The organism is Spongiimicrobium salis (genome assembly GCF_043678055.1).
Lineage (GTDB): Bacteria > Bacteroidota > Bacteroidia > Flavobacteriales > Flavobacteriaceae > Spongiimicrobium > Spongiimicrobium salis.
On record NZ_JBHEQA010000002.1, the window covers coordinates 804,203 to 919,545 of the forward strand.

Consider the following 115,343-nt stretch of genomic DNA (forward strand, 5'->3'; position numbering starts at 1 on the left):
CCTTCCATTCTGAAGACTATCCACAAAACCAAAGTTGTGCCATAAGCCCAAAGAAATTGCTGGCAATAATACCCCGCTCTTTCCAGAACGGTTATATTTCATGCTATCGTAACGTGTGGAATCTGCGGCATAGGCCGTAGTTCCTGTTTTATCCCCTATTTGCATATTGTAATTTTTTAAGCTGCTAAAATTAAAAAATATAGTGTGAAACGGGCCACCCGAAATGAAAAAGCTTTCCTAAAATATAGGAAAGCTTTTTGTCTTATAATCATTATACGATTTTAGATATGTAATGCTCTATCTTCCGTTGCCGCCAGCGCTGCCTCTTTGACCGCCTCGGCATAGGTAGGATGAGCATGGCTCATACGGGCAATATCCTCTGCAGATGCCCTAAATTCCATAGCAGTTACCGCTTCCGCAATTAAATCGGCTACACGTGCCCCTACCATATGTACGCCCAATACTTCATCGGTATTGGCATCGGCCAAAATCTTTACAAAACCATCAATATCCATACTGGCTCTTGATCGTCCAAGGGCGCGCATCGGGAACTGACCCGCTTTATACGCTATTCCAGCTTCTTTCAACTCTTCCTCCGTCTTACCTACTGCTGCTACTTCAGGCCAGGTATAGACTACACCGGGAATTAAATTATAGTCAATATGCGGCTTTTGCCCGGCTAGCGTTTCCGCAACCAAGGTTCCCTCTTCCTCAGCCTTGTGGGCCAACATAGCCCCTTTAATAACATCGCCTATGGCGTAAATATTTGGGGTACTAGTTTGCAAGTGCTCGTTGACGTCTATCCTACCACGATCATCCAACTGTACTCCTGCGGCTTCCACATTCAATCCTTCGGTATACGGTCTCCTTCCTACAGCAACCAAACAATAGTCTCCTGTAAAACTAACTTCCTCCCCTTTTTTATTGTCTGCGGTAACGATAACTTCATCTCCTTTTCGTTCTACAGATTTCACTTTATGGGACAAACTAAATTTGACCTTCTGTTTTTTCATGGCTTTCATCAACTCTTTGGAGAGTCCAGCATCCATTCCCGCAATAATGCGATCCATAAATTCCACAACGGTCACTTCGGCCCCAAGGCGTTTGTATACCTGCCCCAGTTCCAAACCAATTACACCACCTCCTATAATGATGAGGTGCTTCGGAATTTCCTTTAACTTAAGGGCTTCGGTAGACGTAATGATACGTTCTTTGTCCAAATTGATAAAAGGCAAAGTAGAGGGTTTGGAGCCTGTAGCAATAATCGTATTTTTAGCCTCGATGGTTTCTTTACTACCATCATTTTTTGCTATGGCTATGTGGGTAGCATCTTCAAAACTTCCAAGACCTTCAAAAACATCAATTTTGTTTTTGTCCATCAAAAACTGAATCCCCTTGGTGGTCATATCTACAACTCCTTGCTTTCTAGCAATCATTTTTTCCAGATTCACCTTGATCTCTCCTGGTATTTCAATACCGTGCTCCTCAAAGTGTTTTACGGCGTCTTCGTAATGATGCGACGAATCCAACAAGGCCTTGGAAGGAATACAGCCCACATTAAGGCATGTACCTCCCAAAGTGGCATATTTTTCAATTATTGCAGTTTTCATTCCCAATTGGGCGCAGCGAATTGCTGCTACATATCCACCGGGGCCAGAACCTATTACGGCCACATCGTATTGCGTCATAGTATATTTTATTAGATGAGTTGTTCTATTTTTTAGCAGTACAAAAGTACTGAATGTTTTGTCGTTGAACAATACGTAAAACTTACCTGAAAATCCATAGAAATGCTAGGGGTTCCCTAGCTCGAATTCAAAACTATGACAACGGACATTTTTGTGTTGATTTCAACTTTGTCTCCCAAGATTTAACGTATGGCTATGGCCGTAGTATGCTTTACCTGCCCGATCATAAACGTACTATGCGTACTTCCAATATGGTGTATTGCCGTAAGCTTGGTAATCATAAAATCGCGATAGGTCTGCATATCATCTACATGTATTTTTAGGATATAATCATAATCACCGCTTACATGGTAGCATTCCGTAACTTCTTTTAACTTTCCTATTTCCCGTTCAAACTGCCCAATAAATTCTTTAGTGTGCTGTATGAGGCGTACATGGCAGAACACCATATAGGACTTGTTTACCTTTTTTTTATCTACTAGCGCTACATATTTGGTAATTACCCCAGTGCGTTCCAGACGTTTTATACGTTCATAGACTGCGGTTGTAGATAAGTTGAGTTGATCCGCATAGGCCTTATTTGTTTTTTTACTGTCGTCTTGCAATAATTCAAGCAATTTCTTATCCGTTTCGTCCAATACAGGCATGATATATTTTCTTTAAAAATGAACACTTAACGCAAAATATAGAATTAAAATCAAAATAAATAAAAAATACTAGATTTTAATTCTATAATGAAAACATCACATTGTTTTTAAAACTAAATAGAAATATTTTTATGGTATAAAAAACTAACAAAATGGATTACAAAGCATCAGATAACATTCAAGATTTACAGTATTTCGGGGAGTTTGGAGGTATTAATCCTTCCATATCCGATTCTTCAACCTATACTTTTATTTCCGCGAAGACAATGTTTGATACTTTTGAAGGCAATACGGAAGGTTGCTATCTCTACAGCAGGCATTCTTCTCCTTCCAATCTGTATCTAGGGGAGGCTTTAGCGGCTTTGGAAGGCACGGAAACGGCCAACGTATATGGGAGTGGTATGGGAGCGATTACTTCTGTTTTGTTGCAACTATGTGATAGTGGAGATCATATTGTAAGCAGTAGAACCATCTATGGAGGCACTTATGCCTTTCTTAAAAACTTTATCAAGAAATTCGCTATTGGAACCTCATTTGTGGATATCACAAATATTGCTGCGGTTGAACAAGCCATTACGCCTACCACAAAAATGATCTATTGTGAAGCCGTGAGTAACCCGCTACTGGAAGTGGCGGACTTAAGGGCGCTATCCCAATTGGCCAAGAAGCACAACCTTCCTTTGGTCGTGGACAATACTTTTTCTCCTTTGACCATATCTCCCATTCAATTAGGAGCCGATATTGTAATCCATAGTCTCACCAAATTTATCAATGGAAGCAGCGATTGTGTGGCGGGTGTAGTTTGTGGTACTACCGAATTTTGTTTGCAACTAAAAGATGTCAATTCTGGAGCAGGAATGCTTTTGGGCAGTACCTTGGACAGCCTAAGAGCCGCTTCCATTCTCAAAAACATGAGAACGCTACATATCCGTATTCAAAAGCATAGTACCAATGCTCTGTATTTAGCGGAGAAATTTGAGCGCGATGGCCTAAAAGTGGTTTATCCTGGTCTTGCCTCCCACCCAGGTCATGAGGCTATGAGCAAACAGATGAATGCAAGCTATGGATATGGGGGCATTATGACGCTTGATGTAGGGTCTTTGGATAAGGCCAATGCGCTGATGGAACTCATGCAAAAAGAAAACTTGGGATACTTGGCCGTTAGTTTAGGATTTTACAAAACTCTTTTTAGTGCTCCGGGCACCTCTACCTCTTCTGAAATTCCTTTGGAAGAACAAGAAGAAATGGGCCTATCCGATGGACTAATCCGATTTTCCATTGGCTTGGACAATGACATACACAGAACCTATGAACGCATGCGGAATTGTATGGAGGCCTTGGGAATCTTGCAAAAAGAAGTGGCCACGAGCTAATATTTTAAGCGACTTGGGGCTTGCAAGGCAAATATCAAAATCGTAATATTACGAGCAAATACATTAAAAATACCTATGCAGAGTCAAGATATTACCCCTCCGGAACCCCAAGATGAACCTATTGTAGAAAACAAAGAATTGAACATCTGGGAGGCCTTGATTCCTGTGTTTGCCCTGGTCGGGATGTTGGCATACAACGTCTACGTATTTGGCGATGATGCATTAAGCGGAAGCAATCAATTTATTTTATTGCTGGGAGGAGCTGTAGCGGCCATAGTTGGTTTTTTCAATAAGGTGAGCTACAAACAAATGATGTCTGAGGTGGCCGAAAATGTAAAATCCACCACAGGTGCTTTACTAATACTTCTAATGGTGGGAGCTTTAGCCGGTACTTGGTTGATCAGTGGTATTATTCCCTCTATGATTTATTACGGCCTGCAGATTTTAAATCCTACGATATTTCTGGCGGCATGTGTTATTATATGCTCCATTATATCTATAGCCACAGGAAGTAGTTGGACTACCTCGGCCACCGTGGGTATTGCCTTGATCGGTATTGGGGATGCCTTGGGAATTTCCTTGGGGATGACCGCCGGAGCCGTATTGTCCGGAGCCTATTTCGGCGATAAGATGTCTCCCTTAAGTGATACCACCAATTTGGCTCCTGCCATGGCGGGAGGAGAATTATTTAGCCATATTAGATATATGGCCATGACGACCATACCCACTGTTGTGGTCACGCTTATTGTTTTTATCATTATCGGATTTACCATAGATACTACGGGAACTGCGGATACGGATGCTATTATTGGTTCTATAGACAAAACTTTTAATATTAATGGATGGTTATTCATTGTTCCCATTGTAGTGGTGCTATTGATTCTGAAAAAGGCCCCTCCTCTACTGGCTTTGTTGATTGGAAGTTTATTGGGTGGGATTTTTGCCATTATTTTCCAACCTGAAATTGTTGCTGGTTTGACGGGTGCAGATCATCTAAGCTTTCAATCGGCCTATCAAGGTGTTTTAAAAGCAATAACAGTAGATACGGCTATCGCCACTGAAAATGAAGCCCTGAATGATTTATTTTCTGCTGGAGGTATGAGTGGCATGCTGGGAACCATTTGGTTAATTATCTGTGCTATGGTCTTCGGAGGCATCATGGATGGTATCGGAGCATTGTCAAAAATCAGCAAAGCATTGTTAAATTTAGCCACAACAACATTCGGTCTTTTCGCCAGCACCGTAGCAAGTTGTCTTGCCTTGAATGTCACTGCATCAGATCAGTATTTAGCCTTGGTTGTTCCTGGAAAAATGTTTTCTAAAGCCTATAAAGACAGAGGTTTGGCCCCTGAAAATTTAAGTAGAACTTTAGAAGACTCCGGAACCGTAACTTCGGCATTGGTCCCCTGGAATACCTGTGGTGCCTACCACAGCGGCGTATTGGGCGTGAGTGTAGCGGAATACTTTGTATATGCCATATTTAATTGGTTGAGTCCTTTTATGACACTACTCTTTGCGGCCTTTAGAATTAAGATCAAGCAATTGGCAACCGCCACAAAATAAACCTCTTTTATTCTTATTTTAGGTTTTGAAAAAAAACTGATAAATCCGCTTAAAAATGCTTAGGTATCCCTAATATATTGACTAATTTTACGGGATCATAAAAAAATAGAACTATGGCTAAATTAACTTTGCATGGAAATGCAATCAATTCCTTGGGAGATTTGCCTGCGGCAAATAGTAGTGCGCCTGACTTTACATTGACCAAAGGAGATCTTTCTTTAACTACCTTATCCAATTATCAGGGCAAAAAAGTGGTCATGAATATTTTTCCCAGTGTAGATACCGGCACCTGTGCCACCTCTGTACGTGAATTTAACCGTGAAGCCTCTGCCTTGGACAATACTGTAGTCCTTTGTATTTCTAAAGATTTACCCTTTGCCCAAGCCCGATTTTGTGGAGCGGAAGGCATCGAAAACGTTGAGATGTTATCCGATTTTAGAGATGGAAATTTTGGAAAAGCCTATGGACTTGAATTTACAGATGGTCCCTTGCAAAGTTTGCACTCCAGAGCGGTTGTAGTACTTAATGAATCCGGGAATATCCTTTACACGGAACAAGTTCCGGAAATCGTAGACGAACCCAATTATAAGGCAGCGCTTGAAGCACTGAAGAATGCCTAAGGAATCTTTCATAAAAAATAGGATCTTAAGCGTGGGCTATGCCTTAAAAGGGGCATGGTTATTAGTACGCACTGAAGCCAGTATTAAGATACAGGTGGTCATTGCCATGCTGGTCACCGCTTTAGGATTCTACCTCGATATTTCCAATATTGAATGGATATTGCAAATTTTTGCAATATCCATGGTATTGGGTGTTGAAGGTGTCAATACGGCCATTGAAAAAATTGCAGATTTTGTACAGCCAGAATTTGACCAAAAAATTGGTTTTATCAAAGATATCTCTGCCGGAGCTGTTATGCTGGTATCTATAGGAGCAACCATTATTGGGCTGATTATTTATATCCCAAAACTTTTTTGAAGCTATAATCCCTTCTCCTTCTTTGGTAAATTTGTACTTTTGTTTGAAGAATCGATGATTTAATGGCAAAGAAGGCACGCAAATCAAAACCTACAACTACTAAAAAAAAGGGATTTTCCCTATCCAAACAAAATAAGATTATACTGGGAAGCTTATTGATGCTCTTTAGTATTGCTTTGTTCTTTTCCTTTGTTTCCTATTATTTTACCTGGCAAGACGACCAAAGTACCTTAGGGGAATTTGCCAACAGAAATGAAGATGCCAAAAACCTTTTAAATAAATTTGGGGCTACAGTGAGCCATTTCTTTATCTATAAAGGATTCGGGATTGCTTCCCTAATTTTCACCTTCTTAATTTTTGTGACCGGTTTAAATTTGTTTCTCAGCAGACAACGAAAGAATCTCATTCGGCAGTGGATATGGGGATTGGTCTTTATTATTTGGATTTCTATTGCCCTAGGCTTCTTGGCACAAAGCAAACCCCTCCTCGGAGGATCTATTGGCTATGAAATGAACGATTTCCTGCAGGATTTTGCGGGGAAAATTGGGGTGACATTATTGCTCTTATTTGGCCTTACCATTATTTTGGTTCGCCTCTTTAAATTTACTCCGGACGGCGCTGCAGACTATCTCAAAAAGAAGAAAAACGCTATCGGCTCTGAATTTAAAGCGCCAAAAACCGAAAAAGCTGCAGTGCAGGACGAATCTTCGGAAATACCCCTTGAAGAAAAAGAGGAAGAAACTCCCGTAGTTTTAAATACTTATACCCATAAAGAAGATATTCCTCCTTTAGAAACACCTGTTGACGATTCCTTACCTATGGATATTGTGGTTGAAGATCCAGAGCCTACGGAAGAATTGGCTATGGAAGTAAAACAAGTGACCGAGGAAAAAGAAGTAAAAGCCAACTTGGCGGAAAAATTGGTGGAGGACTTTGGGGAGTTTGATCCTACTTTGGAGCTTGGAAATTATAAATTCCCCAATATAGAACTCTTAGATCAACATGGGGTCAGTGGCGGGATTACCATTAATCAGGAAGAACTTGAGGAGAATAAAAATAAAATTGTCGAAACGCTGCGTAATTACAAAATTGGTATTGCGCAGATCAAAGCAACTATAGGCCCTACCGTAACGCTTTACGAAATTGTGCCCGAAGCAGGAGTGCGTATTTCCAAGATCAAAAATCTAGAAGATGATATCGCCTTATCCCTGGCTGCGCTAGGAATACGAATCATTGCCCCTATCCCTGGAAAGGGTACTATTGGTATAGAGGTGCCCAATAAAAATGCGACCATTGTTTCCATGCGTTCGGTTATTGCTTCCAATAAGTTTCAAAACGCGGAAATGCAATTGCCCATAGCTTTTGGAAAAACCATAAGCAATGAAACTTTTGTGGTTGATCTTGCCAAAATGCCGCATTTATTAATGGCTGGTGCAACGGGTCAGGGAAAATCCGTAGGATTAAATGCCGTGTTGACCTCTTTATTGTACAAGAAACATCCAGCGGAAGTAAAATTTGTATTGGTAGATCCTAAAAAAGTGGAATTGACCCTATATAATAAGATTGAACGACACTTTTTGGCAAAACTTCCCGATTCTGAAGAAGCTATTATCACAGACAATAGTAAAGTGATCAGTACGTTGAATTCCTTATGTATTGAAATGGACAATCGTTATGAGCTCTTAAAAATGGCCATGGTCCGTAACCTTAAAGAATACAATGCGAAATTTAAAGCACGGAAGTTAAATCCAAACGACGGCCACCAATTTTTACCTTATATTGTTTTGGTCATTGATGAGTTTGCTGATTTGATCATGACCGCGGGAAAAGAGGTTGAAACCCCTATTGCCCGATTGGCGCAATTGGCACGGGCCATTGGAATACATTTGATCATTGCGACCCAACGTCCTTCCGTCAATGTAATTACGGGAATTATTAAAGCCAACTTCCCGGCAAGAATTGCTTTTAGGGTAACCTCTAAGATCGATTCCAGAACTATTCTGGATACCCAAGGAGCCGATCAATTGATCGGTCGCGGGGATATGTTATATACGCAGGGGAACGACGTTACACGAATACAATGTGCTTTTGTAGATACGCCCGAAGTAGAAAAAATCACGGAATATATCGGGGCGCAGCGCGCTTATCCAGATGCACATTTATTGCCGGAATATGTTGGAGAAGATTCTGGCACAAGTATTGATTATAATATTTCGGATCGGGATGCCATGTTCAGGGATGCCGCTGAAGTCATTGTAACGGCGCAGCAAGGTTCTGCTTCGTTAATTCAGCGAAAATTGAAGTTAGGGTACAACCGAGCCGGAAGAATCATTGATCAATTGGAAGCTGCGGGTATCGTGGGTCCATTTGAAGGAAGTAAAGCAAGACAGGTCTTAGTAACAGACCTCTATGCCTTGGAACAATTATTGAACAACGAAACAAAGTAATATCAAAAAATGAAAAAAGTAGTAGTACTAACCGTTTTATTCATCAGCAGCTTTTCTTTTGCGCAAAATTCCCAAAAGGCCAAAACCTTATTGGATCAAGTGTACAGCAAGGTTAAAAGTTATGACAATATTTATGTGGACTTTAAGTATACCTTGAACAACACAGAAGCAAATATCAATCAAGAGACACGTGGGGATGTTACCATGCAGGGAGACAAGTATCTTTTTAACTATTTGGGATCCCAGCAATTATTCGATGGCAAAAAAATATATACCATAGTACCCGAAAATGAGGAGGTAACCATAGAGGGACAATCCACCGAAGAAAATACCATCACTCCTTCTAAAATGCTGACCTTCTATAAGCAAGGGCATAATTATGAGTGGGATGTGCTCCAAAATGTACAGGGACGTAAAATACAGTTCGTAAAATTGATTCCCATAGATTCCGATTCCGAGATCAAGTCCATCTTATTGGGGATCGATGTAGAGACCAAACATATCTATAAACTCATTGAAACGGGCAAGAATGGTACTAAAACGACCATTACTGTTAATTCTTTTAAAACAGATCAGCCTTTATCGAAAACCTTATTTACTTTTGATGAAGGAAAGTACAAAAATGAAGGGTACTACATTATAAGGAGTTAAAGATTGATACTATTAGACCGCTATATATTAGGGAGGTTTCTATTTAATTTTTTCAGTTCGTTTGTGATATTGATGTTCATCTTTATCTTTCAAACGATCTGGTTATTTATAGACGATTTAGCAGGGAAAGGGCTGGATATTATCATTATTGGTAAATTCCTATTCTATTTGATGCCCAATCTTACGGAAAAGGTATTGCCCTTAACCGTGTTGCTCTCCTCTATCCTCACCTTTGGAACCTTTGCCGAAAATTATGAGTTTGCCGCTATGAAGGCCTCTGGGATTTCGTTGCAACGGGCCATGCGCAGTTTAATCGTATTTGTGGTATTTCTTGCCTTTGTCACCTTTTATTTTGCCAATAGTGTGATTCCCGCCTCTGAACAAAAAATATATAACCTTAGAAAGAATATTGCCAAGGTAAAACCCGCCGCTATCATTACGGAAGGGGTTTTCAGCGATTTGGAAGGCACCAATATGAATATGAAAGTAGATCGTAAATATGGTGAGAACGATCGCTTTCTGGAAAATGTCATTATACATCAGAAATCAAAAACCGGGGTCAATACTACCGTAATAAAAGCCAAGGAAGGGGAATTGATCAGTAGTGAAAAGTCCGATATTCTTCAATTGGTACTTAAAGACGGAAACTATTATGAAACCTCTCCCGCCAGAACTGCCGAGGAGAAGAAGACCAATCCCTTTCGGAAATCATATTTTAAAGTTTATACCATCAATAAGGATATTTCTGGTCTGAATGACGTTGATCTGGAAGAAGAGCGCAATGTGAGTACCGATAAAATGAAGAACATTTCCCGCTTGGTAAAAGATATCGATTCCATTAAGAAATACAATCTAAAGGTGGTGAATTCTTTTTCCCGAAACATTTCTTCACGGATGGGCGCTTTTATCAGTGTGGCCAATACAGGACAAAACGACACTTTGGGCAAAAAAAGAAATGTCGCCACCAATAGTGCCTTCATCCAGGTGAAGAAAACCATAGATTCTGTGGCTCAAGATACTACGGCTCTAGCCCTTGAGATGGAAGAAAAAACCTATGATTCCATTCCCAAAGGAGAAATACCAGATATTCCTGTAGAAGATGTTGTACGCCTCTATAAAGACTGGCAACGGGTACAATTGGTGACATCGGCAAAGAATTTTACCACCAATGCATTGAATACCATTGAAGCCAAAAAGAAAGAAATTCAAAATGGCTATAAACGCTACAATTTGCATATTCTATCCTATCACAAAAAATTTGCCCTTGCCCTATCTTGTATCATTTTATTCTTTGTTGGGGCTCCCTTAGGGGCCATTATCCGAAAAGGAGGGCTTGGTTTGCCCATGGTTATTGCCATTATTTTATTCTTGACCTATTACTTTCTGGGCGTGTTCTCAGGGAATTATGCCAAGGAAGGAAATATCCATCCCATATTTGGCGCATGGTTGCCAACATTAATAATGTTACCTTTGGGTATCTTTCTTACGAGAAGGGCCACTGCCGATCGAGGTTTGGTAGATTTAGGAGTGATTGGAGATTTCTTCAAAAAATTGTTTAAAAAGAAAAATAAGGTTTCTGAGATATGATTACAAGTACGAGTAAAAAAATTGAACTGGATACCATAGAAGATGCCATTGCCGATATTAAGGCAGGCAAGGTAATCATTGTCGTAGACGATGAAAATCGAGAAAATGAAGGGGACTTTATTGCCGCTGCCGAAAAGGTGACCCCGGAAATGATCAATTTCATGGCCAAAGAAGGACGTGGGCTTATTTGTGCCCCTTTGACCGAGGATCGTTGCAAGGAGCTTCAATTGGATATGATGGTACAGAACAATACCGTACTGCACCAAACACAATTTACGGTCTCTGTGGATCTCATCGGACATGGTTGTACTACAGGAATTTCCGTACATGATCGTTCCAAAACCATTAAATCTTTAGTTGAGGAAGATACCAAACCCCATGACTTGGGAAGACCAGGACATATTTTCCCTTTGCGGGCCAAAGAGGGCGGAGTATTACGTAGAACAGGACATACCGAGGCTTCTATTGATCTGGCACGTTTGGCCGGATTTAAACCTGCCGGAATCTTGGTGGAAATTCTGAACGAAGACGGTACCATGGCTCGTTTGCCCCAATTGATGGAGGTGGCCAAAAAATTTGACCTTAAGATCATCTCTATCGAAAGTTTGGTGGCCTATCGCATGGAGCACGACAGTCTGATTGAAAAGAAAGAAGATTTTACCATTACCACCCGTTTTGGGGATTTCAGATTGCGTGCGTATAAACAAACCACCAACAATCAGGTGCATATTGCCCTGACCAAAGGTACTTGGGCTGCCGATGAACCTGTCTTAACGAGAATCAATGCCACTTTGGTCAATAATGATATTTTGGGGACCCTGACCAACAATCCGGACAAGAAATTGGAGGAAATGTTCAAGGCCATCAATGCCGAAGGAAAAGGAGCCTTTGTTTTTATCAATCAGGAATCACAAGTATTGAATCTCTTGGGACGCTTATCAGAATTGAAGGCATTGCAGGATACCGGAGTGTACAAAGCACCAAAAATAGATATGGATGCCAAAGATTTCGGGGTTGGGGCGCAGATCCTTCACGATATTAGAGTATCCAAGATTCGCCTATTAACGAATACCGAACAAGCAAAACGCGTGGGAATGGTTGGTTATGGCCTGGAGATTACCGAATATGTCCCCTACTAGCCCATCTCGTGAGCTTTAAAGTTTAGTCGCCCAAAGTTTTCGGATTTTAGGAAAGTTCCAGAATACTTTCCTCCATGGTTTTTCGCACCTTTTTAAAATCAGCAAACATATCGTCCGCTGCCCGGTACCCTATGGGCAAGGCCAAAACCGCATTGAGGTCGTAAGCTTCCAATCCAAGAGCCTGATCGTAAGCTGCAGGAACGAAACCTTCCATGGGGCAAGCATCTATTTTTTCCACTGCACAGACCGTCAACAGGTTTCCAAGGGCCAAATAAGCCTGATTAATGGCCCATTGTTTGATTTCTTCTTCAGTTTTAGCAGAAAAGCTTTTGACCAAAGAGGCTTTAAAAGGATCCAGAATCTCGTCACTTGTATTTCGTAATTGCTTTACCCGTTCAAAATAGGTGTTGATATAGGGTTCATCAATGGTTTTATTGATACAAATGACCAAAAGATGGGAAGCCTGGGCTACTTGTTGTTGGTGATAGGAATGGGGCACCAATTGTTCCTGCAAGGCCTTATTCTGAATGACCACGAGTTTTATGGGCTGTAATCCATAGGAAGTGGCCGTAAGATTAAAAGCTTTTTTTAAACGATCTAGCGCTGAAGCGGGCAATATTTTAGCTGCATCAAACTTTTTAACCGCATAGCGCCACTCCAAATATTCAATTGTATCCATCCCAATTATTTTAAATCACGTATTAAAAAACCATAGTTTAATGGCCATGGCAATCACCACGACCACTAAAAACTTTTTTATAAATCCATCTCCTTTGGAAACGGAAAATCTACTGGAAAACCAAGCTCCAGAACCATTTCCTATAGCCAGAATCAATCCCACTTTCCAATCGACCTTATCGTTCAAAGCAAATACGGCAATCGCCGATAAGGTATAAATAAACACTACAGACACTTTGGTAGCATTTACGCGTACCAAGGACATATGATTCACATAATGTAAGAATAAAATCATGATAAATCCCAGTCCGGCATTAATGAATCCGCCATAAATCCCAAAAAAGAAAAAAGCTAGGATGCCCAACCAGAGGTATTTACCCGTAACACGTTCCTGGAGGTTCTTCAAATCTACCTTGGGCATAAAAATAATAATGAGCACTACGGCGACCATCACAATGGCCAGAATCTTATTGAAGGTTTCTCCTTTAATATCTACGGCAATCGTGGCTCCAATAATGGCTCCGATCAAGGCCGAAATCCCTAAATAGACATTGAAGGGAAAAGTGGATACGCCCTTGCTCTTGAATCCTGCGGTGGCCAAGGCCGTTTGGATCACGATCGCCACTCTATTGGTACCGTTGGCCACACTTGGAGGAAGTCCCAAAAATATTAGTACCGGAAGTGATAATAAAGACCCTCCCCCAGCCATGGTATTGATAAATCCCACAGCGAAACCCACTGCAATTAGTAAGGGGTAATGGTACCATTCTTCCATACCACAAAAATAAGGGCAAAAAAGCAATTAATATTAGATATCGGACAAATAAAAAAGGAAGAAAATTTTTAGGAAACAGAAAAAGGTTATTATATTTGCACCCGCCTATGGGGAAGTAAACTTTCCTCTTCTGGCGGGCAAGTCCGCCAAAAGGCAAACGCAACAGACACTTGGAGAAATGGCAGAGTGGTCGAATGCGGCAGTCTTGAAAACTGTTGAGGGTCACACCTCCGGGGGTTCGAATCCCTCTTTCTCCGCTTAGAGCAAAGCTCAATATCCCTTGGATATTGGGCTTTTTTATTTTAAGGAATGTCGCAAACGCAGTTTGACTACATGGAATAAGATGAAAAAGTCGAAAATTGCCATCGCAATTTTGAGCTTTATTGTCACGAGCTAAGATTGAGGGAACACAGAAAGTAATCCCTCTTTCTCCGCTTAGTACTAAACTCGATTTTCTACCGATTGGCAATTGTATCTTGTACTCTGAATTATAATTTCATATTTGAATTGGTTGTTTGCCTCAAAGCCTTGGGTGGTACAGGTGCTTTTATATTTTCTATTATCGTTGTACTAAAAAGTTGATACATTATAATTAATTTCCTACACAACAATATATGTATTATCAGAACATTTCAAACCGATTTGTTCCTCACATAAAAGATATATAGATCATATGATCCATATTCCTAAGTTGTGCTTAATTTGGCTCGATATTTGCCGAATAAATAGAATGAAAAATACAATTTCATCTATTCTATTTCTTTTATTTATTCATACTGCAATTGGACAAAATAGTTCCTTAAAACAGTCGGATTTAATTGGATGCTGGAAACACTATCCTGAAGAAAGTGAGCTTTTTGACGATATGACTGTTTACAGACCTTGTAACAATGAATCTTTTCCAAATAAATGGGCAATGAGAGCAAGGAACCAAATGAATTTCAATGCAGATGGAAAATGTAATTATCTAAGGATTGGACCAACTGATATAAATTCAATGAAGCCAGGGAAATGGATATTGGATTCCTCAACTAAGGAAGTAGCAATTTTTGATTTAGAGATGAATTTAATTAGAAAATTTGAAATTGTAAGATTAGAAAAAGAACTACTTGGCGTTAGGTCAAAATAAAAAAACTAAGCACAACAATGTATAACTGCAATTACGGCGGATTCGACTACCTCCGAATCCACTTATAATTACTAAAGTCTGTGTTTAATCCGAAAATTAACACATATTAAATCGTAACTGAGAGTTATACGAAACCGTTGTACTTCATTATGACCAACCATGAACCAATGATAAAATTCTTTAGAAAAATTTACCAAAACATAATTTCATTGACAATAATATGATTACTAAATATATTTTTGTTTTCATTTTGTCGAATTTTGTTTAAAAAAGGGTAGTTGCGACTGCTTCTACCCCTTTAATTGCTAGCAATATTAGTCACAATCCGCTGCAACATCTCTTATCTCACTTTGAGTATGTACCATATTGTCTAGTACAGATGTTCCTCGAAGCGTAACCTCTATATAATCCGACGCAATTTCGGTTATAGTTCCTCTAAAATTGGTAACTCTTAATTGAGTTGCTATTTCAGTCCCAGAAAGATTGCCGGCTAATGCATTATTGTTAAACGGGTCAATCTGATTTGCAAATATTCTGAACCGTTTAACAAAAGGTATTTTAACATTTGAATACGTCTGGTAGGCATCATAAACCAAAGATGCGCTTCCCGAGGGAACATCGACGGTACGAAGAGAAAAGTATGAATTTGTTTCTTCTGAGCCCATCTCTTCAAATTGTGATTGTGAAGAAGTTACTTCTTGTGAAAAGTTATACGTCGAGGTAGCTTCAGCATTTGCCGTTACAGAACCTCCAAAGAAATTAGCTTCTGCTTCTACGCCAACTGTTATTGAACCACCGAACTCTTCTCTAGAACTAATTGAAATAGACTCTTCCCATCCAACTGTTCTAGAAGTAGTGACCTCTCGTTGTATGCCTACTTCTTGAGATAAACTGCCATTTCCGCAGTTTAATAACGTACTGTTAAAACCAAATGAAGTATCTACTGATGGCAAAATTGGGTTTAAATATTTAGTTTCAAGTTCTTGAAAATCCCATTGTACATCTAAAGCCAATATTCTAAAGTATTGAATTTCATATTGGTCGAGTGGGTAGGCTATCCAATATAATAGGCCAGTGCCATTAGGTCTGCGTCTCAAAGGCTCATTAGTACTATAGCGTCTTATAGTGTATAAACCATTTTCCTCTCTTTTTATCCTGAATTTATAATCATCACCAAGCGTATTGTTTTGTATACCATCAGGATGAACCGCATTACCATTTTGTCTAAAAGTTAATTGCTCATTGCTAATCTGTAAATACCTATTTGTATGCTTACTCCAGATAGAAAATACATTTTCCTCATTGGGATATTTATAAAAATAGTATTGGTGGTTTGACCAAGTAGCTTTAAATTCTGAATAATCTTCAAACAAAGTAGTACTCGTCGTTACAGCACTCGCAGGTTTCTCTACTACATTGATGCCATAATTGCCATTAGCATCTACGGTTTGTAAAAAATGTGGCATATCTAATTTAAATTCTAATTCAACATTATTATATGCTAACTCGTTCCCATCTATATGGACATCGTTACCATTTTCTTCTAAAGACAAAATACTATAGGATTCAGAGACAATTTCTGAGTCATTCTCATCGAGTATAGCAACACTTAATGGCACCCCATTTCTTAACTCATCCTCTGCATCCTTAGATAAATCTTCCACTCTCACGGAATATTGTATAATGTTGGTATATGGGTCTATTGTAAGTTCTTGGTCATAATCTCCTGTAGATGCATCAAAATCCAAGACAGCCTTTATAGGATTATACCCTTTCTTTATCAAACTCCTAACATCTATACTTAATCCGATATCTCCTTGGTAATTTTCGAGTTCATCTGCCGTAATACCACTTAGTTCAACTATTTCGCCGTCACCAGGTCCAGGATTAGTGACATCATCTTCACTACATCCTACAGAAATGATAAATAAAGTACTCATAATAATACATTTCAAAATTGTTACAGTTGTTTTCATAATAAATAAATTTTGCGAATTGTTTCTGATTCAAAACTAGACGCACAAGTCACTAAAATCTAATTTTAGGCATGGACAAAGTATGGACATCACCATTAAAAAACCATATATCCTATATCTAAAACAGTACATCAAAAAAATTACAAACATTTGTAAATCAACATTTTATGTTTGTATTATTTTATTTTTAATATGGACAAACTGTGGACAAGACATATTCAAAACTATCTCAAGGGACGATTCTACTGTCAAATGCACTTTAAAATAAGTTATCTTCGTTGTGCTAGATTACTAAACCAACCCATTATGACTATACGCGCTCTTGTAATCATTGCCTTATGCTTTTCGGTTAATCTATTGGCTCAACGTCAGCAGAAAATTGACAGCTTAATAAAACTCGTTGAAAGCACTAAAATTGATTCGATTAAAGCCAATTCCTATTTACAGCTTTCTAATCTCACCATGTATAATGATCAAAAGAAGACAAATGATTACCTAAAAAAAGCAGAGAATTTATATTCAACCTCAAATAATGAAAGAGGATTAGCCAAATTATTTGCACAAAAAGCCAATTATTTTTATGGCTTAGGGCAGATCGATTCTGCTATGTATAATTTGAATAATTCAGTGAATAAATACCTTAAAATTAGAGACACACTACGCGCTGCAGTAATTAGACATAATATTGGAATTACAGAGCATTATCAAGGGAATTCACAAAAAGCCAAAGAGATAATGGAAATCAATATTCCTGTTTTCCAAAAGTATAACGATACGCTTCACCTATGCAATGCGTACCTCATTAGTGGTAAAATTGCCATGACAGAAGGTTTTTTTGAAATTGGTCTTAGAGAAAGCTTCAAGGCTTTGGATGGGCATAGGAAAATAAAGGATGATTTCAGAATCGCAGACGATTTATTACAAATAGCTAGATTGTACAATCTCACAGAGAATCACCAAAAAGCAATTGAAACCTACGAAGAAAGTATTTCCTACTATGATAAAGTAAACAATGTTAAGAATAAGGCTCAAGCGCTTAATTTCATTGCACACTCTCAGATAAACCTTAAGAACTATAAGGATGCAGAAGAAAACCTTAAAGAATCTTTAATTCTATCTGAACAGCTGAAGTACAAACCAAATATTGCTAGGATTTATAAAAACTATGGTGTTATTGAATTTGAAAAGCAGAATTATGATAAATCCATTAACTACTTAAATGACAGTTACGATTTATGGAAATCGATTGGATCTGTATCTAATGAAGCAACGACATTAGGACATTTAGGAAAATCTTATTATGAGAAAAAGGAGTATGCAAAGGCCATTAAATACTTAGATGAAAGCATTATCATCTCCAAGAACAATAGCTATCCAAATGTATTAAGAGCATCTTATTTAGATAAATCCATAGTGCTTGAAAAAATGAATCAACACAAAGAGGCATTAATTAGTTATAAGGAAAGTAAAAAAATAAATGATTCTATTTATAATATAGAAAAAATCAATGCTGTTGAAGAACTAAAAACCATTTATGAAACAGAGAAAAAGGAAGCTGAGATTGCATTACAAGATGAAGAAATAAAGACTCTAAATGCGCAAGCAAGAAACGACAAGCTCACCAAAACACTATATGGTATTGGTATGTTTTCTTTTATTGCCATTGCTGGGCTACTTTATTTTGGGTTTAAGCAACGTATTAAAAAGAACCGGATAGAGCGTGAAAAGCAAGAAACCATATACAAACAAGAGATTGCCTTTAAAAAGAAGGAACTAGCCTCTCAGACCTTGCATCTGGTACAAAAGAGCACGTTTATCCAGGAGCTCAAAGAAAACTTGGAAAAGATTAAGAAATCACCAGAATTGTTTCAAGTTGAATTTAGACGCTTGGTAATGCTTCTTAAAAAAGAAAGTGCCGAAGATAAAGATTGGGAAGTGTTTAAAAGTTATTTCTCTGAAGTGCATAATAATTTTGATGAAAAAATAAAATCGATAGCAAAAGATATTTCAGAAAAGGAAATACGCTTAGCTTCATTTTTACGCATGAATTTAACAACAAAGGAAATCGCCTCAATGTTAAATGTATTACCTGATAGCATATTAAAATCTAAGTACCGATTGAAGAAAAAACTGAACTTAAATAAAGATCAGGACCTCAATACTTACTTGAATACTCTTTAAATTCTTAAAATATGATTAACTATCCGCAACAGCATTAAAAGGTTGAATTAAGGTTCCTCTCCTATTTTCTATCCTATTATTTATCGCAAAGAAATCATGCCCAAACCGCTGTGCAACATACCCAAAAACCGAATTGAAATTTGACAAGAATATACTCTTACGTACTTAGATTTGATGATGGTGCTGCACCAAATCCATTTTGGAAAATCTGCACTTTGACAATTTGTAAACCTGCCATAAGACGAACAGCTCGAATTGGTGATTGGGTTATCGGAACAGGTTCAAAAAATTCAAAACTTAAAGACGGAAAAACATATGATTTATCAGATAGCTTAGTGTATGCAATGCGCATTACTGATAAATTGACGCTTTCCGAATATGATGAATTATGCTCTGAAAAACTGACTGAAAAAATTCCATCATGGTTTAGTAAAGATTGGCGGAAAAGAATGGGAGATTGTATTTACGATTATTCCAAATCGAACGAGCCAACTTTAAGAAAAGGAGTTCATAATGAATTAAATGTAAAGAGAGATTTAAGCGGTAATAATGCTTTATTATCAACTGAATTTTATTATTTCGGAGAAGAACCAAGAGTAATTCCCCAAAACCTTAATCGGATTATAAAGAAAAATCAAGGCCATCTGAGAATTGAAGACTTCAACATACTAGAGGATTTTGAAAATTGGATAAGCCAGTTTAAAAAAAATAAAATTTACGCTGAACCACAACTCGGATTTGAATTTAAGCTTGAACCGAGCGAAGAGCAAATAAGCAAGTGTTCGACAAGACATAAGGAAACTGACAAAGACGAAATTGAAGAAACAATATGCTAAAAAGTACGTTGCATGACAATGTACAACTACAATTATAGTATATCGGTCTACGTTCGAATCTGAAGACTTCTCCCATTCTTCATACCTTTTAAAAGTCATTTTTTTTAAAACAAAGACTTCCCTATACAGAAGCACCAAGCATCCTTTACACTATTTAGCAAATATTACTAAAATTCTTTTTTAAGTAGCTCTTAGGCATCATCCCTGCTTGTGGTAATAAACCGCGGCAGTTCCTTTGAAATTTTGTTTTTAGCTGTCCCAAAACGCAATTTTGACACATCTGAAATAAAACGATATCACAGAATTAAACCTATTTTTATACTCCTATTTTTCTTTCAATTTATAAAGAAATATAATACAAGTACTAAAAAACAAAAGGGAACAATAGTAGTTAACAATAACCCATAGAATTCCAAAATAGAACTACAGGCTTCAAGTAACGGGAAGACCAAGATCATCAAAATTATAGCCCTATAGACATAGCATGTGAGTGTCTTTAAGTGTTCGCATATCGTATTTATTTAAATTATTCATGATGTTAAAACAAATTTTAAATCTGCAAGGCGTAAAACGATTGGAAAAAAAAGAGAAAGTGCGTATCAAAGGAGGCTTTTTCATTGATTGTTTGGACGATTCCCCACTCTGCTTTTTACCGGGCTGGGGATGTAATGGACAAGGGGAATGTGTACCGCAGGAGTAAGCTTTAGGTATTCCGTTCACTTTTAATCCCCAAAATGATGGATTCCTATGGCCGTAGACAGTAGCTTATAAGGTTAAACCTGTAATAGGTTTTTACTACATGCCATAGCCATTCATGATGTGGTTTAAAGGAAAAATCCCGCCCAGGATACGCTGGGCGGGATTCTAATTTTTAGGATCTTGGCTTTAAGGAAAACTAAAATCGTACTGGTATTCCTAGGATGTTCGGAGGTACACCAAGTGCCTCTTTCTCCTATCCATACTACTCGACGAGTTCAAATTCCTGTGCCAATTGGGGCAATCGGATAAAAATTTCATCGGAGAGCTCCGAATTGTCCACTTCTACCCGATTCTTGCCTTCCACAAGGGTCACGGGAACAATTTTTGCCCCTAAATTATTAAAGGTTAGACTAAAGGTCTGTCCATTTACATTAAGGGTTACCGTGGTGGGGGGTTTGGCCCCAGCACCAACCTCGGTAACCAACAAGCGTACCCCATAGTCCAAATCTACCCGTGCACAATCATTCACATCTATTGGAGAACCATTGGCGTTGACAAATTCAATAAATCCGAGAATGTCGGTTGTTGGCGCTTCTGCGTCTTTTGAACAGCCCATAAGTAATAATAAGCTACCTATTAAGGCATATATCTTGATCTTCATAATTCGCACTATTTTTTATTCAATTGTAATTTCTTTAATGATATCTCCAACTTCTACCGTATAGGTGCCCGCCGGCACATCCCTGAAAATTGTACTGCCTTCAAATATGGGCTGTATTTGGGTATCAAAATTATCGGCCCTTAAGCTTACGGATTCGTTTTCAATGGAATATTCTACTTTGATTTCCCCATTTAAAAAGCAAACCGAGTTTTTACGGTAAAAACGGGCTACAGGCTCTGGGCGTACACTTACGGTAACCATCCAATCCTGGGTTGAGGAACGGTCTTCTGACCGCACCTGAAAACGTATGGGGTTGGAGAAATCAAGCTGTTCTTGCCCCGAAAGCAAGGCTTCTTGCTCCAAGTTGAACAATTGAGCTCCGTCACTTAGCACAAAGTTGGGCACCAGTTGGGTAATTTGACTCTCGTCTTCTATCTCTATGGCAATGCTCCCATTTTGTATGCTCAGCGTATTCACCTCTGCATTATCAAAACCAAAATCAAGGATCGCTGTTTCATCATTTAAAACTTGATCGGATATGATAAGGGGCATAAATCGGGAACCGATATTGGCATCGATTTCGAAGGTGATACTCGTAGCGGCTTCTACCACCGTATTGGTTGCAGCATCATAAATTCTAAAGTTGATCTCTTCGTCCGTGGTATTGGAAAAAATCGTCATGATGGCAACGTAGTCACCTTGGCCCGATTGGATTATAGGGGACGAAACCCCTCTGATCTCGTTTCCGTGAAAGGCCGCTACCCTATGGTTGGCACCCGCAAGATCATTTCCATTAACATGAAGAAATGCGGTTAAGGTCATGGTAAATTCATAGGAGTTTTCATTCACCTGCCAGTCGGGCACCTGCGCTTCAACAGGCGCCGCTAGCGTAAAAAGTATAAGGACGATGATGCTTCTAAATAATGGTGTCATATCGTTTAATTCTTAATTAATTTAATTGTAATTGGAGTATTGTCCACAGTTGTTTTCAGGAAGTATACCCCTGATGGCAGTTGTGGATAAATAGGAATGCTATTCGTTCCTTTATGGGCTTCAACCCCTTTTGTAAATACGGTTTTACCGGTAACATCATGGATATACACCATGAGCCGTTGCGCCTCTTGGGCGACAAAATTCAGGGATACTTCGGACTCAAAAGGGTTCGGGTAAATCTTGAACTCTTCTGTGGTCCCTTGTATGGTTTCTGGAGCCAGTTGGATAGGATTTTCCAATGACCCTAGTAACTGATCTGCGGTATAGCTTACGGAGGTTTTAACCTCTACTTTTTGGTCTGCATTGCCCAGTTTAAAATAGATGTCATCCCCTTGATTACCGTACAAGGTCATAAAATACAGTTCACTATCCGGAACATCCTTCCTATGTGCCTCTCCCCTTAGGTTACCCTTATCGTCATAGGCATAAATGGCGCTAAACGCATCGGGAATTTGTAGGATAGCATTCATATTTGTTGAATATTGGGCAAAATCAACATTGGATTTGGCACTTAATTTTCCATCCAAGCCTGATGCCTTATCGGCCTTGGCTATTGTAGCCGTATAGCGCGCACTTCTGGAAAGTACCAGGGCCCCAGGATATTTAAAATTCTGTGCTTGGGTGGCCCGGATCAAATACCCTTCTCCGGATCGCAAAGAGGTTAAGGTTCCCCTCCATCCCAAATCTGGATCATATATCGCAAAACTATTCTGTGACTTGATCAAATCGCCCTCACTGGCACTAAATAATGCCATGGCTTCATTAACAGATACATTTCGGGCTATTGGATAAGGCAACCAATTCCAATTTTCCTGTATATCAAAACTGAATTCATCGATATCCACGGGCTGACCTTTTAAGTTCAGGGTCTGCCCCTCTGTCAGGCGAACACGGTACATTTTTGAAGAACTTAAACCTCCGTTGGCACTAATAGTACCCGCCCATTCCCCATTTGAGGGATCGTTGGGGTTTTCTTCATAGATATCCGTTTGTGCCGGAGCATGGGACAAGATGCGATCTCCTGTGGCCAGGTTCAATCCTTCCGTCAATAGATTCAGGTCGGAAAATCTAGGGTCATTGGTGTTCAAGGACACCCAGGTCCAACCACTATTCAAATGAATCTCCTGCTCTACATTTTGGGTATTGCTGAACAGGGCCGAATTGGAAAGCGTACCGACTACTTGATTGTTGATAAACGGAATAGAAGCGTCCCCATCCAAAGAGGCCTCCAGCACTTGCCCCCTAGAGGCATCCCAAATCCTGAAGGTCAGGGTTTCCCCGGCGCTAATATTACTGTATACGGTTAAGAATACAAAGTATTGCTTGAAATCTGGATCGAAGACCAAATCGGCCACACCCCGTACTTCATCCCCCACAAAGGCAGCCACATTATCATAGACATCTTCGGAGCGTATCCCATCTACCTGTATCCCTCCTATGATATTCATCCCAAAATCAAACTGATTTGGATCTACTGCCCATTCAGGTTCTTCAGCCAATACACGAACATCCAATATCAGGTTTTGGTCGAAACCAAAATCGGTAATCAAACGAATATTATCCAAATACTCGCCCACACTCAACTCAGCATCTATCCGTGCCTCTATTTCTATGGTGCTGTTGGGTTCTATGAAACCAGCAGTTTCTTCCAATACCAACCAACTGGGGATATCAGCTATTTCATAAGCTTGCAGTTGCCCTCCAGAATTCATGAGGGTAAGCGTAAAGGAGGTTGAAGTTCCCAAGGTCTGTGTGGCATCCACAGTTTCTCCTACAAAGCCATTCGCAAACCAATCTATTGGATTTCTTTCGTAAAAGGCCGTCCAGGTAATGGGTGATAACTGTTGGTTCCCTGCGGCATCGAACATACGATGCACAGTGATGTCCAAAATCTGTCCTTCTACCAAGGCCTCACTGGCCAATAAGGGCTCTATGATCATTTCATCCCCATTGATGATATGCGATACACTGAAGTTTTCAATATTCCTCGCCCTCCTAATAGGAGGCGTATTCTCCGAATAGTTTTCATTGCCTATGATATCAAAAGTACCTAAGGATATCACACCTGTACTTAAACGCTGGGCAAATGTAGGCGTACTATCCCCACTTTGGGTCGGGTCCGGTGCATTGAAACGGCTATTGAAAATAAGTCCGATCGTATTGAAATCCACTTCGTTAAAACGGTCTCTATCAATTTGACTTGCGGATCGCAGGGAATTCCAAATACGAACTTCGTCCAGTTCCCCGCTAAAATGTTGATCTATGGTTTCCTGATTGGCCAAGTTTACAAAACCTCTTGCGCCCAGCCATAAGGCGTTACCGGAAAAACCTCCAATATTTTCTATACTATTGGAGCTTACCAAGGAGGCATCGATATAGGTTTGTAAGGCGCCCAGTCTATTGAAAAGGAGTGCCACATGATGCCATTGCCCGTCATTAACGGATTGATTTATGGCTAAATCGTACTGCCGTCCTTCACTGTCAAACACCAAATCTCCATTGGTATTCAAGCTAATGGCCCATTTGTTATCATTGCCATCGGATTGGTCTGGATCTTCCCCATTCCCTCTACCATTGGATAGTAAAGTACCGCCTTGTCCACTGCTGGCCCTGACCCAAAAACTTACCGTGGCATCCATTTGATCCGTTAATACTACGGATCCAATGCCCGAGGCCTTCAGGTAATTCGTGGCGCTAAACTCGTACGAATTTCCATTCGGGAAAATATCCCAATTTGCATTGACAACCGCATGGTTAAAGCGTGCCAAATCTCGGCTAATGGGACCATGTCCCTCATGCATGGACCAATAGCCCAATAGTCCCGCCTCATTACCAATCAATTGTGCATTTTGATTGGCCACGGCTCTATTTAGGGTGATAAACTCACCCCATAGGCGGAAATCGTGTAGGTTTCCAATAAAATTACTACCTCCAATTTCAATGCTTTCATTATTGGCGATTAAAATTACACCATCATCAAAGCTTTCCGAAGCCACAACCCGATCATCTCTATAGATAGCGAGTTGCTGATTTTCTTCACTAAAGGTAAACGTATAGTGATGGAAAAGGTCATCAGCGCGGTTATATCCTCCGCTGACCGTTCTGTTTCCAATGGTAAAATAGATCTCATCCGCATTCAGGCCGATTTCAACTCCCCCTTCCTGACGTACTAGGGTGGCCGGGAAGGAAGCCGTGTCATCCTTCATCCAAAATTCAATACTAAGATCTCCATTTTGAATGTTCGGTCGTTCAATTCGGACTTCACTAGCCGAATCTGCAAAACGTACGGATACATCATTATTTACGGCCAATTGATTGGTCTCTCCCATAATCTCGATTTGGCTAATGGCCGAATTAAAGAAGATAGGTTCATTGAAACGTACCCTTAAGTCCTCCCCTGCCGATAGGATGCCATCAATAGGGGTTGGGGTTTCAAAGCGGCGTGGTTCATTGAGATCCACCGTACCTCTGGCAATCTCAGAAATAAACTCGGAACCATCGGTACAATGGCTTACCACTCGGACTTCATAACTCCCGTCTTGTAGGTTTAAACCAACGATATCCCAGTTGAAATTTACCTCTTGATTGGTATTGTTCAAATGACTCACACTTGTAGGATCAGCGCCATTATCATTGATTTCCATCGTTAAACGGGCCTCATCCCTGTAATAGGTTTGTAAACGGGTCCAGTTGGGTGATGTGGCCGAACGGAATTCCAGATCAATATGATCAAAAGTGGAACTGTTCACATTAAAGCCATTAAAACGAATCGCCTGACTATTGGTAAGCTCATCCCCATCATCAAAACCAGCGGTAGGCCTGTTAAACACCCAATTGTCCAAGGGCGCTTGTAGATTTACCGGGGTACAGACCGGGATAAAGGTGGCCGATATTACAATTTCACTGCTCACATCATCCCCATCGCATAAGGATTCTAAACGGACCACAATATTCTCATAATCAAAGACCTCAGCAGAACCAGGTTCCAAGGTGAGCAAAAATTCCGTTTGTTCACCTTCTGGAACATGTAGAATAGTCCCATTAGGTTCCAGGTTAAAAATGGCATTATCTGGATTGGTGGTATTGTCCACAATCAGTAAAAAGTCGGAATCCGCTCCAGTATCGCTAACGGTATTATTCTCTAGTATTAATCGATATTCGGCCTTCGTATCTACAGGAATTCCCGTTACACTAGCCTGTCCTACAGTCACCAAAGGTACTTCGTTACGTTGAGTGGCAAAATTTAACCGCTCTCTTGTCTCACCGATCAATTCTGAAATAGGAGACGCATCCGTTAATTGGGGATAGAGTCCATTATTATAAAACACGGATAACTCTGGCCCTTCATAGGGACAAGAAGTTCTCCCGCCCAAGGTGGTAAATATAGGTCCATTCCCATCAAATAGATTGATCACATCAACACTTAAAAAGTTCCCTAAATCATTGTCTTGCAAGGTGTAGCTAATGGTGGTCGTGTTTTCCTGTTCTTCCGTATTGGTTTCTGTATCGTTATTTGAGTTCGAAACCGAAGGACTCACCAAGAAACCAGTGTCATTAAGGGCAAAGCCTAGGGTACCCGCTAAAGAAGCATCAATTGCTACACTAAAAGAGGATTGGTTAGATACTACAGAAGTAGTTTCAACACTACGGGTAAACTCGCCCACCCCAGCATCAAAAGAGATGTTATCCTGAAAATTATTTTCAATAAAAGTAGTAAAATCTGGGTCCGTATTTGCTGCAAGTACCTCAGCGCGTACCACTTCACGATCGTTCAACGCTCTAAATTTACTGCGCTCATTTTCCAAGATCACCTTACGCCATAAGCGAATCTGTTCTGCATAAAATGGTCGGGGTTGTACGGTATCATCCGTTTCTGGGTCTATTTGCCCATTGTCTATAGCCATAATAATAGCTTCCAGTTCGGGAATGACCGTTTCCAACAATTGCTTTTGGGAGAATACAAAGAAGGTATTTGTGGGTTCTTCTACAAATTGAAATCCTCTTTGTAAACTAATAAAGATTTCTTCATTGGAAGCATTGGTCAAACGTACATCATCATTTCCATTCAAATTAGTGATACTGGGCACCACATTGTTAAAGGTGCCATAAAAGAAGTTCTTCGATTGTCCGATGTACAAATCCCCATCGGCCCCAACAAAATTAGGATCACTGCTAGTAGCAATGGTTTGAGAAAAACTATAGGTTTTGGTGGCACTGTTCCCGTCTTCTGAAGATAGGGTAGTACTGATGCCCGTAGTAATGTTATTGGTAGACTCACTTTCAATAACAGGACCAGCCAAACCACCGCCAGCAGCTACCGTTACACCTGCCTTAATTTCTACATCTAGACCTATAGTATTTTCACTTGCTGAATTATACTCCGTGGTAAAGGAAAAGGTGGTGCCTTCTTCAATAGCCGCAAAACTATTTGATCCCGGAGGGTCACGTAGAATGATGTCCGGAACGTCCGGCCCAGCGGTAACAAAGGTCTGACTGCCATCAGAAGCCCCTCCTAGGATAATGCCTTGAGGTACAAACAAATTTCCACCAACCGGGAAATCCATGGTACCTATACGTAAATTGGCACTGATCGCTCTAGTAAAGTCACCACTTACTGCCGGGATTCCTGCTTTAAAGCTATAGATGCGCAGACTATTGTCCTCTTCATCGGTTACTACACGTTCGGAGCCTGCCAAAGCCAGGTTATTGGTCACATTAAGCTCGCCATCAACAATGGGAACTAAATCCTCCACAGCATTGCCCGGACCATCATTATTGACGTAACGCTCAAAACTTCGCAATTCAATTTGATATTCCGCAAATTGGGTATATACATTGACCGGATTCCCCCCGATCTGAATGCCCGCGGTATTGAATTCGGTGATGGTTTCATCTTCCTGCCCCCTATTCTCTACCAGACGCACTACCTCATCGGAAGTCTGTTGCACCACCTCTATTTCAGGGTTGGAACGATAGATAAAGTTTTGCTCATAACTATAAGCGACACCCTCTAGGGTTCTTTCCTCTAAAAGACCATTATCATAGGTTTCATAGGTGAAACTTGGTACCGTCAATAGCTCTTCGGCCGTCACTTCTTCATAATTGACCAGTTCGGTAGTTCCATTGTCAATTAATAGGATAGCATCATTGGTGTTAATCGCCACATCGGTATGCCTAAGCTGGTATTGCAAGGGCAATAAATTTATACGATACTCCCCAGATTCAGAATTGGTCTGTACTGTTGCCGTAGTAGCGGGCTGTATGGTCCCGGCATTCGGTTGATAGCCAAAACGTATCGTAGCTTGCCCAATATTATTCACAGAGCTTACTTCCAGAGGATCTCCCGGAATACCATTTTCATCAAAAATTTCTACGGTTTCCAAGCCATCAGCCCCAAAACCTATGGGTTTGGCTCCTTCTACAGCACCTCCGACCACTTTACCTACCACGGCTACTCTTGTGGTATCTATAAATTGTACCGGGCTTACTGCATCTTGAAAGAAATTGAACAAATCTGTACCTGCCGGAAAACGACCGTTGTGTACCAGCGTATGGTTTGCTTTCCGTACTTCAATAGCATGCTCACCTATGGGCACTTCGATTACAAAATTTCCATCGGCATCCGTTACTATAGGCTGGTTTTGGGCATCCAGTACAATTTGTCCATCAATAAAGACATTGGCCCCTTCTACACCGATTCGTGCATAACGTTCAAAAGTCACGTTACCCATACTTGGCGCATCTATAGTCTCATCCGGTAACCAAAACTCGCCCTGATTCAGCGTTCTGGTCTGGCCGTTGTCATTTACCGAATAGTTGTTATATCCTCTACCGAGCAACTGAAAGTTAACTTCGCTATCGGGTACGTTGCTAATATTTGGAAATACCCCTCGACTGTCATAAAGTACCCTCCCTCTAAATTCAAAAGAAGAAATATCTACAAAATCAATATTGTTGGCCACAGAAGCATCCGCTCCCAAAAACACCAATTGTTGATTGGGATCAAATTCATGCAGGCCAAAACGGGGCGTAATCGTAAAGGATTCCCCATTACCAGAATACGGGATGGCACTAATTTCATAGTTTCCATTTTCGTCGGTAACCCCCAATACGCCAAACTGCGAACTGGTGGGCCTGCTGGCTTCATTGCTCGTATATGTAACGTTTGAGGCAAAGGCTACATGATTTTGATTAAAATTAAACCCGGTACGGGATAGGTCATAGGCTTGTGTCCCCAATCCTTCATCAAAACGATAATAGGCCGCCAGATCAGCATCGTTCCCTCCAATATAGCGTAGATAATTGGTAGCAATAGTCGCAGGTTGTAGGGCTCGTTGCCATACCCGAACTTCATCCATAAATAAGGCATTGCTACCCGCTAAACGTAGCTGATTGGTATTAAACGTTGGGAAATTTTGTGTATTAAGAGCAACTTCAATTTCGGTCACATTGGTATTTCCATTGGCCGCTTCATTTAAAAATTCATTTACCGTAGTTTCCAACGCTTCATTGATCTCCACTCCATTTAAATACAATCTAGGCGCACTTCCCGCTTCTACAGTAACCGTGTAGTGCACAAAACGGTTGGGGAAATCACTGATGGGTGCCAGAGCAAGATTCCCTTGGTCATCTACACCTCCTATTGGATAAAAATTCGTCAATGTAAATTGACTTTGCCCAATGGCGATGGTTAGTTGGTTGGCCGTTATGCTCGCAATGCTTACGGCAGCATTGGATAGCTCGGGAAGATTGAATAGTGAAATAGGTCCCGGCAGATTCGTTGGTTGTTTTGCCCAAGCCTGTAGACTAAATGCATTTTCAAGTTGATCATCGGCCAAGGAAATTCCTTGTGCCGTATTTGCAGGAATAAGAATACTACTGCCTGCACTCACCGACGCTCCTTGGGGTTCCGCCCCTACAATAACGTGCTGTACCGGAGTACCACCGTCAAAGCTAATATTACCGGTAACTACGGCAGTGGGGTTACGAAAACCAATACCGCTGATGAAATTTTGCAGAAAGACTTCTTCTCCTTCAGGCAATATTCCTAAAGCCAATAGTTTGTATTCATATAAAACCCCGCCTTCAATAAATTCATCATCAAAACGAGAACTAGAGGCAGATACATTGGCTACAAATTCAAAGGGAGTAGTGTCATTGGGCACTCCCGTAAATTCTCTACGTAAAATTTGAAAACCCGTAATTAGATTTTGATTGTTCAATACCTGCCAATTGAGTTCTACACGATCTCCATAAAAGCCCGTAGAAACGCTAAATTGCTCTGGCAATTCCCCAAAGGTAGAAGTGAGGTATAATACATCCCAGGGGAATCGTATATCCCTTTGAGAGTTTCGTGCCGCCGTTGGGGTACTTACCCCAAGGTAAGGAACACCTACTTGTAAGGTGTATCCTTGATTTTGTATGGCCTGTGCAGCCGTAACGGGCCGCGGACCTTCCTGCGCATAGGTAATAGCGCTTATTGCCAAGGCGAAAAGCCCCAGCCAATATTGTACTGATTTCATAAAATTTGGGGTTTATAATTTTATGATATAGGTTAAGGCATAATAGGGAGGTCTGTTCTCATGGGCTTCCCCTCCCCCTTGAGCCGTAATGGTATGGGAATGTGCTCCTGCATTCAGAATTAGCTGTGAACGTGTTAGCCCCGGTTCTTCTCCATTGTTATTACCATCAATAGTGGCTGCAGTATCATTACTTCCTAATGTTAAAAGCCTATCATATCTTACATCTACACCATTCTCATTTCTTGTTGGTGCATGATTATGATCACCATCGGTACTGGTACTTCCACCATGATTGTGTGAAGGCATCTGATTCGTGGTTAAGGCAACCGTATCGGCACCTCCAACATTGGTGACCTGGTATTGATTACCCGCACCAACTATAAATCGGTTAACAAGATTGGGCGTACTATTGCCCCCGATCACTGCCCGTAAACCATCTCCTGCTGCACCTGTAGGGATGGCACTTCCATCACATAGTACCCAACCTGCAGGGGCGGTATTGCCCGCATAAGGCATAATGGCACCCGTAGGTACGCCATTGGCCGCTGCAATAGCATAAGGCACAAATTGTAACGGTTCATTGGAGATTAAGGTGTTACCTTCCCTTATTTCCAGTTCGGCCCTTTGGTTGGCAATGCCCGGGTAGTTGTTTTGGTTCACATCCAACACAAAAGAAAATACCCCGAAGTCATCGGTCTGTACTTGTATGCTCTGCTGTGGTACAATATCCGTACCTGCTGCATGTATACGTACACTTAAAGTAATGGATGTATTTACTCGAGCTGTATTACCGCCGTCCCGAGCAATACCTTGTACGGCAATACCTGCTTGGTTGGCTGTGATTTGTGCAAAAGTCATTGAGGTGAGCATTAAAAATAATGCGATAAAATAATTGGTGGTTGGTCGATTCATTTTTATAGACTTATTTAGTTGATTATTCAATGAAATTGGGGTTAATATTTAGTTCACCGAAATTAAATGGAGTACCTCTTGAAAAAGTAACCCGATAAGTCGTCAATAGCCCGAAAAGACGCTTTAGCATTCTAGGCTGTTATTTACAACACAGATTGTTATTTTTTAATATTTAAATTAAATATTTGTTTAATTTATAACATTTTGATGCGAATTTTTGAGCTATAACGGGAGTTTTTAGCCCACAAAGTTGTCAATGCCCAAATTCTTAGGGTGATTGTTGGAAAATATGTTGCGAAGGCGAAATCGGCGATTTTTAAAATTAGATACAATAAAATAAAACTAATTCATAATCAATGATTTAAGCATTTTTAGCAAAATCATCGAAAACTTCATTTTTTAATTTTTCACTAAAGAAATACCTCCAAAAAGGACATTTTAAAGCTTTAAGACTAAGTTTTAGACCTTGATGTAGCGCTTGATCGGTCATTTTGGGATACCAAAATGGAAAGTTTCATCTTTCCGCCAAAAAAATAAAAATCAAATTAGTTTATTTCCGAGGGAAGTTTGCCATGGATTTTTTTAAAGGCTTGGGAAAATTTACTTTTATTCTCATACCCTAACATTTGGGCCACTTCTTTTATTTTTACATCCGTTTCCATAAGGTACTTTAAGGCCAAATCCATTTTTCCTTTGGTAAAATAGGAAAGCACGGAACTCCCGAATACATTCTTAAAGATTTTTTTAAGTGTGGTGGGAGATATTTTATGTTTTCTGGCCAAAGTTTCAATTCCAGGGAATTTTCCATGTAAATTCTGCATCAGCTCATGCTCGATCAGTTTTATCTTTTTCAAATTTTCAGAGGAGGATTCTCCCCTACTGGTGCTATTGACCTTGGTATAGGAGGTATAAAAACTTTCCAGATACCTTGGCACCAGTTTTTTTAGTTCAAAAAAATTGGGTTTACCATCTTTGGTGAGCGCATCAAAAATAGCATCAGTTATTTCCATATGTTTCGCATCGTCAACTGCATAATTTAAAAAAGCAATATCGTCATTTTTAAAAAGGCTCTTAATATGTTCCGGTGTGGAGGGGGAATCCAAAATATTTTTTTCGGCCCATTCTTCATTAAAGTAGAGCATATATAGAATCTCATTGGAGTTTTTAAAATGAAAATTCTGGAAATCCTTTCCTGGTTTACAAAATGAAATTGATTTGTTGGCCACGGTCATATTGTTGATACGATAGGTAGGCACACGATGTACATTAGAGATCTTGCTCGTTGCCACAAAATAATAATCGACACTCAAAAATTTATCGTAAATGGGGTTGAAGGAAAGATTGTTTTTATAATAGGAATCCGTAAGCAGTACCCAAAGTCCCTTCTCCAATTCCGCATATAAAAAGTCGCCCTTCATAAAAGGGGTATTGGAATGGATCAATTGCTTTTCCGGATAGTGTTTCATAAAAGGCATTTTTATACAACTTTTTACGATGGCTTCCGGGCAATTGGACACATACGACAGGTGGAAAAAATTATCCTTATAGGTAAAAAAGAATTGCTTGGATAAATTAAACCAATTGTTGATTCTGTCTATGACCATAGATTGCAAGTTTTAAAACACAAAATACTATTTAACTGCAATACTTTCCAAAAATGACTTCTTTTTTTTCCATTCATTTTTTTCTAGCACGAGAATTCTAAAAAAGAAACCCGAAAAACCTCTACACAGTATAAAGTGGAACATTTTGTTGGACTGCAATGGAACAACTATTGAAAATGGCTGTTATACCTTATTCTATGGAAAACTTCAAATCATAAACTGACCTTGAATCCGCCGTTCACCACGAATCCATCCACCGGCGCATAGATGTCCAAAAACTGTGGATTATTTAAATTCCCTGTAAAAACAGCTCCAAAACGGGTCTGACGGGTATCCAGAAAGTTTTCAAAATTGAGAAAAACCGAAAATTTAGGTCCAAGTTTTTTTTCACTCATCAATCCCATTATCCAATACGATTGGCCCGTTTCACCATTTCCAAGTAACTGGGGACTGTAGTAGTACGCTTCCAGTCCTACCCATAAATCATCTTCCTCTTCGTACACCAGCACATTGTTTAAACGGTGTTCGGCTACTAGTGGGAAATCAGAAATCATTCCATTTTCATTTTGTCTCACCTTGGCATGGGTATAGCCCGTAAACAACTTAAAATCTCCATACTTCACCTTGAGATTCACTTCCACACCACGGGTGTCTACATAACCCTCAGGTTGTTCAAAACTAAAACGACCAAAACCCTCGGCATTAAGTATAAAAGGGTCATTAATTCTGGTGTAAAAAAAGAGGGTATTAATCGACACCGCCAATCCTTCTAGGGGAAACCAGTGATAATTAAGATCAAAGTTGCCTCCCAAGGAGCGTTCCAGACCAGCTCCATCCGTTTCAATAGGCAGTACATTTCTGAATTGAAGTTGCTCTGCTTCCTCAGTAAACACTGTTGGGGTCTTATACCCCAAACCACCGCCCAATCTAAAAGTCAAGGCATTGGTGGGCTCATATAGTAAAGAAAGTCGCGGCATAGCAATGGCTCCATAGTCCGAATGAAAGTCCATACGGAAACCACTTTCCAAGGTAAAAGTCTCATGAATGGGCCATATGTTTTGGGCAAACAGGCCAAAAATATTGTAGTTCTCATTGAGCCTCTCCGCCTCATTTTCACGTGCATCATTGAAATTTTCGGTCCAAAGGTTCGCCCCTAAAACCCATTCCACTTCTTTTTTAGAAATAGAGGAAAAATTGAGCTCGCTAAACGAAGAACGCTGCACTCCAGAAAAGTTAAAATCCGGTATCTGGATACTACGGTCGTAAAAACTAAAGCTATTCTTGACCTCCAGACGGTTCTTGTCATTAAAGACATGCTTAAGCCCCAATTGGGTAGAGGTGCGTTTGGTCTCATTAATTTCAAGGTAAGGGTCTTCCACTGTAGCTCCCTCAAGAAAATCAATGTTCCCTCCCTTACGGTTCTCCCAGATTGCATTGATTCCGATCAGTAGTTCTGTACGTTTAGCAGGATACAAGAAGAGCTTTGGGTTTAGGGTAAATCGACCAAACTCAGGAATAGCCGTTAATCCAATATCAGCAGGGTCATAGGGTGTTCCCAAATTGTAGGAAGCAAAGACCGTAGTCCCTACTTTATCGAACTTTTGGGAATAAAAACCATTAAGGTCCAAACCAAGAACCGAGGTGCCGTTGGCCATAAACTTAAGCTCGGTCTCCTCCTTTGGAGTCTTGGATATCAGATTGACCAATCCGGCAATAGCCCCTCCTCCATATAGTGTAGAACTGGAACCCTTGATGACCTCCACTTGTTTTAAGTCGAGAGGCGTTATTTGCAGGAGACTTAATCCACTAGCAAATCCTGAATATAAAGGAAAACCATCCCGAAGCAATTGCGTATACCTGCCATCGAGCCCTTGGATACGTATACTGGAATTATAACTGGTAGCAGAGGTTTGCTGGGTGCGAATACCAGTGCTCTCGTTGAGCAGCATGCGAATATCCCCTGGTTTCATATTCCCCTTTTCCGAAAGCTCCTCCCCTGCAATGACCTCTACTCGTGTTGGGATATCGGCAATGGTACGGGTACTTCTTGTAGACACCAAAGTAACCTCTTCCATTTCCTCAGTTTGGGGAGAAAGGAAGAAAACACTGTTTTGTAGGCTATCCTTAAGCGGAAATGTTAAGCTGAGATCCAATGTTGCATAACCGATATAGCTCAACCGAAGTGTAAAAGTACCATCTGGAATATCCTGTAAATGGATTTTTCCTGCCTTATCGGACACTGCCCCTTTTTTCAGGGGTTCCAAAAGAGCAGTGACGCCCACTAAGGGTTTCCCATTCTGGAAGTCTTTCACAAATATATGCAGTGCGTTCTGCGCAAGAATGGATACCATTCCGAAAAAGAACAGTATCCCAAATAGTCTGTATTTCATGTATTGTTTTTTGAAGTATGACGAATCATGGCCAATGGAATTTGGCCAAAATCATTTTGGTTCTACGACTGTTTATACTTCAAAGGCGCGAGGAGGCTTGAGGGATAAAAAATAAACCTCTTTGGGCAGGTATTCCATATAAGGAACAGGTTTTGTTTCTTGTTTTATTATAGGAATAACAAAATTCAAGCTGCTGTAGTTAATGGTAAATCCAGTACAACTGCCGCAGCTAAGGAAAGGGGAGCATGGCATATCCTCATCATGGGATTCTTCTTCCGAGCTGTCATTCCCGCAATGCTCCACCACAAATGGAACTTCCGAACAAGAATCGGACTCCTGGCAACATGGGAATGATGACAAGAAAATTGTTAGCATAGACAAGATTACGGCAAGCATCTTCATAGTATAAAGATAAGGAATATTCAGCTGTTTTGTTCTTTATGGAAAAATAAAGAAGGTTTGACTTTAGTGCTAAAAATACCAAATGAATTTGGTATCACCTATAGCTCAATTTGCGCTCTACAACCAGAAAGAAGAAGTGCATTAGGAAGGACATTGGAACAAAATCTCTCTTTCACCGCTTAGGGCAAAACTCGATTTTCAATAAAAAATCTAACTTCTTCTTTTAGTAAAACTTTCAAAAACAGCCAGGCAAAGCACATTTCTGGACAAATGACAGCAAGGTGACACCCAAATGTCGTCTATGCGGTAACGCCTTATCCATAGCTTTGTTTGCATAAAAACCTAGTTCATGAAAAATCGATCAAACAAACAAAATTATTTTTACGTTCTAAAGAAAGGCTCTTATTACCTGTTCAACATATCCCTTTTAAAATCTAAATTTTGGAAAGGGCTATCTCCTCTCCTACTCGTTCCAGTTCTTTTATTCGCTTTGGCGAATTGTGCACCACAAAAAAAGGATACGATTAGCCGTTTGGATGGTACTGAAATTTCAAAAGATAGTCTGACCTACAGCATTAATCAGTTGATGAACAAAGCAGAAGTCCATGGGATGGCCATTACAGTTTTCAATGATAATGAGCCTATTTACCAACATACTTTTGGGTATAAAAATGCGCCTAAAAAATTAGTCCTTACGGATTCCACAAATATGTATGGCGCCTCCTTGAGCAAGGCGGTATTCAGTATGCTTGTGATGAAACTTGTCGAAAACAAGGTCATTGATTTAGATACGCCGCTTGAGTCCTATCTCCCCAAAAAAATTCATGAGTATAAACAGCTAACACGTTGGCACGATAACTATTCCGATTTAAAAACCGATAGTTTGTACCACAAGATTACCGCCAGAATGTGCTTAGCCCATACCACAGGATTTGCCAACTGGAGGTTTTTTGAAGCCGATAAAAAATTGAAGGTGAACTTTGAACCCGGTTCAAAATATCATTATAGTGGTGAAGGCCTGGTATACCTTCAAGTTGTACTGGAGAAACTTACCGCTAAAGGTCTTGATGAATTGGCCCAAGAATTGGTTTTCAAACCTTTGCACATGGATAACTCTTCTTATCAATGGCAAACACGATTTAAGGAGGATTTCGCTCACGGTCATAACTCCAAAGGTGAAATCTATGGTAAGGACATCGATAACGAACCGCGATCGGCCAGTACATTGGAAACTACTGCTGCGGACTATACAAAATTCTTAACTGCTGTTTTAAAGGAGCAGAACTTAAATAAAGCCTCTTATGCTGAGATGTTTAGTGCGCAAATCCGTATAAAATCGCTACATCATTTTGGTCCTGGTGCCAATACAGTTACGAATAGGTACGATGCTATTAACTTGAGCTGTGGTCTTGCCTGGTTGTATTTTGATACCCCTTATGGGAAAGCAGTCACTAAAGGCGGTCATGGTGACGGATTCCAGCACTATTCCATACTATTCCCAGAGACTGGGAAAGGGATTTTAATCATGACCAATAGTGACAATGCAGAAGGTATCTATAAAGAACTATTGGAAATTGCCTTAGCGGATGTCTACACCCCTTGGGAATGGTCCAACTTCATTCCATATCATTCAAAAACAAAGAAATAGCCGACATTAAAAATAAGGAAGGTTGATCGTGTAAAATAAATAATGGGAATGTGCTGCATGAATAACAAAACGCTTCTTCCCGTACAAAGGAACCGGCAAGGTTATTCTAACTTCAAGGAATTCCAATAATTTGCAGAAGCATGGTGTATACTTGTTCACATATGTGTAATTTAGGTATCACTATTGGTAATAAAAAGCACCATGTTTACATGCAAAGCATAGAACAAGTCATTCTACTATTAGTATCTGGTCAAGGTATCCTTATTAGCCTAGCACTATTGACCTCTATTTTTAGGCGGAATTATGCCAGTTTTTGCTTAGGACTCATCAGTTTTGTCATTACGCTTGAAATTTTAAATGCTTGGGCCACCGGAACATCGTATCACAATTCGGAGCATCCTTTTCCTTTCTGGATTTTTGGATCGTACTTGATTCTACCTCCCGCCCTATGGTTGTTTCTCCGTGCCAATACGATTTTCAACTTTGTACTCCGCCCTAGACATGCTTTACTATTTCTTCCAGCATTGATAGAAATTCTTGTTGAATTTTTCCTATTCTACTGGAACAGCTATTTCGGTGGCAGTTATCGGCTTATCGATAATGGGTTTTGGTTCTTTTTCACAGAGGTGTGCCCTATTATTCTTATGGTTATTACCCTTATTTCATTTTTGAGGGCACTTTTAAAAATGTCGAGAAAATCTGCGGACACTTTAACGATGGGATTTTCCAAAGAAGCGATCAAGCTTTGGGGTTTCTTTGGTGTTTTTGCCCTTTTAACCATCTTTTGGGTTCTACAGGGGCTTTTTCAATTTCAGGTTTTTTGGATTATAGAAATCATTTTATTGCTCTTCTTGTTTATAATAGCCTACTTAGGTTATTTTAAACCCTCATTTTTTGCAATTCCCAAAGCTACTCAAACCAGAAGCGTCAAAGAGAAGTATCCACAATATCAGGATACCGAGGAATTGGCACGTTTAGAGCAATTATTTCGAGTAGATAAGCTTTATAGGCAACAAAAGCTGAATGTAAAGGATGTGGCCACACAATTACAACTTCCGCAACGCTATATTTCAGAACTGATCAATACCTACCACCATACCAATTTTAATGCCTATATCAATTCCTTTAGGGTAGCCGAAGTGTTGGAACGCATCAACGACCCCAAGGAGAAGAACAAAACCTTATTGGGCATTGCTTTAGAATGCGGATTCAATTCCAAATCTTCCTTTAACCAGATTTTCAAGGATGTTACCGGGAAGAAACCTTCGGATTTTCTCAAGGAAACTTAGGCCAAAATCGTGATTTTGGACGTCCAACATTTGTTTTTGGGCGATTTGCATGTTTTTTTCGAATTGTTTTGGAAAAAACAAAATCATGAGAACTATTCTTTTTTTTACTATCAGCTATTTTATCAACTCTCTGATGCTATTTGGGCAAGAGCACTTTTCAAATGATCCCTTGGATGCAAAATTTGTCGTTAGCGACTATAATAACTTTTGGAAGGCTTTTGACCAATTGGAAGATACCACAACCAATCCTTTCGAGGCCTATATTGAAAACGCCTCTTTAGGCTTACGTCCTTATGTACCGTATTTGACTGCCGAGGAAGTGTACCATACCGTAAAGGCAAGAAAAGGGGATTATTTAAAATCACGACATGTTCTTGACAATCTGGATATAGAAAAGAAGAGGGTGCAAGGCATTTATGCTGCCATGAAGTATTGGTATCCACAAGCCGTATTCCCTCCCATATATTTTGTAGTAGGCGTATTTAGTTCTGGGGGCACAGTTTCGGAAAACGGCCTTCTCATTGGTGTTGAATTATTGGAAAATTTGGAAAACCTTGATGGATTGATCGCTCATGAACTCATTCATTATCAACAGCAAGTACAAGGCACAAATACGCTTTTAAAACAAGTTTTAAAGGAAGGCAGTGCAGATTTCATTGGAGAGCTCACTTCCGGGGTACTCTTGAATAAAAAGCTGCCAGAATATGGAGAGGCGCACGAAGAGGAACTGTGTAAGGAATTCGTACAAGTAATGCATGGGAAAGATTTTGGGGATTGGCTGTATCAAAAACCGAAAAATGAAAACCAACCAAAGGACATGGGCTATTGGATGGGTTATAAAATTGTAGAAGCTTACTTTCATAAACAAGAAAACAAACGAAAGGCCATAGATGCCATTTTACATATTAAAGATCCGGAAGTTTTTCTGCACCAAAGCGGGTACTTAGAGAAATACAATAAAAAAGGTTCTAAAAACTAACATGATCAAGATAAGCGGTATACTATGGTAAAAAAGTAGGGAAACACTTCTCAATGCGCTTTCAACAGTGTTGTTTTCTACAATAAATACGGTGTTTTTTGTAGCGCCAAAACCCCTTTTTAATAGGACCTTTGAATCTAAGAGCAATACTATTAAAAGGTTGATTATGAAAAAGAACGCTTTATACTTTATGCCAGACATCAGTGGGTTTACAAATTTTGTACACGCCAATGAGATTGAACATAGTAAACATATTATCTCCGAATTACTGGAAGCATTGATAGATACCGATACCATGAATCTGCAGCTGGCCGAAATTGAAGGAGATGCCTTATTCATGTATACTTTGGATATCCCCTCCTTTGCTACGGTAATGGAACAAAGTCAAAAAATGCTTGAAGAATTCAGCTATCAAATCGCAAAGTATGAAACGCAGCGAATTTGTCAATGTGGGGCCTGTATCAACGCTTCAAATTTAAAGATCAAATTTATTATCCACTATGGGGAAATTTCTTTTATGCGGGTTAAACATATGGTAAAACCTTATGGTATAGATGTCATTAAAACCCATCGTTTATTAAAAAATAGTGTTTCGGTACATCAGTATATCTTGATATCTTCAGAAACGCTTGATTACTGGAATGTAGATACGGCAGAATTTCCCTCATTTAAAGCAATGCAAGATGATTATGATTTGGGAAAGGCGGTCTACATGTATAAAGATTTGTCACAATTTAAAATAAGTTCGGAAAAAACAATACAAAAAATTGGTATTCAAAAACCGGATTCCCCTCCTGCCTTTCATTTTTCCACGGTTTTGGAAGCTAATGTGTCAGACGCGTATACGCTTATTACCGATTTTAGTATTCGAACAAGCTGGTACAAACTCGTAGACGATTTGTTATTTGACGCGTATCGGATAAATAGAGTTGGAACACGTCACAATTGTATTTCAGGTTCAAGCATCTATAAAGTAGCTACTTTAGGGGGTAAAACCAAAGAGGAACAGCTTGTTTATGGCGAAAAAACAGAAGACATTGAGCACTTGGAAACCTTCTCCTATTATATGACGTTAAATGCAATTGCTCCCGAGAAAACGTGTTTGACCACCGAGGTATTCTTTACCTATTCTACTAAAGATCCAGGGATACAACATCAGATTCGGCGGACATTGGATCATGTGTGGAGCGATAGCCTTGATCGACTTGCAGCACTTTTTGTTCCGGTTGAAGTTTAAGTAGACCATACGATTATCTCTTTACATTGAAAAAAATGCTGTTAAAGTTTACATAATTACCAATCTCCAGGAGCAACCTTTAGAAAGGTTGTCGAAATACAAGCTAAGAACCGCTATTATTATCGTTCAATCTTAAATGGAACGATCATGACAATTAAATGTACAATTACGCTTTTCTTTTTGAGTATTATGACCCTCCACGCCCAAAATGCTGAAAAGATTTTAAAGACCTATACCAAAAAATCCGGAGGTCAAAAAAACTGGGATAAAATCAACAGTATGCAGGTTGAAGGCACTGCTAAATTAATTTCACAAGGAGGCATGGAACTACCTTTTAAAAGAATCATGAAAAAAGATGGAAAGCAAATCACTTCCCTTGAAATTAATGGTATGGACTATATTTCTATTGCCTACGATGGCACTATAGCCTGGGGTTCCAATGCACAAATGGAAGCAGAAGAAAAAGATGCCGATATGACCAAGAATACGATCCTAAGTCGGTTCGATTTTCCATATCCCGGTCATAATTGGAAATCTAATGGCTTCAAGGCGGAGTATATTTCCAAGGTGACCATTAATGACATATCCACCTACAAATTAAAATTAACCAAGCGCCCACAATGGGTAGCGGGCAAGGAAATTGAAAACATTCTCTTCCTATATATCGATACGCTACGTTACCTTCCCGTACTTTCGGAGTCCAAAGTAGTTGCAAAAGGTCCTAATCAAGGGCGAATGATGAAGTCCTATTTTTCAGATTACAAGGCTGTTGATGGGTATTGGTATCCCTTTACAGTTACCATGAAATACGGAGAAGAAACGTTTCAGGTCCTAAAGACAAGCCGATTGGAATGGAATCCAAAAATAGTGGATACGGTGTTTCAATATAACCCCTGACATTGCTTTGGCAGGACTATTCAAGAACTTGCTTTTGGTAATCCTTACAGTCCTCAATATCAAAAATCTTATGAACATTCGTAGATTCCCAATGCCCCAATTTACATCCTAAAACTAGCATAGGCCGCCCCCATTACCCCATTTCACAATAAAAATTTGCACAATCGGTGCATTTTATATTTGCCATATCATTGCTTTTTAAAGCAAATAATGGGATATTTTCCTACCTTTTCCAGAATACTAAGGTGAATGGCAGGTATCTATAGATGGATGTTACATCTCAGTCGATTGACAATTCGTTTAAAGTGCTTCGGCAATCCGAGCTTGCAAAGCCGGTAGCACCTCTGTTTTAAACCATTCGTTTTTTGCCTGCCAGATATTATTCCGAGGAGAAGGATGTGGCAATACAAAATATTTGGGCAAATAGTTCTTATACTGTCTTACGGTTTCTGTTAAAGTGCGCTGGGCCGTTTTGCCTAGGTAATACTCCTGAGCGTATTTCCCAATAAGTAAGATCAATTGCGGTGCATCCATCTGCTCAAATAAGGCATTGTGCCATTTTGGGGCACATTCCTTCGTGGGCGGGTTATCTCCAGATTTCCCCCTTCCCGGATAGCAAAATCCCATAGGGATAAGGCCTATTTTCTTTTCATCATAAAAAACAGTTTCATCGATCCCCATCCATTTTCTCAAATTCTCACCACTTTTATCATCCCAAGGAATTCCGGTTTTATGTACTATAGAACCCGGAGCTTGTCCTATAACAAGAATTTTACTGCTCGTATGGGCCGAGACAATGGGACGTGGTCCAAGGGGCAGCTTTTCACTACAAAGCGTACATTTTCTTATTTCAAAAAGTAAGTTATCCATCTATTTATTTTTTTATGACCGTCCTATACGCTGATAACCAAGAGAACAAGGCCATTTGCTGTATGTAAAATTCTGTGAATCGCATATATTTTTTCATTCATTTGCACCCATTCCCCATGATGTGGTTGGGTTTTTAAAATGAGTTCCCCCAGGTCTTTTCGAGTATTATTAGCAATAATACGTACTTTCATAATATCGTTTTCCATGATTGCTTTATACGAAGTGTTTTACTTTAGTTGATAAATGGCACTCCAATTCCTTTTAAAAATTGATCGGGGGGTGTTCTTTAATATATAGTTCCTTGGCCATACCCCATATTTCCAGTGCCCCATTTTGCCCATCATCCGTGATTGTTTTACAATCTGATCTACTTTTTGTTTTCTCTGGGCCTGAAAGTTTTTAAATGCATTATTTGGAGCGTTCACAATGGCATTTGCCAAATAATACGCATCTTCAATCGCTTGCGCTCCTCCTTGGCCCATATTAGGTGTAGTAGCATGGGCCGCATCCCCTATAAGACATACGCTCCCTCGATACCATTCTTTTAAAGGTTTTACATCATAGAGATCGCTTCTTATGATGTTTTCTTCCAAAGATCCGTAAATGAGTTCGTTGACCATAGGATGAAAATCTGCAAAATAAGCCGCTAATTTTTCTTGAAGCTTTCCTGGAGTATCTTTTAGGCCCGGAGGGCTTAATTGAACGGCAAACCAATAAAATTTATGCGCTTCAATTTTGGTGATCCCAAATCGCAATTGCTGACCCCACATTTCTATTCCTCTATGCTGATATGCCTCATGCAGGGCTTTACTCGTACATATACCCCTCCAACAACTTTGTCCGGAATATCTGATTTTGCTTTTGGGAAAGAGTTGTTTTCTGATTTTTGAATGAATCCCATCTGCTCCGATCAAAAAATTGGTTTCAATGCTTGTACCATCCTCAAACGAAACTTGTACTTTATGATTTCTATGTTCAAAATGCTTAAAAGATTTTCCCAAATGGATTTTATGCGCTGGAATTCGCTGCAATAGGCAATTTTGCAATTCCCAACGATGAATGGACAAAGCATAGTATCCGTATTTTTCTTTAACATCGTCTTGAACATAATCAAACAAAGGGGACATATCTGGTTTTGTCAAGGTGATTCGTTTCATGGCATTTCCTTTAGCCATTAAATCGTCCAACAGGCCAAGCCACTCATAAACTTGTAATGCATTTGGTGGCAAGAGTATGCCTGACCCGATAGGAACTAATACTTCGGATTTTTCAAAAAGTTGATATGCTATTCCCAGTTTTTCAAAAGCCAAAGCAGTTGTCAAGCCACCAATACCTCCACCAATAATACTATACATCTTAATTTTTTAACGATAAGCGATTAAAGCATACCAATATATCATTGATATGCTTTAGCAATTTAAAAGGAAATCAAGAATTTTTTAGAATCATTCTTTTTTTTCTCGTTTCTAAACGGCAACTTCGGGTTTATGTAAACTAACGACCACTAGTACTGCAATACCATTGATCCAATAGTAGTAGGCATCCATACCTTCAAAAGAAAAGATAAAAGGAGCCAGAATAAAAACGATAGCCACCGCAAAATCCACGATCAAGTGAAATTTATAAGGAATTACGCGCAATGCGCCCAAGTGATGATCGGTCAGTAAGGTTAAAACAAATGCTGCGATACCTGTGGCTACAGATAAGTAAAGTGCCATAGTGTTTACAGCCCCCAAGCCTAAAACAAAAGGTAAGACCATTAATGCAAGGGCTACGGGATAATCTAAGAATGCATGTATTCTTTTAGTAACAAATTTCATGATGATTATTTTTAGTAATTAATATGGCACAAAGATGAAAAATGAACTAAAATGGGTTGCTACAAAAAAGTTCCTATTAATTGTACTTTTTTATTTTGAAGTCGGTTGGCGTGATTCCCGCATAGTGTTTGAAGAATCTAGAAAAGTGATTGGCCTCTTCAAAGCCCAATGATTGTGAGATTTGAACCACAGTCTCCCCTTCAATAAGCATTAGTTTGGCCGTGTTGATCAATTCTAAGCGAATGAGTTGCCCTAAGGAGATATTCATTTTTGATTGTACTTTTTTGGCTAGGGTCTTAACGGAGAGGTTCATTTTATCGGCATAAAATGCCAAAGAGCGTTCTTCGGTATGATACTCTTTTAATAGAGCAACAATATCTTGTGTAAAAAGATCCCTATTTTTAAAATCGAAGTTCTCCCGGAACTGCCTAGGCGTTTCTCCCGTTGCATTCTTAAAGACCCGATTGAAATAAGCATCATCTTTAAACCCAAGTTCATAGGAAATCTCTTGAATACTTTTATCCGTAAATGCAACTTCTTTTTGACTTTCCTTCAGTTTTTTAGCACTGAGGAGCTTCTTTACGGATAAGCCCACTTTGTCTTTGATCAGCGCCTGGGCATTATACCCCCTTTGATTGATGAGATCAACCAAATCCCGATTGGACATATGGTTCCTATATTCCTCATCAATGATTTCCTTGGCATCAAATATGATCTGATATTCCTCTTTGTTTGCCTTAAAAGGATTTTGCCAATACCATTGTTTGGAAGAAATATCAATGATATTGGTAGGGTTTTCGTTAAATACAGATTCCGATAAGAAGGCTTTACATGCAGTACATTCCTCTAAATCAATATAACCCAAGGAAATAAGGTGTTTGAACAATACCCGTACCTCATTGTTATAAAATTTATCTTCATCCGAGAATTCAATTTTGCGTACGGTAAAAGTGTCGGATAAAAATTTGATATACTGCCCTTTTTCCAGAAAAATCCCTTTGTGTTGCCAATCAAAATAATTGTTGAAATCCACCTGAATTCCCCCAGTACCCGATAAAACATGAATAAGGGAATGTCTTTCTATCTGATAGACTTTATTAATTTCTGGTGAAAATTTTTCGACATTCAATTGCTGGAAGTTCTTTAAAGCAAATTATAGCAAAACAAAGATACAAATTCAATAGTTTTACAGATAATACCTAAATTCTATTTCCTCAGCTCAGACAATTTTCAAAAATTATATGGACTTACTTTGCCGTACGGGCAACTTTACTTTTTCTTATAAATGGAAAAGCCAAAGGGTAACTACATTTCAGGGAATTGGTCACTTTTATAATATTGAACAACATGATGGAAATACTACATGGGATCACTAGTATAAAAAATAAAAAACCCCATTTCTCAATGGTCACCAATGCGATGAGCGATAGTACGTACATTATGGTCATGCTAATTTGAAAATTGATGATGATCCGTCCGTGTCTAGCGTAAATAGGATTATCTTCCCGTTTATGAATCCAGAGGAACAGCGGAATTAGAATATTGGCCAGCGGAATGGCAAATCCTATAAACGGAGATCCGTGCAATAGTAACAACCATTTTTTTTGAATCGTTTCTTCTTTAGGATTGTGCAGGGGCATTAAGGTTTCTATTTCGATATCTAATGCACTTGCCAATAATTTTACCGTCTGCAAATGTGGATTTACATCTCCTTTTTCAATACGCTGAATGGTCCTAATGGTGACTTGGGTCTTTTCTGAAAGTTCTGCCTGGGTGTACCCCTTTAATTTTCTTTGGTAAATTAAATTCTCTCCTATTGCTTGTTGTTCCATGTCTTAATTAGTTGGGTACAAACCTAGACGTAAATCGTCCTTATTTAGACGACACCTATATGTCATATCACTGTCATTTGCCCTATTTAGGGTTTTTAAGCTAGTTTGATATTATATATGATCATTTGATTTGGGTATCAGGAGAATTCCTGAAATTCTTCCAATGTACGTTTTATTGCTTTAATTTGACGTATCCAATTTCTTCTGGAGAAAAGCAGTACTGCTCCTAAAGTAATGATCATACCTAGTAGCATACCATATTTTTCCCTTGTAAATACGATAATGGATGAAAAGAAAAGAATCAATGCCACAGCAAATGAAATAGAAGCTATCGTATTGGATATCGCAATATGTTTTAATCGAATATGGAGTGTTTCCAATGACTTTTTTAAATTGTTCGCTCTAATTGGATTTCGCAAAGCGTGCCACCCCAAAATCCTGGTCAAAACATAAGCTATAGCGGAACCTATCAAAAGGATATTGGCCCATAATGGTTTTGCATGACCATCAAAGCCATCATAATAAACTGCGGTAAAAAGAATCAGGGCAACGCCTTCTACCATAAACTTGATCCGCATTCTTTTTATATCTGCATGATTCTTGATTTTGGTCATTAATCGTAAAGTTTCTTTATTTTTTTTTGTTATCGAAATTTTTTTCCAATCCGATTGAAATTCAGTAATATCCATCTTCTTTAATTTACTATTTTCTTTAATTTATTTTTAATCCTATTGATTCGTACACCTACATAATTTTCCGATATACCTGTTATTGTCGCAATCTCTTTATGTGCATAATCTTCCAGATACAAGGCGGTAATGGCCCGTTCCACTGGATTCAGTTTTCGTATGGCCTCAAATAATCTTTCTTCGTTCTCCGATGGTTCTTGGGAACTATCCACAGTTTTGGAATTTTCAGAAACCCTTTCCTGATAATCCAAGGCAATACGTTTCTTCCGAAATAAGGCCAAGGCAGTATTCAAGCCTATTCTATACATCCATGTACTCATTTTGGCAGTTCCCTTAAAATTGGGATACGCCTTCCATAATTGAAGTACAATTTCTTGGAACAAATCTTCTTGGTCTTCTTTAGAATCCCTATACATTTTACAGATCTTGTATATAATGCCTTGGTGTTCTTCCACACTATTTAAAAACTCTTTTTCCATTATTTCAATTCTTTTTTGAAATAAAAGCTCTTTCCCAAGCGCTTTGCAGTACAGCCTGTGATGCTATCGTTTTCATTTTCAAAAGAGATCGTAACTGCTATTTTTTTACCAAAAAACTCGTAGTCGCCTTTAGCATAAATTTCAAAGCTTGGTTTTTTCCCTAATTGTGCAAAAAGACGATCATCCTTTCTTGAAATAGAGAGCGTTGCCCCCTTGGTAATTGACCGATAAACCCCGGTATAATGTTCCAGTAAGGTAGTGTTAATGGATTGTTCCTTCTGCTTTCGTGGAAGGTCAAAAGCAGCTCCAAATACGATTTTTTCAATATCCCTAGCAATATTGCCCATGGGAAGCCTTGAAATATTGCTTAGAATCACAATGCTGATTTTTTCTTTGGGGTATATGGCATTATGTGCAGAAAAGCCCCAGGTACCCCCGCCATGTGCATAGCTTTTATGGGGTTTTTGAGCAACATACCATCCCATTCCGTAGCCCAAGGTATTGATTTGTTCCATGTCCGGGTTAAAAATACGTTCTTTCGTTTTTTCCTGAAGTAAATCATTCGAAAAGAAACTTGTATTAAATATATGCAGGTCGACAGTAGTGGAATACAAATCTCCGGCCCCTTTAAGCATGGAATAATTGCGATAAGGCGCCATAATTACACTGTCATCTTTTACCAAATGATATCCTGATACCATTTGAGGTCGTATGGCTAGGGAATTCAGACTACCACTACGGGTCAGTTGCAATTTCTTGAAAATTTTATTTTGCAAAATATGGTCGTATTGCTCTCCATAAATCTTTTCGAGTACAGTAGCCAATAAGTAATACCCTAAACTTGAATAATGCTGCCCGGTACCAGGATCAAAAAGCAAATCAAGTGTATTTATTTCATGTAATGCTTCCACAGTATTCACATGAAGTTTTGACTTTACGGGCCAATACTTCGCAATTCCTTCGTTATGAGGCAGGCCGGAAGTATGATGTAACAATTGTGCAATGGTGATATCCTTAAATTTTGGGGATAATGTAGGTATAAGCTGAATTACTTTGTCCTTGAAATTCAGTTTCCCCTCCTCTATTGCAATACCAATGAGTACCCCGGTAAAGGATTTTGTAATAGAGGCAATCTTATATTTTTGCCCCGGTCTTAAGCTAAGTTGATGTTCACGGGCACTGTACCCCTTTACTTCTTGAAAAAGAATCCGATTCCCTTTTGCTACCAAAACTTCGCCATTAAAATGAAGATTGTCATGGATCAGGCCCAAGTAGGTCTCTAACTTTTGTGCAAAATGTGCTTCAGATTGAATTTGAGCCTTGGCACTCAGCGAGGCAAGCAAGAAAAAAATAAGAACCGCTATACATTTTAGAATATAATACATGGATCAAGTTTTTGATTTCCCTATAGGTTGCTTTAAAAGCTGAAAATCTTACACCCGTGCATTTTTAATATGACCTTAGTCCATTTTCAATTCCATGTTTCGAAGGTTCCTCTAAAGATTATTTTATGTATGATCAAACAATTAAGCAAGGCATCCTTAGGCTTGGCTGATGAAAAAAAGAAGACCGGCAAATGCCGGTCCTCCTTGAATCATACCATAACCTTGCTTTATTTAATCACTATCCTTATCCGTCCAAGGGTTTGCTCCTCCCGCTATGGTCTGAGCTTCCTCTTGGGTAAGTTCGGTTATGTTAATTCGTTGAATGGTTTTTGCTAATTCAGCCATAACGTACATGATTTGGTCTAAACTATGTCTATTTCTATGATCCTAGGTGGTATTAAGTTGAATGACACCTCTTTTTGGAAAAAAAATTACCTTTTATTGGTCAAAGCTTCATTTCAATTGTTGCAATACCAGTGAATTTCCATCGGGATCATAGATACCAACACGATAGGCCTTATCATCTTCTGAAATCTCGGCCATACAGCTCCCTTGATTTTCTGTTACTTTCTGAATACAGCTATGAATATCCTCCACCAGAACATCCAATTGATGTTTATTCTGGGTGGCCGAATTCCCTGCGAGCTCGGCAGGACAGAATTGGAGCGATAAAGCACCCCATTTTCCATGATAAAGGGTATGCCCCATCATTTGACTTGGGGTAAAGTGCAAATCGAAAACAGCAGTATAAAACTTCAGCATTGCCTCCATCTGTACTATCGCAATTGTCATTCCGGTTATCGCAGCCATTTGTTCGCTTAATTTTTAAGTTTTTTCGCTATATCCTATGCCTTCCCAAAAAGGTGGTAGGTGTCGTTGGTCAAAAAATAATCTTCCACTTCAACGGTTCCATCAGTGGTGAAATGGTATACGGTCTTCCCTTTTTCTGTTTCTTGACTTCCCCAAGGAATAATGAGCATAAACCACTGTTCCAAACATAAAAATTGTAGTGCTTAAAATGGTTTTTTGATAGGTTTTCATAATCATGTACTGTTTGCCCTATTCTCCTTTTTGAAACTGCTTTTCAAGACTTTATAATACATTAATTTTTAAAGATTTCCAACTCAATCCGTATCTCCTCTCCTACCAAGGCATCCAAAGCTCCAAAATGGATATTAAAATCCGTTCTGTTCAGAACGGTTGAAATGTGTATCGGACCACCTTTTTCATAGGTCGCAGCATAAGAATATAACATATGAATTTCCTTTTTGATGTCTCTTATTTGTAGTGTTCCTATGATCAGCTTCGTATCCTGTTCCGAGATAAGCTTAGAGCTTTTAAAATACATATAAGGAAAGCTTTTCGCATTCAGGTATTCTTTGTCCATTAAGGATCGATCTCTAGTTTTATCGGCCGTATCCATACTTTTTACTGCAATTTTACTCTCTATAGCAACCAATTCCCCTGTAGCGTCCATGGCTAGTATTCCTGAGAAATCAGAAAAACTTCCTACTACTTTTAGGAATCCCATATGGGTGACGGAGAAAGACAGTTTAGATTTTTCGGAATCTATCCTGTAGCTTTTGAATTGCGCATTTCCGTATAGGAATATCCCTAAGGTACTGTACAAGATCCATCCTTTTCTTAGCATCCCCGGCATATTATTCCGCTAGCGCCAGTATAATCAGGGTAATCTTTACCTCATCTCCCACAATAGAAGTTCCCGAAGGAAGCTTGGCATTAAACCTAATCCCGAAATCCTGTCTGTTTATGGTAATGGAAGAAGTAAAGGCAATGGATTGTTTTTTCGTAGGAAGGTCCAGTAAAGGCCCTTTGATCGAAAAAGGCAATTGTACTTCCTTCGTTATGCCATGAATAGTGAGATCTCCCCTAAAATACTGCTTTCCATCCTTCACCATGGTTTCCTTGGCAGAAAAACGAATTTCCGGATAGGTTGCGGCATCCAAGAAAGCTTTGCTCTTCACTGCCGCTTCGCCCCCAGCATTATTGGCGTCATAGCTATCTACCTGTATGATGGCATTTGCCATAGTTTTGTCCGGGGCATCCGCATCATAGGCAATGGTGCCCGATATGGCCTTAAATCTTCCAACCACATCGACCACCCCAAATCGATCTACCTGTATTTGCACTGTACTGTGACCACTGTCTATCGCATAGTTTTGTGCGCTTAGTATGGAAGAGAAAAATAAAAGAACTGGAATAAAAATACCTTTGAGTTTCATTATTGCTATGTTTATGATGATGTCCCAATGTTAGGGAATCCCATAGCACTTATCGACAATCTTTATAAAAGTTGTCCCTTTATTATTGGAATTGATAGAAAATTAACACCTAAAGTCCTTTTCTATAGGCCGAAGGTGTTTTTGATGTAAATTTTTTAAAGGCGTTGACAAAAGAAGTTTTATTGTTGAATCCGGCATCAAAAGAAATCTGCAACAAATTCTTTTCTGGAAAAGAACGCATCAGGTATTGGGCCTCTTTTACCCGATGCTTATTGATAAAATCAAAGAAGGAACAATGATAATGCTCGTTGATCACTTGTGATACATGATGGGCACTTACCCCGAGTTTTGTAGCAAGATCTTTTATCCTTAGGTCATTAAGCAAATACATTTTTTCCTTATCCATAAGAAGCGTCAGGTCTTTCAATATTTTGGCTTTCTCTTCTTCTTTTAGATTTGAAGCTTGATATTTTTGGTTGGACGAAGGTACTTTACGCCAATGGAGACCGGAGAGGTAATACCCAATGGAATAGATGAAAAAACCCATGGGAACGGCATAAATATAGTCCAAAGACCTGCTGTAAAAATCGCTTTTAAATAATATATAGAGATATAAAGAGGCGAAGACCAAAGTAATGATCAAGAGCGCATTAAAAAGGTGTAACCATACTACTTCATTGATATTGGAATATTGGTTTTTCAATTTCCGATTGTAGGAAGTTATCATCTTAAAATTATACAATAGATATGCTCCCAGATGAAGAAATTGTAGGTAAAACACCGTGGAATATAAATATTCAAAGAAGGTGGTGGTCTTTGGTCTATGATCAAAAACGGCCAACATACCATAATGTACTTGTCTTGTACTCAATAGGGAATCATTTAACAAAGGAATGGCTAAAACAAAAACAATGAAGGGCAATAGATGCAGGGCCGCTCTTATCCCAAACTTCCAATCGGTCTTGGTGAGGGCACTATAAAAATAATAGACCAATGGCCCTGCCAAAAGCCAACTCCCGTAGCGTGTTCCGTAAAAGGAGTTTAGTGGAATACTAAAACGTGTTCTAATGGACAGGAATTCCAATAATATCCAAACCATGAATGCCATGAGCACCCCTAAATAGACATTTGCCCTAACCCCTTTTCGTTGCTTAGAAAATAGAAGCACGCTAAGGGTAAACAATCCTTGCGCTACAAAAATTAAGATTACTATTGACCAAACATCCAAAATACACTATGATTTTATACCGATTGAAATGTATAAAATAATTGTGAAAACAGCTTCAAATTCGTATGAATTAAAAGCATTTGGTGCTTAAGTATGATATAATTTGCTTACAACGCTCTTATACGTTCTTCCAATAGGCACTATATGGGTATTGATCCGTATTCGATTTCCCTCAATTTGCCGGATTTTGTCCAGAGCGATGATAAAGGATTTATGTACCCGTAAAAATTGGGCGACCGGCAATACGCTTTCATAATACGATATCCCTTCGTGACTGACGATGTACTCTTCCTGAATATAAATTTTCGTGTAGTTCCCATAGGCTTCAACAAACAAGATTTCATCTAGTTTGATCTGGTGGTATTTTTTATCCCCTTTGACAAAAAAACTACGTTGTTGAGGCGAGGATTCCGTATGCGGCAATGGGGTAACCATTGTTGTTCCCTTATTGACCGCCTTAACAAAGCGTTCAAAGCTAAAGGGCTTCAATAAATAGTCTGCGATATTTAGCTCATAGCCTTCAAGAGCGAATTCCTTATAAGCTGTAGTCACAATGACCTTTGGCGGAAAAGAAAGGGTTTTCAAGAATTCAAAGCCTGTAAGTTTGGGCATATTTAAATCCAAAAACATTAAATCTACGTTAGTCCCATTAAGAAACTGCATGGCTTCCAAGGCATTGTAACAGTTCTTTTTGAGTTCCAAATGAGGTAACATACCGCAAAATTCTTCAATCAATTCATGGGCCAAGGGTTCATCGTCTACAATTATATAGCTGATCATTGTTTTTTAAGTATTAGGTCTACCTTAAATTTTGTAATATCCCTATCAATATGCAGTTGATGGGAGTCTGGATATATCAATAGCAATCTACGTTTTAAATTCTCTAATCCAATTCCTTTCTCTTCTTCACTTTCCGAATCATCAAAGTTGTTTTCAATAAAAAAATGGATTTGCTTTTGGTCACTGTACAACTTAATCTGTACATATGCACCATTCGTCAACTTCTCTACCCCATGTTTAAAGGCATTTTCCAAAAGGATGATAAATAATAAAGGAGCTATTTCATCGTCAGGCAAAACATGATGTTCAAACTGAATACTGACATTTTTTTGATGTCGAATCTCATGAAGTGCAATATAATTTTTTAAGTAGGTGATTTCTTCCGAAAGTTTCACACGTTCATTTTTGCCCTCATAAATCGTATAGCGCATCATATCGGACAATTTCAAAATCACTTCAGGTGCCTTTTCGGAATGTTTTACCGTCAAGGCGTACAAATTGTTCAAAGTATTAAAAAAGAAATGGGGATTCACCTGACTCTTCAAAAGTTCCAGTTCTGCTTTGGATTTTTCTGACTTAATCGTATTAAACCACTTCCATTGTTCGTATAACCATATCCCAATTAGGATTGGAATAGGTAGTATTAAAAGGTTGAAAGCTCTTTGATGATACAGTATTTCATAATTTTCCTGAAGTCTCAGGTAAAAAAAATAAGCCAAAATTAAGCCATAGCCTACTAAGATCAATACTTTGTATTTTATAAAAAAAGAAGGAAAGAAAAGATAGGAAACTCCTAACCAAAAGAGCACCATAAGGAAAATAACTATGGGATGATCAGGAATCTTAAAATAATCATCCGCTCCAAATATCATAAAGGAAATGACAAACAATACCAGAATTTTAATCAGTAGACTCTTCTTCCCTTTGATATATTTAAAATGATGTAATCCAAAAGAGACGAGTAGCCACCAAAACCCAAAAATAAGTGCGGTTTCCAAAGGTTCATCTTTGGGAATTCGGATAAATCCCACATAGGATAGGCATAAGACTACTAGCCCTACTATAATTGCTCCTAACCCATAGGCTATATAATTTTTCAGAAAACGTATCATATCCCAAAATTACAGTTGTAAAATTGGCAGCGCAAACAAATTGACAAATAGCATCAATTTTTGCATCAACGACCTGCTTTCTTCCACAAGATTCCTTTCATATGTCCTAGAGCACCTTCCATGTACAAAAGAGTGACAGAAATCAATTTTATTAGTAAACGTTGATGTTCAAAAATAGATTTGTCATAAAATATCAAACCAATGAATACACTTAAAATTACGAACTTGTCAAAAACATATCCCAATGGAGTAAAAGCTTTGGATGCCATTGACTTGGACATTACCAATGGGATGTTTGGTCTTCTAGGCGCCAATGGCGCAGGAAAATCCAGTTTAATGCGTACTATTGCTGCGCTTCAAGAGCCTTCCTCCGGTGTAGTCCTATTCAATAACACTGATATTATTCAGACACCTCAAGAAGTTAGAAAGCATTTGGGATATTTACCTCAAGAATTTGGTGTCTATCCTAAAATATCTGCACAAAAACTTTTAGAACATTTGGCCATTTTAAAGGGTGTTTTGAACAAAAAGGAACGTAAGACCCAAGTAAAGGCCCTACTACAGCAAACCAATTTATACCAACACCGTAAAAAATCGGTATACACCTTTTCCGGGGGAATGAAACAACGTTTTGGAATTGCCCAAGCGCTACTTGCCAATCCGCAACTTATTATAGTGGATGAACCCACAGCAGGTTTAGATCCAGAAGAACGGAACCGGTTTTTAAATCTTCTTAGTGAGATTGGTCAAAACATCATTGTCATCCTTTCTACGCATATTGTTGAAGACATCAAAGAACTATGTACTCAAATGGCAATTTTGGCGGAAGGTAAAATTATAGCAAAAGGACATCCCAATGCTTTGGTCCAAACGATTTCCAATAAGGTATGGAGTAAGATTATCCCTAAGGAAGCATTGAACGTTTATCAAGAAAACTATCAAGTGATTTCCACAAGACTTATTGCCAGCGAAACCCAAATCAAAGTATTGTCAGAAACAGCCCCTGGTCCTGATTTTAATTCGGTCAATGCTGGATTGGAGGACTATTATTTTACTCAAATGTATTTTCACCATACTATAAAAAACGACTAATATGCTACGATTATTACTAGGTTTTGAAGCATTATACCAATCAAAACAACGTGCCCTGCCTTTACTTGCAATCATTTTTGGTTTTTTTGGTTTTTTTGTCGGAGGCGTAGGTCAAGCTCCCGCTTTAGTAGACTTTAATTCCGCCTATCAAATCAGTTATTACACGAGTACTTTTTCTTTGTCAAGTGTTTTTATTATCATGTTCTTTTCAGTCAGCGGAGTACTTCGGGACAGCAATTATCAAATGGATGTACTCATTTACAGTACTTCCCTCAAAAAAGGATATTTTTTCTGGAGCCGCTTTATAGGTATATTTTTATTCAGTGTTCTCGCATTTAGCCTTTTTTTACCTGGGTTTTTAATGGGGTTATCCATTTCTGATCTAGATTCTTCCCGGATTGCTCCTTTTGAAATAAAAAAATATTTGTGGGTATTCTTTGTCATTATTGTGCCTAACATTTTCATTTGTACATCGCTTATTTTTTCAGTCAGCATTCTTTCAAAAAATGCACTTGCCACATACTCCAGTGCCGTATTGATTTATATTTTATACTTCTTAAGTGCATTTTATTCCAATTCCCCTTTACTCGCTGCTTCAGTACCGGCATCGCCAAGTCAAATGACTGTTGCGGCACTGGCAGACCCTTTTTCCATAACTACTTTTTATGAACATACTCAATTCTGGACTCCTGCAGATAAAAACAAAAACATGTTATCTTTTAGTGGTTTATATTTCTGGAACAGAGTACTTTGGACCGTATTCTCTTTTTTACTTTTAGCAGGGACCTACCGTTTGTTTTCCTATAGAAAATCGCTTCAGAAAATCAAGAAAAAGAAACTTGAGGCTATTGTGCAACCCCATGTTCTGGCTTATTTTTCTGTGTCCGCACATATAGATTTGAAAACCCAATGGCTATCTTTTTGGTCCTCCCTTTGGATAGACATCAAAGCCATTTTTAAAAGCCTTCCCTTTCTTGTCATCGTGTTGATTCTTTTTAGCAGTTCCGTTATGGAGTTATATTCAAGGATATTTGAAGGTGGTTCTTACGGTGATAGTTGGTATCCTTATACCAATTTGCTTATCGAAATTGTTATGGAGCTTGTACCTATGCTCGGACTTATTCTTATTGTCTTTTACAGTGGAGAGTTAATTTGGCGAGCGCGAAACTACAAATTTGAGGGTATTCTGAACACCACCCCGGCCTTAAATTGGGTCTTTTTCTTATCCAAACTTGTAACTTTGCTCTTGCTTCCCGTATTTCTGATATTTACCGTAATTCTAGTTTGTATTGCTTTTCAGCTAACCAACGGACATTTTGATTTGGAAATAGGGCAATACCTCGCCCTCTTCTATTATTACGGTGTTCCAATGTACATTGCTGTAATGGTTGCTGTTTTCATTCAAGGAATACTCAACAATAAGTATTTGGGTATGGGGATTGCCGCCTTTGTATTGTTGTTTTTAAGCACTCCCCTTGCCAGTAATCTGGGGATTGAACACCCTATGCTTCGGATTGGAAGTTTTCCAAGACCCATATACTCCAATATGGCCGGTTATTCCATTCATACCCAAGCTTTTCATTCCTATACGGTATATTGGTTCGCATTTGCAGCACTATTGTCTATCGTTGCTTTTAAAGTATGGAAACGTGGAATCATTGGTAGTGGTTATACCATAAAAAGTATACATTTTAAAAATTGGAAACAATGGGAAGTGGTTAGTTTAAGTGTTGTTGTTCTTTTATTTTTAATAAGTGGATTTTTGCTCTATTCGGAATTAAATGTCAAACAAACCTATAGGAATTCTAATGATAGGCTAAATTATTCGGAAAATTACGAGCGTAATTTTAAAAAATATGACACTATTCCCAGACTGCATTATATTGACCTTAAGACAGAAGTTGCCTTATACCCCAATACTGAAAAATATGCGGTTTTCGCCGATTATCAGTTAATCAACAAGAACAATGTTCCCGTAACCCATTTGTTTTTAACAGAACGAAATACCTTAGCAAAGGTCAGCGTAGCTAATGCAACTTTGATTCTTAAAGACACTGTCTTTGGTACCTACCTTTTTAAATTCAACACTCCCATTCTTCCCAAAGAAAGGGCAAGATTACGTTATAATTTTGTAAAACAATCCTCTCCTTTTCAGATTGACAGACGCATCGTCAAAAATGGGACTTATATACGGCATGAAGAATTTGAACCTGTCTTGGGGTATTATCGTTCCTATGAATTATTTGATTCTCATGAACGTAAAAAACGAGGCCTTCCTCCAAAAGAAGTGGAAACACTAAGGGATCAACACCTTTTTGACCCTAAAGTAGGTTATGGCAATATTTGGTTTGAAACTATTGTATCTACTTCCGGAAATCAAACGGCTCTAGCGCCTGGCAATCTTCAACGTCAATGGACAGAAAATGGGAGGAATTTCTTTCATTATAAATTCCCTGAAAAAAACGTGCCATCACTAGCTTACTTCTCTGCAGATTACACTTTAAAAAAAGATAAGTATCATGATATTTCATTGGAGTATTATTACGAAAATGGACACGAAATGAACCATAGTACCATAAATAACAGTACTAAGAATACCTTGGCCTATTGCATAGATCAGTTTGGAAATTATACCTTAAACCACTTAAGAATTGCAGAGATTCCCTCTTATCACAGTTTTGGAGGTGCTGCACATCCCGGATTGATCAATATGGTGGAAGACAATTTATATCTCATCGACATTCGGGCGACTCCTACCTTTGATTTGGTCTCCAAACGCACCATACATGAAGTTGCACATCAGTGGTGGGGTATGATCCTGACGCCAAAAAATGTGGAAGGAGCTGCTTTTTTTGTCGAAGGTTTTGCGAAATATACCGAAAGTATAGTCTTGGAAAAAATGTATGGAAAAGGCGCTTTGTGGCAGCTCAATAAACAATCCAATAATAGCTATTTCAGTGGTCGTACCTTTGCTACCGCTAAGGAACCTCCCATGTATTTGGAAGATGGAGAATACTATCTGGCCTATGGAAAGAGTAGTCTTATTCTACAATCGCTTCGAGATCTCATTGGAGAAACCAAGTTAAATACCGTATTGAAAACACTTACACAACGGCATGGCATGGAAGATGAGTATGAGGTACATACACTAGAGTTTATGGAGGAACTCTATAAAGAAACACCTTTGGAATATCATAAACTTGTAGACGACTGGATGAAGGAAGTGATACGCTATGATCTTGCTATTGGAGATACTTCTTATAAGCAATTGGCCAATGGAAATTATGAGCTTAGTATAGCGCTCCAAGCAAAACGTTTTAAACAATTGAACAATGGTGAAGAAAAAGAGATTCCCATTAATGAACCCATACAAATTGGGCTCTTTAAAGAACACCCCAAGTCTTTACAGACAGAGGATACGCCTATTTATTTAAAAGCGCATATCATAAACAAAGCAGAGACCCTGTTAAAAATAGAAGTTGAAACACTTCCTAAAATGATTGCCATAGATCCTTTTTTAACACGTATAGATCGAGTATTCATCGATAATATAAAGGAACTCTAAAGAAAACCCAAATACCCATCTTGCCAGTATAGGTATATCCTGTACTGGCAATCCTATGGAGTATTGATATTGCCCTAAATATATCCTTAATAGCAAGTTTCTGTACTGAGATCTCTATAGAATCCTCTATCATTTGTGTATATCTCTCGCCATTCTTTTCGCAATGACATAATCCAATCCAAAACGACCAGAGCCCAAAACCAAACTATAGAGCATTACCCATAAAAACCCCAATGCAGGAAGCATCCCCCATACTCCCTGATCCCATTTTTGAAAAAATACGGCCACCATCATCGTACAGCCGATAAAAAAGGCTGCTACCCTAGTCTTAAGACCCAAGGCTAGAAACAGACCACCGATGGCTTCACTAGCCGCACCGAGCCATGCAAAAAGGACGGGGCTTAGGGCAAAGACTCCGCCATATGACGCAATATCCTCCACAAACCAATCCGAAACTTCAAATAGGGATAAGTTTTTATCTGAAGGAGTCCATGGCATTCCAAATTTGGAAGCCCCAAAATCAAGAGCCAATAGAAGTCCGCAGCACAGCCGTGGTATTGCCAATATACCATCGTTTAGAAGCGTGTTTTGCAAGACTGGTGTTAGTACTTTTTTAAATAGCGTTTTCATTTTTAACTGTTTTTATTTCGCTTTTCAAAATTGCGAAACAAAGCCGCTACCAGGGATTCAATTCGTGAAAATGAAGGCTCACCCACGAATTGAGACTCCTTAAACGAAGTAACTATTTTAACGTATTGATAAATTCAGATGGAGAAGTTCCTACCATTTTTCTAAAGACCCTATTGAAGGTGGCCTTACTATTAAACCCGCATTCATACGCTATTCCACTCAGCGATAATTCAAGGTGTTTCTTTTCGCGAAGCATTTGTTTTACGGCTGTAATGCGATATCCATTTACAAAATCATTAAACTTCAGGTGGAAACCCTTATTAATGACTACCGAAAGTTCTTCGCGGGACATTCCCAATTCCTTTGCCAAACTTACCAAAGTCAAATCAGGATTTAAATAGGGGCTTGCGTTTTGAAAATACCTGTTGATTACTTCTTTCTTGGCTTTCAATTTTTCCGATATGCCTCTTCCTTCCCCGTCCTCTTTTTTGGTATGCTCTGTCCTACTCCTTTTTTGAGTGAAGTTGAAATGATCATATTCCAGACCCAAACCTCTTAAATTATCGGTAACCGTAAAATATCCTTTCACGCCAATATAAATGATAGCAATGGTTGAAAAGAAATGATACCACCATTCCTGAGTCCAGCTTAAATCCAACATCACATCATTTACAAGGGTTTGTATGTTGTGGAAGACAAATAAGAACGTATAGATGTATAGAAAGTTTCGAAGCCAATTTAATTCCACTTTATAGGTATTTGAAAAGAAATCTTGTATTCTCATTCGGTACATGAAGAAAAGCTGAAAGCTAAGGACCAAATAGGTCAACATTTGCAAGGTAGAAAATAGACCAACAATGGGATCTAAATAGGGCCACTGAAAATTAATTACAAGAAATCCATTTTGTGCATTCCCAAAATCTGGCAAAGAGGCATCATAAACAAGAATAAACCCTTTTATTAAAAAATAAATTCCCCAGGGAATAAAGTGGGCGTAGTACTTTCTTTTAAATCTAAAGGTCGCACTTGTTATGGCCCGTACATAAAAATAAATTAGTGGCGCCATCAACATTGAAAGGTCAATTAAATAGTAATTGATCTTCGTATTTCTATAGGTATCGTACCAATCCATAAAACCAATGGTATAGGTAGTTCTATGATAGCAGGTTATTCCCAGAATCAATGCCAGTATAATATCCGAAAGTAGCTTCTTTTGAAGGTACCTTCCAAAAAGCAAGAAGGCAAAAATTAAACCTTGCACAGATAAGATGAGTAATGGGGTGCTGTATATGTTAAAATTTGGAAAACTTAAGAAATACATGTACAAGGCGTGGGTTTCATTATAAGGCTAAAAATAGGGGAAATATATCAGTATATTAAAGTACCGTATCGGGAAACGATCTTGTAATTATCAAAAAACAACGGTAAAACATCCATAAAATATGCATCTTAAGTACATTTGTAAGGAATCCTATCTAAATAATACTAAATTTGCAATAATTCATTATTCAATACATCATTATGCAACCCTTGATTCTTCATCACGAATCTATGCTTTCAGGAAATTTTAAGCGGTCTTCCGTGAATTTTTTATTTGTATTTCAAGTCAATTGTCCGGGCTGTTTTTTGTACGGTATTCCACTAGTGAACGCATTGTACGAAGAATTTGGGAATGAGGTTTCCTTTTTAGGGCTATCTACGGCCTTTGAAGATTATAACTATAATACCTCGGACAATACCAAGGCGTTGATTTCAAATGGGGAACTTATTGGGGAAACCAAAAAAGCTTTAAAACAACATGGCTTAGATAGCTATCCAAATCCCCTTGTATTTCCTATTGCTATGGACAAAAAATCCGATGATTCCTTCAATTTTAAGGAAGCTGCCGAGCAAATTTGCCAAAGCAGTTCACGGTATCAAATGTCAAGCGAAGAGGAACAAATTCCATTTTTAAACCAAGTCATCCATTATCTAAAAAATCAGCCCCAGCTGTCATTGACCTTTACCCTTAATCAACTTAGAGGTACGCCAACATTTATTATTTTCAATGAAAATTATGATATGCTGTATCATCAATTTGGCCACGTAGAATACCAGACATTACAGTTGCAATTGAAAGAATGTCTTACCAAAACCAAACCATAAGTTCTCTTTAATACCTCTGGACCCAGATTTTAATTTTTATTTTTGTTTTAGGTAAAACAATGCCATAAAATGAATAATCAACTCAAAATGATGGAACAGACTATGCGCTGGTTTGGGCCCAAAGATGTAGTATCCCTATCCGATATTCAACAAGCTGGGGCAACAGCTGTAGTTACTGCGCTTCATGAATACCCAAATGGTCAGGTATGGGATGTAGCGGCCATTAGGCAAAGAAAATCTATGATCGTCCAACATGGATTGAAATGGGCTGTTGTGGAAAGTGTTCCGATCCATGAAGATATCAAAACAAGAAGTGGAGACTTTGAAACCTATATCGATGCCTATAAAGAAACATTGATCAATTTGGCTTCTGAAGGCATCCGGACCGTCTGCTATAACTTTATGCCGGTTTTGGACTGGACCAGAACACATCTCTCCTACTCACTTGCACATGGAGGGAAAGCATTGCGTTTTGAGCCTATTGCCCTAGCCGCATTTGATTGTTTTATTCTGGAACGCGAGAATGCCAAGAAGGAGTATTCTCCCCATATTTTGAAGGAGGCCGAAGCATATTTCTCCGAAATGACTCCAGAGCACAAAAAGGAGTTGATTCAAAATTGTATTGCCGGTTTGCCCGGGGCAGAAGAGGGATATACATTGAAGGACTTCCGGAATGCCTTACTTAGGTACAAGGATATTGCCCCTGAAAAACTTGCTGAACATTTGACCTTATTCTTGGAAGCAATTATTCCTACTGCAGAAAAGTATGGAATACAGATGGCCATACACCCCGATGACCCCCCTTTTCCTATTTTCGGATTAGCCCGTGTAGTGAGCAGCTATAACGACCTAAGCCGTATTGTGAACCACCCTCCTAGTCCTAGTAATGGCCTTACCTTTTGTACAGGCTCTCTGGGAGTTCGGGAGGATAATGACCTCACAAAGATCATTGAGGACTTGGGGAAACATATTCATTTTGTACACTTAAGAAGCACAAAGCGCGATGGGATCGGGAATTTCTATGAAGCCAATCATCTAGAAGGCGATGTACCCATGGTTTCTGTAATACAGATGCTTTTACAAGAACAATTGAAATCCAATAAAGTAATCCCAATGCGACCTGATCATGGACATCAACTTTTGGATGATCTAAGTAAAAATACCAATCCTGGATACTCTGCTATTGGGAGGCTCAAAGGATTGGCCGAATTGCGAGGGGTTATGCATACGCTTGTTGAGCTTCAAAGATAAAGGGGGCCTAGACAAATAAATCTAGCACCAAAACCCCGATCAATCCCATTACCCCAACCGTGGTTTCCATGACTGTCCATGTTCGGAAGGTATCTTTTACGCTAAGGTTAAAGTATTCCTTAAACATCCAAAAACCACTGTCATTGACATGGGAAAGCATTAAACTTCCAGATCCAATAGCCAATACCATTAATTCTGGGCTTGTTCCCCCTTGCGTAACCAGAGGCAGTGCTATCCCGGCTGTGGTCAGTCCCGCTACGGTGGCAGACCCCACACAAACACGTAATACCGTAGCAATTAGCCATGCCAATATTAATGGGGACAATCCGGAACTTGCGGCCAGCTCTCCAATATAGGTACTTACTTCGCTATCGATCAGTACCTGTTTTAGTGCGCCTGCCCCTGATATCACCAATAGTACCATAGTAATACTGGAGACAGAATCTGTTAAGGAAGACATGAGTTCCTTCATGTTTTTCCCCTTAGACAGGCCCAAGGTATAAATAGCGACAAGTACGGAAATGAGCATGGCAATAACAGGGTTGCCAAGAAAAACCAACACTTCTTTAAGTACAAAATCATCTGGAACGAATTGATCCGATAAGGTCGCCATGATAATTAACAATACCGGCAATAAGGCCGTAAACAAACTTGCGCCCAAGGAAGGTAAATCTTTTTCTTCCAAAACAACGGGATTGTAGAATTCTTTTAAAGGGCTCGCCTTAATATGCTTAATGGTTCGTGCAAAAAGAGGCCCAGCAAGAATAATGGCTGGGATTGCTACAATGATACCATAAATCAATGTTTTCCCAATATTGGCTTCAAACATGGAAGCCAAAGCCGTAGGTGCAGGATGTGGCGGAAGATATCCATGGGTTACGGACAAGGAGGCAAGCATAGGCAGGCCAACATATAAAAGGGGCAATCTAGTAGACATGGCAATACTAAATACCAGAGGGATCATCATTACAAAACCTACAGAATAAAACATGGGAATACCTACAATAAAGCCGGTGAGCACTACCGCCCATTGTACATTTTTAATCCCAAATTTCTCCACTAATTTAGCCGTAATTCGTTGTGCGGCACCACTGTCGGCAATCAACTTTCCCAGCATGGCACCAAGGCCAAGGATCAACACCAAGAAGCCAAGAATGTTTCCTATTCCATTTTGAATCGCCGTAACCACACTTTGCAATTCCATCCCCAATGCAATCCCTACATAAAGAGAAACAATGATAAAGGCGATAAAGGCGTTGAGTTTAAATTTTATGGTAAGTAAAAGCAAAAGCAGGATTCCCGAAGCAATAATGGCAATTTCCATATAGGCTATGAATTGGTTTTAAAAATTGGAATTAATGGTATTAGAAGGGGGTAAAAATAAGAGAATAAATGAAATATCAAACAAAAGCGGCATAGAATCTCATATAATGCATAAAATGGGATAAAAAATTAAGGTATCATCGATCCCGACTCTATTCTGCTTATAATCCTTTAGGAAAATGTTTGGCAATAAAGGTTTTTGCCGTTTGTATGGTTTTCGTATTGGCCATATGATCATGGCGAACAATCCATAAATAATGTTTATAGGCCCGTTTTTTTTGATCGGTCTCCATATAAGCATCGGCCAACATTCCATGCATCCGCGCTTCCGTACCCCAATCCATATCCGGTACATTGGCGAATCCTTTTTCCAAAGTCTCAATAACTCCACTAAAATCTTTTGAAGGGAATAAGAAGCTAGCTTTATACAAATAGCCATCTACCACATGAGGAGCCGAGATAATTAGTTTTTCCATAGCGGGAAGCCCATCTTCCGGTTTTTTAGATGCGCGATAAGCCGCAAAACCCTCATTGAGCAATGCTAGTGCTTCATAGTATTCCCGAGACCATTCTTTGACATCCTTAGAAGGTTGAAATACCAGAATTCCAGATTTTACCCCTTTACCTCCCAATTCCAGGGTATTGCTATCCAAACGCTTTACCTCCTTTTTATCCTGGAGCCAATCATCTACCGGTTTCATCCAATTGGTATGCTTCGTAATTTCAGGAAGCAAATAGTGATTGGGAATATAGGTTGCTTTTTTAAAAAGTTCGTAATAGGCATCATTGGCCGGCCCTATAATATAATCCACTCCATCCAAAAGCGCCACTTCTGCTGGAGTCAATACTTCATTATCCCCAAGGTGGGCAATTTTGGTAGTTCCCACCGTTACTACCCATATGATATTGTACAACTGATTTCCAGAATCCTTCATCCGTTCAGCTCCAGCATGATTGCTAGGAATACCTTTAAATTGAATATCCTTAAACTGGTAGGTTCCCGCTTCTCGAAACACGGGCGTATGCTCACCTAAATATTTACTGGCATCATGATCAAAATGGGGGTGTGTAATCAACACAAAATCTGTTGTGACATTATCCGGAAAGGTATACCCCATTTGATTGTAGCTATGATAGGGATCTAAAAGCACCTTTGTTCCCTGATCGGATTCTATAAGGAAAGAAGCATGTGCAATATATTCAATTTTTGCTTCTTGAGCCTTCATAGAAAAGGCATATAACAGCATTAAAAGGAGCATTAGCGGAGTATTGGTGCGAGACATTTTTTCAATTTAAGGTTAGTAATATAGCTTAGAGCAGCCTAAATATAGTCGCTTTATTGTCGTATTAGAGAAAAAATAATGTTAATATCCTCTCAACTATACGAAAATAAACGCCAGTTTATGGTATACTACGTGATATAACGATTAAATTGATCACTTTAACCGAATTGCATCAGATTTAATAGTAAAATATCGTTATTCGTAACTATAAAACCAATACACAAAACAACTTCAATTTTATGGAAAATCACCCTAACCCAGAGTTTCAAATGGTCAGTCAACTTGCGAATGAAGATCGCGTTGCCTTCTATAAAAAGACCTATACACATTTAGCCGGCGCCGTACTGCTCTTTATCCTAGTAGAAACTATATTTTTTCAGATTCCGGCCGTTGTGAACTTTGCCTTATCCCTGATTGGCGGTTACAGTTGGTTATTATTATTGGGCGGATTTATGTTGGTGACCAACTATGCAGAGAACTTAGCCTTGAAAAGTCATGATACTACCAAGCATTATATTGGATTACTCCTATATGTAATTGCGGAGGCTTTTATATTTATCCCCTTAATATTTATTGCCATGACGGTTTCCGAAAATGGAACCTTCAATATTCTCAATCAGGCCGCCATACTTACTTTGTCCCTATTTACTGGACTTTCGGCTATTGTATTCATCACTAAGAAAGATTTTTCATTCTTGAAATCGGCACTGACCATTGGGTTTTTCATTGCTATTGGTCTTATTATTGCTGGAACAATATTCGGATTTAATATGGGGCTATGGTTTAGTGCCGGCATGATTGTTCTGGCCTCTGGATCCATTTTGTATCAGACATCCAATATGATTCATAAGTATCAACAAGATCAGCATGTGGCCGCCTCTTTAGGCTTGTTTGCCTCGTTAATGTTACTTTTCTGGTATATTTTGAGTATCCTTTCGAACGACTAATAAGATACCATAACTATGTTAGACGTCCTGCCCATATGCAGGACGTTTTCTTTTGGGATAGATTTCTGCAGTATCTTCTCCCGCATTCCCTTTCTTTTCCTTATTTTTGGGAAATTTTGAATACGATAATCATAAGATAATGAAAAATTTAATCTGGGTAGTCCTTGGATTTTCCATGGCCTGTAATCCCACAAAAAAAACGGCCACTACTGCGCCCGAATCTGTAAAAACGGCAGTAGAATCAACGATGTATGCCAATACCATTACAGAGGCAGAATTGAAAGAGCATTTGTACACTTACGCTTCTGATGAATTTGAAGGAAGGGAAACCGGGGAGCCGGGACAGAAGAAAGCTGTAAATTACTTAAAAGCACATTATGAAAGCCTAGGAATTAAGGCAGCGCAGACCAATGGAAATTATTTTCAGAATGTTCCCTTAGAAATTAATAAACTCCCTGTAGGGGACATTAGTATTAATGGAACGGATTATCCCATGGGAGAAGACTTCCTAACTTTTTCCAAAGCCAATGGAAACTATGCGGATGTTGTCTATGTGGGTTATGGTATTGAAGACGGGGATTATTCTGATTATAAAGGATTGGATGTTAAAGGAAAATTAGTACTATTCAAGGCAGGGGAACCTATGAACGCAGATGGCACTTATGCCGTATCCGGAACTTCTGAAAAATCGGTTTGGAGCAATGCCAATGAAGCTATAGGAAAACGTATGGAGTTAGCGGCTGAAAAAGGAGCTAAAGGGGCATTTTATTATGACAGTGCCAATTTTAGTCGCTTTAAAAGACGTTTTGATTTCATGAAGAAAAATGATAGCGGGCGTATGGGATTAAAAGATACTAGCAATGAAGAGTTTTTTGGTTTTTATATCAACTCAAAAATGGCGAGTACCTTGTTCAAGGATATTGAAACGGACCACGCACCCAAAGTAGTAACGGCTTCACTGCAATTAGAGATTGAAAGTTCCAACGAACAAGTAAATTCAGAAAACGTGGCTGCTATTTTAAGGGGTAGCGAAAAACCAGAAGAATACCTTATTATTTCTTCGCATTTGGATCATATTGGTATCAGTGCCGATGGACAGATCAATAATGGCGCCGATGACGATGGTTCGGGATCTGTAGCTCTTTTGGAAATCGCTGAGGCCTTTAAAAAAGCAGCTGATGCGGGTCACGGCCCCAAAAGATCGGTGGTATTCCTACATGTTACCGGGGAGGAAAAAGGACTTTTAGGCTCGCGATACTACACGGATATTTCTCCTATTTTTCCTTTAAAGAATACCGTAGCCAATTTGAATATTGATATGATTGGGCGCATCGATCCCAAGCGTGAGGGAGATCGTAACTATGTGTATTTGATCGGTTCCGACAAATTGAGCACGGAATTACATGAACTTTCCGAAGAAGTCAATAAAAAATACGGCAATATTGAATTGGACTATACCTATAATGATGAGAACGACCCTAATCGTTTTTACTATAGAAGTGATCATTACAATTTTGCAAAAAACAATATTCCGATTATATTTTATTTTAATGGTACTCATGACGATTACCATAGGGTAACCGATACTCCTGACAAAATCAATTATGATCTATTGGAAAACAGGGCCCGTTTGGTTTTCCATACGGCCTGGGAAGTTGCGAATAGAGAAAAACGCCTTGTAGTAGATAAGGCTACAGAATAAGTAATTCTTATATTTTATACAAAAAGCCATCGGTGTTCATACTGATGGCTTTTTTATTTTATATTTCCGTGGCAAGAGGGTTATATCATTAGACTGGGATCTATTTTAGATAAACTTCTAAACCACAATAGTATGGGAATAAAAAAAGTCCCCACATTAAGAAGGGACTTTTCGTCAAGTTAAGGGTGGAAGACCGGTTTCGAACCGGCGACCTCTAGAACCACAATCTAGCGCTCTAACCAGCTGAGCTACAACCACCATTTGCAAGCGGTGGCAAAGGTAATTTTTTTCCCTAATCTGTCAAAATAAAAGTTGCTATTTTTAAACATTATTATCTTTTTCCTATTTTCTGCGAAAATCCGTTAAAAATGCTAAAATCATCCATTAAATGCATAAAATATCGATGAAATGCATATATTGTAAGAGTAAACATACATAAAAACCTATTTCACAACATAAATTAGAAATAGCTTTACGTTCGCTATATTTTTATGAAATAATGATTGTCGCCCAATGTCATTGAACATAACCTGTAATAATTTTTTCTGCTGCCGTATTAAGGGGTTATTTTTCCTTTTAATACCGGTTTATTTTTTTCTGGGCAGTGTTCAAGCACAAGAAAACGAGGAAGAGGATTTGCGGTCTTTGGTTCGTAAATTGGAAGCCCGCAAAGATTTTTCTACTACGGATACGGTATACATCAACGCCTTAAACGATCTCTCCCTTCAATTTCGTTTTTATAACAATGACAGTTTAATGTTATATGCTAAGAAAGCATTAAAATACAGTAAAGCAGCTTCTTTCAAACAAGGTGAAGCGCGATCCTTATTCGGTTTTGCTTCTTATTATTCTGGAGAAGGCGGTCATGAAAAGGCAATCAATTATTACAATAAATCCCTTCAAATTGCAGAAAACAAAGGTCCTTCATCTTTCTCGTTGATCATAAGGAACGGACTTTCCATTGAATATGCTGAAATTGGGGATTATACCAGAGCCTTAAAAACACATCTGGAAAGCATAGAAATTGCCAAAAAACTCAATGATTCTGTGATGTTATCGGTGAATTATGGAAATATTGCCGAATTATATCGATCGGAAAAAGATTATACAAGGGCCCTGACCTATTACGAAAAGGGGAAGGTGATATCCGTAGGGCTTGATCGAGATCCCGGTATTGCGGAAGCCATGAGTAATATTGCCTCCGTTTATGCAGATACGGGAAACTACAAAGAAGCCATTATCAATATCAATAAGAGTATCACCATATTTGAAAATTATGAGATATTCGATTGGCTCGCCTATGCCTACGAGGTAAAAGGAAAAATTTATCTAAAACAAGGAAAATATAAGTGGGCCTTGTATTGGTATAACCAATGTAGTCTATTGCACAATAACCTGGACGATAAAAAAGCCAAGGTGGATTTATTGAATGGCATGGCAGAGGCCTATTACGGTTTGGAAAAAGATGATCTTTCGCTTCAATATGCCATGGATGCCAATGTCCTCTCCCAAAAAGTAAAATTGATAGAGGGGCAAAAAATGAGTGCCAAAATTCTATATAAAATATATAAGAAGAAAGGAAATCATACTCAAGCCCTAGCATATCACGAGGTTTTTCAGGAATTATCCGATGAACTCAATGAGGACGACAACAAGAAAAGTTTAGACCTACTACAAGCGCAAATAGACTTCGATCAAAGGCAACAGGAATACATTGCGGACAATAATAAAGTCTTGGCAAAACAACGAGCCTACATTTATTCGGCCATAGTGGTCTTAATGATTTTAACAGTAATCATTTTTATTACAAGGCGGGGAAGAAATGTACAAAAACGCCTGAATACGGAGCTCAATCTTCAAAAGCAAGCCCTTGAGAAAAGAAAAACCGAACTTAAGGAAATCAATGAGGTAAAAAATAAATTATTTTCCATCATTGGTCATGACCTACGTGGCCCTATTGGGGCCTTGAAAGGGCTGCTCAGTCTTTTTAATAAAAGTGAAATAGGGAAAAAAGAATTCATGGAATTCATTCCAAAATTAAAGCACGATGTAGAATACATTTCCTTTACATTGAACAATTTGCTTTCCTGGGGACAAACCCAAATGAAGGGAGCGGTGACCAAACCTTCCGTCGTTGCCCTGAAAAGTCTTGTGGAGAACAATACCAACTTACTTTCGGAAGTGGCCAAAAACAAGTCCATAACCATTGTAAACAACCTTTTGGAAAATACACTTACCTGGTCCGATGCAGATCAAATTGATATTGTTGTCCGTAATTTAATCAGTAATGCCATAAAATTTACCCCTGAAGGAGGTAGTGTCACCGTAGACGCTTTGGATTGTAATAAACATTGGGAAATTTCAATAAAGGATACCGGTATTGGCATGGATAGAGACACAACATCCAAATTGTTCCAAAAGAATGTCAACTTAAGTACCTATGGTACCAATAATGAAAAAGGAACCGGTTTAGGGCTATCGCTCTGTAAGGAAATGGTGGAAAAAAACAAGGGGACCATCTGGGTAGAAAGTATACAACACCAGGGCAGTACGTTCTACTTTACGCTCCCCAAGGCCAAAGTTACAAAGAGTTATAAAAAAATTGCCTAAATTAAATCGCCCAAACTCTTAACGCCTACATAACGCTCTACCGTAAAGCCTTCCGCGTGTTCCACACCGATAAGTCTTCCCATATCATTGGCTCTAAATACAATGCTATTTACAAAATTCTTATCGCTTATAGGTGTACTGGGTTCTTTGCTATTTGGATCGTAAAACTGGGATTTATAGGCTAATATGGCTTCCGTTTTTTTCTCGATAAAGCCAGTGACATCCACTACAAAATCGGGTTCCAGGTTTTTCCATTGAATGTAATGGTATACTTGTTTTGGACGCCAAGCTTCTTGATCTTCGGTTTCTACTTTTTTCAAACCACTCAGGAAACAGGCATCAGAAACCAATTGACTGCCTTTTCCGTGATCAATATGACGATCATCAATAGCATTGCACAATACGATTTCTGGTTTGTATTTGCGCACCATTTTAATCACTTCAAGCTGATGCGCCTTATCATTGGTAAAAAATCCGTCAGCAAAACCTAAATTTTCCCGAACTGCCACCCCTAGGATCCTCGCGGCCTCCGCTGCTTCCTGATCTCGTATTTCGGCAGAGCCCCTGGTTCCCAATTCTCCCCTGGTAAGATCAATAATACCTACTTTCTTGCCATTGGCAACTTCTTTGGCAATCGTTCCCCCTGCCCCTAATTCTTGATCATCTGGATGGGCCCCAAATACTAATATGTCTAGTTTCATGTATTCTTTCTTCTTAAACTTACTATAGAGTCGTAGTGCTAGCCATAGACCTTACTTTATGTAAGGCCTGTTCAATATCAGCGATCAAATCTTCGGTTTCTTCAATTCCCACAGAGAATCGTATTAAGCCATCTGCTATACCCTGTCGCTCCCTTTCTTCAGCGCTTAACAAGGCATGTGACGTTTGCGTTGGAGATAACAAAGTACTCTCTACTCCTGCAAGGCTCATCGATGCTTTTATTAATTGTAGGGATTTTTGAAACACACTACTATCCAATACTTCATTCAGTTCAAAAGAAAGCATTCCTCCAAACCCTTTCATTTGACTTTTTGCCAATTCATGATCGGGATGTGAAGTCAACCCTGGATAATACACTCTTTGAATATCTTCATGGGCATCTAAGTAAGTTGCCATTTTCATCGCATTTTCATTCTGGGCCCTCACCCGTATCCCCATAGTTTTAATACTTCTCTCCAAAAGCCATACGGTATAGTCGCTCAAGCTACCTCCAAAATTTTTGGCCAAGTTAAAGATACGTTCCATATTTTCAGAAGAAGAAGCTACGGCTCCTGCACAAATATCGGAATGTCCCCCCATATACTTTGTCGCACTGTGAATCACCACATCAATTCCAAAATCTATAGGGTTCTGATTTACGGGGCTCGCAAAGGTATTATCGATCATGGACACCATACCACGGGATTTCGCTATTCGCGCAACTGCTTTTAAATCGGTTATGGTCAATAAGGGATTCGACGGAGTTTCTATATAGATCACTTTTGTATTTTCCTTTAATTTTGCTTCAAAATCTGCCGCTTCCAGACCATCGGTAAAATCATAGGCTATTCCAAATTTCTCAAATTCCTCAGTGACCAGATTATACGTTCCTCCATATAAAGTCTTCTGTAATACCACATGATCCCCTGCCCTCAGGAAAGCCATTAAAGCCGTACTCACCGCAGCCATGCCACTCCCAAATATCATAGCGGCCTCTGCGTGCTCCAAAGCCGCTATTTTCTTAGAAAGTCCCACTTGATTTGGCGTGTTAAAATAACGTGGATATCGTTTGACATCTACATCCTCAAAGGCGTAGGAAGTGCTCATATACAAGGGAGAGACCGCTCCTTTAAATTCTTTATCTTTTAGCTCACCATAATGGGTGCAAATGGTATTTAGACCTTTATTTTTTTGATTCATTATCGCTATTTTTTAAGGTTAAAACAGTGGAGAGAACTGTTTTTTCAAACTATTCCAAAGTTACGAAATTCACTTATACCAGTGTTTTTTTCCAATGTCCTTTTTTGAACCAAATTATAGCGATGACTGCAGAGAGTACTTGTGCTATTGTAATGGCTAAATACACTCCTTGTGCTCCCAGTTTAAAGGAGATTGCGGCCAAATACGCAAAGGGTAACTGAAATATCCAAAATACCACAAAATTAATTCGTGTGGGTGTTTTTGTATCCCCTGCACCATTAAATGACTGGATGACCACCATGCCATACGCATAGAAAACATAACCCGCAGCAATAATTCGCAAACAAAGGGAGCCATTTTCAATAACCACCGGAGCCGCATTGAACAGACCAATAATTTGAGGCGCAAAAACCAAATAAATTATAGAGACCAATACCATAAAGTAGGCATTATATCTTCCGGTTTTCCAAACCGATATTTCGGCCCGGTCCGGTTGTTTGGCTCCTAAATTTTGTCCTACTAAAGTGGCAGCTGCATTGCTCATACCCCATGCAGGCATTAAAGTGAACAAGATTACGCGAATGGCAATGGTATAGCCCGCCAGGACCTCACTCCCAAATTCCGACATGATACGCATTAAAAATACCCAGCTAGAAGTACCAATAAGAAATTGGGCAATACCCCCAAGGGAGACCTTTATAAGGTTCAGCATGATCTTTATATCAATGATAATATCCTTTACCTTGATTTTGATTACACTCCATCCAAAAAATAATATCCCAAGTTGAAACAGCACTGCCGTTCCTCTACCAATATTGGTGGCTATGGCAGCTCCTACCACACCAAATTCTGGTACAGGCCCCCATCCAAAGATGAATATGGGGTCTAAAATAATATTTAAGCCATTGGAAAGTACTAAGGTCCACATGGCCACGGAAGCATTCCCGGCTCCCCTAAATATGGCATTGATCAAGAATAACATGAGAATAGTGATATTTCCGCCGATCAATAATTGCGTATATCCATGGCCTTCCTCGATCAAATCTTGCTTCGCTCCCATTAGGGCCAGAATCTCTTTTGAAAAGAAGAAGCCAATAGCTCCCACCAATAGTGCAATGACAACCCCTAAAAGGATTGCCTGAACGGCTGCTTTTTGCGCTCCTTGCACATCTTTCTCCCCTATTCTTCGGGCCACTATAGCCGTGGCAGCCATACTTAAGCCTATGGCCACTGCATATACCAACGTGATTACGGATTCTGTTAATCCAATAGTGGCTACGGCATTTACGCTCACCTGGGATACATAGGCAATATCTACCAATGCGAAAATAGATTCCATGAGCATTTCCAAAATCATGGGAATGGAGAGCATAAAAATGGCTTTCCGTATGCTTCCTTCCGTAAAATTTGTTTGTTTACCGGTAACCGCGTCAATAAAAGAATTGCCGATTTTTTTAAATGTAAGTTTATTGTGATGTGTCATTATGGTCAAATTATGTTAAAAAAAGAATATAAAGCTATGTCATCGAATCAACCAAGTGTGTTGATTCTTATCCGGCAATCTCCGTGATGACAGCTATAAAAAACATAATTCGTTTACTTCATAATGCTGCAAAGATGCATTTTTTTTCAAAAATTCCAAAACATGGGCTCAAAATATCTTAAAATTTTAAATCGTCCCTATCTCAAATAAAAAATGCACCCCATCCCTTTTTATATAGGATTCAGGTGCATTTATAGCGGAAGTCTTTTGAGGTTTAGAGACTACTCCCACCCCAAAAAATACCGTATTCTTCACAGTGAATAATAATACTTTTATATTCGCTTAGTTTTACGGAACCCGACAGTTTATAGGATTGTCCTCCTTTTGCGTTTTTCAATTTTGAAACCAAAACAGCATCCTTTGTGGCATTCTTTCCTGTTATCGTAGACAGGGATTTCTTGGATAAAAAGATTTTTAGATCCGGTGCACTTTTAGTTTTAAAATCGTCACTCAGAACAATATAAGTACCACTCTCTTTTTTTACGATCTCAAAAGTACCGTTAATGGATTTATTTTGTTTTTCCCACTTTGCTTTTTTCACTGTTTGCGCTACAGTAGTTTGAACAGCAAAAAAAAGGAGAAAGGAAAAAATACTTATCTTCATTGGGCTTAAATTTTTCATCTGTTGTTTGTTTACCCCTTTGGTCGTTATGAAATAGATATACTGACATGTCCTCTTTTGTGCATAGCCCCTTATCCCAACGGTACTTGAGGTTTATTTGGAATAATTGACTCTATAACGCCATAAACTTACTCCCCCAAGAATGAATACGCCCAATACCGTATACCATATAAAAGTAGGTGTAATGACCTTGGCTCCACTGGCATAACTATGTAAGCCCGCCAAATAAAAATTAACCCCAAAATAGGTCATCATGATACTGGCGAAAGCCACGATACTGGCGAAATTGAAGGTCCATCTTCCTCGAAGACCTGGAACCAAGCGCATGTGGATAACAAAGGCGTATATCATAATAGAGATTAAAGCCCAAGTTTCTTTTGGATCCCAACCCCAATAACGCCCCCAACTCTCATTGGCCCATTGTCCCCCTAAAAAATTCCCTATGGTCAACATCACCAGGCCAACGGTCAAACTCAATTCATTAATGATGGTCAACTCCTTCAGGTTGACATCCATTTTTGCTTTGTTCTTGGTATTCGTTAGAACAATCAAAATCAACGATACTACGCCCAAAATCATCCCTACCGTCAGCGGGCCATAACTTCCCACGATCACCGCTACATGAATCATTAGCCAATAACTATCTAAAACCGGTTGCAAATTACCAATAGCTGGATCTACCCAACTTTGATGTGCGATCCACAACAACATGGAAGTCACAAATGCTGCAGAAGCTATGGTCATATCATTCTTTCTTCCGACCAATAAGCCCATACCCATAGTAGCCCAAGAAACGTAAAGGATACTTTCATAGGCATCACTCCAAGGTGCATGCCCGGAAATATACCAACGGGTAATTAAACCTAAGGTATGTAAAATGAAGAAAAGCCAAATGATAATTTTAAATCCTTTAATACCTCCACGCCATACTTTACGGTCCTTAAAAATTTGAAAAATCAAAAAGAAAAACATGAGAATCCCCACTAGGGCATACCCTTTATAGAGGTTATTGAAAATATCTACCCTGTTGTAAAATACTTCAGCCTTGATCTTGTTTTCTGCAGGAAGCACCTCACTTCCATGATTTACCTGATTCTTTTTAAAAGCTTCCAATAATTTATCTGCCTCTGTATAATCTCCGGTGACCTTAGCTTTTCTCAAAGTAATAAGGTAATAAGGCATGGCATTTCTAATAAAATTGGAGTATAGGGAATCGGAAACTTGGAAATTCCCGGAACGAAATTCTATGCCCGAAATCCATTTATTATTCTCATCATTGAGCAATGGGAATATTTTGATCATTTGACCGCTCAAGGCCTGATCAAGTAATCCAAGGCGCTCACTTGCATTCTTAAAATCCTGCTCAAATTTATTGGGATTGGTCGTAGAAGTTGCCTCCCTTAGATAAGGTGCGAGTTTATAATTTCCTTTGGCATCAAAAAAATCTACCGCCTTTACGTAACGCTGATCTACAGGGATACCTATAATTTTCCGTATACTATCATTATCCCCCTTATTGTCCAAGGCCATGAATTCCATATTGTACCATATCGCAGGGTTTTGCATCATCGATAAAAACACCTGATCCGGATTCATGTCCTTGAATTTATTCCTCCTGCTCAATTTTCGCAGAAGCTCAGAAGCAAAGGTATTGATCGGTTTCATTCGTCCTCTTCCATCCTGAATAACCAATTCCCCAAATTTAGCGGCATGTGCCTTATCTACAATCGTGGTTTCCAATACGGAGTCCATTTGTGCTTCTGTCGGAGGTGTTACCGTATGATCGTGCCCGTCATTTTCAGAATGTTCCTGTCCGCTCATTTGGGTGGTCAAGCCCAAAAATAATAGCAATACCATGGCACTACGTTTGGCTTTGATTTTCTCCAGAGCCACGGTGAGGTCCTTAAAACGTGTTTTCCCAAAGAACATGATTCCCATTAAGCCAATATAGAGCAGAAAATAGCCAATATAGGTAATCCAGGTTCCCCACCAATCGTGATTCACCGAAAGAATGGTCCCTCCTTCATCCGGATCAAAACCAGATTGAAAAAAACGATAGCCTTTAGTATCCAGTACATTATTCATAAAAATGTCATAATCATAAGCGCGTTCCTCATTTACGGTAACCTTGCTCATAAAAGAGGCATAACTATTTTCCGTTCCAGGGTTTTTCTCTGCAATAAAGTCATTCAGCTTTATTCCAAAAGGAAGCTCATATACCTTTGAGCCGTATCTCATGGTGAAATCCAATCCTCCTACCGTAAATTTATCCGAGAAATTTGCGGGTCCTTTGCTGCCCAATAACTTCTTCTCCACCGTCTCCCCGTTTGAAGATATGGCTACAATCAAGGCATCTTGGGAGTTTTTATTGATTTCATCTTTTTCCAAGGGAATTACTCCATAAGACCCCTGAATCAATGGCTCCGGAATTACAAATTGCATTCCTGCCGTGGAATACAGGGATCGCAACTGTAATTGCTGCAGACTATCCTTGGCCAATTCCCCTTGAAACTGATCGGCCATTCGCAGGTAATTGCCTTCAAAAGGGGATTTGATCTGATAGGTACTGTCCGTTGTAAAAATATTGATGGCCCCAGAAGTTTCCTTGTTCAATGAAAATAGCACATTGTGAATGCTGGCCAATTGCCCATCTTCCAAATAATGGTCGTGACGATTTCCATCCCCTGCCTCTACAATCTTCAGATAGCTCTTGCCGTTGGGATCTTCAATAAGCCCTTCCTTAGCACCTTTGATAAAACCAACATAGGAAACCGTAAATTCCTGACCGTTAAAATCACTTTTCCAAGGCAAATTGGATTTCATAGCTTCCGAAGTCACAATAAGGTCGTCTTCCAAAATTTTTCGTTTGGGGCTCCCATTGATTTCTCCATCGGCATAAAGGGTAAGAAACGTTTTATCCGAATAAAAAATGTTTTCCGTAGCTCCCTCACGAATGGGCATCACTCCTTCAAAACCAATATATCGTGTAACAAAAGCACCAATAATAATCAGGATCCAGGAAAGGTGCAAGACCAAAACAGGCCATTTCTCCTTTCGCAACAGGCGGTATCTAAAAATGTTGCCTGCAAAATTGATTACAAAGAATACCATTATGGCTTCAAACCAGGTGGTATTGTAGATCCAGATTCTCGCGGTATCAGTACTATACCAACTCTCTATAAATGTTCCAAAAGCCATGGCAGTGGCAAAAAGAATATATAGAATGGCCATTAATCGGGTAGAAAAGAAAATCTTTTTGAGAAGTGCTGTCATCGACATATCCAACGTTTGTTTTCAGCGTACAAAAATACGGCCTTTTTATGATTTTCAGCATTCTGGGCATGGTAAAAGATCCAACAAAGTTGTTAAAAAGAAAATCGCCCATACCCATAGGGATATTGACGATTTTTCATCCTATACTACTATGAAATTATAAGGCATTTAAGTATTCCTCAAGATCTGATTTTTCTTCCGTGGTCAATTGTAAATCAAAATGATTATCGTAATGATCGATGACCTCTGTTAAATCGGCAAATCGTCCGTCATGAAAATATCCTTCCGTTGCCTTTGTAAAGAGTGCCCGTAATGGTGGAGTCCTGTACATGCCAGAGGGAAACCTGTTGGCCTCAACGGCATCAATTCCTATTTCTTCCGGGGTCCGCAAGATATTATCCGCAAATAAGGCTCCCGAATGGCAGCTAGCACATTGCGCTTTTCCATTAAAGAGGTTTTGACCTCTGATCGCCGCAGCTTCCTCAAAGCTATTGGCATTGGGCACAGGAGGATCTAAAGATAAAATATAAGCCTGTAATGCCGGTAGCACAGGATCTACCAAGTCTTCTGCAACTGATCTATTGAAAGCGCTGGTTTGAACAGCAATAGGAAATCTGGGATCATTTAAACGTTCATCTACAAAATTCCCTTGTCCCCCCAGTTCAATTACCGCTACAAATCTTGCCCAATCTTCAAAATTGCCAAAGCCGGTATAGCTTACCGGATTTACCCCTGAAAGACCAAAAATAGAAGGAATTACAGCTGCAGGAATCAAAGAACCATCCTCCGCCACGGGTTGTCCATCCAATAAAAGAGCTCCATCAAAACGTCCTCTTCCCCAATTGGTCAATACGGTATTAACCGTGGCGATGTCTACCCCTAACAATTCTGCAAAAGGCTGGGTGTTTGCCGAAGCAATAATGGTCCCCACATCAATATCCCTGTTAGGCCATCCGTCCAATCGGTTTCCTATTCCAGGCGCAAAAGAATCATCTACTGTAGAATGGCATAACGCACAGGAAATTCCCACTGCCGTGAGTTCACCATTATCATTAAAAGTACCTTGTACACCTATAACTGCATTTAAGCTTAAAAGTGCTACCGTTGTAGCCGGGTCGTCCAAATCTATTTCCCCGGCAACAATTGCATCTACCACAGTTTGTGGTAAGGCCGTAGCATCTACCTTTACCCCTAGAGACAATGCCAGGCTTGGAGACAGCCCGGGACCAAAACCGCCATTGGCTTCTCCTAATATTGCCTTGTCCAGTTGTAGGGCTCCGCTCCAAAATGCTTCATCCCCAAAAGTTCCTGTCCTAAAAACATCCCTCCCTTGTGCCACTAAAGCAGGGTCGGAATTCGTCCGAATTGGTGGTGGAATATTTAGTGTATTTTCTGAATTGGGGTCGTCTACATTAATCACAGGATCCTCTATCGTAATCGTAGGGTCATTAATTATAAAATCGTTTTCGCATTGGGTTAAAAATAGTCCTGCCGAAAAAGCAAGAACAACAGTTTTTATCTTGTTGAATCTCATTTGTTGAATTAGGTTGAAAGTTCGTAAAATCAATGGGAATATCGTATCTCAAGAGAAATGAGATAGAAAAACCAATTATATGTAGCCAGCTATAATTTTAGACGCGGGAATAGAAAAAGGATTACTTTTTTTTTGACATTTAACAGCTGGGAAGAATGTATAAAAAAAAGGGAAGAATTTACAATCTAGCCTATTGCAGCAATCATATTCCAAAGTCGTATAATCCTACTTCACTGTAAGACAGCAGTTAAGCCAGAAATCTTTTTTTAGGGAGTCCTTTTTTCCTAACTCCCGCGTGCTTTAAAAATGCTTAGGTAAAAAAAAGTACTCATATTTCGAGCCCTATTTTTGGCTATGGTGGCTTTTTCACCATGGTACAAGTCGTTTATGGTTTGAAACCATAGGTTTAACCACCTGCCAAAATGGAGTTGCTCCAGGGTGTAGTTTTCGGAAGCATCTACCTCTTGATGCTTTAACAGAGGATTTCCGGAATACTTTTTTACAAAGAAAAGATTGCTTTCCCAAAAATCTGTCAATAGCTCAAAATGCGCTTCCCAATCCTTAATATGGGTATTGAATATAGGCCCCAAAAGATCATCCTCCCGTATTTTACCGTAAAACATAACGACCAGCCGATATACATCTTTTCTTGTCTCTATTTCTTTTGTCATTACTTTTAAGCTTTGTTTGCCTTTCTTATAAAATTCATGGCCGGAAGAAAATCATGGGTCCTGTAAAAATAGACATTTCATCTGTTTGGATCATTAGGGTTTCAAAAAGTCCAAAACCCTAAATTTCCTATTTACCATTTAAAATAGGACAGTATTCAAAAAAACTTCGACGTCTACACCCAAAAATTTTTAGGTAATACGTACTTTCGTGCTATGATGAAAGTGGTTCTTATAGGCACAGGCAATGTGGCCAAACACCTATTCAATGCGCTCCTGAAATGCGACGATATTGCTGTTCTTGAGGTTGTAGGGCGTACCACAGAAAAACTATCCTACTTTAAGCAGGATACTACAATTAACACCAATCCGAAAAAGATTCAGGATGCAGATATATATATCATTGTAGTTAGTGACGATGCCATATCAGCCGTATCACGTCATCTTATTGCAAAACAAGGGTTGGTCATGCACACTTCGGGCAGTATCCCAATGGAAGCATTATCCGATGTAAAACGAAAGGGTGTTTTTTATCCACTACAAACGTTTCGCGAAGGACAAAAAGTCAATTTTAAAACTATTCCTATCTGTATCGAGGCGACACAAGCGTCCGATCTGGCAAAGATGTCCCTATTGGCCAATGCCATTTCCGATCATGTGCATGAAATTAACTCTGCGCAACGCAAATACCTGCACTTAGCGGCTGTATTTGTAAATAACTTTACCAATCATATGTACCATATTGGTCAAGAAATCTGTACAACGCACCAATTGCCTTTTTCCATACTACATCCCCTATTATTGGAAACTGCGGAAAAAATAAAAGAATTCAGCCCCTATAATGTGCAAACCGGACCAGCCAAACGAAAAGACAAAGGCACGCTGGAAAAGCAAAAGGCATTATTGGAAAATGATATGCATAAAAACATCTATACCCTACTAAGTCAGTCAATTCAAAAAACCTATGGAGAAAAGCTATAAACAATACCTTAACGATATCACCACCTTTATTTTTGATGTTGACGGTGTTTTTACCGACGGCAGCTTATTGATTACCGCTACAGGAGATATGTTGCGCACCATGAATGTGAAAGATGGATATGCCCTAAAAACCGCATTACAAAAAGGATATCATGTTTGTATCATTACAGGAGGCACCAATGAGGGCGTTCAAAAACGTTTGGAGGGCCTGGGAGTCAAGGATATTTATATGGGTGCCCATCATAAAGAAACACCTTTGAAAACCTATCTGGAAAAGAAGAATATCAATGCCGCAAATGTATTGTATATGGGCGATGATATACCCGATATTCCACCGATGCAGCAAGTAGGTTTGGCCTGTTGCCCCCAAGACGCCGTAGCCGAAGTGAAATCGATCGCTAACTATGTTTCCCATAAGAACGGAGGGGAAGGTTGCGTTAGGGACGTTATTGAACAAGTATTGAAGGTTCGGGGAGACTGGCATGGGAATTTTAGTGCTAAGAACGATTGATCCATGTTAGAAAACATCCTAGAGCACTATCATGTAATCCTTGCTTCCGGCTCTCCGAGAAGGCAACAATTCTTTAAAGAACTAGGGATTCCATTTGAGGTGCGATTAAAGCCTATCGATGAAATATACCCGCCAAATCTAAAAGCGCATGAAATATCAGATTACCTTGCCCTCTTAAAAGCCAATGCCTTTAAAGCGGAATTGAAAGATAAGGACATCTTGATTACTTCAGATACCGTGGTATGGCATAAGGGTCATTCTTTGGCCAAACCCATGAATTCTGAGGAAGCCCATAGGATGCTCCGTACGCTATCCAATGATTGGCATGCGGTAATTACTTCTGTTTGTTTTAGTACGAGCACAATGCAAAAAGTAGTACATCAATCTACCCGAGTGAAATTCAAGGCCTTGAGCGACGAAGAAATAAGGTTCTATATAGACACCTATAGCCCTTATGATAAGGCAGGTGGCTATGGTATTCAAGATTGGATCGGTCTAATTGGCATTGAAGAAATTCAAGGGACCTATAGCAATGTAGTAGGCTTGCCCACCAATTTGGTTTACAAAACGTTAATAGCTATGGTAAGTTAATGCTTTTTAGGTAATTTTGATAAAAACATCGTCTTATGAGGTCATTTAGCACTATCGGAATATTAGGTTCCCTTGTTTTGAGTTTTACAATACTTTCCGCTTGTGGAGAAGCTCCTGCAAAGGAAGTAAAGGAGGTAGCAATGAATACTTCTTCCCCTAAAGCAAAGCCAACACCCAAAAAACCACTTTCCGAAGCCTTTAAAAAATACTGGTATGCCGGCAATGCCGAAATTACGTCGTATCAATTGGAAATGGCCCGTTATGGCGAAATCAGGGAAGGAAAGGCCGTTATGGTATATGTTACGGAACCTTTTGCTGCCGGGAAACAAGTGAAGGCCGATCGCAGCAATCCCAGCAATATTCCAGTATTAAAACTAAATACGACCAAAAAGTTCCTTACGGGTATCTACCCCTATTCTATTATGACCAGTAGTTTTTACCCTGTGAGTAATGATCAACATGCCATTAAACTAACCAATTCCGTACAAGAATGGTGCGGACAAGTTTTTGCACAATTGAACAACAAAGAACAATTTGAAGTGGCTTCCTTTTCTTATTTCGAAAGTGAGGGCGATCATCAATTCAAACTGGAAAAAGAGGTTTTAGAGAACGAGCTGTGGAATCAATTGCGTATTGACCCCAAAAGTCTTCCTATGGGTGAATTTAAAATGATTCCTTCTTTAGAATACATCAGATTGCGTCATAAGGAGGTTAAAGCCTATACCGCAACTGCTTCTATTCAGGAAAGAGGGCCGCTAAGTACGTATACTATTGATTATCCGGAATTGGACCGAAATTTATCCATCACTTTTTCCAATGCTTTTCCCTATACGATTGAAAGTTGGACAGAATCGTACAAGAGTGGCTTTGGCCCCAAAGCCAAAATACTCACCAATAAGGCCACTAAAATAAACCGTATTAAGAGTGCTTATTGGGGTAAAAACAAAAATAAAGATTTGCATTTAAGAGATAGTTTGGGGATATAGGTCCAAAATCTTCAATAAATATGGGGATAAAGACCATCATGTTAAAGAAGTTCTAAAACCTACTTGGTAGGCAACTAATCTTTCTATCTTTGGCTCACATCAACTAATGCCTTACAACTATGCGTAAATTTTTGGTATGCTTCACCGCTTTCCTATGCTCAATTCCGTTAAGCCATGCACAATCACCAAAAAAACTTTCTTCATCTGAAATATATCATTCCTTACAAAAATTAAATTTTTTAGGTACTGCACTGTATGTAGCAGCGCACCCTGATGATGAAAACACAAGATTGATTGCCTATCTTTCTAATGAAGTAAAGGCAAGAACGGCTTATTTATCCTTAACCAGAGGAGATGGTGGACAAAATTTGATCGGTCCTGAATTACGCGAATTGTTGGGGGTCTTACGAACCCAAGAACTATTGGCTGCACGTGGTGTGGATGGCGGAGAACAATTTTTTACCCGAGCCAACGATTTTGGTTTTTCCAAACATCCAGACGAAACTTTAAAAATATGGGATAAAGAAGCTGTATTGGGTGATGTTGTCTGGGTTATTCGAAATTTAAAACCCGATGTGATCATCAATCGTTTTGATCATAGAACTCCTGGAACTACGCACGGACACCATACTTCCTCCGCAATGTTAAGTAAGGAAGCTTTTGATTTGGTCAATGATAAAAATGCATATCCGGAGCAATTGAAGTATACCGAGGTTTGGCAACCCAAAAGACAGTTCTTCAACACAGGATGGTGGTTCTATGGCAGTCAGGAAAACTTTAGAAAAGCGGACAAAACCAATTTATTACATTTTGATGTAGGAGTATATTACCCTATGAGAGGACTTTCCAATAATGAAATTGCCTCCATTGCCAGTAGCCAACATTTATGTCAGGGCTTTGGGAGAATTTCTACCAGAGGCTCACAAGACGAATACATTGAATTGATCAATGGAGATCTGCCCAAGGACAAAAACAACATTTTTGATGGAATCAATACCACTTGGTCTCGTGTGGAAGGGGGAAAAGCTATTGGAAAAATCCTGTATGCCTTGGAAAAGGAGTTTGATTTTGTCAATCCCTCCAAACATTTGCCGGAGTTGGTAAAAGCACGTCAGTTATTGGCAAATATTAAAGATGCCCACTGGAGAAAACTTAAATTAAAGGAATTGGATGATTTAATATTATCCATCACGGGATTGTATTTGGAAGCTTCTGCCCAAACCGCTTATACCAATCCAGAAAGTACGGTAAAAGTAAACATTGAAGCTCTTAATAGAAGTGAGGCCAATATTACTTTAAAGTCAATAAAAATCGAAGAAACAGGAGAGCAACTTACTCCTAATAGCAAGCTCCAAAACAATCAAAGGAGTACCTATGAGATTTCCTTAAATGTTGCTAAGAATACGGGATATACCAGTCCTTATTGGTTGAGCGATCAAGGTAGTTTGGGTATGTATACCGTAAACGATCAAAATCTTATCGGGAAAGCGGAGACGCCACGGGCCTTTCACGCAAATTTCACTTTAGATTTTAATGGATACCCCATTTCTTTTACTAGACCTATTGTCCGTCGCTATTCCAGACCAGATAAGGGAGAATTGTATCGTCCTTTTGAAATTTTGCCAGAAGCAACGGTAGCTATGCCTGATAAAGTAGTCATTTTTGCAGATGCCTCTACGAAGGAAATTCCAGTGACCATTACTGCTGGCAGAAATGACCTTAGCGGGAGTGTACGATTGAATTATCCGGAAGGATGGCAGGTCAGTCCTGAAAAGATCGACTTTAACATTGCCCAAAAAGGGGATGGACAAACGGTAACTTTTAAAGTAGTTCCTCCATCCGGCGAAAGTGAAGGGAATATTACGCCTATGGTAAATGTCGATGGAAAAGTATACTCCAAAGAGTTAATTTCCATTACCTATGACCATGTACCGCAGCAATCTATATTATTACCTGCCAAAACAAAAATAGTTCGTTTAAACATCCAAAAAGTAGGGGAACATATTGGGTATATTGTTGGTGCCGGTGACAAAATACCGGAAAGTTTAGAACAGATTGGGTACAATGTGCACCTCATTGACCCAAGTACAATTCAAAAGGGAAGTTTGGATAAGTATGATGCTGTTGTTGTAGGGATCCGTGCGTATAATGTGGTTCCTGAATTGCGGTTTAAACAACGTTTCTTATTGGACTATGTCAATGAGGGAGGTAATCTTGTTATTCAATACAATACTGCTGGTAGAAGAGGGCTGAATATAGACAATCTTGCCCCCTACCCCATTACCCTATCCAGAGATCGTGTGACGGATGAAAATTCGAAAGTGGAGATCTTGGCAAAAGATCATTCCCTTATTAATTATCCCAATGCTATAAAAGAAGGGGATTTTGATGGCTGGGTACAGGAGCGAGGACTTTATTTTCCAAATAGCTGGGACAAACAATTTACGCCCATTCTTTCCATGAACGATGCCGGGGAAAGTGCAAAAAAAGGCAGCCTTATTATTGCACCTTATGGGAAAGGAAATTATATTTATACGGGACTCAGCTTTTTTAGGGAATTGCCTGCGGGTGTTTCCGGCGCTTACAAATTATTCGCCAATATGCTTTCTATAGGAAAAGAAAAAGTAGAGAAGGAAAATGCAATTAAAGGCTAATTATGCACAATAAATTTATTTGGAAAAAAGCATACACCATTGTGCTTGTTCTCAATATACTATACTTTATTTTTTTCTATTATATAATGACCGCACACCGCTAATATGGAAAGAATAGATTGGATCATACTCTCAGGGACATTACTATTCATTGTTGGCTATGGAGTATGGAAAACACGAAAAAACAAAAGTGTAAATGATTATATTCTTGGCGGAAAAGAGGCAAAATGGTGGACTATAGGCTTATCGGTAATGGCTACACAAGCCAGTGCCATCACTTTTTTGTCTACACCTGGGCAAGCTTTTCATGATGGAATGGGTTTTGTTCAATTTTATTTTGGACTTCCGATAGCAATGGTCATTATCTGCATGGTCTTTGTTCCCTTGTACCATCGTCTAAAAGTCTATACGGCCTATGAATTTTTGGAAAAACGATTTGATCTAAAGACGAGAACCTTAGCGGCTATTCTATTTTTAATACAACGGGGTTTGGCTGCAGGGATTACCATTTTTGCGCCCGCTATTATTCTTTCCGCTGTTTTAGGTTGGAATTTAAGGCTACTTACCGTAATTATAGGCCTTTTGGTTATTGTATATACCGTATCGGGAGGAACCAAAGCCGTAAATGTCACCCAAAAGCAGCAAATGTTTATTATCATGGGAGGTATGTTCGCTGCTTTTTTCTTTATTATGAATTACCTGCCCAATGATATCACCTTCACCAAGGCTTTGAAAGTTGCGGGAGCAAATGATAAATTGAACATCCTGGATTTTAGTTTTGACACGGATAAAAGATATACCTTTTGGAGCGGAATTACCGGGGGGCTTTTTTTAGCGCTATCCTATTTTGGTACAGATCAAAGCCAGGTACAACGCTATCTCTCCGGGAAATCGATTCGCGAGAGTCAATTGGGGCTTATTTTCAATGGAATTTTAAAAATTCCCATGCAATTTTTTATCCTTTTGATCGGGGTGATGGTATTTGTGTTCTATCAATATCATCCCTCTCCCCTGAATTTTAACCCTTCTGCAACAAAAATTGTCATGGATTCGCCTTATGCTGGGGAATATGCTGCATTGGAAGCGGAACATCAAAAATTGGAAGTGCAAAAAAAAATTGCGCAAAATCACTATTCCAATGCCTTAGAACTGAAGGAGTACGCGGCTATTGAAGGGGCAAAACAAGAAATCATTGCCATAAACAAAAAGGAGAAATACAACAGATTGGCAGGAAAAGCCCTGATCAAACAGGCGAGTGCCGTGGTGGAAACCAATGACAAAGATTATGTTTTTATTCATTTTATCCTGAATTACCTTCCCAAAGGATTGGTAGGCCTTCTGCTTGCGGTAATTCTTTCAGCAGCCATGTCGTCCACTGCTTCCGAACTAAATGCCCTAGGTACCATAACAGCATTAGATCTGTATAAAAGAAATACCAGGGGCAAGTCCGATAATCATTATGTAACCGCTTCTAAAGGTTTTACATTATTATGGGGGATTATTGCTATTGGAATCGCCAGTTTTGCCAATCTCTTCGATAATTTGATCCAGTTGGTGAATATTATCGGTTCTATCTTTTACGGGAATGTCCTAGGTATTTTTTTATTGGCCTTCTTTTTTAAGTTTATTCGCGGGAATGCCGTTTTCATTGGGGCCATTATTACCCAAGTCATAGTTATCTTAGGATGGTACCTGGATTGGATGTCTTATCTATGGCTCAATGCCTTTGGATGTGCATTGGTTATCGCTATTGCCTTCGTAATAGAGCTTATTGAAAGAAATACTTCGGAAACCCCAGTTTAATACCTAGTTTGTTTCAATAAGAACGGATGTTGTATTTCCCTAACAAATGCAAATTGAGGAATGAGTACAATCAAAACCATCGTATTTGACTTATATCATACTTTGATTGAGATAAAGGAATCGAACCATTTCTTTTTGAGATTGTTTAAAGATTCCCAAAACGGCTTCGGTATGGATGTTTCTAGCTACCTCCAACTTATTATGAAAACTAAGCTTAATGATTTAAGTACTATTCTACCGCCAGAGTTTAATATCTTATTTCATAAAAACTTAAAACATCTAGAAGAAGAACTGAATTCTATTATCGTTTATACAGAGGTCTTTAATGTTCTTCAGGATTTAAACAAGGAATTTCGGATTTTTCTAGTTTCAAATTTGGCATGTCCCTATAAAGCTCCAGTTTTTCACCATAATTTAGATCAGTATTTTGAAAAAATGATTTTTTCGAGTGATGTTGGGTATTTAAAACCCGATAGAAGGATTTTTTCTGAAGTTGAAAAACTAACAGCTAATATGCCCAAAGAAATACTAATGATTGGAGATTCCTTTAAATCAGATATTGTCGGAGCAAAAAATATGGGATGGAACTATTTAAGGGTTAATCGTTTTACTTCCATCTCAAAAGATTATGAAATAAAGGATTTGAACCTTATACGGAAACACATTTTATAGTTGAATCAAATATCCATATTCCATGTATGAAAAAGGCCGCTATGATGATAGCGGCCTTTTTTACTATAAAAATACTTTTACTTATAGTGCACCCCATTCTTTTAAGGATGCCTTGTTTTGGCGTACATAGCCTCCGTTATTTGCAGCTTCAGCAGCAGCTAGGGATTTTTTGGCAGCAGCGATAGCTCCTTTTTTATCTCCCAACTTGGCATAGATCAAAGCTTGTCTTCTCATGACCCAGAACTGCCTTCCTTCCTTATCCATAGCTACAGCCTTGTCAATCCATTCTTTGGCTTTTTTCAAATCTTTTCCTTCTTCATAATAATAAGAAGCTGCAGCGTAGTAGTCTCCTCCAGAAGGGCCATTCATGACATTTTCAATGCTTGCAACCGCCTTTTCTACCGTTGGCACCTCAATTTTTACCCCTACATAGGTCTTTTCCCAAAGTAGGCCCAATACCCCAGCGTTATTCGTTAAATCATCAAAAGAAATCGTAAAGGTTTCAATAGGCATAGGCATTGGATATACCTCTACCGTTGTTTTGGCCACAACTTTGCTGTCATCCCATTTCCTAGGGGTACCCCAGTTATTGGTATCTGCATAGAAATACACTTCCCAAGTGGTTTTGCCCGGTCTTGTATAAAGGGCATAAGTACCTGCTTTAAGGGTTTGACCATCAACTTTTACATCATCGCTAAAAGCCACTGTTGTATTGGCATTGGCTCCGGTTCTCCATACTTCTCCATAAGCTTCCAAACCTCCAAAAATAGTACGTCCCCGCATGGAAGGTCTTGAATACTCTACGGTAATATCAGTAAGTCCTACGGTTTGCTTCAAGGTGGAAGAAGGACTTGGTTGTGGTGTCGTAATTTGCGCCTGTACTCCTACGGCAACAAAAAGTAAACACGCTAAAAGTGTCAATTTTTTCATTTTAAATGGATTTAATAGTTTTTTAGCGAAATTAGATAAAACCAACCGTGAATTTGTTAACAAATCCTTAAAAAGTAGGGTGAAGACCACATTTTTAATAGCGTGCAAAGCCTTTTGAAATAATTCCAGATCGTAAGTAAAAGGTCAGATAATATATGCCGGTGGACAAAGCAGAAATAGCAATGGTATTAGCGGTAATCTGATTGGGTAAGGCAAACTCTACCATTTTCCCGCTACTGTCAAAAATAGCTCTCCCTAGAATTTCGGAAGTGGTTTGCAACTCATATTCCAATGTTTGGGAATTTGGGGAGGTAAAAATTAAAAATTGTTCTTCTTCATTTTCAGGAGGCATTTCAATTTCTAAAATAGCATTGAATGCAAACAATCGCGAAGGTGATGTAATATTAAAATTGGAATTGGAAAAGAATTCCGAGGAAAAAAAATAACGTCCATCACCTATGGCAGCTAAAGCTTCAACCTGAATTGTACCCAGGTTTAAATTTGTCCTTTCCGTGGTTCCTCCAAAAATAGAGGTAGTCGTCAATCCCTTTACCTCAATTAAAAAACCTTGTAATAAGGAAGTATAACCAATTAAAAACAAGGTTTCGCCCAAAGGGTCAAAAGTTGCTCCCGTAACCAATCCCCTGCTATCATATTCCTCCATAGGCTGAGCAATATGATTTCCAGGTAGTTTTGGAATTGAATACACTACAGTTCCGTTACCTTGCCATTGTTTTGTAAGCAGTACCAATTGATCATTATAATGGAACAAGGCTTCTGCATCCCAATTACTATTTGGAGCCCTATCGAAATTGGTTTGATCTTGATATGAAAAGTCAATGCGATCGGCCATAACCGAAGTATTGGCATCATAGGCCGTTTTAAGAATCCTGTAAATCACCAAATCCTGCCGGTCTCCGTTAAAGTTTCCAAAGTCCCCTATATAAATATAGTTTTCATCTTGTGTGATATCTTCCCAGTCCACATTGGTTGCATTTGCAATGCGTATTGTTCTGGTTATGGCTAAAGAAACCGTATCGATCTCGTGCAATAGCGCTTCATTCCCCGAATCGTTATGGGTGATCAGTTTCCCATTGTAAAATAGTAATCCAGAGCTCTCGGTCAACGCATTTGGAAGCTGGCCAATTTCTATAATATCTTCTTGGGCAGATACTACAAAAACACCTAACAGAAAAAGCAGATATAAGCGTTTTATTCTCAAGCTTGTATAAAATAAACAGTAGTTTTGAATGCTAACGAAATAATAAGGAAATCCGTATACCCGAAAAAGTAGGGATTTCAAGTTTTAATTTACTTATTTTTTACGACAAGCTAACATTTAGTTCATATGAAAACAATTAATTTTGCGCTTACGTATGAAGAACAAACCCTATATCGCTGAATTTTTTGGAACCTTTGCCATGGTTTTTTGTGGAACGGGAGCAATGACCATCAATGAAATCACCGGAGGAAGTGTTACCGGAGTGGGAATTGGTATCACATGGGGTTTCATTGTAATAGCAATGATCTATGCATTTGGAGATATTTCCGGTGCCCATTTTAATCCAGCAGTTACCTTGGCCTTCGCTTTTGCCAAGAAATTTTCATGGAAAAAAGTCCCGGTTTATATTCTTATCCAATGTCTCGGTGCCCTTGTAGCCAGTGCCGTTTTATGGTTTCTTTTTCCGGAAAGTGAATGGTTGGGGGGAACCCAACCGTCCGTAGCCCCATACTTTCCTCCCTACAAGGCCTTTATTTTGGAGATTTTACTGACTTTTTTCTTGATGTTGGTCATCATTAATGTTTCTACTGGTGCCAAGGAAATAGGAATTATCGCTGGTTTGGCAATTGGTGGAGTGGTCATGCTGGAGGCTATATTTGCCGGTCCAATGACCAATGCCTCCATGAACCCTGCACGGTCTCTTGGTCCTGCCCTAATTTCCGGGCATCTTGAAAATCTATGGCTATATCTCAGCGCTCCTTTCATTGGAGCTATTTTAGCCGTAATTAGTTGTAGGTTGGTAAAAGACGAAAATTGCTGCAATGATGACTGTTAAGAGCCCAAAGTAATCCTTTTTTTAATTTTGTTTATTTTTTTTAGTTTTTTGTTAAACAAAATCGTGCTATTTTTGTAAAAACAGATAGCATGAAATTGTATCAATTGCATTCCAAACAGGCCTTGCCCATTTCCAAGGAAAAAGCTTGGGGTTTCCTTTCCAGTCCCAAAAACCTTCAAGTTATTACTCCGGACCATATGGGGTTTCATATTTTATCCGGGGCCGACCGCCCGATGTATCCTGGGCAAATTATTCAGTATAAAGTATCTCCTTTCCCAGGCTTCACCACAAAATGGGTCACCGAAATCACGCATGTAAAAGAAGGAAGTTATTTTGTGGATGAGCAGCGATTTGGCCCCTATGCGCTCTGGCATCACAAACATTTTATTAAAGAAATTGATGGAGGTATAGAAATGGAAGATCTTATTGATTATAAAATTCCAATGGGGATTCTAGGACAATTGGCACATCCTTTCCTTGTAAAAAAACAACTTCTTAAAATATTTCAATATCGGGAAAAGCAACTTAGCAGTTTGTTTGGAGAAATAGAAGGCATTCCCAATCATTTCAGTTTAAAATCTATTTAAGTATTCCCCTATGACGACAAAAGAGCAGTTGGTAATTTTTTGGTTTCGCAGAGATCTACGCTTGGAAGATAATGCTGGTCTATCCGCCGCTTTAGCACATGGTTTACCGGTTTTGCCCCTCTTTATCTTTGATACAGAAATTCTGGATAAATTGCCCAAAGACGATGCTAGGGTCCATTTCATTTACCAGACCTTAAAGAGGATGCGCAAAGAACTGCAGGAAAATTATGGAAGTAGTATTGCACTCTATCATGGCAGCCCCATGACAATATTTGAAAAAATCATACAGAACTATACGGTCGAGGCCGTATATACCAACCACGATTATGAGCCCTATGCGCAGAAAAGGGACACTTCAATAGCTACATTCCTTCAGACAAGGAATATTGCCTTCAACACCTTTAAAGATCAAGTCATTTTCGAAAAGGATGAAGTTTGTAAAGACAATGGTACTCCTTATGTGGTATATACCCCATTCATGCGAAAATGGAAGACCATTTTTAATGCCAATCATTGCAAATCCTACACGGTTCCTTTCTCTAGGGAAAACTTGATCCAAGATCTACAATTGCCCGATATTCAATTATCTGAACTCGGTTTTGTGCCTTCCTCTATACAAATCCCCCCCTACCATGTTACTGCAGGCTTCATTGAAAATTATGAAAAAACCCGAGACTATCCGGCACTTAAACAGGGGACTTCGAGATTGGGAATACACCTCCGTTTTGGTACGGTATCTATTAGGGCTATGGTACAAAGGGCCATTAAGACTAAAAATGAAATTTTTTGGAACGAATTGATTTGGAGGGAATTCTTTATGCAAATCCTTTGGCATTTTCCTCATACCATAAACAAGGCTTTTAGATCAAAGTACGATCGCATTGCATGGCGAAATCATCCTCAGGAATTTGAAGCCTGGAAAAATGGACAAACGGGATACCCTTTGGTAGATGCCGGAATGCGCGAATTAAATACTACCGGACATATGCACAATAGAGTGCGTATGCTTGTGGCGAGTTTTCTGTGTAAGCATTTATTAATCGATTGGCGTTGGGGAGAAGCCTATTTTGCCGAGAAGTTGTTGGATTATGAATTGAGCAGTAATGTAGGGAATTGGCAATGGGCCGCTGGAAGTGGCGTTGATGCCGCCCCCTATTTTAGAATCTTCAATCCTTTGACTCAAATCGATAAGTTTGACAAAGAAAAGACCTATGTAAATACATGGGTTCCCGAATTACAGGAACTCCACTATCCCTCCCCCATAGTAAACCATAAAATGGCTCGTGAACGTTGTTTAAAAGTCTATAAGACTGCTGTGGGTTAGTGGCTTTTTAGTATATTTAGGTCTTATCTGCCTAAAGAACATGTCCAAAAATAAAACAAGACCGAATACCAATTCAGTAGGTGCATTTCTGGATACTATTGAAAATCCCATTAAAAGGAAGGATTGTAATACGCTATTGGATCTCTTCAAAGAAATAACTAATCATCCACCTATGATGTGGGGTGGCAGTATCATTGGTTTTGGTTCTTATCATTATGTATATGACTCAGGAAGGGAAGGCGATATGTTCCTCACAGGCTTTTCCCCAAGAAAACAAAATATCTCCATTTATATCATGGCCGGCTTTAAACGCTATGGTGAGCTCATGGAAACTTTAGGTCCCCATAAAACCGGGAAATCATGTCTTTATGTCAAACGACTAGCCGATGTTAATGCAGACGTGCTTCAATCCCTGATTCAACTATCCTACAATCATATGAACGAAAAATACAATTTAAAAACCAACTAAAAATGAAAAATACAATACTTCTGGTCCTGGTGTTACTTGTATCGGTATCACTCCCTGCCCAAAAAATGAACAAGAATAAAAAAGCTGCCATAGCTTCTGTGGAAAAACATAAAGCAGCACTCGTACGTCTAAGCGATTCTATTTGGTCTTTGGCGGAAACGGCTTTTGAAGAAGATCTTTCTTCCAAAGTATTGGCAGATTATGCAGAAAAGAATGGCTTTATGGTAGAAAGGGGTGTTGCCGGAATGCCTACAGCCTTTGTAGCTTCCTATGGATCTGGACAACCCGTTATAAGCGTTTTGGGGGAATTTGATGCACTTCCCGGGCTTTCACAAAAAACAGTACCCACTAAAAATCCATTACAGGAAGATGCCGCTGGCCATGGTTGCGGGCATAACCTTTTTGGCGTTGGAAGCTTGGGTGCTGCCATCGCTGCGAAAGAACTTATAGAGGCAGGAAAATTAAAAGGAACCGTCAAATTCTTTGGGACTCCTTCAGAGGAAAAGTTTTTCGGCAAAATATGGATGGTACGGGATGGTTTATGGAATGGTGTGGATGTCAACCTAAGTTGGCACCCAAGTGCCAGTACTAAGGCCGATGTACAAAGTTCGTTGGCTTTAGTAGATTTTAAAGTAGAGTTTTTTGGACAGGCGGCCCATGCCTCCGCGGATCCTTGGAATGGGCGCAGTGCATCGGATGCCCTTGAATTATATACCACTGGAATCAATTATTATAGGGAACATATAAAACCAACGGTTCGTATACATTACCACATACAGGACGGAGGGCAGGTCGTAAACGTGGTCCCGGATTATTCAAAACTATGGGTAAGGGTTCGTGATACCAAAAGAAGTGGTATGCTACCGGTTTATGAACAAGTCAAGAAAATGGCAGAAGGGGCAGCCATCATGGCCAATGTAGATTATAAAATTTCATTAATATCGGGAATCTACGAAGTACTCGTCAATCGTTCCGGGGGAGAAATCATGCAAAAGAACTTAGAACTCTTGGGGCCAATCACCTACACGGAAGAAGAAACCGCCTTTGGAAAGAAAATACAAGAAGTTACAGGAAAGCCCCAAGTAGGCATGGATAGTACGATAAATCCATTGGAAGATACCAAAGAACATCCCGGTGGAGGCTCTACAGATGTTGGGGATGTCAGTTGGAATGTTGCCAACATTAATTTGGGTGTTACTACGGCCCCCAAAGACACGCCATGGCACTCTTGGGCTGTGGTTGCCTGCGGCGGAATGAGTATTGGCCACAAGGGGATGACCTATGCCGCAAAGGCCATGGGGATGACCATGGTAGACCTTTTTGAGAATCCCAAATTGGTTCAGAAAGTAAAAGATGAATATGTGCAGCGTAAAGGGAATGAAAAATATGAAGCTATTGTCCCTGAAGGCCCCCCACCGATCAATCAAAAATAATTGTTAGGAAGTCACGCACAGAAATCCGTTCGCATAGCCCGTATTCAGGCAGAATTGACCTGGTCCATACGTCAGCAGGTGATGTGGCCCAATAAACCTTTGGAGTATGTACAATTGCCCAAAGACCCAGAAGGGATGCATTATGGTTTCTTTCTGGATATGGATTTAGTGGCAGTGGTTTCCTTATTTATTGTGAATGGTGAGGCGCAATTTAGAAAATTTGCCACCTTAAAAGAGCAACAACATCAAGGATATGGTACGCAATTACTTTCGCATATCATGATGGTGGCCCGTAAAAATCATATCGATCGCATTTGGTGCAATGCCAGGGTGGAAAAAGTTCATTTTTATCAAAAATTCGGTTTAAAAAAAACCAAAACTACATTTTCAAAAGGAGGTCATAATTATATCATAATGGAGCGCTTATTTCCTTAGAAAAACTAGTTTTTAGGTATCTTGCAGAAGACAAAAAATCATACATTAAAATGAAAAAATTAATAGCAGCATCCCTTTTTATTTATACCCTAACACTACCTGCCCAATCCTTTAACTTTAAATATGATCATTTTTCCATGGTCGTTGATGATGTTGATAGAAGTGCTGCATTCTATGGTGAGGTGCTCAATTTAAAAGAAACACCGCATCCGGATAATTCGCCGGGATTTCGATGGTTTATTGTCAATGGAAATTCGCAGATACACTTGATCCAGAAGGAATTTACGCCCTTTGAAAAGAACAAATCCATGCATCTCTGTCTGGCCACTGAAAACCTGGATGCCTTTATTGCGCATTTAAAAAAGAAGGGAGTTGTATTCTATGACTGGCCGGGCAAAAAGAATAGTATTACAAATAGGTCCGATGGGGTAAAGCAAATTTATATCCAGGATCCAGATGGTTATTGGGTAGAGGTCAATGATGCCCAGCATTAAATAGGCTTCCATTTTAATTTTAAAGCTTTGAATAATGGCAGTAAAAGAAATTTTTCAATTGGGTTTTCCATGGCAGACGCAGGACCCCTTTTTATTTTGCGTATATCATTTAGATCATTATCCTAAAGGCAACGCACAAATGGGGCCGGTTGCTTCCTTAGAAGGGCGGAATTTAGGAAACGATTTCACTATCAAAGATGGTTGGAGAATGTATCACGGACAGACCGTTCCTGGTTTCCCTTCACATCCACATAGAGGTTTTGAAACCGTAACCATTGTGAATAAGGGATTTTGCGACCATTCTGATTCTTTAGGGGCTGCCGGCAGATTTGGCGAAGGTGACGTTCAATGGATGACTGCAGGCCGCGGCGTGCAACATTCTGAGATGTTCCCCTTATTGAAAAAAGAGGAGAACAATCCTTTAGAGCTTTTTCAAATTTGGCTCAACTTACCTAAAGCAAATAAATTTGTAGATCCACATTTTGCCATGCTCTGGCACGAGGACATTCCTGTGATTTCTAAGGATGGCGTAACCATAAAAGTCATCGCTGGCAAATATGAAAATACTGCGGCCCCAGATCCCGCACCAAACTCCTGGGCCGCTAATTTAGATCATGAAGTAGCCATATGGAATATTCATGTAGATGCCAATACCAGTTTCTCCTTGCCCAAAGCCAATTCTGACGTCAACAGAACTTTGTATTACTATGAGGGCAATGAAATTGGTATCAATGGACAAAGCTTAGCTCCCAATCATGGAATAGCCCTAGATGCTGAGGCGTCTTTCTCATTTACGAACGGGGCTGCTCCTTCTCACTTTCTGCTATTACAGGGAAAACCTATAAAAGAGCCTGTTGCAAAATATGGGCCTTTTGTCATGAATACGGATAAGGAAATCCAACAAGCCATGCAAGAGTATCGACTCACGCAATTTGGTGGATGGCCCTGGCCACATGCGGATAATGTACATGATCGGGAAAAAGGACGGTTTGCCAAGTATCCCGATGGGACATTAGTGGAAAAATAGTTCTTTATAATCGGCCCAAATCATGATAGTAGTTCCCTTGGGCAGCAACTAGCAAGCATAAAAAAATCGTTCAAATATGAACGATTTTTTATCACAAAAGGTTTTATCTGGGTCCCTATACCCTAATAATATTAGCTCCGATTGCTCTTAAACGAGTATCAATGTCCTCATAACCCCGATCAATTTGTTCGATATTATGTATGGTAGAAGTCCCTTTTGCGGACAAGGCCGCAATCAATAGGGAAACTCCTGCTCTAATATCGGGAGATACCATGGTAGTCGCTTTTAAGGTAGACTTAAAATTATGTCCCATAACGGTAGCCCTATGTGGGTCGCACAAAATGATTTTGGCTCCCATATCGATCAATTTATCTACAAAAAACAAGCGGCTCTCAAACATTTTCTGGTGAATGAGCACTTCTCCTTTGGCTTGGGTAGCCACTACAAGAATAATACTGAGCAGATCCGGAGTTAAACCGGGCCAGGGCGCATCAGAAATCGTCAATATAGAACCGTCAATATAATTTTGTATCTCGTAGCCATCTTTATGCTCGGGAATATAAATGTCATCCCCACGACGTTCTAGTTGAATTCCCAATTTCTTAAAGGTAGTTGGAATCTGACCAAGGTCATTCCAACTTACATTCTTTATGGTCAATTCGCTTCGCGTCATCGCTGCCAGGCCAATCCAACTTCCTATTTCGATCATATCTGGAAGCATGGTATGTTCGGTTCCGCCAAGTTCATCCACGCCTTCAATAGTAAGTAGATTGGAACCTACACCTGATATTTTGGCCCCCATTCTATTGAGCATCTTGCACAATTGCTGTAGATAAGGCTCACAAGCGGCATTATAGATGGTTGTTGTACCTTCGGCCAATACGGCAGCCATCACAATATTGGCTGTTCCTGTTACCGAAGCTTCATCGAGAAGCATATAGGTGCCTTTTAATTTTTTTGCCTCTACCCCGTAGAAATACTCTTCTTTATTGTATCTGAACTTGGCTCCCAAATTGATAAATCCTTCAAAGTGGGTATCCAGACGTCTACGCCCAATCTTATCACCTCCAGGTTTGGGAATGTATCCTTTTCCAAAACGGGCCAATAAAGGCCCCACGAGCATGATAGAACCTCTTAGGCCCCTACCATCTTGCTTGAACTGATCGGATTGCAAATAATCCAGGTTAATATCATCCGCTTTAAATGTATATGAACCCTTTCCCTTCTTTTGGATCTTGACACCCAAATCTTCCAATAAAGAAATCAATTTATTGACGTCAACGATATCAGGAATATTGTTAATGGTGACTTCTTCAGGGGTTAATAGTACAGCACATAAAATCTGTAATGCTTCATTTTTAGCCCCTTGTGGTGTGATCTCCCCGCTTAAATGTAGACCCCCTTCAATTTTAAATGTTCCCATGTAGGATAGAAAAAATTAGTACCGTTTCTTATTACGATTATTATTGTTTCTAGAATTCTTTTTTCCGCTATTGTTCCAATTGGATTTTGCTGGCTTATTTTTAAGAAATTGACCACTATCTGTAAGGTTCTCCCCTCCAGAAGCCAAATCAATCTTCCCTTCACTAAGTTCGTAAAGGTGTTTAAAAATAGTGCTGTCATCAACAACATCCTTATTCCAATTGAGGTAGCATTTTTTCATATGATTGGCAATGGCATATTCCAAGCCATCGCGCATATCTCCTTCTTCCCATTTTATGGCAACATCGATCATCTTTTTGATGTTGTTCCCATAGAAACGGTATTTTGGAAAATTCTGAGGATATTCCAAGGGTTCAGGGCGTTCCTGTAACATCTCCTTGGTGGTAATAGGAAAGGGGGAATCCACATCCAATTTAAAATCGGACATGATAAACAACTGATCCCATAATTTGTGCTGAAAATCGGGCACATCCCTCAAGTGGGGTTGAAGATTTCCCATTACGCTAATAATAGCCTTTGCAATCTTATTGCGTTCTTCTCTTTCGGGAATGGAAACCGCATGATCCACCATCTTTTGGAAATGACGACCGTATTCTGGAATAATAAGTTTTGTACGCTCAGTATTGTACTGTAAGTTTTCGACTAGATTCAAACTAAAAAATTTTGCTTATGAGTTTAGATAAAAGGAAGTATCTGTAAAAGCTGCAAATTAAGAAATTTATGCTACAAATGCTACTTTATAATGATATAACCCCTTCAATTTTACCAACTTCTTGGTACTTGGCAATGACTGCATCCGGGTTTTTTAAGTTTACGGTAATGGAAATACTGGTGTATTTTCCATTCTTGGATTGCTTGGATTCAATAACAGCCCCGGTATTATCGAACACTTTATTGATCAAATCAATCTTGTTTGTAGCCGTAGGAACTATAAATTTATAGAGATAATTGGATGGCCATGTATTGCTTTGCTCTAATTGTTCTTTGAGCCTTGCATAAAATTCACTTGATTTTTCTTGATCCATGAATGCATTTTTTGCAAATATAGCCTTTCAATCCTAATTTTTATATCTAGTAGGGATTTCCTTAACTTTGCTTATCATAAACATATACTTTGAATCCGAAGAGAATTGTCATTACCGGGGGACCTGGCACCGGAAAAACCGCCGTCATCGATGCATTGGAAAAAAAAGGGTATTTCTGCTATCAGGAAATTATCCGTGAAATGACGTTGGAAGCAAAAAAAGAAGGAAAAGAAAAAATCCAAGTGGTTAATCCGCTACTCTTTGTGGATGACCCCATGGAATTCAATAAAAAAATATTGGAGGGGCGATTGCAACAGTATAAACAAGCCTCCAATCTTTCGGAAGCTATTGTTTTTTTTGATCGAGGCCTTCCAGATGTTTTGGCATACATGGATTATTTTGATCAAAAATATGGGGAAGACTTTGCCCAAGTATGCAAAGAACATCGGTATGATACCGTATTTTTATTGCCTCCATGGGAGGAAATCTATGTGTCGGACAATGAGCGATTGGAAACCTATGAGCAGGCCGTACAAATCCATGAACATTTGGAAAAAACCTATTCCAACTATAAGTACATCAACGTCATTGTGCCTAAGGGAACAATAGACCAACGCTTACAATTTATTGAAGAATATTTAAAACTACTATAGTGCAGCAGCCAAGGGAGATTTTGGAGCATTATTGGGGGTTTTCCTCATTTAGGGGCTCCCAAGAGCGCATTATTCATAACATTATCCAAGGTAATGATGTGTTGGCCCTTTTGCCTACGGGCGGAGGAAAATCGTTCTGTTATCAGATTCCAGCATTATACCGGGAAGGAATTTGCATAGTAGTATCTCCCTTGATCGCCTTAATTCACGACCAAGTAGAAAATCTAAAAAAACGGGGGATCAAGGCCATTGCCCTTACCGGAGGCATATCACTGGAGGAAACAATCAATTTATTGGATAATTGTCTGTATGGGAATTACAAGTTCCTTTACCTATCCCCGGAACGATTACAACAAGAAATGGTTCAAAATAGAATCCAACAGATGAATGTAAATCTGTTGGCTATAGACGAGGCGCATTGTATTTCCCAATGGGGAAATGATTTTAGGCCTGCCTATTTACAATGTGCCGTCGTCCGAAGTTTAGCACCAAAGGCTCCCATAATCGCACTAACCGCAACGGCAACACAGCAAGTAGCCCAAGATATCATTCAAAACCTTGGATTAGAAAATGGCCTTGTTATTAAGGATTCTTTTTCCAGAAAAAATATTGCCTTTGAGGTCGTATGGGAAAACGATAAATTATATCGACTACGACAACTATGCGCTGCTACATCTTCCAGTAGTATCATTTATGTAAGGAATCGCAGACTGGCTCAAGAAATTGCCCTATATCTCAATAAACATCATTGTAAAGCTGCGCACTTTCATGGGGGAATATCCAAGCAAGAAAAAAAAGACCGCCTGCAACGCTGGCTTCAAAATGAGGTGAAAATCATGGTGGCCACGAATGCTTTTGGTATGGGGGTAGATAAACCCGATGTTCGTATGGTCATCCACTATCAAATTCCCGATAGCCTTGAAAGCTACTATCAAGAAGCAGGAAGAGCAGGTAGGGACGGACAGGATGCACGGGCTATTTTACTGCTCAACGCCTCCGATGAGGAACAATTAAGGAACCAATTTCTAAGTGTACTGCCCGATAGTAGTTTTCTTAAAGTGCTCTACAAGAAGCTCAATACTTATTTTCAAATTTCCTATGGGGAGGGACATGGCACTTCCGTGCAATTACACTTTAATAAATTTTGCGATAAATACGGCTTGCATCCGCTAAAGGCCTACAATGGCTTGAAAATCTTAGATCAAAATTCTGTGATCTCCCTTTCCGAATCTTTTTCTAGAAAGACCACGGTATTGTTCCACCCAAAAAAACCTTACTTATTCTCCTATTTGGAAAAACATAAAACCACAGCTCCCATAGTACAGGCCATCCTACGGACCTATGGTGGTATTTTTGATTATGAAACCAAAATCAATCCTTTTTTAATTGCCAAAAAATTAAATATCCCGGAACCTCAAATTCTTAAGGCGCTGGAAAAATTACACAAGGACAATATCCTACAATACAAGGCGCAGCACAACGATTTGGAAATTTACTTTTTGGTCCCTAGGGAAGACGATCGGACCATAAACCGGTTTTCAAAAAAAATAAGGCAACAGCAACAAGCCAAAATAGATAAAGTGGAGCATATATTGGCATATATTAAAAATGACACACAATGTAGAAGTCAACAACTTTTGGCTTATTTTGGAGAAAGTTCCCTTGAAAATTGCGGTAAATGTGATTTTTGTAAAAGCCCGGAGACCATAAGTCCCGAAGTATATGATATCATCAAAAAAGATTTGTTAAAAGCATTGGGGCAACGCCCATTGTCGTCCAGAAATCTCGTGCAAATGTTGCCCTATCCCGAAAACGCAATTCTAAAGGTATTGCAGCAACTTTTAGAGGATGACTTTCTTAGCATTAGCATTATGAATGAATACCAAATAAAATAATATGAACAACGTACGCATTGTATTTATGGGCACTCCAGATTTTGCTGTAGCAACTTTAGACGAGTTGGTGCAACAAGGACTGCATATTGTGGGGGTCATTACCGCCCCGGACCGACCTGCAGGAAGAGGCCGTAAATTACAGGAATCCGCTGTAAAAAAATACGCTATAGAAAAGGGATTGACTGTTTTACAGCCCACCAACCTAAAAGCAACTGACTTCCTTGAGGATTTAAGGGAATTGCAGGCGGACCTACAGATTGTAGTAGCCTTTAGAATGCTCCCCAAAGTAGTTTGGAGTATGCCGGCAAAGGGAACCTTTAATCTTCATGCTTCCTTACTTCCCGACTATAGGGGTGCAGCACCCATCAATTGGGCAATTATGAATGGAGAGCAGATGACTGGTGCAACTACTTTTTTCATCGACGATAAAATAGATACCGGGGAAATTATTTTGCAAGAAAAGCTTCCGATATCAGAAAAAGATACTGCAGGTTCCCTGCATGACCGTTTAATGGTCCTAGGGGCCAAACTGGTGTACAAGACGGTAGAAGCCATAGTTAGTGGTACTGTGCAACCCAAAAAACAGGAAGTGTCCAAAATGATAAAAACAGCCCATAAGCTCTTTAAGGACAATTGTGTCATTGATTGGAACAAAAGCTTGCAAGACATCTATAATCACATTAGAGGACTTAGTCCCTACCCCACAGCTTGGACCAAACTTCAAAATGGAGAAGATAGTATCCCTATAAAGATCTACCATACTGAAATGGAAGAACGGAAGCACTCCTATAACAATGGCCACTTAATTTTTGATAAAAAAGAAATTCGGGTAGCGGTAAAAGGTGGCTTTCTAAAACTTCTAGAGATACAATTAGCGGGAAAGCGAAAGATGAAAACCCAGGAAGTCTTGAACGGGCTTTCTCTTGAAAAAAATGCCCGTGTTGGCTAAAGCCCCGCCAACATTGGGCTGCGGGAAGCGGAAAAAAAAGGGCACTTTATCAACAAACGTTCCAAGTTATTAACAAAAACGCCTATTTCCCCCTATTTTACTTGCGTTAAAGCCAAATCCGTATAAATTTGTCTACGAGTATTAAAAATTATTTAACAACAATTAATAATTAAATTATGAACAAAACAGAATTAATCGATGCAATGGCAGCTGATGCAGGAATTACAAAAGCATCCGCTAAGAAAGCTTTAGAATCTTTTTTAGGAAATGTTGAAGGATCTCTTAAAAAAGGAGGAAGAGTATCTTTAGTAGGTTTCGGATCTTGGTCTGTATCTAAAAGAAATGCAAGAGAAGGTAGAAATCCATCTACAGGTAAAACTATCCAAATTGCAGCTAAAAATGTTGTTAAGTTCAAAGCAGGAGCCGATTTAGGAAAAGCTGTGAACTAATTCATATCGAATAAAATTGGGAAAAGCACCTCAAAATGAGGTGCTTTTTTTATATTCAACATTTTGGTTTTTATTAAAATTATCTTAAATTTAATATAAACTTACAATAAACCCATGCTTAATCTTAAACCCAAAAAAGGGAAGCTCTTGGTGGCTGAGCCTTCATTGACAGGTGATGTTGCATTCAATCGTTCTGTAGTTTTGCTGGCCGAACACAATAATGAGGGCTCCGTTGGTTTTATCTTAAACAAACCTTTGGAATATAGCATTAGTGATCTGATCAAAGAAATAAAAATCCCCTTAAAACTATATAACGGTGGGCCTGTTGAGCAGGACAATCTTTATTTTATCCATAAGATACCCCATTTGATAGCAAATAGTATTGAAATTTCCAATGGAATTTATTGGGGCGGCGATTTTGAAAAAACGGTACACCTTATCAACGATGGGGTAATTACCTGTGATGACATTCGTTTTTTCTTAGGGTACTCCGGATGGTCATCATTACAATTGGATCAGGAATTGTCTTCAAATTCGTGGATTGTGGTACAGAATGAGTATCGGAGTGATATTATCCAAAAATGTTCCGATGCGTTTTGGAAAGAAAAGATCATGGCTTTGGGCGGAAATTATCTTATCTGGTCCAATGCTCCTGAGAATCCAAGTCTGAACTAGACTTCATGGTGGTTTTCCAACCGAGCCAGCGCATTTAATTTTCCCAATAATACCGCAGCTGCTGTACTTGTATATTTCTTCTTCCTGTATTTATGAATGGGTTGTATCCCTACAATGGCATTTGTGAGAAAGAGTTCATCTGCTTTTTGGAGCTCAAAAGGAGAGATACTGGCTTCTTGAATGTCATATTCTTTTAATTGTGTTAGGATACCGATTAATTTCTTACGTACAATCCCATTGAGACAGCCATCCTGCAATGGGGGTGTTTTAACCGTATTTCCATGGATTAGGAAAATATTTCCATTTAGACCCTCCACCACTTGTTTTCTCTGATTCAACAGCAAACAATTGTCATACCCATTTTCATCTGAAAAAATGCTCCCGACCACATTAATGATCTTATTGTTTGTCTTGAGGTTGGAAAGCATATCCGGATTAATGTAATAATCCTTGAAGAGTTCTACCTCGTAAGGTACGGTATTGAGCAAATAAAACGGACTGTCAAGAGGGGCGGTTTCAATGATATAGGATATGGCATTGCTTTGTGGGCGATACAAGCCTCCATTGTTTCTAAAAACGGTAAAGCGAACTCTAACTGCACTATGCTCCTGTCCATTCTCTTTAATTGTCCTTAAAAGTTGTTCCTCTAAAAATTCCATAGTGAAATTCATAGGAATCTCCATCCGCAAAATCCGCATAGAGGCCATTAAACGCAAATAATGATCTTCCCAAAACATGACTTTTCCATGGATAATGCGAAGCGTTTCGAACAAAGCATCTCCATAGCGCAGTCCCCTATTTTCCTGATTTAAAAAATGACTGTCCGTAGCGAAGAATTCACCGTTAAAATTTATCATAAAAAAAGCCTTGAAAATTCAAGGCCAAATATACTGTTAATTCTATAGAATTCTAGGCCGATCCCAAGACCTGTTTTAGGCTTGAAATCTGATTCTCCCATAACATCTTCGCTTCATCCACCTCATCATCATCGGCAAAATCGGTTATAAAAAGGGATACGTCTTTTGTAATTTCATCGACAATGATTTTCATTTCAAAAAAACTATCGTCCTCTTCTTCCAACCAACTAAATTTCACAAATTCGTCGGTCTTGCGTTTTAGCAGCTTGGCTTCTTCTTCCGATCCATCCCAAATAAAGCTGAATAATTCTCCTCTTGAATTCACGTTGTCCGCAAACCATTCGGAAAGTCCTGAGGGAGTGGCTATATATTGATAGAGTAATTGTGGCGATGCCTGTATCACAAACTCCAGTTCGTATTTCGTTTTGTCGTTCATTCCATTTGTGTTTTCTTAAAGGCAATATATATATTTCTAAATGATAAAAAAATAAATCCTCGATAATATTTTACCAATTTATTTTTTGATAAGGAAGAAATTAAACTTTATATTTGCAGCCGTTTAAAATGAGATGGCGAGGTAGCTCAGCTGGTTAGAGCGTCGGATTCATAACCCGGAGGCCGAGGGTTCAAGTCCCTCTCTCGCTACAACAAAACCCTTAGGATGATTATCTTGAGGGTTTTCTTTTTTTAATGGAATTTTCTATTACTTAGTCATACAACCCTTTTTTGAATTCAGTCGTCTTTAGTCTACTAATGATGATATCAGTCTCCGTGGTAGTCCTAATTTCCAATTTTAATTTTCCACAGCGATAGCAATAAGAAATCAATGATTTTATGTTCAAATGAAAATATGCTATCTTTTTACAAATTCCGTAGCACGGAACAACAAATTCATTTTATCGTAGTAAATCTTAGGTGAACAAAGCGCATGACAAAGCTAAAATTTGATAAAAAAGCGGCACAAAATTTATTGGCTGTATACAAAACCCCGGATATCGTTCAACAGCGAAAAGCAATCTTGGAACATCTTCAACTCCAACGAGATGAGCATATATTGGATGTTGGTTCCGGACCAGGTTTCTTAGCTCAAGACATGGCAAAGGAAGTTGGACCACAAGGATCGGTTTGGGGTATCGACATTAGTACTCACCTAATCGATATCTCAAAATCCATTAGCGAAAACATGCCCACAATTCATTTTAAATATGGGGAGGCAACGGATTTAGAGTTTGCCGATGAAACTTTCGATACCCTGATCACCACCCAAGTATTGGAATATGTAGAGGATGTGGATCAAGCACTGAACGAATTTCACAGAGTGCTTAAGAAAGGGAGAAAAGTAGCGCTTCTTGATACCGATTGGGATTCTATTGTTTGGAATTCTTCAGATGCTCCAAGGATGTCCAGGATTCTAAAAGCTTGGGAATCTCACGCCGCCGATCCTTTCCTTCCCCGAAGCTTAGCAGGTCGTATGGAAAATGCTAATTTTAAAGTGAATAAAATTAAGGTCATCCCTATTTTAAATCCGGTATACGATCCAAATACCTATAGCAATCTGGTTATCGACACCATAGTACCTTATGTCATTCAAACAGGAAGGGTAACCAAAGAAGAAGCAGATCTTTGGGCAGAAGACTTGCGTAGCACAAATAAGACATTTAGCTATTTCTTTAGCTTAAATCGGTATTTGTTTATAGGCACAAAAGTTTGAAATTCCCAGTGTTACTCCCATTCCCAGCTTATCGTATCTTTATACCAAACGAAGCTTTTCCAGATTCTCCACATAGGTTTTACTCACGGGAATCTTAGTATTCCATACAGACACTTCCCGCACTCCCTTTTTTTGTGTTACCTGATCGATCCGAACAATATAGGATTGATGCAATCTCGCATAGGCAGATTTGTCTGGAAGGCTATCATAGAAGCTGCTTAGCTTACTGCGTACCAGATATTTTTGGGTAGCCGTGTAAATCTCTATATAGTTACGAGCCGATTTAAAATACCCTATTTCTTTGGTGGGTAGCTTTATAAGCCTTCCATTGGTTTTTATCTCTACATGTATGGTGGTGTCTCCCTTTTTCCTGAGTTTATGCATAAGCAATACAACAAGTTCGTTTAAGGGATTTTTTTTGAAAATCAACTCATGATACCTGATCAATATCAATAGAACAACGCCTACCATTACAACAAGAAGTCCTTGGAACCACCATTTTTTCCAGAAGGGGGTCGCTATACTAAAAGAATGGATTAAAGCGGGGGTCCATGAGCCATTTTCTGTTTTTGTTTGCACAGAAAATTGATATGCCCCAGAATCTAGATTTGATAATTGAAGGGCATTATTTTGGGTATAATTCCAAAGGCTATCATTTTGCTTAAGTTTATAACGATATTCCCTCTTTTTCCCCTTTCTAAAGGAAATGGAATTAAAATTGATATCGAGTTCGTTTTTACTATAAGGCAACACTTTTTGTAAAGGCATTTGTGTCATTCCGCGTTTCGCAAGCGTATTTTCAAAATGAAGCCACTTTTTATGCTCTTTTTTTATCTCCTTTAACAAGGCCTTTGGAAAACTGAACAAACCTTCTTTTGAGGCCACCCATACCCTATCATCAATAATTTCGATATCTGTAATTTCAGAACAAGGCAATCCGTCGAATACAGATATTTGTTCAACATCGTGGGTATTATTTGCATACAGTACAATATGATTTAAACCTTGGTTTGTTCCTGCCCATATCGTGTACTTATCTTCTGGGAAAACCTCGGTACAAATATTGCTCAATAGGCCTTGCTCTTTAGTAATGGAAAATATAGTGTCGCTTTTCCGAATAACAATGCCATTGCCCATGGTACCTGCGTAAAGGGTGTTAAACTTATGGTCCACATCAAAGATTCTATTGGTAAAATGCCGATGTGCTACGGGTGCTATCGCAGAGATGCCCTTGGTATAGGAATACAACCCAGAGTTGGTTCCAATAAAGTATTCCTCTTCCCTTTTTGTAACATCGAAAACGCGACCCGAAGAACTAAGCCGTACAAGTTGTTCGTCTTCTGTAAGGGCTATCGCATTCAGACCATAACTTAGAGGGGAATCATCATCCGAAAATCCACGAATACCTATAGTGTCCCTTTTAAAAATTACTCCAGTATTGATTTCCCCATAGTGCGTTATATCCTTATTTTTATTATGTGCTACAAAAGCAGGTAATTTGTTTTGGGAAACATATAAGGTTGAAAGCGCATTGTTTTCCCTCTTTTTTTTCAGAACTGCCCCATTATGTAGCGCAATCAGCAATTCTTTGTCATTGGTTTGAGATAGCTCCGTAGGATAACTTTCTAAAGGGTGGAAACTAATTAAGGGTTGTCTGCAATAGAAAACTCCTTGATTTAAGGTGGAAATCCATAGACCGCCTTCATGGTCTTTGTATATTTTAGAAACAGAATAATCTTTTAGGAAATGCCCTTGAACATTGCCCTTAAGGTCAATGAGCATCACCCCACCGTATTGAAACCCTACCCAAAATAAATCTTCATTGTACTTTCCGGCAATAATGGGAGTTTCCTTTCTAAAAATGGAAAGCGGATATTCCATAATCTTGTCAGCATTTATAAAAAAACAATGGCCATTCATAAAACCTACTCGAACCTTGTGTTGTTCAAAATAGAGTACCCTGGAGAAAGAGGCTTTATTGGTTATTTCATATTCCGTCTTGGTAAGCAGTTCTAATTCATCAGGGTTATCCTTGAAATCTTTAAACATAAAATTAGGCGCTTCCTCAGGAATTTTCCACACTTTTTTAGTTGTTCCTACTGTGCCAATTTCCTGTACCTTATTATGAATCGACCCATTGTTATCAATTTTTACATAGCCATAGCGATTATTAAAACTTAAGAACAAATCATTCTTTTCTGAGACAACTAAATTATTGATGATAAGCGCATCACTTTTTAATACTTTGCTCAGCATTTTATTATGCTGGTAAGGCTTAAAGCCTTCTGCAGCATTTCTAAACGTAAATAATTTATGATTGGAAGTAGCGCACCAAATGAGTCCGTCCCTATTTTCGTAAAAATTATAGACTACATTGTCCAATAAGCCATCAGAAGTCGTAAATCGCTCAAAAGTTTGTCCGTCATAACGCGTTAGCCCGCGATCTGTGGCAAACCACAAATAGCCCATATTATCTTGGGTAATATCGTATACTTCAGAACTTGACAAGCCATCCAAAGCAGTAAAATTCTCAAAATAGGGTTCTTGAGCCTTTAGCCAAAAACATTGGACCAAAAACAAACTGAATACTAAAAGGAATTTTTCTTTTCTATAGCAAATTAAAGACATGGGAGAACAATAAAAATCGTTAAACAATGCCTGTTCAATATAGAAAAAAGGTTTTAATTTAAAGCCTGTTCATGAAGATTTTGCGCTATAAAATTGTCAGGTCTTAAAGTTTATTCCTTCAATTTTTTAAGTCGTTCATTGACAGTATTTTATTATAAGGGACTATCCAAGTACAAATTCCGGGAGCAAGGAAACTTCTTTGGGAATTGGTGTATACTTCGCATTTTTTGAGGAAACATGTCCGAGAAAAAAGGTTAAGAATGACTTTTGAGTTCTAAAAAAAAGTTCTCGATACACTTGCTTTCCACCTAAAGAGTAGGAAATCGAGCACTCGAACAAACGTATTCTTTACTTTTTGTTACTTCTAGTGTTTTTAGTACGTGAAGGGAATTAAAAATGTATCGAGAAGCGGTTCAAGACCACGACCTTTCGATACCCAAATAAGAAGAGTAAACAAATTAAAAAAACCACGGTCTTTACCTACCGTGGTTTTCTTTTCATTCTTTTTTGCCCGTACATGCTAGGAAGTCACAAACTTCGCATGCCAAGCCTATGTTGTATGGGGTGACCACTTTTAAGATTACATACCCCCCAAATAACAACTTTTAATTCTTTACTTATTGTTTTACACTCCAAGGCGGAGTTACCCCATTCGATCGGGCATAAGCAATTAACTGACCTTTGTGTTCTCCATTGTGTTCCATCACAACCAATAGGCCGCCAAGCATGTTTAATTTCGTAAAACCGAAATCTACTTCATCGCCTAATTTCCCGGTTTCTACCATGGTAATTTTTTCAAGTACAAAGGCATTCGATTTTTTCAATGCGGCAATGATGTTTGCTTTTCCTGTTATTTTGCCCAAAGCCATCATATCCACATCGGCTGGAGGTGGAAAGCCCATTTTTGAGGCAAGGAAGTAGTTGCCCCCGGCCACATGCATTAGCGCTTCCCCAACGGAATTTACCCCTTCCATGGGCCGCCAATCGTATTGTTCTTCTGAAAAGGCTTCGGCCAATTGAATGACCTGCCCTTGGTTTTGGGTCAGTATCCCTTTAATGGTCTGTTGTACCATAGTGTTTTCTTGAGCAAATCCCGCGAAAGTCACCAAGGCGAATGCGAATAAAATTATCTGTTTTTTCATTTTAAATAGGTGATTAGATTAAATCTCCCTGATCCTCAGGGTTTCCCAAAGATACGGATTAGTTGATTTTTATCACGCTTTTCTTTAGAAGCAAAAGACAAGAGGCCTAACAAATGGCTTTGAGGTATTGGATAGCTCCAAACTTCTTGTAAAAATAAAAAAACCATGGCAGTAGTGCTATGGCCTTTTTTTGAATTCCAGTTCCTATTCCTTACGCATAAACAGTGCGAAGTTGCAAACTTCGCACAGCTGATAACCGCTCTTAATCATATGCCTGCACCATCAGGAGAAATATTTAGTATCTTAAGTTTTGATAAAATCACATTTTAGTTTTTGTCACTTGTGCCTGTCTAGAAGTTACTTTCACATTTCTTCCGCCTGACTCCGAGGTTGATGTGTTAAAATTCACTTTAAGAAAAAAATTGACCTTTCCACTCAATACTTCATTAACGACTGTAGATGTCTTAGTTAAAGTTGCTCCTTTTTTATTCGATTTTGCAGTACCGGTTTCTTTTTCGGCAGATAAACTAGGTACAATTTTAATACCTAGAAATTTTAGAATATCCACTCCAATCTCACCATTTAGCCCTCCGCTTAAAGATTCTTTTTCTGTTTCGCTGGTAGTTTCGCTATTTTCTTTTGAATTATTGATCTTGTCATTAACTGAATCCAGTAAGGTAGCCGACATTTCAAAAGATGCTGCGAAACTTACATCTATATTGAGTTCAGAAACCTTTCCTTCATTATCTACAAATCCGTCACCTTTTAAATTAAAGGACACATCTCCACCCGCTAAAAAAGCATCTACTTGGTCTCTTATATCTTGCTTCTTTTCTGAGCTTAAAGTTGATCTTATGCTTTTTTTGTTACCATTAGCTACTTCTTCCACATCTCCTGTTAAAACAGAAATCATCAAAATAAATTCCTTTACCAATTCCTCCTTTTCTTTTATCCCATTGATTGTGGTTCCCGAGGGAAGTGGTTGTTCAGGTCCTTGAGGCATCATCCCATCAGGATCAATAAAATAAATCGGATTGTCAAAAGCATAGTTATAAGGAGAGTGTCTACGCATTAAATCAGCAGCGGGGTCTATATTAAACCAGCGTCCAAGAGCTGGGTCATAATTCCTGGCTTCATAATCATACCAATTAAGCCCTAGTTCTTCATTTAATTCTTTTCCATTATACTTGTAATCCTGCGCTGGATTTGTTGATGTAACTGCCGTATTATATCCTTTATGTTCTAAGCCGAATGGGTAATAATTGGATTCTTCTACAATTTCATTGGGTGTAACTCTTCCATTATCGTCAGTATCTGTATACGATAGACGCACATTGCCCAGATGATCTTTATATTGAAATATATAATTGTAACCTCCCGCATTATTGGGAGTAGTGTATCCTTCTGGATGACTAAAAAATTGTAAGTTATTGTTTTCGTAACTATAATTTCCAATATATTCCGTGATCACTATGGTATTTTCGTCGTTCACTTGCTTTTCCAGTTTTACACCAGAAGCATCATAAACATAGCTAACTTGCTTATTCGGATTGTTATTAAAAACAATACTAACCGGTAAATTCAGGTGATTGTAACTAATAGCGGTAATGCCTTTATTCCTGTCTATCACCATATTCCCATTGGCATCGTAGCTGTACTCCACCATTTGATTAACACCATCTTTAAATCCGTAATGATCATTCCCATTATCCAGCACTTTAGTAAGTTTATTTCCGGTATCATAGGTATAGACCAAAGCATCCATTATCCCAAAGCTGGTAGCATTTGTATTCGTATGTCCATTTCTGGTAAGACTTAGGATATTTCCCTGTTTGTCATAGCTAATGCCCCTAAGACCATATCTGTTGTCTGCTGAATTATCCATAGCCGTCGTAAGCCTGTTTAAGGCGTCATAACTATAGGAATAGGATCGCAGACTCTTATCCGTACTTTGACTGCGCCATTGGGTTCCTGAGATATTTCCATTGTACAAAGGCGTTCCCCTTACCGGATTGTTGTAGTCTATTTTAAAGCCGAAAAGATCAGTGGCCCGAATGCTTAAGGTATTATCGGTACCATTTTGATCATTGATCCCTTTTAACCACCCCCTTACATTATAAGCATAGTCAACTTCCTGTAAAGGGTTTTCCTGAGTGTTTCCGACCTTCTTTTGAACAAGAAGCCCCACACGATCATAGGTATTGTATGCGATTAATTCCGTTTGTCCATTAAGTTCTTGTTCTTGCTTGATCAAGCGGGATTGATGATCATAGAAGAAGACATCTGTCGTTACTATCGCAGGTCCATTCCCCTTGCTATGTGTTGTACGGGTGCGCAGTAATTTCCCGGCAAAATCAAGTTCAGATTCCGCAATATCCTCTGAATTTAGATAACTATTGTTTGAATGTGCATATATTAGTCGTCCTTTTTCATCATAAGCCGTGAGGGTCGTAATCCAATCATTGGTTTCTAATACACGTACTTTGCTTGCTGTGGGCAATCCCACTGCCTGCGTAGTTACCGTTTGCCCCAAAATAAGCCCGACAGGAAGGGAAAGCCCATCTCTTGTTGTGTTATAGTCATCATAATAATTGATTGTCAGGATTTCATCCATTACGATGGGTATTGCAGTACTTGTATAATATAATGTTGAACCGGCAATGGTATTAGGGCTAGTTGTTCTTTGTTCAAAATGCGTTGTTGTTGTCGAGTTTCCTATAATGTTTTGAAAGTTACTTCTTGATATGTTTATATTCTTAAAACCTGTATAAACTATACGACCAAAAGCATCATATTTAGTAAATAACCACTTGTTTTGTACTCTAAGATTGGCATCCTGGGTAAGTATAGGCCAATCCAGTTTGTTGTAAATAATAAACTCCCAACCTTTGCCGGGTATTTTCCTTTCAATAAGCCTATTTCTATAATCATAACGGTATTGATAACAGAGGTTATTCAATTCATCGGTACTTATCCCGTTCTCAAGGGTAACCTTTGGAGGAATAACGTAGACCAAATTATCATAATCATCATATACATAATGTGTGTCATGGGGGATATTTTCATTGTAGCTTCTTTTCAATACTACCCTTTCCAATTTGTCTTTGTATTCTATGGTCGTATGATCATTGGGATGCGTTTGATCGGGGCTCCAGTTTTCATCTTTAGTAATACGTACATACAATGCATCTCGTGAATAGTACCCATTTTCCACTAGGGAAGGGATTTCGGTATTTCCTCCAGCATAGCTTACCCGAAAAGCCCGTACTTCTGAAGCGTTGTTGGTCCTCCAATCAAACTTTATCGAATGATCGGTCTCACTGGAAGGGTTTGCTTCCCAGGCTTTTCCCGGAGCCCCTTGTTTGGTAATCCTATTTAATGGAGATGGTTCAAATAATTGTTCGGAATAGGCATTTATGTTAGCTTGGGCAACACCTACAAAATCGGCAGCATAGGTATTTTTATAATAGTTGTTGATGGTATTGCTAATGTTTATATTTTGAAAACCGCCAATGGCCGTCTGGGATTCAAAGGGCAGGTATTGTCGTGCCTGTCTGCCAAAACCATCATAAGGAATATGGGTTACAATATCTCTACGATTGGGTGAGGCTTTAATATCCCGTTGTTGTATCGGCCTTCCTATCCCATCAAAATAAGTAACTCCTTCAATAACATCATCTTCTGTATTGATTCCATTAGAAGAATTGATAGCTTGTTGATAGGTACGAATAAAAGTATAGTTTTTGGAATCATCCAAATTAACAGGCTGGTAAGCCACTGGTAATGAAGGGTCTATTCGTGCTGAGAAGGAACTGCCCGATTTGATCCAAGTATTTGGTTTTAAGGTAATACGCTCCCCTGCAATCAAGGTCACCATTCCATTTACTTCATAGTTTCCCTCTTTTACGATTATAGAAGCTTCTTCTTTAATCGGTAATCTTCCGCCGCCAATAACAGCATCTTCTTCGTTTAAAATAATATCATCCGGGATTTGGGCATGGATGGTTTGATTCGCAAGGAAAAGGAATAGTGCGACCAATAATGATATATGAGTATAGGTTTGTTTTGCCATTTTAGCTTATTTTAAATGGGTTTTAATGGATAACATTGCTTCAAAAATCAATAACAACAATTTACATTAAAGGAAGCCGGGCTTCCCAATTGCCCTATTGAAGTGCTCTTTAATGAAAATGAGATGGTACCGGATATGATACCCGAAGGCGCATTCTTGAATTCTAGGGAACAATTAACATAACCGGATGCCGGAATGGTCACCTCTGCTGTTTTTGTCTGATAACTAGCTATAGTAGATGAAGTGCCTCCTACTTGTACGGTTCCGCTTTGATCTCCACGTGGACCCTGTAAGGTAAACGTATAGGATACATCCGATCCTGGCGAGCCATAAATGCGTGCTGTTCTTTTTCGATCGGATACGGTTACCACATTTTCAATACGCACATCTTCTCCAGGTATAGGAGGGGTTTTCAAAATTCTAATATTTGTATTTCCAGTCACAAAACTGTTCTCGCCAAAATAAGCATACAACCTAACATTTA

The 115,343-nt window shown here is 39.1% G+C and carries 96 protein-coding genes and 3 tRNA genes (2 of these 99 running past the window's edge); 47 read left to right on the forward strand and 52 right to left on the reverse strand.

The genetic code is table 11. The features are described from left to right. From mgrA to ACEXOE_RS12855, 3 genes are all read right to left on the reverse strand, one after another. Window positions 1–165, reverse strand: the 5' portion of a protein-coding gene (mgrA, locus tag ACEXOE_RS12845; protein ID WP_394749211.1) for an L-glyceraldehyde 3-phosphate reductase. Its footprint begins 846 nt before the window's first position; the window shows 165 of its 1,011 coding nt (coding positions 1–165); the start codon lies at window positions 163–165; the stop codon falls past the left edge of the window. Window positions 166–281: 116 nt separating this feature from the next. Next, complete coding sequence (gene lpdA / locus ACEXOE_RS12850) at window positions 282–1,688, reverse strand: dihydrolipoyl dehydrogenase (protein WP_394749212.1); 1,407 nt, start codon at window positions 1,686–1,688, stop codon at window positions 282–284. Between the two features lie 182 nt (window positions 1,689–1,870). Beyond that, window positions 1,871–2,335, reverse strand: a complete 465-nt coding sequence (locus ACEXOE_RS12855) for an Lrp/AsnC family transcriptional regulator (RefSeq protein ID WP_394749213.1) — start codon at window positions 2,333–2,335, stop codon at window positions 1,871–1,873. A 152-nt stretch (window positions 2,336–2,487) separates the two neighbouring features. Here ACEXOE_RS12855 and ACEXOE_RS12860 point away from each other — a divergent pair, with 152 nt between their 5' ends. The 8 genes from ACEXOE_RS12860 to ribB all read left to right on the forward strand — a co-directional run bounded on the left by ACEXOE_RS12860 (window position 2,488) and on the right by ribB (window position 12,073). Next, entirely contained in the window at window positions 2,488–3,708 is a 1,221-nt protein-coding gene (locus ACEXOE_RS12860; RefSeq protein ID WP_394749214.1) for an aminotransferase class I/II-fold pyridoxal phosphate-dependent enzyme, read from the forward strand. 75 nt (window positions 3,709–3,783) lie between these two features. Continuing rightward, a complete protein-coding gene (nhaC, locus tag ACEXOE_RS12865) occupies window positions 3,784–5,271 on the forward strand; it encodes a Na+/H+ antiporter NhaC (RefSeq protein ID WP_394749215.1) in 1,488 nt (495 codons plus the stop codon). A 113-nt stretch (window positions 5,272–5,384) separates the two neighbouring features. Next, window positions 5,385–5,891, forward strand: coding sequence for a thiol peroxidase (gene tpx / locus ACEXOE_RS12870; protein WP_394749216.1), 507 nt, complete (start codon window positions 5,385–5,387; stop codon window positions 5,889–5,891). Next, window positions 5,884–6,249, forward strand: coding sequence for a diacylglycerol kinase (locus tag ACEXOE_RS12875; protein ID WP_394749217.1), 366 nt, complete (start codon window positions 5,884–5,886; stop codon window positions 6,247–6,249). Before tpx ends, ACEXOE_RS12875 begins: the two co-directional genes overlap by 8 nt. 62 nt (window positions 6,250–6,311) lie before the next feature. After that, window positions 6,312–8,696: a DNA translocase FtsK gene (locus ACEXOE_RS12880; RefSeq protein ID WP_394749218.1), complete on the forward strand. Its 2,385-nt coding sequence runs from the start codon at window positions 6,312–6,314 to the stop codon at window positions 8,694–8,696. A 9-nt stretch (window positions 8,697–8,705) separates the two neighbouring features. Continuing rightward, the gene (locus ACEXOE_RS12885) at window positions 8,706–9,347 is read left to right on the forward strand and encodes a LolA family protein (protein ID WP_394749219.1); all 642 of its coding nucleotides are present in this window, start codon (window positions 8,706–8,708) and stop codon (window positions 9,345–9,347) included. A 72-nt stretch (window positions 9,348–9,419) separates the two neighbouring features. Further along, window positions 9,420–10,934: an LptF/LptG family permease gene (locus ACEXOE_RS12890; RefSeq protein WP_394749220.1), complete on the forward strand. Its 1,515-nt coding sequence runs from the start codon at window positions 9,420–9,422 to the stop codon at window positions 10,932–10,934. Then, window positions 10,931–12,073: a 3,4-dihydroxy-2-butanone-4-phosphate synthase gene (ribB, locus tag ACEXOE_RS12895; RefSeq protein WP_394749221.1), complete on the forward strand. Its 1,143-nt coding sequence runs from the start codon at window positions 10,931–10,933 to the stop codon at window positions 12,071–12,073. Before ACEXOE_RS12890 ends, ribB begins: the two co-directional genes overlap by 4 nt. 46 nt (window positions 12,074–12,119) lie before the next feature. Here ribB and ACEXOE_RS12900 read toward each other — a convergent pair whose 3' ends face one another. Beyond that, window positions 12,120–12,752: a nitroreductase family protein gene (locus ACEXOE_RS12900; RefSeq protein WP_394749222.1), complete on the reverse strand. Its 633-nt coding sequence runs from the start codon at window positions 12,750–12,752 to the stop codon at window positions 12,120–12,122. A gap of 15 nt (window positions 12,753–12,767) precedes the next feature. Next, the gene (locus ACEXOE_RS12905) at window positions 12,768–13,526 is read right to left on the reverse strand and encodes a sulfite exporter TauE/SafE family protein (protein ID WP_394749223.1); all 759 of its coding nucleotides are present in this window, start codon (window positions 13,524–13,526) and stop codon (window positions 12,768–12,770) included. A 172-nt stretch (window positions 13,527–13,698) separates the two neighbouring features. Here ACEXOE_RS12905 and ACEXOE_RS12910 point away from each other — a divergent pair. Together ACEXOE_RS12910 and ACEXOE_RS12915 are read left to right on the forward strand one after the other, a co-directional pair. After that, window positions 13,699–13,783: transfer RNA gene (locus ACEXOE_RS12910), tRNA-Ser, on the forward strand. Window positions 13,784–14,256: 473 nt separating this feature from the next. Further along, window positions 14,257–14,655, forward strand: a complete 399-nt coding sequence (locus ACEXOE_RS12915) for a hypothetical protein (protein ID WP_394749224.1) — start codon at window positions 14,257–14,259, stop codon at window positions 14,653–14,655. A 314-nt stretch (window positions 14,656–14,969) separates the two neighbouring features. Here the strand turns inward: ACEXOE_RS12915 and ACEXOE_RS12920 are convergent, their stop codons facing one another. Beyond that, on the reverse strand, window positions 14,970–16,631 hold the full coding sequence (locus tag ACEXOE_RS12920) for a hypothetical protein (protein WP_394749225.1): 1,662 nt from the start codon (window positions 16,629–16,631) through the stop codon (window positions 14,970–14,972). 306 nt (window positions 16,632–16,937) lie between these two features. Here ACEXOE_RS12920 and ACEXOE_RS12925 point away from each other — a divergent pair, with 306 nt between their 5' ends. From ACEXOE_RS12925 to ACEXOE_RS12935, 3 genes are all read left to right on the forward strand, one after another. After that, window positions 16,938–18,812 (forward strand): tetratricopeptide repeat protein, encoded by a 1,875-nt coding sequence (locus ACEXOE_RS12925; protein ID WP_394749226.1) that lies wholly within the window; start codon window positions 16,938–16,940, stop codon window positions 18,810–18,812. A gap of 140 nt (window positions 18,813–18,952) precedes the next feature. Further along, window positions 18,953–19,648, forward strand: coding sequence for an Nmad2 family putative nucleotide modification protein (locus ACEXOE_RS12930; protein ID WP_394749227.1), 696 nt, complete (start codon window positions 18,953–18,955; stop codon window positions 19,646–19,648). Window positions 19,649–20,180: 532 nt separating this feature from the next. Next, the gene (locus ACEXOE_RS12935) at window positions 20,181–20,348 is read left to right on the forward strand and encodes a hypothetical protein (RefSeq protein ID WP_394749228.1); all 168 of its coding nucleotides are present in this window, start codon (window positions 20,181–20,183) and stop codon (window positions 20,346–20,348) included. A 261-nt stretch (window positions 20,349–20,609) separates the two neighbouring features. Here ACEXOE_RS12935 and ACEXOE_RS12940 read toward each other — a convergent pair whose 3' ends face one another. The 7 genes from ACEXOE_RS12940 to ACEXOE_RS12970 all read right to left on the reverse strand — a co-directional run bounded on the left by ACEXOE_RS12940 (window position 20,610) and on the right by ACEXOE_RS12970 (window position 35,831). Then, complete coding sequence (locus tag ACEXOE_RS12940; RefSeq protein ID WP_394749229.1) at window positions 20,610–21,008, reverse strand: hypothetical protein; 399 nt, start codon at window positions 21,006–21,008, stop codon at window positions 20,610–20,612. Between the two features lie 15 nt (window positions 21,009–21,023). Further along, complete coding sequence (locus tag ACEXOE_RS12945) at window positions 21,024–21,941, reverse strand: hypothetical protein (protein WP_394749230.1); 918 nt, start codon at window positions 21,939–21,941, stop codon at window positions 21,024–21,026. A gap of 5 nt (window positions 21,942–21,946) precedes the next feature. Continuing rightward, window positions 21,947–30,523: a LamG-like jellyroll fold domain-containing protein gene (locus ACEXOE_RS12950; protein ID WP_394749231.1), complete on the reverse strand. Its 8,577-nt coding sequence runs from the start codon at window positions 30,521–30,523 to the stop codon at window positions 21,947–21,949. Between the two features lie 12 nt (window positions 30,524–30,535). Next, on the reverse strand, window positions 30,536–31,435 hold the full coding sequence (locus ACEXOE_RS12955; protein WP_394749232.1) for a phage tail protein: 900 nt from the start codon (window positions 31,433–31,435) through the stop codon (window positions 30,536–30,538). Between the two features lie 545 nt (window positions 31,436–31,980). Next, a complete protein-coding gene (locus tag ACEXOE_RS12960; RefSeq protein ID WP_394749233.1) occupies window positions 31,981–33,039 on the reverse strand; it encodes a helix-turn-helix domain-containing protein in 1,059 nt (352 codons plus the stop codon). Between the two features lie 212 nt (window positions 33,040–33,251). Further along, window positions 33,252–35,429, reverse strand: a complete 2,178-nt coding sequence (locus tag ACEXOE_RS12965) for a TonB-dependent receptor (protein WP_394749234.1) — start codon at window positions 35,427–35,429, stop codon at window positions 33,252–33,254. A gap of 72 nt (window positions 35,430–35,501) precedes the next feature. After that, window positions 35,502–35,831: a DUF6660 family protein gene (locus ACEXOE_RS12970; RefSeq protein WP_394749235.1), complete on the reverse strand. Its 330-nt coding sequence runs from the start codon at window positions 35,829–35,831 to the stop codon at window positions 35,502–35,504. Window positions 35,832–36,180: 349 nt separating this feature from the next. Here ACEXOE_RS12970 and ACEXOE_RS12975 point away from each other — a divergent pair, with 349 nt between their 5' ends. The 5 genes from ACEXOE_RS12975 to ACEXOE_RS12995 all read left to right on the forward strand — a co-directional run bounded on the left by ACEXOE_RS12975 (window position 36,181) and on the right by ACEXOE_RS12995 (window position 41,881). Then, complete coding sequence (locus ACEXOE_RS12975; protein WP_394749236.1) at window positions 36,181–37,479, forward strand: serine hydrolase domain-containing protein; 1,299 nt, start codon at window positions 36,181–36,183, stop codon at window positions 37,477–37,479. Window positions 37,480–37,688: 209 nt separating this feature from the next. Next, entirely contained in the window at window positions 37,689–38,768 is a 1,080-nt protein-coding gene (locus ACEXOE_RS12980) for a helix-turn-helix domain-containing protein (protein ID WP_394749237.1), read from the forward strand. An 85-nt stretch (window positions 38,769–38,853) separates the two neighbouring features. Continuing rightward, entirely contained in the window at window positions 38,854–39,747 is an 894-nt protein-coding gene (locus ACEXOE_RS12985; RefSeq protein ID WP_394749238.1) for a DUF2268 domain-containing putative Zn-dependent protease, read from the forward strand. A 166-nt stretch (window positions 39,748–39,913) separates the two neighbouring features. After that, window positions 39,914–40,984 (forward strand): DUF2652 domain-containing protein, encoded by a 1,071-nt coding sequence (locus tag ACEXOE_RS12990; RefSeq protein ID WP_394749239.1) that lies wholly within the window; start codon window positions 39,914–39,916, stop codon window positions 40,982–40,984. Between the two features lie 147 nt (window positions 40,985–41,131). Continuing rightward, window positions 41,132–41,881: a hypothetical protein gene (locus ACEXOE_RS12995; RefSeq protein WP_394749240.1), complete on the forward strand. Its 750-nt coding sequence runs from the start codon at window positions 41,132–41,134 to the stop codon at window positions 41,879–41,881. Window positions 41,882–42,181: 300 nt separating this feature from the next. On the opposite strand, the gene ACEXOE_RS13000 is transcribed toward ACEXOE_RS12995, so the two are convergent. The 16 genes from ACEXOE_RS13000 to ACEXOE_RS13075 form a co-directional block, all read right to left on the reverse strand. Next, window positions 42,182–42,751, reverse strand: coding sequence for a uracil-DNA glycosylase family protein (locus ACEXOE_RS13000; protein WP_394749241.1), 570 nt, complete (start codon window positions 42,749–42,751; stop codon window positions 42,182–42,184). A 23-nt stretch (window positions 42,752–42,774) separates the two neighbouring features. Next, window positions 42,775–42,957 (reverse strand): hypothetical protein, encoded by a 183-nt coding sequence (locus ACEXOE_RS13005; RefSeq protein ID WP_394749242.1) that lies wholly within the window; start codon window positions 42,955–42,957, stop codon window positions 42,775–42,777. Window positions 42,958–42,978: 21 nt separating this feature from the next. Then, window positions 42,979–44,106: an FAD-dependent monooxygenase gene (locus ACEXOE_RS13010; protein ID WP_394749243.1), complete on the reverse strand. Its 1,128-nt coding sequence runs from the start codon at window positions 44,104–44,106 to the stop codon at window positions 42,979–42,981. A gap of 111 nt (window positions 44,107–44,217) precedes the next feature. Then, entirely contained in the window at window positions 44,218–44,571 is a 354-nt protein-coding gene (locus tag ACEXOE_RS13015) for an SPW repeat domain-containing protein (protein WP_394749244.1), read from the reverse strand. A 76-nt stretch (window positions 44,572–44,647) separates the two neighbouring features. Then, window positions 44,648–45,700, reverse strand: a complete 1,053-nt coding sequence (locus ACEXOE_RS13020) for a helix-turn-helix domain-containing protein (protein WP_394749245.1) — start codon at window positions 45,698–45,700, stop codon at window positions 44,648–44,650. Between the two features lie 118 nt (window positions 45,701–45,818). Then, on the reverse strand, window positions 45,819–46,403 hold the full coding sequence (locus ACEXOE_RS13025) for a DUF4870 domain-containing protein (RefSeq protein WP_394749246.1): 585 nt from the start codon (window positions 46,401–46,403) through the stop codon (window positions 45,819–45,821). 137 nt (window positions 46,404–46,540) lie between these two features. After that, window positions 46,541–47,017, reverse strand: a complete 477-nt coding sequence (locus tag ACEXOE_RS13030; protein WP_394749247.1) for a hypothetical protein — start codon at window positions 47,015–47,017, stop codon at window positions 46,541–46,543. Between the two features lie 80 nt (window positions 47,018–47,097). Beyond that, on the reverse strand, window positions 47,098–47,571 hold the full coding sequence (locus ACEXOE_RS13035; protein ID WP_394749248.1) for an RNA polymerase sigma factor: 474 nt from the start codon (window positions 47,569–47,571) through the stop codon (window positions 47,098–47,100). Next, entirely contained in the window at window positions 47,571–48,956 is a 1,386-nt protein-coding gene (locus ACEXOE_RS13040) for a serine hydrolase (protein ID WP_394749249.1), read from the reverse strand. The genes ACEXOE_RS13035 and ACEXOE_RS13040 overlap by 1 nt, the downstream gene beginning before the upstream one ends. A 453-nt stretch (window positions 48,957–49,409) precedes the next feature. After that, a complete protein-coding gene (locus tag ACEXOE_RS13045; RefSeq protein WP_394749250.1) occupies window positions 49,410–49,766 on the reverse strand; it encodes a VOC family protein in 357 nt (118 codons plus the stop codon). Window positions 49,767–49,801: 35 nt separating this feature from the next. After that, window positions 49,802–49,951: a hypothetical protein gene (locus ACEXOE_RS13050; protein WP_394749251.1), complete on the reverse strand. Its 150-nt coding sequence runs from the start codon at window positions 49,949–49,951 to the stop codon at window positions 49,802–49,804. A 107-nt stretch (window positions 49,952–50,058) separates the two neighbouring features. Further along, window positions 50,059–50,607 (reverse strand): YceI family protein, encoded by a 549-nt coding sequence (locus ACEXOE_RS13055; protein WP_394749252.1) that lies wholly within the window; start codon window positions 50,605–50,607, stop codon window positions 50,059–50,061. Between the two features lie 10 nt (window positions 50,608–50,617). Next, window positions 50,618–51,199, reverse strand: coding sequence for a YceI family protein (locus ACEXOE_RS13060; protein WP_394749253.1), 582 nt, complete (start codon window positions 51,197–51,199; stop codon window positions 50,618–50,620). 109 nt (window positions 51,200–51,308) lie between these two features. Next, window positions 51,309–52,427, reverse strand: a complete 1,119-nt coding sequence (locus ACEXOE_RS13065; protein ID WP_394749254.1) for a helix-turn-helix domain-containing protein — start codon at window positions 52,425–52,427, stop codon at window positions 51,309–51,311. Window positions 52,428–52,514: 87 nt separating this feature from the next. Continuing rightward, complete coding sequence (locus tag ACEXOE_RS13070; protein WP_394749255.1) at window positions 52,515–53,207, reverse strand: LytR/AlgR family response regulator transcription factor; 693 nt, start codon at window positions 53,205–53,207, stop codon at window positions 52,515–52,517. Next, window positions 53,204–54,319, reverse strand: a complete 1,116-nt coding sequence (locus ACEXOE_RS13075; protein WP_394749256.1) for a sensor histidine kinase — start codon at window positions 54,317–54,319, stop codon at window positions 53,204–53,206. Before ACEXOE_RS13075 ends, ACEXOE_RS13070 begins: the two co-directional genes overlap by 4 nt. A gap of 201 nt (window positions 54,320–54,520) precedes the next feature. On the opposite strand from ACEXOE_RS13075, the gene ACEXOE_RS13080 reads away from it, so the two are divergent. Both ACEXOE_RS13080 and ACEXOE_RS13085 read left to right on the forward strand, forming a co-directional pair. Next, entirely contained in the window at window positions 54,521–55,411 is an 891-nt protein-coding gene (locus ACEXOE_RS13080; protein WP_394749257.1) for an ABC transporter ATP-binding protein, read from the forward strand. Between the two features lies 1 nt (window position 55,412). Continuing rightward, the gene (locus ACEXOE_RS13085; protein ID WP_394749258.1) at window positions 55,413–58,976 is read left to right on the forward strand and encodes an ABC transporter permease/M1 family aminopeptidase; all 3,564 of its coding nucleotides are present in this window, start codon (window positions 55,413–55,415) and stop codon (window positions 58,974–58,976) included. 129 nt (window positions 58,977–59,105) lie between these two features. Here ACEXOE_RS13085 and ACEXOE_RS13090 read toward each other — a convergent pair whose 3' ends face one another. Next, on the reverse strand, window positions 59,106–59,606 hold the full coding sequence (locus ACEXOE_RS13090; protein ID WP_394749259.1) for a DoxX family protein: 501 nt from the start codon (window positions 59,604–59,606) through the stop codon (window positions 59,106–59,108). Window positions 59,607–59,718: 112 nt separating this feature from the next. Then, entirely contained in the window at window positions 59,719–60,927 is a 1,209-nt protein-coding gene (locus ACEXOE_RS13095) for a helix-turn-helix domain-containing protein (RefSeq protein WP_394749260.1), read from the reverse strand. A 200-nt stretch (window positions 60,928–61,127) separates the two neighbouring features. On the opposite strand from ACEXOE_RS13095, the gene ACEXOE_RS13100 reads away from it, so the two are divergent. Together ACEXOE_RS13100 and uxuA are read left to right on the forward strand one after the other, a co-directional pair. After that, window positions 61,128–61,751 (forward strand): hypothetical protein, encoded by a 624-nt coding sequence (locus ACEXOE_RS13100; protein ID WP_394749261.1) that lies wholly within the window; start codon window positions 61,128–61,130, stop codon window positions 61,749–61,751. A gap of 90 nt (window positions 61,752–61,841) precedes the next feature. Next, window positions 61,842–63,002, forward strand: coding sequence for a mannonate dehydratase (gene uxuA, locus ACEXOE_RS13105; RefSeq protein ID WP_394749631.1), 1,161 nt, complete (start codon window positions 61,842–61,844; stop codon window positions 63,000–63,002). Window positions 63,003–63,009: 7 nt separating this feature from the next. Here uxuA and ACEXOE_RS13110 read toward each other — a convergent pair whose 3' ends face one another. Together ACEXOE_RS13110 and ACEXOE_RS13115 are read right to left on the reverse strand one after the other, a co-directional pair. Next, complete coding sequence (locus ACEXOE_RS13110; RefSeq protein WP_394749262.1) at window positions 63,010–64,326, reverse strand: gluconate:H+ symporter; 1,317 nt, start codon at window positions 64,324–64,326, stop codon at window positions 63,010–63,012. A gap of 160 nt (window positions 64,327–64,486) precedes the next feature. Further along, window positions 64,487–65,608, reverse strand: a complete 1,122-nt coding sequence (locus ACEXOE_RS13115) for an MBL fold metallo-hydrolase (protein ID WP_394749263.1) — start codon at window positions 65,606–65,608, stop codon at window positions 64,487–64,489. Between the two features lie 239 nt (window positions 65,609–65,847). Here ACEXOE_RS13115 and ACEXOE_RS13120 point away from each other — a divergent pair, with 239 nt between their 5' ends. Both ACEXOE_RS13120 and ACEXOE_RS13125 read left to right on the forward strand, forming a co-directional pair. After that, on the forward strand, window positions 65,848–66,555 hold the full coding sequence (locus ACEXOE_RS13120; protein WP_394749264.1) for a Bax inhibitor-1/YccA family protein: 708 nt from the start codon (window positions 65,848–65,850) through the stop codon (window positions 66,553–66,555). A gap of 139 nt (window positions 66,556–66,694) precedes the next feature. After that, window positions 66,695–68,257, forward strand: a complete 1,563-nt coding sequence (locus tag ACEXOE_RS13125; RefSeq protein ID WP_394749265.1) for a M28 family peptidase — start codon at window positions 66,695–66,697, stop codon at window positions 68,255–68,257. A 183-nt stretch (window positions 68,258–68,440) separates the two neighbouring features. On the opposite strand, the gene ACEXOE_RS13130 is transcribed toward ACEXOE_RS13125, so the two are convergent. Continuing rightward, window positions 68,441–68,516: transfer RNA gene (locus ACEXOE_RS13130), tRNA-His, on the reverse strand. 254 nt (window positions 68,517–68,770) lie between these two features. On the opposite strand from ACEXOE_RS13130, the gene ACEXOE_RS13135 reads away from it, so the two are divergent. Beyond that, window positions 68,771–70,867, forward strand: a complete 2,097-nt coding sequence (locus tag ACEXOE_RS13135) for a tetratricopeptide repeat-containing sensor histidine kinase (protein WP_394749266.1) — start codon at window positions 68,771–68,773, stop codon at window positions 70,865–70,867. On the opposite strand, the gene bshB1 is transcribed toward ACEXOE_RS13135, so the two are convergent. The 7 genes from bshB1 to ACEXOE_RS13170 all read right to left on the reverse strand — a co-directional run bounded on the left by bshB1 (window position 70,864) and on the right by ACEXOE_RS13170 (window position 80,409). Beyond that, the gene (gene bshB1 / locus ACEXOE_RS13140) at window positions 70,864–71,568 is read right to left on the reverse strand and encodes a bacillithiol biosynthesis deacetylase BshB1 (RefSeq protein ID WP_394749267.1); all 705 of its coding nucleotides are present in this window, start codon (window positions 71,566–71,568) and stop codon (window positions 70,864–70,866) included. The two genes, ACEXOE_RS13135 and bshB1, sit on opposite strands and share 4 nt — an antisense overlap. A 22-nt stretch (window positions 71,569–71,590) precedes the next feature. Continuing rightward, entirely contained in the window at window positions 71,591–72,766 is a 1,176-nt protein-coding gene (locus ACEXOE_RS13145; RefSeq protein WP_394749268.1) for a trans-sulfuration enzyme family protein, read from the reverse strand. 73 nt (window positions 72,767–72,839) lie between these two features. Beyond that, entirely contained in the window at window positions 72,840–74,249 is a 1,410-nt protein-coding gene (locus ACEXOE_RS13150) for an MATE family efflux transporter (RefSeq protein ID WP_394749269.1), read from the reverse strand. Window positions 74,250–74,523: 274 nt separating this feature from the next. Beyond that, complete coding sequence (locus ACEXOE_RS13155) at window positions 74,524–74,931, reverse strand: DM13 domain-containing protein (RefSeq protein WP_394749270.1); 408 nt, start codon at window positions 74,929–74,931, stop codon at window positions 74,524–74,526. Between the two features lie 93 nt (window positions 74,932–75,024). Beyond that, window positions 75,025–78,204 (reverse strand): cytochrome c biogenesis protein, encoded by a 3,180-nt coding sequence (gene ccsA, locus ACEXOE_RS13160; RefSeq protein ID WP_394749632.1) that lies wholly within the window; start codon window positions 78,202–78,204, stop codon window positions 75,025–75,027. 157 nt (window positions 78,205–78,361) lie between these two features. Beyond that, window positions 78,362–79,738 carry a hypothetical protein gene (locus tag ACEXOE_RS13165; RefSeq protein WP_394749271.1) on the reverse strand — a complete coding sequence of 459 codons (1,377 nt, stop codon included), beginning with the start codon at window positions 79,736–79,738 and terminating at the stop codon, window positions 78,362–78,364. A gap of 284 nt (window positions 79,739–80,022) precedes the next feature. Beyond that, entirely contained in the window at window positions 80,023–80,409 is a 387-nt protein-coding gene (locus tag ACEXOE_RS13170) for a group III truncated hemoglobin (protein ID WP_394749272.1), read from the reverse strand. Window positions 80,410–80,622: 213 nt separating this feature from the next. Between ACEXOE_RS13170 and ACEXOE_RS13175 the strand changes: the two genes are divergently transcribed. From ACEXOE_RS13175 to ACEXOE_RS13205, 7 genes are all read left to right on the forward strand, one after another. Beyond that, window positions 80,623–81,387, forward strand: a complete 765-nt coding sequence (locus ACEXOE_RS13175) for a Rossmann-like and DUF2520 domain-containing protein (protein WP_394749273.1) — start codon at window positions 80,623–80,625, stop codon at window positions 81,385–81,387. After that, window positions 81,371–81,898, forward strand: a complete 528-nt coding sequence (locus tag ACEXOE_RS13180; RefSeq protein WP_394749274.1) for a KdsC family phosphatase — start codon at window positions 81,371–81,373, stop codon at window positions 81,896–81,898. Before ACEXOE_RS13175 ends, ACEXOE_RS13180 begins: the two co-directional genes overlap by 17 nt. A 3-nt stretch (window positions 81,899–81,901) precedes the next feature. After that, window positions 81,902–82,489, forward strand: a complete 588-nt coding sequence (locus tag ACEXOE_RS13185; RefSeq protein ID WP_394749275.1) for a Maf family nucleotide pyrophosphatase — start codon at window positions 81,902–81,904, stop codon at window positions 82,487–82,489. Window positions 82,490–82,524: 35 nt separating this feature from the next. After that, window positions 82,525–83,475, forward strand: coding sequence for a septum formation inhibitor Maf (locus ACEXOE_RS13190; RefSeq protein ID WP_394749276.1), 951 nt, complete (start codon window positions 82,525–82,527; stop codon window positions 83,473–83,475). Between the two features lie 119 nt (window positions 83,476–83,594). Then, window positions 83,595–86,129, forward strand: a complete 2,535-nt coding sequence (locus tag ACEXOE_RS13195; RefSeq protein WP_394749277.1) for a PIG-L family deacetylase — start codon at window positions 83,595–83,597, stop codon at window positions 86,127–86,129. 105 nt (window positions 86,130–86,234) lie between these two features. Then, window positions 86,235–87,932, forward strand: coding sequence for a sodium:solute symporter (locus ACEXOE_RS13200; RefSeq protein ID WP_394749278.1), 1,698 nt, complete (start codon window positions 86,235–86,237; stop codon window positions 87,930–87,932). A gap of 60 nt (window positions 87,933–87,992) precedes the next feature. Next, entirely contained in the window at window positions 87,993–88,604 is a 612-nt protein-coding gene (locus ACEXOE_RS13205) for an HAD family hydrolase (RefSeq protein WP_394749279.1), read from the forward strand. Between the two features lie 81 nt (window positions 88,605–88,685). Here the strand turns inward: ACEXOE_RS13205 and ACEXOE_RS13210 are convergent, their stop codons facing one another. Continuing rightward, a complete protein-coding gene (locus ACEXOE_RS13210; RefSeq protein WP_394749280.1) occupies window positions 88,686–89,534 on the reverse strand; it encodes a DUF2911 domain-containing protein in 849 nt (282 codons plus the stop codon). A 94-nt stretch (window positions 89,535–89,628) separates the two neighbouring features. Then, complete coding sequence (locus tag ACEXOE_RS13215; RefSeq protein ID WP_394749281.1) at window positions 89,629–90,756, reverse strand: T9SS type A sorting domain-containing protein; 1,128 nt, start codon at window positions 90,754–90,756, stop codon at window positions 89,629–89,631. A gap of 154 nt (window positions 90,757–90,910) precedes the next feature. Here ACEXOE_RS13215 and ACEXOE_RS13220 point away from each other — a divergent pair, with 154 nt between their 5' ends. The 8 genes from ACEXOE_RS13220 to ACEXOE_RS13255 all read left to right on the forward strand — a co-directional run bounded on the left by ACEXOE_RS13220 (window position 90,911) and on the right by ACEXOE_RS13255 (window position 97,360). After that, entirely contained in the window at window positions 90,911–91,591 is a 681-nt protein-coding gene (locus ACEXOE_RS13220; protein ID WP_394749282.1) for an MIP/aquaporin family protein, read from the forward strand. Window positions 91,592–91,680: 89 nt separating this feature from the next. Continuing rightward, window positions 91,681–92,178: an SRPBCC family protein gene (locus ACEXOE_RS13225; RefSeq protein ID WP_394749283.1), complete on the forward strand. Its 498-nt coding sequence runs from the start codon at window positions 91,681–91,683 to the stop codon at window positions 92,176–92,178. A 10-nt stretch (window positions 92,179–92,188) separates the two neighbouring features. Further along, window positions 92,189–93,502: a cryptochrome/photolyase family protein gene (locus ACEXOE_RS13230; RefSeq protein WP_394749284.1), complete on the forward strand. Its 1,314-nt coding sequence runs from the start codon at window positions 92,189–92,191 to the stop codon at window positions 93,500–93,502. 40 nt (window positions 93,503–93,542) lie between these two features. Beyond that, window positions 93,543–93,971: a DUF1801 domain-containing protein gene (locus ACEXOE_RS13235; protein ID WP_394749285.1), complete on the forward strand. Its 429-nt coding sequence runs from the start codon at window positions 93,543–93,545 to the stop codon at window positions 93,969–93,971. 2 nt (window positions 93,972–93,973) lie between these two features. After that, window positions 93,974–95,404 (forward strand): amidohydrolase, encoded by a 1,431-nt coding sequence (locus ACEXOE_RS13240; RefSeq protein WP_394749286.1) that lies wholly within the window; start codon window positions 93,974–93,976, stop codon window positions 95,402–95,404. Then, a complete protein-coding gene (locus tag ACEXOE_RS13245) occupies window positions 95,405–95,839 on the forward strand; it encodes a GNAT family N-acetyltransferase (protein ID WP_394749287.1) in 435 nt (144 codons plus the stop codon). 50 nt (window positions 95,840–95,889) lie between these two features. Continuing rightward, on the forward strand, window positions 95,890–96,333 hold the full coding sequence (locus ACEXOE_RS13250) for a VOC family protein (RefSeq protein WP_394749288.1): 444 nt from the start codon (window positions 95,890–95,892) through the stop codon (window positions 96,331–96,333). Between the two features lie 34 nt (window positions 96,334–96,367). Next, the gene (locus ACEXOE_RS13255; protein ID WP_394749289.1) at window positions 96,368–97,360 is read left to right on the forward strand and encodes a pirin family protein; all 993 of its coding nucleotides are present in this window, start codon (window positions 96,368–96,370) and stop codon (window positions 97,358–97,360) included. Between the two features lie 115 nt (window positions 97,361–97,475). Here the strand turns inward: ACEXOE_RS13255 and murA are convergent, their stop codons facing one another. The 3 genes from murA to ACEXOE_RS13270 all read right to left on the reverse strand — a co-directional run bounded on the left by murA (window position 97,476) and on the right by ACEXOE_RS13270 (window position 99,828). Beyond that, on the reverse strand, window positions 97,476–98,783 hold the full coding sequence (gene murA, locus ACEXOE_RS13260) for a UDP-N-acetylglucosamine 1-carboxyvinyltransferase (protein ID WP_394749290.1): 1,308 nt from the start codon (window positions 98,781–98,783) through the stop codon (window positions 97,476–97,478). Between the two features lie 15 nt (window positions 98,784–98,798). After that, on the reverse strand, window positions 98,799–99,455 hold the full coding sequence (locus ACEXOE_RS13265) for a DUF4290 domain-containing protein (RefSeq protein ID WP_394749291.1): 657 nt from the start codon (window positions 99,453–99,455) through the stop codon (window positions 98,799–98,801). 85 nt (window positions 99,456–99,540) lie between these two features. Continuing rightward, the gene (locus ACEXOE_RS13270; RefSeq protein ID WP_394749292.1) at window positions 99,541–99,828 is read right to left on the reverse strand and encodes a DUF493 family protein; all 288 of its coding nucleotides are present in this window, start codon (window positions 99,826–99,828) and stop codon (window positions 99,541–99,543) included. 89 nt (window positions 99,829–99,917) lie between these two features. Here ACEXOE_RS13270 and ACEXOE_RS13275 point away from each other — a divergent pair, with 89 nt between their 5' ends. The 5 genes from ACEXOE_RS13275 to ACEXOE_RS13295 all read left to right on the forward strand — a co-directional run bounded on the left by ACEXOE_RS13275 (window position 99,918) and on the right by ACEXOE_RS13295 (window position 104,449). Beyond that, window positions 99,918–100,481 (forward strand): AAA family ATPase, encoded by a 564-nt coding sequence (locus tag ACEXOE_RS13275; protein ID WP_394749293.1) that lies wholly within the window; start codon window positions 99,918–99,920, stop codon window positions 100,479–100,481. Continuing rightward, window positions 100,481–102,376: a RecQ family ATP-dependent DNA helicase gene (locus tag ACEXOE_RS13280; protein ID WP_394749294.1), complete on the forward strand. Its 1,896-nt coding sequence runs from the start codon at window positions 100,481–100,483 to the stop codon at window positions 102,374–102,376. Before ACEXOE_RS13275 ends, ACEXOE_RS13280 begins: the two co-directional genes overlap by 1 nt. Before the next feature lies 1 nt (window position 102,377). Then, complete coding sequence (gene fmt, locus ACEXOE_RS13285; RefSeq protein WP_394749295.1) at window positions 102,378–103,325, forward strand: methionyl-tRNA formyltransferase; 948 nt, start codon at window positions 102,378–102,380, stop codon at window positions 103,323–103,325. A gap of 176 nt (window positions 103,326–103,501) precedes the next feature. Continuing rightward, window positions 103,502–103,774 carry an HU family DNA-binding protein gene (locus ACEXOE_RS13290; RefSeq protein ID WP_394749296.1) on the forward strand — a complete coding sequence of 91 codons (273 nt, stop codon included), beginning with the start codon at window positions 103,502–103,504 and terminating at the stop codon, window positions 103,772–103,774. 114 nt (window positions 103,775–103,888) lie between these two features. Next, window positions 103,889–104,449, forward strand: a complete 561-nt coding sequence (locus ACEXOE_RS13295) for a YqgE/AlgH family protein (RefSeq protein WP_394749297.1) — start codon at window positions 103,889–103,891, stop codon at window positions 104,447–104,449. Here ACEXOE_RS13295 and ACEXOE_RS13300 read toward each other — a convergent pair. After that, entirely contained in the window at window positions 104,446–105,306 is an 861-nt protein-coding gene (locus tag ACEXOE_RS13300; RefSeq protein WP_394749298.1) for an aminotransferase class IV, read from the reverse strand. The genes ACEXOE_RS13295 and ACEXOE_RS13300 overlap by 4 nt on opposite strands. Before the next feature lie 52 nt (window positions 105,307–105,358). Beyond that, window positions 105,359–105,742, reverse strand: coding sequence for an START-like domain-containing protein (locus ACEXOE_RS13305; protein ID WP_394749299.1), 384 nt, complete (start codon window positions 105,740–105,742; stop codon window positions 105,359–105,361). 135 nt (window positions 105,743–105,877) lie between these two features. On the opposite strand from ACEXOE_RS13305, the gene ACEXOE_RS13310 reads away from it, so the two are divergent. Both ACEXOE_RS13310 and ACEXOE_RS13315 read left to right on the forward strand, forming a co-directional pair. Then, a tRNA-Met gene (locus ACEXOE_RS13310) sits at window positions 105,878–105,951 on the forward strand. 283 nt (window positions 105,952–106,234) lie between these two features. Next, on the forward strand, window positions 106,235–107,017 hold the full coding sequence (locus ACEXOE_RS13315; protein ID WP_394749300.1) for a methyltransferase domain-containing protein: 783 nt from the start codon (window positions 106,235–106,237) through the stop codon (window positions 107,015–107,017). A gap of 39 nt (window positions 107,018–107,056) precedes the next feature. Here the strand turns inward: ACEXOE_RS13315 and ACEXOE_RS13320 are convergent, their stop codons facing one another. The 4 genes from ACEXOE_RS13320 to ACEXOE_RS13335 all read right to left on the reverse strand — a co-directional run. After that, window positions 107,057–109,645 (reverse strand): LytTR family transcriptional regulator DNA-binding domain-containing protein, encoded by a 2,589-nt coding sequence (locus ACEXOE_RS13320; protein WP_394749301.1) that lies wholly within the window; start codon window positions 109,643–109,645, stop codon window positions 107,057–107,059. 617 nt (window positions 109,646–110,262) lie between these two features. Next, on the reverse strand, window positions 110,263–110,787 hold the full coding sequence (locus ACEXOE_RS13325) for a DinB family protein (RefSeq protein ID WP_394749302.1): 525 nt from the start codon (window positions 110,785–110,787) through the stop codon (window positions 110,263–110,265). Between the two features lie 319 nt (window positions 110,788–111,106). Beyond that, window positions 111,107–114,859 carry a DUF6443 domain-containing protein gene (locus ACEXOE_RS13330; RefSeq protein WP_394749303.1) on the reverse strand — a complete coding sequence of 1,251 codons (3,753 nt, stop codon included), beginning with the start codon at window positions 114,857–114,859 and terminating at the stop codon, window positions 111,107–111,109. A gap of 47 nt (window positions 114,860–114,906) precedes the next feature. Continuing rightward, window positions 114,907–115,343, reverse strand: the 3' portion of a protein-coding gene (locus tag ACEXOE_RS13335; protein WP_394749304.1) for a hypothetical protein. It continues 3,385 nt past the right edge of the window; the window shows 437 of its 3,822 coding nt (coding positions 3,386–3,822); its start codon lies off the right edge, out of view; the stop codon is at window positions 114,907–114,909.

What these genes read in the sequence shown, in the direction of transcription:
- ACEXOE_RS13090 (WP_394749259.1), bottom strand. Translation starts at nt 59,606, where the DNA reads ATGAAAACGCTATTTAAAAAAGTACTAACACCAGTCTTGCAAAACACG.
- ACEXOE_RS13070 (WP_394749255.1), bottom strand. Translation starts at nt 53,207, where the DNA reads ATGATCAGCTATATAATTGTAGACGATGAACCCTTGGCCCATGAATTG.
- ACEXOE_RS12960 (WP_394749233.1), bottom strand. Translation starts at nt 33,039, where the DNA reads ATGGTCATAGACAGAATCAACAATTGGTTTAATTTATCCAAGCAATTC.
- ACEXOE_RS12925 (WP_394749226.1), top strand. Translation starts at nt 16,938, where the DNA reads ATGACTATACGCGCTCTTGTAATCATTGCCTTATGCTTTTCGGTTAAT.
- ACEXOE_RS13295 (WP_394749297.1), top strand. Translation starts at nt 103,889, where the DNA reads ATGCTTAATCTTAAACCCAAAAAAGGGAAGCTCTTGGTGGCTGAGCCT.
- ACEXOE_RS13235 (WP_394749285.1), top strand. Translation starts at nt 93,543, where the DNA reads ATGTCCAAAAATAAAACAAGACCGAATACCAATTCAGTAGGTGCATTT.
- ACEXOE_RS13015 (WP_394749244.1), bottom strand. Translation starts at nt 44,571, where the DNA reads ATGAAATTTGTTACTAAAAGAATACATGCATTCTTAGATTATCCCGTA.
- ACEXOE_RS13100 (WP_394749261.1), top strand. Translation starts at nt 61,128, where the DNA reads ATGCAACCCTTGATTCTTCATCACGAATCTATGCTTTCAGGAAATTTT.
- ACEXOE_RS13270 (WP_394749292.1), bottom strand. Translation starts at nt 99,828, where the DNA reads ATGGATCAAGAAAAATCAAGTGAATTTTATGCAAGGCTCAAAGAACAA.
- ACEXOE_RS13125 (WP_394749265.1), top strand. Translation starts at nt 66,695, where the DNA reads ATGAAAAATTTAATCTGGGTAGTCCTTGGATTTTCCATGGCCTGTAAT.
- ACEXOE_RS12965 (WP_394749234.1), bottom strand. Translation starts at nt 35,429, where the DNA reads ATGAAATACAGACTATTTGGGATACTGTTCTTTTTCGGAATGGTATCC.
- ACEXOE_RS13000 (WP_394749241.1), bottom strand. Translation starts at nt 42,751, where the DNA reads ATGGATAACTTACTTTTTGAAATAAGAAAATGTACGCTTTGTAGTGAA.
- ACEXOE_RS13120 (WP_394749264.1), top strand. Translation starts at nt 65,848, where the DNA reads ATGGAAAATCACCCTAACCCAGAGTTTCAAATGGTCAGTCAACTTGCG.
- ACEXOE_RS13085 (WP_394749258.1), top strand. Translation starts at nt 55,413, where the DNA reads ATGCTACGATTATTACTAGGTTTTGAAGCATTATACCAATCAAAACAA.
- ACEXOE_RS12985 (WP_394749238.1), top strand. Translation starts at nt 38,854, where the DNA reads ATGAGAACTATTCTTTTTTTTACTATCAGCTATTTTATCAACTCTCTG.
- nhaC (WP_394749215.1), top strand. Translation starts at nt 3,784, where the DNA reads ATGCAGAGTCAAGATATTACCCCTCCGGAACCCCAAGATGAACCTATT.
- ACEXOE_RS12940 (WP_394749229.1), bottom strand. Translation starts at nt 21,008, where the DNA reads ATGAAGATCAAGATATATGCCTTAATAGGTAGCTTATTATTACTTATG.
- ACEXOE_RS13080 (WP_394749257.1), top strand. Translation starts at nt 54,521, where the DNA reads ATGAATACACTTAAAATTACGAACTTGTCAAAAACATATCCCAATGGA.
- ACEXOE_RS13185 (WP_394749275.1), top strand. Translation starts at nt 81,902, where the DNA reads ATGTTAGAAAACATCCTAGAGCACTATCATGTAATCCTTGCTTCCGGC.
- ACEXOE_RS13010 (WP_394749243.1), bottom strand. Translation starts at nt 44,106, where the DNA reads ATGTATAGTATTATTGGTGGAGGTATTGGTGGCTTGACAACTGCTTTG.
- ccsA (WP_394749632.1), bottom strand. Translation starts at nt 78,204, where the DNA reads ATGACAGCACTTCTCAAAAAGATTTTCTTTTCTACCCGATTAATGGCC.
- ACEXOE_RS13255 (WP_394749289.1), top strand. Translation starts at nt 96,368, where the DNA reads ATGGCAGTAAAAGAAATTTTTCAATTGGGTTTTCCATGGCAGACGCAG.
- ACEXOE_RS13165 (WP_394749271.1), bottom strand. Translation starts at nt 79,738, where the DNA reads ATGAGATTCAACAAGATAAAAACTGTTGTTCTTGCTTTTTCGGCAGGA.
- ACEXOE_RS12915 (WP_394749224.1), top strand. Translation starts at nt 14,257, where the DNA reads ATGAAAAATACAATTTCATCTATTCTATTTCTTTTATTTATTCATACT.
- ACEXOE_RS13095 (WP_394749260.1), bottom strand. Translation starts at nt 60,927, where the DNA reads ATGTATTTCTTAAGTTTTCCAAATTTTAACATATACAGCACCCCATTA.
- ACEXOE_RS13180 (WP_394749274.1), top strand. Translation starts at nt 81,371, where the DNA reads ATGGAGAAAAGCTATAAACAATACCTTAACGATATCACCACCTTTATT.
- ACEXOE_RS13145 (WP_394749268.1), bottom strand. Translation starts at nt 72,766, where the DNA reads ATGAATCAAAAAAATAAAGGTCTAAATACCATTTGCACCCATTATGGT.
- ACEXOE_RS13055 (WP_394749252.1), bottom strand. Translation starts at nt 50,607, where the DNA reads ATGCTAAGAAAAGGATGGATCTTGTACAGTACCTTAGGGATATTCCTA.
- ACEXOE_RS13195 (WP_394749277.1), top strand. Translation starts at nt 83,595, where the DNA reads ATGCGTAAATTTTTGGTATGCTTCACCGCTTTCCTATGCTCAATTCCG.
- ACEXOE_RS13030 (WP_394749247.1), bottom strand. Translation starts at nt 47,017, where the DNA reads ATGACCAAAATCAAGAATCATGCAGATATAAAAAGAATGCGGATCAAG.
- bshB1 (WP_394749267.1), bottom strand. Translation starts at nt 71,568, where the DNA reads ATGAAACTAGACATATTAGTATTTGGGGCCCATCCAGATGATCAAGAA.
- ACEXOE_RS13190 (WP_394749276.1), top strand. Translation starts at nt 82,525, where the DNA reads ATGAGGTCATTTAGCACTATCGGAATATTAGGTTCCCTTGTTTTGAGT.
- ACEXOE_RS13290 (WP_394749296.1), top strand. Translation starts at nt 103,502, where the DNA reads ATGAACAAAACAGAATTAATCGATGCAATGGCAGCTGATGCAGGAATT.
- ACEXOE_RS13115 (WP_394749263.1), bottom strand. Translation starts at nt 65,608, where the DNA reads ATGTCTCGCACCAATACTCCGCTAATGCTCCTTTTAATGCTGTTATAT.
- ACEXOE_RS12995 (WP_394749240.1), top strand. Translation starts at nt 41,132, where the DNA reads ATGACAATTAAATGTACAATTACGCTTTTCTTTTTGAGTATTATGACC.
- ACEXOE_RS13040 (WP_394749249.1), bottom strand. Translation starts at nt 48,956, where the DNA reads ATGTATTATATTCTAAAATGTATAGCGGTTCTTATTTTTTTCTTGCTT.
- ACEXOE_RS13320 (WP_394749301.1), bottom strand. Translation starts at nt 109,645, where the DNA reads ATGTCTTTAATTTGCTATAGAAAAGAAAAATTCCTTTTAGTATTCAGT.
- ACEXOE_RS12945 (WP_394749230.1), bottom strand. Translation starts at nt 21,941, where the DNA reads ATGACACCATTATTTAGAAGCATCATCGTCCTTATACTTTTTACGCTA.
- murA (WP_394749290.1), bottom strand. Translation starts at nt 98,783, where the DNA reads ATGGGAACATTTAAAATTGAAGGGGGTCTACATTTAAGCGGGGAGATC.
- ACEXOE_RS12855 (WP_394749213.1), bottom strand. Translation starts at nt 2,335, where the DNA reads ATGCCTGTATTGGACGAAACGGATAAGAAATTGCTTGAATTATTGCAA.
- ACEXOE_RS12955 (WP_394749232.1), bottom strand. Translation starts at nt 31,435, where the DNA reads ATGAATCGACCAACCACCAATTATTTTATCGCATTATTTTTAATGCTC.
- ACEXOE_RS12950 (WP_394749231.1), bottom strand. Translation starts at nt 30,523, where the DNA reads ATGAAATCAGTACAATATTGGCTGGGGCTTTTCGCCTTGGCAATAAGC.
- ribB (WP_394749221.1), top strand. Translation starts at nt 10,931, where the DNA reads ATGATTACAAGTACGAGTAAAAAAATTGAACTGGATACCATAGAAGAT.
- ACEXOE_RS13315 (WP_394749300.1), top strand. Translation starts at nt 106,235, where the DNA reads ATGACAAAGCTAAAATTTGATAAAAAAGCGGCACAAAATTTATTGGCT.
- ACEXOE_RS13305 (WP_394749299.1), bottom strand. Translation starts at nt 105,742, where the DNA reads ATGAACGACAAAACGAAATACGAACTGGAGTTTGTGATACAGGCATCG.
- ACEXOE_RS13230 (WP_394749284.1), top strand. Translation starts at nt 92,189, where the DNA reads ATGACGACAAAAGAGCAGTTGGTAATTTTTTGGTTTCGCAGAGATCTA.
- ACEXOE_RS13075 (WP_394749256.1), bottom strand. Translation starts at nt 54,319, where the DNA reads ATGATACGTTTTCTGAAAAATTATATAGCCTATGGGTTAGGAGCAATT.
- ACEXOE_RS13135 (WP_394749266.1), top strand. Translation starts at nt 68,771, where the DNA reads ATGTCATTGAACATAACCTGTAATAATTTTTTCTGCTGCCGTATTAAG.
- ACEXOE_RS13005 (WP_394749242.1), bottom strand. Translation starts at nt 42,957, where the DNA reads ATGGAAAACGATATTATGAAAGTACGTATTATTGCTAATAATACTCGA.
- ACEXOE_RS13220 (WP_394749282.1), top strand. Translation starts at nt 90,911, where the DNA reads ATGAAGAACAAACCCTATATCGCTGAATTTTTTGGAACCTTTGCCATG.
- ACEXOE_RS13205 (WP_394749279.1), top strand. Translation starts at nt 87,993, where the DNA reads ATGAGTACAATCAAAACCATCGTATTTGACTTATATCATACTTTGATT.
- ACEXOE_RS13325 (WP_394749302.1), bottom strand. Translation starts at nt 110,787, where the DNA reads ATGAAAAAACAGATAATTTTATTCGCATTCGCCTTGGTGACTTTCGCG.
- ACEXOE_RS12990 (WP_394749239.1), top strand. Translation starts at nt 39,914, where the DNA reads ATGAAAAAGAACGCTTTATACTTTATGCCAGACATCAGTGGGTTTACA.
- ACEXOE_RS13025 (WP_394749246.1), bottom strand. Translation starts at nt 46,403, where the DNA reads ATGGAACAACAAGCAATAGGAGAGAATTTAATTTACCAAAGAAAATTA.
- ACEXOE_RS12920 (WP_394749225.1), bottom strand. Translation starts at nt 16,631, where the DNA reads ATGAAAACAACTGTAACAATTTTGAAATGTATTATTATGAGTACTTTA.
- ACEXOE_RS13300 (WP_394749298.1), bottom strand. Translation starts at nt 105,306, where the DNA reads ATGATAAATTTTAACGGTGAATTCTTCGCTACGGACAGTCATTTTTTA.
- ACEXOE_RS13200 (WP_394749278.1), top strand. Translation starts at nt 86,235, where the DNA reads ATGGAAAGAATAGATTGGATCATACTCTCAGGGACATTACTATTCATT.
- ACEXOE_RS13170 (WP_394749272.1), bottom strand. Translation starts at nt 80,409, where the DNA reads ATGACAAAAGAAATAGAGACAAGAAAAGATGTATATCGGCTGGTCGTT.
- ACEXOE_RS13330 (WP_394749303.1), bottom strand. Translation starts at nt 114,859, where the DNA reads ATGGCAAAACAAACCTATACTCATATATCATTATTGGTCGCACTATTC.
- ACEXOE_RS12980 (WP_394749237.1), top strand. Translation starts at nt 37,689, where the DNA reads ATGCAAAGCATAGAACAAGTCATTCTACTATTAGTATCTGGTCAAGGT.
- ACEXOE_RS12975 (WP_394749236.1), top strand. Translation starts at nt 36,181, where the DNA reads ATGAAAAATCGATCAAACAAACAAAATTATTTTTACGTTCTAAAGAAA.
- ACEXOE_RS12905 (WP_394749223.1), bottom strand. Translation starts at nt 13,526, where the DNA reads ATGGAAGAATGGTACCATTACCCCTTACTAATTGCAGTGGGTTTCGCT.
- lpdA (WP_394749212.1), bottom strand. Translation starts at nt 1,688, where the DNA reads ATGACGCAATACGATGTGGCCGTAATAGGTTCTGGCCCCGGTGGATAT.
- ACEXOE_RS12860 (WP_394749214.1), top strand. Translation starts at nt 2,488, where the DNA reads ATGGATTACAAAGCATCAGATAACATTCAAGATTTACAGTATTTCGGG.
- ACEXOE_RS12900 (WP_394749222.1), bottom strand. Translation starts at nt 12,752, where the DNA reads ATGGATACAATTGAATATTTGGAGTGGCGCTATGCGGTTAAAAAGTTT.
- ACEXOE_RS13150 (WP_394749269.1), bottom strand. Translation starts at nt 74,249, where the DNA reads ATGACACATCACAATAAACTTACATTTAAAAAAATCGGCAATTCTTTT.
- ACEXOE_RS12875 (WP_394749217.1), top strand. Translation starts at nt 5,884, where the DNA reads ATGCCTAAGGAATCTTTCATAAAAAATAGGATCTTAAGCGTGGGCTAT.
- ACEXOE_RS13250 (WP_394749288.1), top strand. Translation starts at nt 95,890, where the DNA reads ATGAAAAAATTAATAGCAGCATCCCTTTTTATTTATACCCTAACACTA.
- tpx (WP_394749216.1), top strand. Translation starts at nt 5,385, where the DNA reads ATGGCTAAATTAACTTTGCATGGAAATGCAATCAATTCCTTGGGAGAT.
- ACEXOE_RS12935 (WP_394749228.1), top strand. Translation starts at nt 20,181, where the DNA reads ATGATGTTAAAACAAATTTTAAATCTGCAAGGCGTAAAACGATTGGAA.
- ACEXOE_RS13045 (WP_394749250.1), bottom strand. Translation starts at nt 49,766, where the DNA reads ATGGCTGCGATAACCGGAATGACAATTGCGATAGTACAGATGGAGGCA.
- ACEXOE_RS13110 (WP_394749262.1), bottom strand. Translation starts at nt 64,326, where the DNA reads ATGGAAATTGCCATTATTGCTTCGGGAATCCTGCTTTTGCTTTTACTT.
- ACEXOE_RS12970 (WP_394749235.1), bottom strand. Translation starts at nt 35,831, where the DNA reads ATGAAGATGCTTGCCGTAATCTTGTCTATGCTAACAATTTTCTTGTCA.
- ACEXOE_RS12890 (WP_394749220.1), top strand. Translation starts at nt 9,420, where the DNA reads ATGTTCATCTTTATCTTTCAAACGATCTGGTTATTTATAGACGATTTA.
- ACEXOE_RS13060 (WP_394749253.1), bottom strand. Translation starts at nt 51,199, where the DNA reads ATGAAACTCAAAGGTATTTTTATTCCAGTTCTTTTATTTTTCTCTTCC.
- ACEXOE_RS13155 (WP_394749270.1), bottom strand. Translation starts at nt 74,931, where the DNA reads ATGAAAAATTTAAGCCCAATGAAGATAAGTATTTTTTCCTTTCTCCTT.
- ACEXOE_RS13225 (WP_394749283.1), top strand. Translation starts at nt 91,681, where the DNA reads ATGAAATTGTATCAATTGCATTCCAAACAGGCCTTGCCCATTTCCAAG.
- ACEXOE_RS13035 (WP_394749248.1), bottom strand. Translation starts at nt 47,571, where the DNA reads ATGGAAAAAGAGTTTTTAAATAGTGTGGAAGAACACCAAGGCATTATA.
- ACEXOE_RS12880 (WP_394749218.1), top strand. Translation starts at nt 6,312, where the DNA reads ATGGCAAAGAAGGCACGCAAATCAAAACCTACAACTACTAAAAAAAAG.
- fmt (WP_394749295.1), top strand. Translation starts at nt 102,378, where the DNA reads ATGAACAACGTACGCATTGTATTTATGGGCACTCCAGATTTTGCTGTA.
- uxuA (WP_394749631.1), top strand. Translation starts at nt 61,842, where the DNA reads ATGGAACAGACTATGCGCTGGTTTGGGCCCAAAGATGTAGTATCCCTA.
- ACEXOE_RS12885 (WP_394749219.1), top strand. Translation starts at nt 8,706, where the DNA reads ATGAAAAAAGTAGTAGTACTAACCGTTTTATTCATCAGCAGCTTTTCT.
- ACEXOE_RS13175 (WP_394749273.1), top strand. Translation starts at nt 80,623, where the DNA reads ATGATGAAAGTGGTTCTTATAGGCACAGGCAATGTGGCCAAACACCTA.
- ACEXOE_RS13240 (WP_394749286.1), top strand. Translation starts at nt 93,974, where the DNA reads ATGAAAAATACAATACTTCTGGTCCTGGTGTTACTTGTATCGGTATCA.
- ACEXOE_RS13210 (WP_394749280.1), bottom strand. Translation starts at nt 89,534, where the DNA reads ATGAAAAAATTGACACTTTTAGCGTGTTTACTTTTTGTTGCCGTAGGA.